Annotated in this window: 108 protein-coding genes and 1 tRNA gene (1 of these 109 only partly in view); 73 read left to right on the top strand and 36 right to left on the bottom strand. The window is 41.4% G+C overall.

Annotation, left to right across the window (positions count from 1 at the left end; translation table 11 throughout):
• From nuoL to LEP1GSC192_RS05290, 5 genes are all read left to right on the top strand, one after another.
• Nucleotides 1-554, top strand: the end of a protein-coding gene (gene nuoL, locus LEP1GSC192_RS05310) for an NADH-quinone oxidoreductase subunit L (RefSeq protein WP_020768829.1). It extends 1,378 nt beyond the left edge of the window; 554 of the gene's 1,932 nt are visible here — the last part of the coding sequence; its start codon lies off the left edge, out of view; the stop codon is at nt 552-554.
• Nucleotides 555-2,204 carry a NuoM family protein gene (locus tag LEP1GSC192_RS05305; RefSeq protein WP_020768982.1) on the top strand — a complete coding sequence of 550 codons (1,650 nt, stop codon included), beginning with the start codon at nt 555-557 and terminating at the stop codon, nt 2,202-2,204. It begins immediately after the preceding gene.
• The gene (locus tag LEP1GSC192_RS05300; protein WP_020768866.1) at nt 2,201-3,679 is read left to right on the top strand and encodes an NADH-quinone oxidoreductase subunit N; all 1,479 of its coding nucleotides are present in this window, start codon (nt 2,201-2,203) and stop codon (nt 3,677-3,679) included. The genes LEP1GSC192_RS05305 and LEP1GSC192_RS05300 overlap by 4 nt, the downstream gene beginning before the upstream one ends.
• A gap of 1 nt (nt 3,680) precedes the next feature.
• Complete coding sequence (locus LEP1GSC192_RS05295) at nt 3,681-4,193, top strand: SseB family protein (RefSeq protein ID WP_020768797.1); 513 nt, start codon at nt 3,681-3,683, stop codon at nt 4,191-4,193.
• A 90-nt stretch (nt 4,194-4,283) separates the two neighbouring features.
• Nucleotides 4,284-4,835: a hypothetical protein gene (locus LEP1GSC192_RS05290; RefSeq protein WP_232420966.1), complete on the top strand. Its 552-nt coding sequence runs from the start codon at nt 4,284-4,286 to the stop codon at nt 4,833-4,835.
• Here LEP1GSC192_RS05290 and LEP1GSC192_RS05285 read toward each other — a convergent pair.
• Complete coding sequence (locus LEP1GSC192_RS05285; RefSeq protein WP_020768846.1) at nt 4,825-5,253, bottom strand: MAPEG family protein; 429 nt, start codon at nt 5,251-5,253, stop codon at nt 4,825-4,827. The genes LEP1GSC192_RS05290 and LEP1GSC192_RS05285 overlap by 11 nt on opposite strands.
• 169 nt (nt 5,254-5,422) lie before the next feature.
• Here LEP1GSC192_RS05285 and LEP1GSC192_RS05280 point away from each other — a divergent pair, with 169 nt between their 5' ends.
• The gene (locus tag LEP1GSC192_RS05280) at nt 5,423-9,262 is read left to right on the top strand and encodes a PAS domain S-box protein (RefSeq protein ID WP_020768891.1); all 3,840 of its coding nucleotides are present in this window, start codon (nt 5,423-5,425) and stop codon (nt 9,260-9,262) included.
• Nucleotides 9,263-9,279: 17 nt separating this feature from the next.
• On the opposite strand, the gene LEP1GSC192_RS05275 is transcribed toward LEP1GSC192_RS05280, so the two are convergent.
• Genes LEP1GSC192_RS05275 through thiL form a run of 3 tightly spaced genes read right to left on the bottom strand, consistent with a single transcriptional unit; the run spans nt 9,280 to nt 12,749 of the window.
• A complete protein-coding gene (locus LEP1GSC192_RS05275; RefSeq protein ID WP_036089160.1) occupies nt 9,280-10,443 on the bottom strand; it encodes a DUF418 domain-containing protein in 1,164 nt (387 codons plus the stop codon).
• An 8-nt stretch (nt 10,444-10,451) separates the two neighbouring features.
• Nucleotides 10,452-11,780, bottom strand: coding sequence for an MFS transporter (locus tag LEP1GSC192_RS05270; protein WP_020768961.1), 1,329 nt, complete (start codon nt 11,778-11,780; stop codon nt 10,452-10,454).
• 48 nt (nt 11,781-11,828) lie between these two features.
• Nucleotides 11,829-12,749 (bottom strand): thiamine-phosphate kinase, encoded by a 921-nt coding sequence (gene thiL, locus LEP1GSC192_RS05265; protein WP_020768889.1) that lies wholly within the window; start codon nt 12,747-12,749, stop codon nt 11,829-11,831.
• A 58-nt stretch (nt 12,750-12,807) separates the two neighbouring features.
• Here thiL and LEP1GSC192_RS05260 point away from each other — a divergent pair, with 58 nt between their 5' ends.
• Nucleotides 12,808-13,452 (top strand): YceI family protein, encoded by a 645-nt coding sequence (locus LEP1GSC192_RS05260; protein ID WP_020768769.1) that lies wholly within the window; start codon nt 12,808-12,810, stop codon nt 13,450-13,452.
• 68 nt (nt 13,453-13,520) lie between these two features.
• Here LEP1GSC192_RS05260 and LEP1GSC192_RS05255 read toward each other — a convergent pair whose 3' ends face one another.
• The 4 genes from LEP1GSC192_RS05255 to LEP1GSC192_RS05240 all read right to left on the bottom strand — a co-directional run bounded on the left by LEP1GSC192_RS05255 (nt 13,521) and on the right by LEP1GSC192_RS05240 (nt 16,388).
• Nucleotides 13,521-14,075 carry a hypothetical protein gene (locus LEP1GSC192_RS05255; protein WP_232420965.1) on the bottom strand — a complete coding sequence of 185 codons (555 nt, stop codon included), beginning with the start codon at nt 14,073-14,075 and terminating at the stop codon, nt 13,521-13,523.
• A gap of 205 nt (nt 14,076-14,280) precedes the next feature.
• Entirely contained in the window at nt 14,281-14,916 is a 636-nt protein-coding gene (locus LEP1GSC192_RS05250) for a hypothetical protein (protein ID WP_020768783.1), read from the bottom strand.
• A 54-nt stretch (nt 14,917-14,970) separates the two neighbouring features.
• Nucleotides 14,971-15,546, bottom strand: coding sequence for a hypothetical protein (locus tag LEP1GSC192_RS05245; protein WP_157186891.1), 576 nt, complete (start codon nt 15,544-15,546; stop codon nt 14,971-14,973).
• Nucleotides 15,547-15,707: 161 nt separating this feature from the next.
• Nucleotides 15,708-16,388 carry a hypothetical protein gene (locus tag LEP1GSC192_RS05240; protein WP_020768799.1) on the bottom strand — a complete coding sequence of 227 codons (681 nt, stop codon included), beginning with the start codon at nt 16,386-16,388 and terminating at the stop codon, nt 15,708-15,710.
• Between the two features lie 90 nt (nt 16,389-16,478).
• Between LEP1GSC192_RS05240 and LEP1GSC192_RS05235 the strand changes: the two genes are divergently transcribed.
• From LEP1GSC192_RS05235 to LEP1GSC192_RS05210, 6 genes are all read left to right on the top strand, one after another.
• Nucleotides 16,479-17,297 carry an LA_0442/LA_0875 N-terminal domain-containing protein gene (locus tag LEP1GSC192_RS05235; RefSeq protein ID WP_020768764.1) on the top strand — a complete coding sequence of 273 codons (819 nt, stop codon included), beginning with the start codon at nt 16,479-16,481 and terminating at the stop codon, nt 17,295-17,297.
• Nucleotides 17,298-17,364: 67 nt separating this feature from the next.
• Nucleotides 17,365-17,814, top strand: coding sequence for a 50S ribosomal protein L13 (rplM, locus tag LEP1GSC192_RS05230; protein WP_008594822.1), 450 nt, complete (start codon nt 17,365-17,367; stop codon nt 17,812-17,814).
• 13 nt (nt 17,815-17,827) lie between these two features.
• A complete protein-coding gene (rpsI, locus tag LEP1GSC192_RS05225) occupies nt 17,828-18,226 on the top strand; it encodes a 30S ribosomal protein S9 (RefSeq protein WP_020768787.1) in 399 nt (132 codons plus the stop codon).
• 83 nt (nt 18,227-18,309) lie between these two features.
• Nucleotides 18,310-21,069: an alanine--tRNA ligase gene (gene alaS, locus LEP1GSC192_RS05220; RefSeq protein ID WP_020768892.1), complete on the top strand. Its 2,760-nt coding sequence runs from the start codon at nt 18,310-18,312 to the stop codon at nt 21,067-21,069.
• 1 nt (nt 21,070) lies between these two features.
• The gene (locus tag LEP1GSC192_RS05215; protein WP_020768817.1) at nt 21,071-21,565 is read left to right on the top strand and encodes a YajQ family cyclic di-GMP-binding protein; all 495 of its coding nucleotides are present in this window, start codon (nt 21,071-21,073) and stop codon (nt 21,563-21,565) included.
• Between the two features lie 39 nt (nt 21,566-21,604).
• The gene (locus tag LEP1GSC192_RS05210) at nt 21,605-22,000 is read left to right on the top strand and encodes a hypothetical protein (RefSeq protein ID WP_020768981.1); all 396 of its coding nucleotides are present in this window, start codon (nt 21,605-21,607) and stop codon (nt 21,998-22,000) included.
• Between the two features lie 212 nt (nt 22,001-22,212).
• Here the strand turns inward: LEP1GSC192_RS05210 and LEP1GSC192_RS05205 are convergent, their stop codons facing one another.
• Nucleotides 22,213-22,632, bottom strand: a complete 420-nt coding sequence (locus tag LEP1GSC192_RS05205; RefSeq protein WP_020768825.1) for a lipoprotein — start codon at nt 22,630-22,632, stop codon at nt 22,213-22,215.
• 17 nt (nt 22,633-22,649) lie between these two features.
• The gene (locus tag LEP1GSC192_RS05200) at nt 22,650-23,270 is read right to left on the bottom strand and encodes a hypothetical protein (RefSeq protein ID WP_198289296.1); all 621 of its coding nucleotides are present in this window, start codon (nt 23,268-23,270) and stop codon (nt 22,650-22,652) included.
• Nucleotides 23,271-23,365: 95 nt separating this feature from the next.
• Between LEP1GSC192_RS05200 and LEP1GSC192_RS05195 the strand changes: the two genes are divergently transcribed.
• The 6 genes from LEP1GSC192_RS05195 to LEP1GSC192_RS05170 all read left to right on the top strand — a co-directional run bounded on the left by LEP1GSC192_RS05195 (nt 23,366) and on the right by LEP1GSC192_RS05170 (nt 30,152).
• Entirely contained in the window at nt 23,366-24,943 is a 1,578-nt protein-coding gene (locus tag LEP1GSC192_RS05195; protein ID WP_020768978.1) for a pitrilysin family protein, read from the top strand.
• Entirely contained in the window at nt 24,940-26,373 is a 1,434-nt protein-coding gene (locus tag LEP1GSC192_RS05190) for a pitrilysin family protein (protein ID WP_020768765.1), read from the top strand. Before LEP1GSC192_RS05195 ends, LEP1GSC192_RS05190 begins: the two co-directional genes overlap by 4 nt.
• Nucleotides 26,373-27,203 carry an MBL fold metallo-hydrolase gene (locus LEP1GSC192_RS05185; RefSeq protein ID WP_020768803.1) on the top strand — a complete coding sequence of 277 codons (831 nt, stop codon included), beginning with the start codon at nt 26,373-26,375 and terminating at the stop codon, nt 27,201-27,203. Before LEP1GSC192_RS05190 ends, LEP1GSC192_RS05185 begins: the two co-directional genes overlap by 1 nt.
• Before the next feature lie 4 nt (nt 27,204-27,207).
• Nucleotides 27,208-27,894, top strand: coding sequence for an O-methyltransferase (locus LEP1GSC192_RS05180; RefSeq protein ID WP_020768872.1), 687 nt, complete (start codon nt 27,208-27,210; stop codon nt 27,892-27,894).
• A 54-nt stretch (nt 27,895-27,948) separates the two neighbouring features.
• The gene (locus LEP1GSC192_RS05175) at nt 27,949-28,704 is read left to right on the top strand and encodes a hypothetical protein (protein WP_020768800.1); all 756 of its coding nucleotides are present in this window, start codon (nt 27,949-27,951) and stop codon (nt 28,702-28,704) included.
• Nucleotides 28,705-28,832: 128 nt separating this feature from the next.
• Nucleotides 28,833-30,152, top strand: coding sequence for an N-acetylmuramoyl-L-alanine amidase (locus LEP1GSC192_RS05170; RefSeq protein ID WP_369750024.1), 1,320 nt, complete (start codon nt 28,833-28,835; stop codon nt 30,150-30,152).
• 170 nt (nt 30,153-30,322) lie between these two features.
• On the opposite strand, the gene LEP1GSC192_RS05165 is transcribed toward LEP1GSC192_RS05170, so the two are convergent.
• Genes LEP1GSC192_RS05165 through LEP1GSC192_RS05155 form a run of 3 tightly spaced genes read right to left on the bottom strand, consistent with a single transcriptional unit; the run spans nt 30,323 to nt 33,050 of the window.
• Nucleotides 30,323-31,753 carry an outer membrane protein transport protein gene (locus tag LEP1GSC192_RS05165; RefSeq protein ID WP_081603572.1) on the bottom strand — a complete coding sequence of 477 codons (1,431 nt, stop codon included), beginning with the start codon at nt 31,751-31,753 and terminating at the stop codon, nt 30,323-30,325.
• Nucleotides 31,754-31,803: 50 nt separating this feature from the next.
• A complete protein-coding gene (locus tag LEP1GSC192_RS05160; RefSeq protein WP_020768749.1) occupies nt 31,804-32,163 on the bottom strand; it encodes a hypothetical protein in 360 nt (119 codons plus the stop codon).
• Nucleotides 32,160-33,050 carry a patatin-like phospholipase family protein gene (locus LEP1GSC192_RS05155; RefSeq protein ID WP_020768869.1) on the bottom strand — a complete coding sequence of 297 codons (891 nt, stop codon included), beginning with the start codon at nt 33,048-33,050 and terminating at the stop codon, nt 32,160-32,162. The genes LEP1GSC192_RS05160 and LEP1GSC192_RS05155 overlap by 4 nt, the downstream gene beginning before the upstream one ends.
• Nucleotides 33,051-33,259: 209 nt before the next feature.
• On the opposite strand from LEP1GSC192_RS05155, the gene LEP1GSC192_RS05150 reads away from it, so the two are divergent.
• From LEP1GSC192_RS05150 to LEP1GSC192_RS05140, 3 genes are read left to right on the top strand one after another with little or no spacing between them, the layout of a single operon-like run.
• Nucleotides 33,260-34,888: an FAD-binding dehydrogenase gene (locus LEP1GSC192_RS05150; protein WP_036089149.1), complete on the top strand. Its 1,629-nt coding sequence runs from the start codon at nt 33,260-33,262 to the stop codon at nt 34,886-34,888.
• Between the two features lie 16 nt (nt 34,889-34,904).
• On the top strand, nt 34,905-36,638 hold the full coding sequence (locus LEP1GSC192_RS05145) for a thiamine pyrophosphate-binding protein (protein WP_020768914.1): 1,734 nt from the start codon (nt 34,905-34,907) through the stop codon (nt 36,636-36,638).
• Between the two features lie 12 nt (nt 36,639-36,650).
• On the top strand, nt 36,651-37,142 hold the full coding sequence (locus LEP1GSC192_RS05140) for a copper resistance protein D (RefSeq protein ID WP_020768826.1): 492 nt from the start codon (nt 36,651-36,653) through the stop codon (nt 37,140-37,142).
• A gap of 23 nt (nt 37,143-37,165) precedes the next feature.
• On the opposite strand, the gene LEP1GSC192_RS05135 is transcribed toward LEP1GSC192_RS05140, so the two are convergent.
• Nucleotides 37,166-37,789, bottom strand: coding sequence for a Crp/Fnr family transcriptional regulator (locus LEP1GSC192_RS05135; protein ID WP_020768923.1), 624 nt, complete (start codon nt 37,787-37,789; stop codon nt 37,166-37,168).
• A gap of 214 nt (nt 37,790-38,003) precedes the next feature.
• Between LEP1GSC192_RS05135 and LEP1GSC192_RS05130 the strand changes: the two genes are divergently transcribed.
• Genes LEP1GSC192_RS05130 through LEP1GSC192_RS05100 form a run of 7 tightly spaced genes read left to right on the top strand, consistent with a single transcriptional unit; the run spans nt 38,004 to nt 44,201 of the window.
• Complete coding sequence (locus LEP1GSC192_RS05130; RefSeq protein WP_020768828.1) at nt 38,004-38,450, top strand: cytochrome c family protein; 447 nt, start codon at nt 38,004-38,006, stop codon at nt 38,448-38,450.
• Between the two features lie 54 nt (nt 38,451-38,504).
• On the top strand, nt 38,505-40,385 hold the full coding sequence (nosZ, locus tag LEP1GSC192_RS05125; protein ID WP_085988908.1) for a Sec-dependent nitrous-oxide reductase: 1,881 nt from the start codon (nt 38,505-38,507) through the stop codon (nt 40,383-40,385).
• A gap of 12 nt (nt 40,386-40,397) precedes the next feature.
• Nucleotides 40,398-41,006 (top strand): hypothetical protein, encoded by a 609-nt coding sequence (locus tag LEP1GSC192_RS05120; RefSeq protein ID WP_020768757.1) that lies wholly within the window; start codon nt 40,398-40,400, stop codon nt 41,004-41,006.
• Nucleotides 40,993-41,433, top strand: a complete 441-nt coding sequence (locus LEP1GSC192_RS05115; RefSeq protein ID WP_020768915.1) for a nitrous oxide reductase accessory protein NosL — start codon at nt 40,993-40,995, stop codon at nt 41,431-41,433. Before LEP1GSC192_RS05120 ends, LEP1GSC192_RS05115 begins: the two co-directional genes overlap by 14 nt.
• Nucleotides 41,417-42,712, top strand: coding sequence for a nitrous oxide reductase family maturation protein NosD (locus tag LEP1GSC192_RS05110; protein WP_020768913.1), 1,296 nt, complete (start codon nt 41,417-41,419; stop codon nt 42,710-42,712). The genes LEP1GSC192_RS05115 and LEP1GSC192_RS05110 overlap by 17 nt, the downstream gene beginning before the upstream one ends.
• Entirely contained in the window at nt 42,709-43,419 is a 711-nt protein-coding gene (locus tag LEP1GSC192_RS05105) for an ABC transporter ATP-binding protein (protein WP_036089108.1), read from the top strand. Before LEP1GSC192_RS05110 ends, LEP1GSC192_RS05105 begins: the two co-directional genes overlap by 4 nt.
• Nucleotides 43,416-44,201: an ABC transporter permease gene (locus LEP1GSC192_RS05100; RefSeq protein WP_020768848.1), complete on the top strand. Its 786-nt coding sequence runs from the start codon at nt 43,416-43,418 to the stop codon at nt 44,199-44,201. Before LEP1GSC192_RS05105 ends, LEP1GSC192_RS05100 begins: the two co-directional genes overlap by 4 nt.
• A gap of 55 nt (nt 44,202-44,256) precedes the next feature.
• On the opposite strand, the gene LEP1GSC192_RS05095 is transcribed toward LEP1GSC192_RS05100, so the two are convergent.
• From LEP1GSC192_RS05095 to LEP1GSC192_RS05070, 6 genes are all read right to left on the bottom strand, one after another.
• Entirely contained in the window at nt 44,257-45,414 is a 1,158-nt protein-coding gene (locus LEP1GSC192_RS05095) for a transporter (RefSeq protein ID WP_020768768.1), read from the bottom strand.
• A 61-nt stretch (nt 45,415-45,475) separates the two neighbouring features.
• Nucleotides 45,476-46,258 carry a hypothetical protein gene (locus LEP1GSC192_RS05090; RefSeq protein ID WP_020768966.1) on the bottom strand — a complete coding sequence of 261 codons (783 nt, stop codon included), beginning with the start codon at nt 46,256-46,258 and terminating at the stop codon, nt 45,476-45,478.
• Nucleotides 46,259-46,336: 78 nt separating this feature from the next.
• A complete protein-coding gene (locus LEP1GSC192_RS05085; protein ID WP_020768862.1) occupies nt 46,337-46,789 on the bottom strand; it encodes a hypothetical protein in 453 nt (150 codons plus the stop codon).
• A gap of 105 nt (nt 46,790-46,894) precedes the next feature.
• On the bottom strand, nt 46,895-47,863 hold the full coding sequence (locus tag LEP1GSC192_RS05080; protein WP_020768879.1) for a sterol desaturase family protein: 969 nt from the start codon (nt 47,861-47,863) through the stop codon (nt 46,895-46,897).
• 5 nt (nt 47,864-47,868) lie between these two features.
• Nucleotides 47,869-49,056, bottom strand: coding sequence for an NnrS family protein (locus LEP1GSC192_RS05075; protein WP_020768774.1), 1,188 nt, complete (start codon nt 49,054-49,056; stop codon nt 47,869-47,871).
• A gap of 68 nt (nt 49,057-49,124) precedes the next feature.
• Nucleotides 49,125-50,225, bottom strand: a complete 1,101-nt coding sequence (locus LEP1GSC192_RS05070; protein WP_020768884.1) for a hypothetical protein — start codon at nt 50,223-50,225, stop codon at nt 49,125-49,127.
• Nucleotides 50,226-50,396: 171 nt separating this feature from the next.
• Between LEP1GSC192_RS05070 and LEP1GSC192_RS05065 the strand changes: the two genes are divergently transcribed.
• From LEP1GSC192_RS05065 to LEP1GSC192_RS05055, 3 genes are all read left to right on the top strand, one after another.
• Complete coding sequence (locus LEP1GSC192_RS05065; protein ID WP_020768844.1) at nt 50,397-51,143, top strand: helix-turn-helix transcriptional regulator; 747 nt, start codon at nt 50,397-50,399, stop codon at nt 51,141-51,143.
• Nucleotides 51,144-51,229: 86 nt separating this feature from the next.
• Nucleotides 51,230-52,117 carry a M24 family metallopeptidase gene (locus LEP1GSC192_RS05060; protein WP_020768903.1) on the top strand — a complete coding sequence of 296 codons (888 nt, stop codon included), beginning with the start codon at nt 51,230-51,232 and terminating at the stop codon, nt 52,115-52,117.
• Nucleotides 52,114-53,352 (top strand): SMP-30/gluconolactonase/LRE family protein, encoded by a 1,239-nt coding sequence (locus tag LEP1GSC192_RS05055; protein WP_020768751.1) that lies wholly within the window; start codon nt 52,114-52,116, stop codon nt 53,350-53,352. The genes LEP1GSC192_RS05060 and LEP1GSC192_RS05055 overlap by 4 nt, the downstream gene beginning before the upstream one ends.
• Nucleotides 53,353-53,497: 145 nt before the next feature.
• On the opposite strand, the gene LEP1GSC192_RS05050 is transcribed toward LEP1GSC192_RS05055, so the two are convergent.
• Nucleotides 53,498-54,031: a hypothetical protein gene (locus LEP1GSC192_RS05050; protein ID WP_020768984.1), complete on the bottom strand. Its 534-nt coding sequence runs from the start codon at nt 54,029-54,031 to the stop codon at nt 53,498-53,500.
• Nucleotides 54,032-54,112: 81 nt separating this feature from the next.
• The gene (locus tag LEP1GSC192_RS05045; RefSeq protein ID WP_036089145.1) at nt 54,113-56,170 is read right to left on the bottom strand and encodes a SpoIIE family protein phosphatase; all 2,058 of its coding nucleotides are present in this window, start codon (nt 56,168-56,170) and stop codon (nt 54,113-54,115) included.
• Between the two features lie 137 nt (nt 56,171-56,307).
• Here LEP1GSC192_RS05045 and LEP1GSC192_RS05040 point away from each other — a divergent pair, with 137 nt between their 5' ends.
• The 3 genes from LEP1GSC192_RS05040 to LEP1GSC192_RS05030 are packed head-to-tail and all read left to right on the top strand — an operon-like array spanning nt 56,308 to nt 61,689.
• Complete coding sequence (locus tag LEP1GSC192_RS05040) at nt 56,308-58,167, top strand: PAS domain S-box protein (protein WP_020768975.1); 1,860 nt, start codon at nt 56,308-56,310, stop codon at nt 58,165-58,167.
• A complete protein-coding gene (locus LEP1GSC192_RS05035; protein WP_020768809.1) occupies nt 58,164-59,369 on the top strand; it encodes an EAL domain-containing response regulator in 1,206 nt (401 codons plus the stop codon). Before LEP1GSC192_RS05040 ends, LEP1GSC192_RS05035 begins: the two co-directional genes overlap by 4 nt.
• Nucleotides 59,370-59,388: 19 nt before the next feature.
• Nucleotides 59,389-61,689, top strand: coding sequence for a PAS domain S-box protein (locus tag LEP1GSC192_RS05030; RefSeq protein WP_020768917.1), 2,301 nt, complete (start codon nt 59,389-59,391; stop codon nt 61,687-61,689).
• Here LEP1GSC192_RS05030 and LEP1GSC192_RS05025 read toward each other — a convergent pair.
• From LEP1GSC192_RS05025 to LEP1GSC192_RS05015, 3 genes are read right to left on the bottom strand one after another with little or no spacing between them, the layout of a single operon-like run.
• Nucleotides 61,664-62,386: a glycosyltransferase family 2 protein gene (locus tag LEP1GSC192_RS05025; RefSeq protein WP_020768802.1), complete on the bottom strand. Its 723-nt coding sequence runs from the start codon at nt 62,384-62,386 to the stop codon at nt 61,664-61,666. The genes LEP1GSC192_RS05030 and LEP1GSC192_RS05025 overlap by 26 nt on opposite strands.
• 5 nt (nt 62,387-62,391) lie before the next feature.
• Nucleotides 62,392-63,756, bottom strand: a complete 1,365-nt coding sequence (locus LEP1GSC192_RS05020; RefSeq protein WP_020768784.1) for a multiheme c-type cytochrome — start codon at nt 63,754-63,756, stop codon at nt 62,392-62,394.
• Nucleotides 63,757-63,766: 10 nt separating this feature from the next.
• Nucleotides 63,767-64,648 (bottom strand): sulfurtransferase, encoded by an 882-nt coding sequence (locus LEP1GSC192_RS05015; RefSeq protein WP_020768912.1) that lies wholly within the window; start codon nt 64,646-64,648, stop codon nt 63,767-63,769.
• A gap of 134 nt (nt 64,649-64,782) precedes the next feature.
• On the opposite strand from LEP1GSC192_RS05015, the gene LEP1GSC192_RS05010 reads away from it, so the two are divergent.
• The 9 genes from LEP1GSC192_RS05010 to LEP1GSC192_RS04970 all read left to right on the top strand — a co-directional run bounded on the left by LEP1GSC192_RS05010 (nt 64,783) and on the right by LEP1GSC192_RS04970 (nt 75,070).
• Nucleotides 64,783-66,144 carry a hypothetical protein gene (locus LEP1GSC192_RS05010; RefSeq protein WP_020768813.1) on the top strand — a complete coding sequence of 454 codons (1,362 nt, stop codon included), beginning with the start codon at nt 64,783-64,785 and terminating at the stop codon, nt 66,142-66,144.
• Nucleotides 66,145-66,293: 149 nt separating this feature from the next.
• Nucleotides 66,294-66,878 (top strand): helix-turn-helix domain-containing protein, encoded by a 585-nt coding sequence (locus tag LEP1GSC192_RS05005; protein WP_020768830.1) that lies wholly within the window; start codon nt 66,294-66,296, stop codon nt 66,876-66,878.
• Nucleotides 66,879-66,971: 93 nt separating this feature from the next.
• Nucleotides 66,972-68,066, top strand: a complete 1,095-nt coding sequence (locus LEP1GSC192_RS20030; protein ID WP_232420963.1) for a hypothetical protein — start codon at nt 66,972-66,974, stop codon at nt 68,064-68,066.
• Between the two features lie 305 nt (nt 68,067-68,371).
• On the top strand, nt 68,372-69,919 hold the full coding sequence (locus LEP1GSC192_RS04995; protein WP_020768777.1) for a hypothetical protein: 1,548 nt from the start codon (nt 68,372-68,374) through the stop codon (nt 69,917-69,919).
• A gap of 161 nt (nt 69,920-70,080) precedes the next feature.
• Nucleotides 70,081-70,449, top strand: coding sequence for a hypothetical protein (locus LEP1GSC192_RS04990; RefSeq protein ID WP_020768958.1), 369 nt, complete (start codon nt 70,081-70,083; stop codon nt 70,447-70,449).
• Nucleotides 70,450-70,467: 18 nt separating this feature from the next.
• Nucleotides 70,468-71,439: a hypothetical protein gene (locus tag LEP1GSC192_RS04985; protein WP_020768781.1), complete on the top strand. Its 972-nt coding sequence runs from the start codon at nt 70,468-70,470 to the stop codon at nt 71,437-71,439.
• Between the two features lie 11 nt (nt 71,440-71,450).
• Nucleotides 71,451-72,881: a sulfurtransferase gene (locus tag LEP1GSC192_RS04980; protein ID WP_020768931.1), complete on the top strand. Its 1,431-nt coding sequence runs from the start codon at nt 71,451-71,453 to the stop codon at nt 72,879-72,881.
• Nucleotides 72,869-74,053: a multiheme c-type cytochrome gene (locus LEP1GSC192_RS04975; protein WP_020768823.1), complete on the top strand. Its 1,185-nt coding sequence runs from the start codon at nt 72,869-72,871 to the stop codon at nt 74,051-74,053. Before LEP1GSC192_RS04980 ends, LEP1GSC192_RS04975 begins: the two co-directional genes overlap by 13 nt.
• A 258-nt stretch (nt 74,054-74,311) precedes the next feature.
• Complete coding sequence (locus LEP1GSC192_RS04970) at nt 74,312-75,070, top strand: hypothetical protein (RefSeq protein WP_036089102.1); 759 nt, start codon at nt 74,312-74,314, stop codon at nt 75,068-75,070.
• 4 nt (nt 75,071-75,074) lie between these two features.
• Here LEP1GSC192_RS04970 and LEP1GSC192_RS04965 read toward each other — a convergent pair.
• Nucleotides 75,075-75,158: transfer RNA gene (locus LEP1GSC192_RS04965), tRNA-Leu, on the bottom strand.
• A gap of 23 nt (nt 75,159-75,181) precedes the next feature.
• Nucleotides 75,182-75,586: a PaaI family thioesterase gene (locus tag LEP1GSC192_RS04960; protein WP_008595600.1), complete on the bottom strand. Its 405-nt coding sequence runs from the start codon at nt 75,584-75,586 to the stop codon at nt 75,182-75,184.
• Nucleotides 75,587-75,697: 111 nt separating this feature from the next.
• On the opposite strand from LEP1GSC192_RS04960, the gene LEP1GSC192_RS04955 reads away from it, so the two are divergent.
• The 15 genes from LEP1GSC192_RS04955 (at nt 75,698) to LEP1GSC192_RS04885 (ending at nt 90,974) form a co-directional block, all read left to right on the top strand.
• Nucleotides 75,698-77,704, top strand: a complete 2,007-nt coding sequence (locus LEP1GSC192_RS04955; protein WP_020768843.1) for a hypothetical protein — start codon at nt 75,698-75,700, stop codon at nt 77,702-77,704.
• A gap of 232 nt (nt 77,705-77,936) precedes the next feature.
• A complete protein-coding gene (locus tag LEP1GSC192_RS04950; RefSeq protein ID WP_020768941.1) occupies nt 77,937-78,518 on the top strand; it encodes a peroxiredoxin in 582 nt (193 codons plus the stop codon).
• 186 nt (nt 78,519-78,704) lie between these two features.
• Entirely contained in the window at nt 78,705-80,117 is a 1,413-nt protein-coding gene (gene sufB, locus LEP1GSC192_RS04945; RefSeq protein ID WP_020768788.1) for a Fe-S cluster assembly protein SufB, read from the top strand.
• Nucleotides 80,118-80,164: 47 nt separating this feature from the next.
• A complete protein-coding gene (locus LEP1GSC192_RS04940) occupies nt 80,165-81,052 on the top strand; it encodes a tetratricopeptide repeat protein (protein WP_020768957.1) in 888 nt (295 codons plus the stop codon).
• A complete protein-coding gene (rlmN, locus tag LEP1GSC192_RS04935; RefSeq protein WP_020768900.1) occupies nt 81,049-82,122 on the top strand; it encodes a 23S rRNA (adenine(2503)-C(2))-methyltransferase RlmN in 1,074 nt (357 codons plus the stop codon). The genes LEP1GSC192_RS04940 and rlmN overlap by 4 nt, the downstream gene beginning before the upstream one ends.
• A 31-nt stretch (nt 82,123-82,153) precedes the next feature.
• Complete coding sequence (locus LEP1GSC192_RS04930) at nt 82,154-82,450, top strand: Cys-rich protein (protein ID WP_020768752.1); 297 nt, start codon at nt 82,154-82,156, stop codon at nt 82,448-82,450.
• 40 nt (nt 82,451-82,490) lie between these two features.
• Nucleotides 82,491-84,224 (top strand): glycosyltransferase family 39 protein, encoded by a 1,734-nt coding sequence (locus LEP1GSC192_RS04925; protein WP_020768878.1) that lies wholly within the window; start codon nt 82,491-82,493, stop codon nt 84,222-84,224.
• Between the two features lie 175 nt (nt 84,225-84,399).
• Entirely contained in the window at nt 84,400-85,833 is a 1,434-nt protein-coding gene (locus LEP1GSC192_RS04920) for a M20/M25/M40 family metallo-hydrolase (protein WP_020768861.1), read from the top strand.
• A 102-nt stretch (nt 85,834-85,935) separates the two neighbouring features.
• Nucleotides 85,936-86,838: a lysophospholipid acyltransferase family protein gene (locus tag LEP1GSC192_RS04915; RefSeq protein ID WP_036089141.1), complete on the top strand. Its 903-nt coding sequence runs from the start codon at nt 85,936-85,938 to the stop codon at nt 86,836-86,838.
• Complete coding sequence (locus LEP1GSC192_RS04910; protein WP_232420962.1) at nt 86,799-88,010, top strand: AraC family transcriptional regulator; 1,212 nt, start codon at nt 86,799-86,801, stop codon at nt 88,008-88,010. Before LEP1GSC192_RS04915 ends, LEP1GSC192_RS04910 begins: the two co-directional genes overlap by 40 nt.
• Before the next feature lie 91 nt (nt 88,011-88,101).
• Entirely contained in the window at nt 88,102-88,980 is an 879-nt protein-coding gene (locus LEP1GSC192_RS04905) for a YHYH protein (protein WP_020768921.1), read from the top strand.
• Between the two features lie 12 nt (nt 88,981-88,992).
• Entirely contained in the window at nt 88,993-89,544 is a 552-nt protein-coding gene (locus LEP1GSC192_RS04900; RefSeq protein ID WP_020768758.1) for a toxin-antitoxin system YwqK family antitoxin, read from the top strand.
• On the top strand, nt 89,522-90,229 hold the full coding sequence (locus tag LEP1GSC192_RS04895) for an SCO family protein (RefSeq protein WP_020768907.1): 708 nt from the start codon (nt 89,522-89,524) through the stop codon (nt 90,227-90,229). Before LEP1GSC192_RS04900 ends, LEP1GSC192_RS04895 begins: the two co-directional genes overlap by 23 nt.
• 95 nt (nt 90,230-90,324) lie before the next feature.
• Nucleotides 90,325-90,579: a hypothetical protein gene (locus LEP1GSC192_RS04890; RefSeq protein ID WP_020768970.1), complete on the top strand. Its 255-nt coding sequence runs from the start codon at nt 90,325-90,327 to the stop codon at nt 90,577-90,579.
• Nucleotides 90,576-90,974 (top strand): type II toxin-antitoxin system VapC family toxin, encoded by a 399-nt coding sequence (locus LEP1GSC192_RS04885; RefSeq protein WP_020768849.1) that lies wholly within the window; start codon nt 90,576-90,578, stop codon nt 90,972-90,974. The genes LEP1GSC192_RS04890 and LEP1GSC192_RS04885 overlap by 4 nt, the downstream gene beginning before the upstream one ends.
• Nucleotides 90,975-91,083: 109 nt before the next feature.
• Here LEP1GSC192_RS04885 and LEP1GSC192_RS04880 read toward each other — a convergent pair whose 3' ends face one another.
• The gene (locus LEP1GSC192_RS04880) at nt 91,084-91,929 is read right to left on the bottom strand and encodes an endonuclease/exonuclease/phosphatase family protein (RefSeq protein ID WP_020768952.1); all 846 of its coding nucleotides are present in this window, start codon (nt 91,927-91,929) and stop codon (nt 91,084-91,086) included.
• 317 nt (nt 91,930-92,246) lie between these two features.
• Here LEP1GSC192_RS04880 and LEP1GSC192_RS04875 point away from each other — a divergent pair, with 317 nt between their 5' ends.
• From LEP1GSC192_RS04875 to LEP1GSC192_RS04835, 9 genes are all read left to right on the top strand, one after another.
• Nucleotides 92,247-92,753, top strand: coding sequence for a cytochrome c3 family protein (locus LEP1GSC192_RS04875; RefSeq protein ID WP_008594443.1), 507 nt, complete (start codon nt 92,247-92,249; stop codon nt 92,751-92,753).
• 19 nt (nt 92,754-92,772) lie between these two features.
• The gene (locus tag LEP1GSC192_RS04870) at nt 92,773-95,835 is read left to right on the top strand and encodes a TAT-variant-translocated molybdopterin oxidoreductase (RefSeq protein WP_020768940.1); all 3,063 of its coding nucleotides are present in this window, start codon (nt 92,773-92,775) and stop codon (nt 95,833-95,835) included.
• A 26-nt stretch (nt 95,836-95,861) separates the two neighbouring features.
• The gene (gene nrfD, locus LEP1GSC192_RS04865) at nt 95,862-97,229 is read left to right on the top strand and encodes an NrfD/PsrC family molybdoenzyme membrane anchor subunit (RefSeq protein WP_085988907.1); all 1,368 of its coding nucleotides are present in this window, start codon (nt 95,862-95,864) and stop codon (nt 97,227-97,229) included.
• The gene (locus LEP1GSC192_RS04860) at nt 97,229-97,780 is read left to right on the top strand and encodes a DUF3341 domain-containing protein (RefSeq protein WP_020768865.1); all 552 of its coding nucleotides are present in this window, start codon (nt 97,229-97,231) and stop codon (nt 97,778-97,780) included. Before nrfD ends, LEP1GSC192_RS04860 begins: the two co-directional genes overlap by 1 nt.
• 10 nt (nt 97,781-97,790) lie before the next feature.
• The gene (locus tag LEP1GSC192_RS04855; protein WP_020768776.1) at nt 97,791-98,387 is read left to right on the top strand and encodes a cytochrome c; all 597 of its coding nucleotides are present in this window, start codon (nt 97,791-97,793) and stop codon (nt 98,385-98,387) included.
• Nucleotides 98,387-99,610, top strand: coding sequence for a membrane protein (locus LEP1GSC192_RS04850; RefSeq protein WP_020768946.1), 1,224 nt, complete (start codon nt 98,387-98,389; stop codon nt 99,608-99,610). Before LEP1GSC192_RS04855 ends, LEP1GSC192_RS04850 begins: the two co-directional genes overlap by 1 nt.
• 8 nt (nt 99,611-99,618) lie before the next feature.
• The gene (locus tag LEP1GSC192_RS04845; RefSeq protein WP_369750021.1) at nt 99,619-100,146 is read left to right on the top strand and encodes a hypothetical protein; all 528 of its coding nucleotides are present in this window, start codon (nt 99,619-99,621) and stop codon (nt 100,144-100,146) included.
• A gap of 95 nt (nt 100,147-100,241) precedes the next feature.
• Nucleotides 100,242-100,655: a hypothetical protein gene (locus LEP1GSC192_RS04840; protein ID WP_036089099.1), complete on the top strand. Its 414-nt coding sequence runs from the start codon at nt 100,242-100,244 to the stop codon at nt 100,653-100,655.
• A 68-nt stretch (nt 100,656-100,723) separates the two neighbouring features.
• Entirely contained in the window at nt 100,724-101,536 is an 813-nt protein-coding gene (locus tag LEP1GSC192_RS04835; protein WP_020768875.1) for a hypothetical protein, read from the top strand.
• A gap of 36 nt (nt 101,537-101,572) precedes the next feature.
• Here LEP1GSC192_RS04835 and LEP1GSC192_RS04830 read toward each other — a convergent pair whose 3' ends face one another.
• Nucleotides 101,573-101,872 carry a hypothetical protein gene (locus LEP1GSC192_RS04830; RefSeq protein ID WP_020768860.1) on the bottom strand — a complete coding sequence of 100 codons (300 nt, stop codon included), beginning with the start codon at nt 101,870-101,872 and terminating at the stop codon, nt 101,573-101,575.
• Between the two features lie 365 nt (nt 101,873-102,237).
• Here LEP1GSC192_RS04830 and LEP1GSC192_RS04825 point away from each other — a divergent pair, with 365 nt between their 5' ends.
• On the top strand, nt 102,238-103,383 hold the full coding sequence (locus LEP1GSC192_RS04825; RefSeq protein ID WP_020768971.1) for a DUF1577 domain-containing protein: 1,146 nt from the start codon (nt 102,238-102,240) through the stop codon (nt 103,381-103,383).
• A 1-nt stretch (nt 103,384) separates the two neighbouring features.
• Here LEP1GSC192_RS04825 and LEP1GSC192_RS04820 read toward each other — a convergent pair whose 3' ends face one another.
• Genes LEP1GSC192_RS04820 through LEP1GSC192_RS04810 form a run of 3 tightly spaced genes read right to left on the bottom strand, consistent with a single transcriptional unit; the run spans nt 103,385 to nt 106,579 of the window.
• Complete coding sequence (locus LEP1GSC192_RS04820; protein ID WP_020768841.1) at nt 103,385-105,682, bottom strand: DNA polymerase domain-containing protein; 2,298 nt, start codon at nt 105,680-105,682, stop codon at nt 103,385-103,387.
• On the bottom strand, nt 105,679-105,939 hold the full coding sequence (locus LEP1GSC192_RS04815; RefSeq protein ID WP_020768937.1) for a hypothetical protein: 261 nt from the start codon (nt 105,937-105,939) through the stop codon (nt 105,679-105,681). The genes LEP1GSC192_RS04820 and LEP1GSC192_RS04815 overlap by 4 nt, the downstream gene beginning before the upstream one ends.
• The gene (locus tag LEP1GSC192_RS04810; protein ID WP_020768812.1) at nt 105,932-106,579 is read right to left on the bottom strand and encodes a hypothetical protein; all 648 of its coding nucleotides are present in this window, start codon (nt 106,577-106,579) and stop codon (nt 105,932-105,934) included. Before LEP1GSC192_RS04810 ends, LEP1GSC192_RS04815 begins: the two co-directional genes overlap by 8 nt.
• 133 nt (nt 106,580-106,712) lie before the next feature.
• Here LEP1GSC192_RS04810 and LEP1GSC192_RS04805 point away from each other — a divergent pair, with 133 nt between their 5' ends.
• Nucleotides 106,713-107,234 carry a Pycsar system effector family protein gene (locus tag LEP1GSC192_RS04805; protein WP_232420960.1) on the top strand — a complete coding sequence of 174 codons (522 nt, stop codon included), beginning with the start codon at nt 106,713-106,715 and terminating at the stop codon, nt 107,232-107,234.
• Nucleotides 107,235-107,331: 97 nt separating this feature from the next.
• Nucleotides 107,332-107,847 carry a GNAT family N-acetyltransferase gene (locus tag LEP1GSC192_RS04800; protein WP_020768847.1) on the top strand — a complete coding sequence of 172 codons (516 nt, stop codon included), beginning with the start codon at nt 107,332-107,334 and terminating at the stop codon, nt 107,845-107,847.
• A gap of 4 nt (nt 107,848-107,851) precedes the next feature.
• On the opposite strand, the gene LEP1GSC192_RS04795 is transcribed toward LEP1GSC192_RS04800, so the two are convergent.
• The 4 genes from LEP1GSC192_RS04795 to LEP1GSC192_RS04780 all read right to left on the bottom strand — a co-directional run bounded on the left by LEP1GSC192_RS04795 (nt 107,852) and on the right by LEP1GSC192_RS04780 (nt 113,393).
• Nucleotides 107,852-109,036, bottom strand: coding sequence for an acyltransferase (locus tag LEP1GSC192_RS04795; protein ID WP_020768834.1), 1,185 nt, complete (start codon nt 109,034-109,036; stop codon nt 107,852-107,854).
• 146 nt (nt 109,037-109,182) lie between these two features.
• On the bottom strand, nt 109,183-111,156 hold the full coding sequence (locus LEP1GSC192_RS04790) for a hypothetical protein (protein ID WP_020768974.1): 1,974 nt from the start codon (nt 111,154-111,156) through the stop codon (nt 109,183-109,185).
• A 127-nt stretch (nt 111,157-111,283) separates the two neighbouring features.
• A complete protein-coding gene (gene glyA, locus LEP1GSC192_RS04785) occupies nt 111,284-112,531 on the bottom strand; it encodes a serine hydroxymethyltransferase (RefSeq protein ID WP_020768801.1) in 1,248 nt (415 codons plus the stop codon).
• A gap of 28 nt (nt 112,532-112,559) precedes the next feature.
• Nucleotides 112,560-113,393 carry a biotin/lipoate A/B protein ligase gene (locus LEP1GSC192_RS04780; RefSeq protein WP_020768930.1) on the bottom strand — a complete coding sequence of 278 codons (834 nt, stop codon included), beginning with the start codon at nt 113,391-113,393 and terminating at the stop codon, nt 112,560-112,562.
• Nucleotides 113,394-113,688: 295 nt separating this feature from the next.
• On the opposite strand from LEP1GSC192_RS04780, the gene LEP1GSC192_RS04775 reads away from it, so the two are divergent.
• Both LEP1GSC192_RS04775 and LEP1GSC192_RS04770 read left to right on the top strand, forming a co-directional pair.
• Nucleotides 113,689-114,375, top strand: coding sequence for an SGNH/GDSL hydrolase family protein (locus LEP1GSC192_RS04775; protein ID WP_020768838.1), 687 nt, complete (start codon nt 113,689-113,691; stop codon nt 114,373-114,375).
• Nucleotides 114,372-115,181: a hypothetical protein gene (locus tag LEP1GSC192_RS04770; RefSeq protein ID WP_020768983.1), complete on the top strand. Its 810-nt coding sequence runs from the start codon at nt 114,372-114,374 to the stop codon at nt 115,179-115,181. Before LEP1GSC192_RS04775 ends, LEP1GSC192_RS04770 begins: the two co-directional genes overlap by 4 nt.
• The last annotated feature ends 162 nt before the right edge of the window (nt 115,182-115,343 follow it).

Genomic DNA, 115,343 nt, shown 5'->3' with positions numbered 1-115,343 from the left:
TGGTGATCTTAGCATTGGGCGCCGCATTTTCCGGATATTTATTGGTTCCGGAATCCTTAGGAGGGGGGATCGATTTCTTGGAGAAATATTTCTCACCTATTTTTGCAAAAGGATTATTGTATTCCTCTCAGCAAAGGGGACCTGCAGAAGTACATCATTTAAGTCATGAGTTGGAACTCCTACTGGCCGGATTTTCTTTAGGAGCGATCTTTCTTGGAGTCGGGATCTATTGGTTCTTTTTCGGCAAAAAGGAGAAGTTGCCCTTGGATGAATCCTCTTATACAGGTTGGAGAATTCTTCCAGCAAACAAGTACTTCATAGATGAAATTTTCAAAAACGTTTTGATCGGACCGATCTCAGCCTTATCCGAATTTTTATCGGAAGTGATAGAGAAACGTTTGATCGATCGGGTTTTGACCGGAACGGGAAAAATTTCCGGGGGTATATCCGCATTACTACGCAGGCTCCAAACCGGGACCGTCGTAGATTACGCTTTTCTAATCGTCTTAGGGACCGTCTTGATCTTGTCCGTTTTCTTATGGAGGGGAATCTAAGTGCCCCAGTACTATTTAAGCATTCTATTATTTTTGCCCGTTTTAGGGATCCCTTTCTTATTCTTTTTTAAAAGCGAAAAATGGATCCGACTTTGGTCTTCGATTATAACTCTTGGAGTTTTTGCGATGACCGTCCCTCTTTTTTTGGAATTCTTGAAAGGAGATAGCGGCTTTCAATTTACTCATCGTATTTGGAACTTCCTGGAATTACAGTCGGGAGGGTTGGACTACCATATAGCGATCGACGGATTCTCCTTATTATTGGTTACGATGTCCGCGTTTCTATTCTTCCTTTCCGCTTTATCCGCTTTTTCTAATGTAAAACATAGGATCAGGGAATTTTTTATACTTCTTCTTTTGGTCGAAACAGGAGTGATTGGAGTTTTTCTTTCGGTCAACCTGATCCAATTCTACGTTTTTTGGGAATGGATGGTTTTGCCTTTTACCTTGATGGTGGGGATCTGGGGAGAGAAAGGGCGAATTAAGGCTGCTATGAAATATCTGGTATTCTCGTTTACCGGATCAGTGTTCATGTTAGCGAGTATTCTGGTCTTATATCATTATACCCACACATTCGATCTGGAAGAATTGGCTGTGGTTTCCCTGAATTCTATTCCTGCGAATATTAAGTTTTGGTTATTTATCGGTTTTAGTTTCGCATTTGCGATCAAAGTTCCTTTATTCCCTTTTCATACTTGGATGCCTGATGTTCATGAAGAAGCTCCTACCGTAGGTTGTGTGGATTTGGCCGGGATCCTTTTAAAGATAGGATTGTTCGCGTATATTCGGGTGGCCATTCCGCTTTTCCCTCAGGTATTTTTAGAATATCGTAATTTACTTACCGCTCTTGCGGTTGCCGGGATCGTTTATGGGGCCCTGGTTGCTTTAACCCAAAAAAATAGCAAACGGTTAGTTGCATTCTCTTCCCTTTCTCATATGGGGTTCTGTATTTTAGGCGTTTTGACGCTTACGGAAGAAGGTGTGGCCGGCGGAATGCTTCAAATGGTGAATCATGGATTCACTTCTGGGCTTTTGTTCTTTATATTAGGGTTTTTGCATGAAAGAACGGGAAGTAACGAACTAAAGGACTATTCAGGGCTTGCTAAATCAGCCCCGTTCTTGGCCGTCGCGATCGGTCTTGCTGCATTCGCTAGCGCAGGATTACCCGGAACGAACGGATTTGTCGGTGAGTTTTTAGTCTTAATCGGCACTTTCAAATACAGTCTTATCTACGGATTTCTGGCCGGATCTGCAGTGATCTTTTCCGCCGGGTATATGTTATACTTTGCAAGGAACTTGTTATTCGGTGAGCCGAATTCGTTATCTTCCGGTTTGGCTCCTTTAAACGGACGGGAGAAGTTTATAGTTTCTATAGTTGCAGGAATTATAATATTCACTGGGATTTTTCCGAACATTCTACTCGATTATCTGAAACCTAGTGCAAGAGTGGTCTTGAACCTAACGTCTAAACAAGCTCTACAAGAAAGAGCCTTTTTGGAACAAGAAGGCACTTTGAAAAACACCAAGAAGAAATTTATAAATTATAGGACCTTGGGCACAGAACCTCCTAGTTACGAGGATAGGATCACATCCGGAAGGGGAACAGGGATCCCGGGTAAAAAGACAGTGTCCCAAGAGGCGGAAGAATGAATTTAATTCCAAATTCCAACGATCTAATTTCTATACTTCCCATCCTGGTGCTTTCCGGAGGAGGGATCCTATTACTTGGATTACAGTTCTTTTTTCAAGGATTTGAATTTAGGATCGTAAGATTTACTTCCGGTCTAATTTTGATTGCTGCATTCTTTTCCTTGTTTGTTTCTCAATCAAATCCGGGGATCGGGTCCTATTTTTCGGGGCATTATGAAATTTCCACCTTAGGATTCTGGTTCGGTGCTTTATATTTGATAGCTGCATTCTGCACCGTCCTTGCTTCTCCAAGAGTATTAGAACAACATAATATGGAATTTCCTGAGTTCTATCCTCTTCTTCTTTTTTCAGTCGTGGGGATGTTCTTAATGACTTCCGGAACGGACACCGTTACCATCTTCGTCGGATTGGAATTGATGTCCGTATGTTTGTATGTTCTGGTAGGAATGGCGAGAAGCGACGTTTACTCTTTAGAAGCTAGTTTGAAATATTTTCTTTTAGGAAGTTTTTCCACGGGATTTTTCCTTTTCGGAATGGCATTCTTGTTCGGAGGATCTGGCACTACTCATTTACAAGATTCCTTGAAACCGCTGGTGAGTTCCGGATTTGATTCTAATTTTACGAAAATCGGATTATTACTCCTATTAACCGGGATCTCATTTAAGATCGCTTTATTTCCTTATCATTCTTGGACCCCGGATGCTTATGAAGGCGCTTTAACGCCGGTCACAGGGTTTATGGCTACGGCATCCAAGTCCGCTTCCATGGGATTATTATTAGTCGTATTTTCAAAATTTCCAATTTCCGTTTCGGGAGGAGGATGGATCTGGGTGATGGGGATTTTAGCCCTGATGTCAATGACGTACGGAAATTTCGTGGCTTTAAAACAAACTAGTTTAAAAAGAGTTTTGGCATATTCTTCGATCGCTCACGCAGGTTATGTGGTCGCTGGGATCACTTTAGGCGTAAAAGAAGAAGCCTTGTTCTATTTGATCGTATATTCTTTTATGAGCCTTGGAGCATTTTCTATTCTTTCTTTCCTGGAAGAAGGAAATCGCCACGTAACGTATGAATCCATTGCTGGGCTTGCAAAGTCCAGACCTTGGACGAGTTTTGCATTTTTCATTTTCTTCTTATCGTTGGCAGGGATTCCTCCTTTGGGCGGATTTTGGGCGAAGTTTTTCTTATTCCAAAAAATTGCGGAAGGAACGGGTCAGATCTCTAAGTGGTTGCTAATCGGAGGGATTGCGAACTCCGCATTGGCATTATATTATTATGTAAAAGTGGGAATATTGGCTTACATGAGTTCCGAAGAAGGAGAAATTTCTAAATTAGAAGCTCCTAAAGCGAGTTATGGAGTTTTATTCGTTTCCGTAATTTCTTTGGCTGCAGTACTAGTGGGCTGGTATTTTATCCAGCCCAAGGATTTGAATAACTTAAAGTTCGCAAACAAATCCGCAGAATTACAAAAATAAGATGTATAACTTCAAAAGAGTCCTCTCTTCCATTAGAGAATACTTCGAGCCTATTCCCAAATTTGACGGAGAAAATGCAAGGTTCAGAGAGGCGATTTATCTTTATTCAAAAAATCGTTCCGAGAAAAACTTAGAAAAACTGTCCGCAGAACTTACCAAAGCTTACTTTTTGATCCCTCATGCGGGTGAGGAAGCCGTCCCGAAAAAGACAAAACCTAAAAAGAAAGTTGCAGCCAAAAAAAAGAAGAAAGTTTCCCCTAATAAAGGAGCGAAACCTATCGTATTATTATACGTAAGCAATGAAAGAGGTAGAGTGTTCTTACCTGCATTCTCCCATCCTTCGGAGTCATTTCGTTATTTTAAAAAAGAAACCCCGCTTGTTCCTATCACTGCGAAAGAATTATGGGTCTTAGGTCTACAGAACAAAGGAGTTTCCGGGGTCGCCATAGATCCAGGTTCTACGTTATGGTTGCTTTCCAGGGAACATTTGGAATTGTTGCAAAAGGAAAAATAATCTTTCTTTGAACGACGTTCTATGTATTCCACTTTCCGAATATATATTTTTCATCTTATTCTTTTATCCGCTTTATTTACGAATTGTATCTTGGTCTCGAGATCCGAACTTTCTCTTCCTTCGAGCTTAAACGAGGGAAAAGTATTAAAACATTATAAAAAAGTTTCTCTTAAAGTGATCTATATTCCTGAAAAGGATGATCACGCTTATAATCTGGAAGAAGAAGAGCAGAAAAGCAGGGAGGAAATCTGGACAAACCTGCTGGTTTCCGCTTATGAGGATTCGGGATTATTTAGAGAGGTCGTAACTTCTTCCGGAGGCGACTTGAAAGTCCAAATTAAGATCGTAGAATCCCAGGCTGAAGATAGGGGGATGGATTACACATTTTCCAAAGGTTGGGGGTTTCGCCCGTATCGGGAAGAGGGCTCCTTTTCCATGAGTACGGACTTTTATAATTCAAAGGGTGAACTTTTAGGTTCGGTAGATCTAACAGAAAAATATGACTACTATTATCAGATTTTTTTTATATTCCTAATGCCTTTCTATTCTCAAGACGGAGAATACGAAAAATTGGGACGTTTTATGGGATTAAAAACTTTGGATCGGGCTTTATTTAAGGAAATTTTCATCCCTAAAAAATAACGCCTAGGAATTTCCAAAAATAGTTCGCCCAAATCCCGAATAAAACGAAATTACTCGCTGCAAAGATTGTCAATCTATGAATAACGTTGTTATAGGTGAGATGGATCAAGCTATGCAAAAATCTAAACCCCACATAGATCCAAGCCAATTGAAAATTTAAAGGATCGATTGCCTCCGTCAAATATTGTATCAGGCAGATCAGATAAAATAATAGGGGCATTTCCAATAAGTTCATGTAGTTCCGGTTCGCGATCGATACCCATTGAGGGACATTTGTGGATTCTCCGAACTTAAAATCATCCGGGCTCACTTTTCCGATAAATCCTGCATAAAAACGACGGATAGGGATTTGTAAAAGAACGAAAAAAGTCAATAGAGCTAACGCTCCGACTGGAAGAAGCCATAATTCTTTTTGCATTTTCGGACCCTTTGAATCTAAAAGAATTTTATATAAAATCGTTTCTCATTTAATCTGCAAGCAAAAGTCATAGAATTTCAAAATCTTCCATTTCGATTTTCGTTGACTCCTGAAACTTTTTAACTAATCTAAAGGCCCTTTAATTACGTCCTATATCCATATATTCAATATGCAAGATTCCTTAGAAAAGTTAGTCTATCACTGGATTCAGAAAGATTGGGGAGTTTTCCAATTTATTCAATCGGAGGGATTGGATGGAATATGGATCTTAGATCTATCGAACGAAGATCGATATTGGATCAATCCTAAGTTCAGATCCGTTTTGGGATTTTCGGGATCGGATCAGGAACTTTGTTCTATTCGATGGAAGGATCTTTTTTCTATAAAAGATCATGAGTTACTCCATTCTCAGATAAAGAAGTTAGAAAATACAAAAACTTTTCGCGTACGTTACAAAACATTCTCAGGTACCGAGCTAGAGACGGATACTAAACTTAAATTTTTACAAGATCCGTCCGGTGAACTTTTTTGTATCGGAGGGGTCAACATCCTAAAAGAGTCTGAGCTCCATACGATGAAGAGGGAATTGGACTTTCTTTCCTTGATCAACGCTTTACCGGATATGATCGGCTATTGGGATTCCAATCTGATTAACCGATTGGCGAACGATGCGTATCAAAACTGGTTCGGTATCGAGGCTAAAAAGATTGTCGGTCAACATATGAAGACCCTTCTTGGTAACGAATTATTTGAATTAAATTATCCTTATGTACAAAAAGTTCTAAAAGGGGAAGGCCAATTATTTGAAAGAAAGATCCCATCTCCCGATGGGAAAAGTTTTAGATATTCTCTGGCAAAATATATTCCCGATTTTAGGGAAGGCAAAGTGATCGGCTTCTCCGTCATTGTTAGCGATATTTCAAAGATAAAGAATGCGGAAGCTGAGAATTTAAAGTTAGCGAGAATAGTCGAGTCTTCAGATGATGCGATTATCGGAAAGGACCTGGAGGGTACTATCAATTCTTGGAATCGAGGTGCTGAAAAAATATTCGGTTATAGTCCGATTGATATTTTAGGATCTAATTTTGATATTCTGGTTTCGAAGGAATCCAAGGAATTGGAAGCCAAAATCAATCAAAAGATGATCTCACAAAAAGAGACAGCAAGTTTTGAATCCGTTCGTAAAGCAAAGGACGGGCATTCGATAGAAATGTCTATCACTCTTTCTCCTGTGTTCGATTCATCCGGAAAGATGATAGGCTCCGCAGAGATAGCAAGAGATATAGGCGAAAGAAAAAGAATGGAGAGTTCTTTTAGGAGCGCTTTCGAATATTCCGCGATCGGGATGGCAATTCTAGATCCGAAAGGAAGATGGATCCAAGTTAACGGAAATCTGATCAAACTACTCGGATATGATTGGGAAGAATTATCCAAACTGACTTTCAGGGATATTACGTATCATGAGGACTTAGGAAAGGATCTGCAGTTATTGGCGGAAACTTTGGAGGGTAAAAGGTCCGGATATCATTTAGAAAAACGTTATATTAAAAAAGATGGAGGGATCGTTTGGATACTTCTCTCCGTTGCTTTGGTTAGAGACGCGGACGGAAAGCCTAATCATTTTATAGCCCAGATCATGGATATAGACGAGATCAAAAAGACGGAAGAACAATTGCGTCATGCTAAGGAGCTTTTGGAACAAACCAATAAGTTGGTTAGAATAGGGGCCTGGGACCTGGATCTGAAAAACAATACGGAAACTTGGTCGGGAGTCACAAAGGAAATGTTTGAAGTTCCGCATGATTTCGATCCAAATGTAAGAGGAGCATTAGAATTTGTTAAAGAAGGAAAGAATAAGGAAAAAATTTTAGAAGCGGTGGATAAACTTATTAAACAGGGAGAACCGTACGATCTTGAGATCAAATTGATCACTTACAATGGTAACGAACTTTGGGTTAGGACAGTGGGGAGTGCGGAATTTAAGAATGGAGAATGTTTAAGGATCTACGGCGCATTTTATAACATAGACAAAAGAAAAAAAGCGGAGTTAGAATTATTCCAAGAAAAGTCCAGATTGTCAGCATTCGTCGAACATGCCCCCGCCGCGGTTGCTATGTTTGATACCGAGATCAAATATATTGCTGTCAGCGAAAGGTGGTTAACTGAATACCATGTATCCGGCAAAAATATCATTGGACTTTCCCATTACGAAGTATTCGGGAATATTTCCCAGGAATGGAAGGATATTCATCAAAGATGTTTATCCGGTGAAGTCTTAAAAAACGACGAAGATGTTTGGAGACCGGAAGGTTGGGATCATGACCAATATCTTCGCTGGGAAGTGAGACCTTGGTATCAACTGGACGGGTCAGTAGGCGGGATCATGATGTTCACTCAGGATATCACTGAAAGTTGCCTCCAAAGAGAAGAATTAAAAAAAGCGAAACTGGTAGCGGAACAGGCGAATAAAGCCAAGTCGGATTTTTTAGCGAATATGAGCCACGAAATCAGGACTCCTTTGAACGGGATCATAGGATTTTCCGACCTTTTGTTGCGAACTTCCATGGATTCCATCCAGCACCAATACATGATGACAGTCTTCCAATCCGCCGAATCTTTATTGGATATTATTAACGATATATTAGATTTTTCTAAGATTGAAGCCGGAAAACTTGAATTATCTTATGAAAAAACAAACCTTTTGGAACTTTGCAGCCAGATCGTAAATACGATCAAGTTCCAAGCCCAAAAGAAAGGATTAGAAGTTATAGTGAATGTAGCCTGGGACGTACCCAGATTCGTAAAAGCCGATAGTGTAAGACTAAGACAGATCATAGTGAATTTATTCAGTAATTCCGTAAAATTTACGGAAGAAGGCGAAATAGAATTTAAGATAGAACTTCTTAAAAAAATATCCGAGACGGAAGGGGAGTTCAGATTCTCTGTGAGAGATACAGGGATCGGTATCGCACCGGAAGCGAAGGACAAAATATTCGAAGCATTCTCTCAAGGAGATGTTTCCACCACTCGTAGATTCGGAGGAACGGGTTTAGGTCTTGCGATATCCAATAAACTTCTTTCTATGATGGGAAGCAGTCTTCAGTTAAAAAGCGAATTAGGAAAAGGAAGTACGTTCTATTTCGATCTTAAACTTCATATTTCCGAAATTATCGGAGAAGATTGGATCAGACTTCGTTCGATCAAAAAGGTTTTGATCATAGATAAAGATCAAGAGAACATAAAGTTAGTCGGAGAAATGTTATCTTTGCAGAATATTCCCGCGGATTTCATGAGTAACGGGGATGAGATGATTCAGACTCTATCTAAAGGGAATAGATATGATATCATTCTAATGGATTCCGAAATGTCGGAAGGAAACGCCTTGGAATTGGTCCGAAAAATACGAGAGGATCTAAGGATCGGAAACGAGGATCAGCCGATCGTACTGATCGTAAATCCGGAAGACGGAGAATCTTTCGTTTCGGAATCTCGAAAACTGGGGGTGCAGGAAGTCGTCTCTAAACCGATCCATATGCAAAAATTATTCGATATCCTGGCAAGAAATCAGATCCTGAAGGAGCCTTTCGAGTTCCCGTTGATTACGAGGGACCAAGAGGGCGCAGCTACGATTCGTAAAACTGCAACCGTGCTGATTGCAGAAGATAATTCCGTTAATATGATGTTAGCAAAAAGTATCATCAAAAGAATTCTCCCTAAGGCAAAATGTATAGAAGCTCAAACCGGAAGGGAAGCTGTCGACAAGTATAGAGAGACAAATCCTGACCTAATCTTCATGGATATCCAAATGCCTGAGATGAACGGGTACGAGGCCACCAAAGCGATCCGTGTTCTGGAAAAAGACGGTATTCGGGTCCCGATTATCGCTGTGACTGCAGGGATCGTTTCCGGTGAAAGAGAAAGATGTTTGGAAGCGGGGATGGATGATTATATAAGTAAACCCGCAGTGAAAGCGGATTTTGCTCGGATCATCTTTCGATGGATGAGTTGACTATACTTTGAGTTTTATTAAAGTATTTTGATAGCCTTCCAATATGTCCAGGATCTCAGTATCCATTCCATAGGGCCTAACGAGAACATTCTTTTCCAGATAAAGGAAAATAATCCGAAGAATACCCAAATAGGAACAGTCAGAATTAGGACAATATAACTTCCAACCTGGTCGAAATATCCAAGCCCCCATCCACAAAAGATCCAGGAGCAAACCAAGGACTCTCCTAAATAACAGGTCAAAGAAAGTTTACCCATTACCTCGAACCAAATTCGATCGGCTAAACTTTTTTCAGAATGATAATAATTTCCGAGCAGATACACATAACTGAATGTGAGCGCAGGCGCGCTAAAAGTATCCGTTATCGCAAATAGGATTTTTAAAAAAACGTTTTGGTTTTCCGGAAGAATATGACGAGAATGTAATGTGTATATAAAATTTCCTAAAATCCCAAGGGTTAGCATCCAAGGAAAAAGTTTTTTAAATCCTGGCTTCGTATTTTCCCAATTCGAGAATACGGAATTTTTAGCCGCATAAAATCCCAAAGCAAACATGGAAAGAACCGAAGGCCATTGATATAAGACTAAAAAAGGAATGGAGAGGATGGTATCCTTTGTTCTTTGTATACTACTTTCCCAGAACCCTCCTAAATACGCTTTTCTGCTTTCATCCAATAGACGCGGAAGATCGGCTTCCAGTTGGGATTTAATTTCTCCCTCTGCCAAACTCATTCCTATCCTACAAAACGCGGCAAGTATTATACAAAAGAGGGAAAACTTTAATAACCAAGAAGAGTTTTTATTCCTCAGAAACCAGAGCACGGTTCCTAAAATTGCGTAAGAAAGAAGTATGTCCCCGATAAAAAGAAATATTCCATGCAGAATGCCTAATATTCCTAAACCGAATATCCTTCTGAAATATACGTTTCCTGAGCTTGTTTCCGGGCTGTTCTCCAGTTGTATAAAAAATCCGTAACCGAATAGAAAAGAGAATAATACGTAAAACTTGGACTCAAAGAGAAATGTTACGATCCAAGAACCTATGGAATCTAAAAGATTGGAGTTTTCCCCTAAGGAAGCAACCAGATACATAGGTTTGGAAAAGTACGGTAAGTTGACCGCAAGTATCCCGAATAACGCAAAGCCTCTCAAAAAGTCTATGAATCCTATTCTGTTGTTCATATTTTTTCTTAATGTTTGGGTTTCCAAGTCCATGTGAAAGCGAGAAGAATTATCGCTAAAATTGCGGAAAGGAATATTATAGATATAGAATGTTCCCAACGAAACCAGGAGAAAGAGCTCATCCATCCTAAAACCTTGGAAAGAGTTGTCCTTCCTAAATATCCGAACAAACCGATAAATCCGGCCGCAGTCCCTACCGCTTTTTTAGAAGTAAAGTCCAACCCGGCCACCCCTAATAGCATGACAGGCGGGTAGATAAAAAATCCGACCACTCCAAAAAGTGTGAGGTCCGCCCATAAATATCCCGGAGGAATAAGAGAAATGCCGAATAACGCGAATAATATAGGGACCATACAAACCAAGCTGACTAATCCTCTTTTTCCTCCCACCTTATCGGAATACCAACCGACGAGTAATGTGGATCCTATTCCGGCAAATTCATAGATGAGAGTGCTAATCCCTCCTTTTTCCAAACTTGCACCTTTAACGAATTTTAGATAAGAAGGTCCCCAATCTGTAAGACTATATCTGACTACGTACACGAAAAAATTCGCCAAAGCAAAGACCCAAACGTATTTATTTAAGAGAACCGAATCTATCAATATTTCTTTGAAACTCAATTCCCTCTCCAATTCGGAAACTTTTGAGGAGTCGATTTCCGTTCCGGTATATTCTTCAATGGAAGGAAGCCCGACAGACTGAGGAGTATCCAATAATCTGTAATATAAATAGATCGCGGTTAGGAACGAGATTGCAGCGGGGATATAAAATGCGTTCCTCCATCCGAACCAAGAAGCGCTATAAGCAGCGATCACTCCTACGAGTCCGCCGCCAACATTATGCGCTATATTCCAGATTGCGAATTTTTCTCCTCTTTCTTTAACGGAAAACCAATGGCCTAAGGACCTTCCGCAAGGCGGCCAGCCCATTCCCTGGAATAACCCATTTAGTCCCCATAAGATTAAATGTGTTTGGTAATCGGAAGAAGCACCGAAACATACATTACAAATTGCTGTTAGAATGAGACCTAACGGCATGAAAACCTGAGGATTACTTCTATCCGATAGCGCTCCCATCAGGAATTTTCCGATCCCGTAAGAGATCGAAGTGATTGCTATAATATTTCCGATTTGCTCCTGAGAGTAGGAAAGCGCTTCGCCGATTTCCTTGGAAACAACCGGAAAATTGTTCCGAACAGTGTAGAAGACTGAGTAACCTAAAAATGTAGCTTCTAATATTCTCCATCGGAATTTGGGATACAGGGAGCGGACTTCCGATTCGGGAAGTAACGGTTTAGGGGGCTTAGGTAAAATCCAGGATAATAGACCGATTCTCATCGATCGGGAAGAATGATGCCATCTATCCTAAGCACAAGTAGAATTTGATCAAAAATGTCTAAATCCGGATTCTTTAGGAAAATAAGTTTTTCCTTCGTAAGAATATGTAACCTGTGGGGATTCGCCTTCTTCGATACCTAAGACTGAGCCTATCTTTCGGATAGAGACCCCTTCCCAAGAAGAAGGTAATTCGTCCGGAGATAAGAATAGAAGTTCTAATTCTTCTCCTGAAGTCAGAACTCCTTCTATTCCGATTGCTTCTTTCACTCCGTTTTCGAATGGAAGTTTGTCCAGATCCAATTCGATCCTAACACCGGAAGATTTTGCCAATTTGAACACATCCTGTTTAAGCCCGTCGGTTAGGTCCATTCCGGCATGTATTCTATTTTTCGAATATAAAGAACGGCTTAAACTTAATCTGGACTTAGGTCTTAAATGTCTGTCTAGAGCGATCTTTTTTACTTCCGGAGAAAGTGAAATATATGCGCCTTCTAATATTTTATATCCTAAAAGAGAAGCGCCTATATGACCGCTTAAGTAAACACTATCTCCCGGTTTTCCTCCCTTTCTATCTACAGGAGAATCCGATTTTCCTAACAAAGTTAAAGTTAAGTTTAATTCTTGGGTCCGATAAGTGTCCCCGCCGCAAAGTTCTATTTTATAAGAAGTTAATGCCTTTTTAAATGAGTCGACAAATGGTTCTAAAAATTCTTTTCGATTGCAGGAAGGAGAAAGTCCGAAATTGAAAAATGCTTTTTGAGGAGTCCCGTTAGCCGCTGCTATATCCGACACGTTAACTTCCACCAACTTGTTTGCTATATCTTCGGGGCGACTCCAGTCCAATCGGAAATGAGTTCCTTCGACTATCGTATCCGTCGTGATCAAGTTCCCTTCTTTGTCCGAATAACAGTCGTTTTCCTGTTCTTTGCCGGGGGGATATAAGGAGGAGATGAGTTCTTCTTCGTTCAATTGTTTTCCGATATCTAAAAATCTTGACTTTGTTTTATTGTAACCCTAGTATAAGGCTATGAAATCTCGTATAAATTCTTTTTATCTAATTGCACTGATTTTTTCAGTATTCTCTTTTGGGGGAAGTTGGCAATTCAATTCGTTATCAGCAGAGACTTCTTGTAAATATTCCATTAGCAGCGAAGCAACGGGTCTGGAGTGGAAAGCGTTTAAATTCACCGAAAAAACTGGAGTCGGCGGTAAGTTTACGAAATTGAATATTTCCGGAACTAAATCTGCGGCTACGGTTCCCGACACATTAAAAGGTTTAAAATTCTCAATCGATGCTTTGGATTTGGACAGCGGAAATCCGGAAAGAGATCCTAAGATCAAGGGAGCATTTTTCGGAAATCTGAAAAAGAACGGAAAAATAGAAGGTTCCGTCTCTTCCGTGAAATTAGAAACGGATGGAAAATCCGGAAGTGGTGTGGTAAAACTTTTATGGAATGGAGTCAGCAAGGAAGTTCCCTTACAATTTACTTTAACTGGAGAAGTTATAGAAGCAAAAGGCCTCTTGGACGTAAATCAGTGGAATGCAGGAAAGGCATTAACTGAATTGAACAAGGTATGCAACGATCTGCATAAGGGAAAGGACGGTAAATCGGTTCTTTGGCCGGATGTAGAAATTATTATAAAATCTACATTAAAGAAAGATTGTAAATAAGGTGGAAAAGTGGAGTAGGTTCCCCATCCGCTCCATTATGAATTCGAAATATTCTTAAAAAATTTACCTCAGCCGGAAGTAGGAACGTAACAAAGACAAAGGATTTTATGAGGTTGTGCGCAACTGCGTATATCGGTGGCGAACCAGCTACCTTGGGTGCTGACTTGAGTATTTCCTATTTGCCCTAAGGTTGATAAAGCGCCGTCGTCTTCTCCATTGTTACAATTGTCTGCAGCTGCATCACCGTTTCCATCTCCGAAACTCCAAAAGGTTTGATTTCCTAAACCGCCTGCTTCCAATGTCACATCGAGATTCACAGTAAAAAGGTTGGCAAAATCAAGGGAGATCTGTGTTCCAAACGGTCCGCGGATCGGAACTCCTGTGGTAGGAAGATCGGCATAAAGTGCATTTAAAGAAGAGGCTGATACGAGAGTCGTGGAGACCAATGGAGCATATTTAGAACATTTAGTGTCTATAATATTCGAAAAAATTCGCTCTTGCCCGCAAAGAAAATTCAAACTAGAATCGAGGGAACCAGGCCCTAATACTGTTAACTTTCCATTAAAGCTAGTATTACTAGCATACATATAAATTCCCTCGGGAGCCGAAAAAAGCAGATTCATTAAGGTCGCCTTAGGGCTACAGCTCCTATCCTGGTCCGAGCAGGTTTTATCGGAAAGGCATCCGCTTGCGAAGATATAAAAGAATATAACAAAAAGAATACGGACCGTCATCCAGCCAAAGATAAGTTATAGTTTGTAAGTAAGCAAGAAATTATAAATCAATTTTAAATCTTAAATCCGTTTTCTATTTCCGGCTTCTTACTGTTTAATTCCTATAACAAAGACAAATTATCGGATGAGATTCGCTACACGCCGGAGCGCCCGATAAAATCCAACTTGTAGTGATATCTGTCGCAGACCCGATTGCCCCTGCGGCTCCCATATTCGTCCCATCGATACAGTTATCGGCGGAATTATAAACTCCTCCCGAGTTGGAGAAAGTCCAAAAGTTTTGAGATATCACTCCTGCCTCTGCCAAGGTAATCTGTAGTCCTGGAAACATATTTGTCCAAGAATTTGCGATAATATCACCTCTCGGTCCTCTCACGGGATATTCAGTATTATCAGGCAGGCCGAAATCCGTCGGAAAATTAGAAAGGTAATGTGTAGAAGTGGAGACTACTGGAAGAATATTGGAACAAGTGAAATCCGTGATCGAAGAAAATAACTTATTACTAGTGCAGATATTATACAGGCTATCGTCTAAGCTGGATCCGAATTTTGCCAGATCTCCCTGGTAACTTTGGGTGGAATACAGATAGATCCCTTTCGGGGTGGAAAAAATAGAAAATAATAGTTCTTTAGTGTTACAGGCTTTATCCGTATCGGAGCAGACGTCGGAAGACATACAAGCGTTGGAAAATAGAAGTAAGAAACTAAAAAAGTAAAATGTTTTGCTCATATAAAAATTCCCGAAAGTAGACGAATCTCTAATCCTTTAGACGAAAAAAGATCTTTAATAACAGATACACAAAACTTTTCTATGCTGGTCGCAGGTATCGCTTGCAAAGGATGGCCAACTCAAACCGATATCATTCGGATCTCCCGTAATTCCAACATTTGCATTATCTGACAAGGTGCCGTTTACACAGGAGCTGGAAGCATATCCCCATCCGGTGGTCGCAAAAGTCCAAAATTTTTCGGTCGTTACTCCCGCTTCACTCATTGATAGTTTCGGATTAGAAGATAAAATTAAATTCCATTGGTCATAAATTAATTCTCCTCGAGCTCCTCTTATTGGTAAAGTCCCATCTAACGAAAAATCCGTAGTGTACGAACTAACGGAGCTCGTCGGGCTTGCAGTTAGAGGAAGAACGTTCCCGCAATTGGAAATGGTCTGAGCGAAAAGTCTCGCTTCGGCACAAATATTCATAAGGCTGATCTGGAGGTCCGGTCCATAGGCGGCTAAGTTTCCTTGAAAGGATTTTTGAGTAGAATAGAGATAGATCCCCGGAGGAGTAGAAATATGAGAATATAAAATTTCGTTAGCGCTGCAACTCTTATCCTCTGAGGAACAGGTTTTACCATTCATACATCCGTATGCGGAAAAAAATAAGAAGAAAAGTAATATCGCAAAAAATTTCACCGCACGATTAAAGACCGAACGGCCGTGTTTTGCAAGAAATAATTTACTGAATGATGTGCAGAATGTGGATCTTTTAAAAATGAATCTTTAGAGAGATCAAGAAAGTTTTATTGGGATTCGGAATTGATAACCGGTGTGAAACAAACACAAAGTACACGATAACGGGAATCACAACTGGAGAATGATTCTCCTCCAGGATTGATCCAATCATTGTTCTTCGTGGATGGCGAACCGACTGCTCCGAAAAATTCGGAGGTATTATCCGATCCGGCATTACAATTATCTCCCGCTAACCCTCCGCCTATAGTGGAAAAGGTCCAAAAATCCCCATCCCCTAAACCTGAACTGGAAAGAGACTGTTTCGGACTTATTTCACCGAGAACAAAATCTTCCCAGGTATCCGAGATCAATATACCCGTGGGGCCGTAGATCGGAAGATTGCTTGGAACGGAAAAGGCATTTGTAAATGTGAATAAAGGCACTGATTCGCTAGATATAAAAGCCCATACGTCGGGACAAAACTGATTCACAAGAGATGAAAATAATTTTTCTCCCTTACAAATATTTTGACCTCCTATTTCCGGTCCTGATCCGTATGCGGCAAGATTGCCTTGATAAGTGTTGATCGTGGAATAAATATAGATCCCGTTCGGAACAGAAAGGATGGAGGTAAGTAAGGCTTGAGAACTACAGCTTTTATCCTCGTCGGAGCAGGTCTTTTCGCTCAAACAATTGTAATATAGGGAAGAACAAAGGACTGTTATAAGGATGAAAGAGCGACTTCGCATAATACTATACTCACGGGATGGCTATACAAAGTTCAAGGAATTTCTCATTACACTTGACTAAAATGTCTAAAAGTTTTTCCTTCTGCCAAGATGCGTCCAAATTCTAAAGTCCGTTCTACAGTTTTTTTCCTATTGGCCTTGGTCCTAACCCCAAGTCTGCTATTCGCCGAACAAACCATTCTTCTCCGCAAGGGTGGCAAAGTGATCGGTAACGTAGTCGGCCAAAACGAGAAGACGATCACCGTTCAATCCGACACCGGCAAACAGACCATCAGTAAAAGAGATATATTAAAAATCATTTATAAAGATATCACTAGAGAAGAAGAGAATCGCATTCGTAAGGAAGAAGAGAAGAAAGTCCAGGAAAATCCCCAAATAGTAGAGGAACCGGTCCAGATCATTCCGCCTCCGGTTTCTAACGAACCTAACAGAAGTAGATGGAGCGCGGTTTGGCGTTCCGCACTTTTACCAGGCTGGGGACAATGGTATACCGACAATAAACTGGAAGCTAAGATTACCGGCGGCGCATTCCTTGCCAGCTTAGCATACGCCGGTTATTCCAGATCCGAAGCGGAATCCGCAAAAAGTAAATATGATGATGCCGTCTCCAAGAGTAGTACTACCGGTTCCTTTATCTACGGAGGCGGGATTGCAAATTTCTACCTTCTCACCATAGTCCCCAGCGCAAGAGCGGATTATGAAAGCTCCGTCCAGACCTATAATACTTCCGTATATTTGTTGGGTGGAGTGTATTTGGCTCAATTGGTCCGGACCTATTTTCTGGGAAAATCTTGGGAGGAGGGTGCAACAGCCAATCCAGTTGCTTGGACAGTCGTACCTAAACCGGATTGGTCTGCCTCGGGAAGAGTCGGTTGGGGCGCGGAAGCAAGTTTTAGCCTTGGTTTTTAGGAATTTTGTTCGTATTTCCTTGACCCCTTAGGCCGGTACGCGAAATTGGCCAATACAGGACATACCCATGCCAATCGTATCTAAACCGCATAGAACTCCTTCCTTAAAAAAGGAACAAGCTAATAAAGCTTGGTACGTAGTCGACGCAGAAGGCAAAACCTTAGGTCGTCTCGCTTCGGAGATCGCAACTAGACTCCGCGGTAAACATAAACCTACTTTTACTCCAAACGTTGATTGTGGAGATAATATTATCGTTATCAATGCTGCTAAGGTAGCTGTGACTGGAAATAAAGAGACTCAAAAAGAATATTTCCATCACTCTCGTTATCCGGGTGGTATGACAGCTACTACTCTCCAGAATATGAGAGTAAAACAACCTGAAAAAATCCTGTACGAAGCAGTAAAAGGTATGCTTCCTAAAAGCAAACTCGGTGCAGAAATGTTAACCCATTTCAGGATCTTCCCTGGAACCGAGCATAATCTCGGCGCTCAAAAGCCGATCAAACTGGAACTCTAGGAGATATTAGAATATGGCAACCGCCAAGGAAATCTGGGCAGTAGGACGTCGCAAAAACGCGATCGCCCGCGTAAAATTAAAAGAAGGTTCCGGAAAAATTGTAATCAACGATAAGGATTACAAAGATTATCTGCAAAATAGCCGTTCTAATATTAAAGAAGCTTTAACCGCTTTAACTCTGATGAACGTTTCTGAAAAGTTTGATCTTAAGGTAAACGTTTCCGGGGGAGGGATCATCGGGCAAGTGGGAGCGATCCGCCATGCACTTGCAAGAGTAATCTGCCGTTATAATCCCGAGTTCAGACCGACTGTTAAAAAAGAAGGCCTTCTGACTCGTGACCCACGTATGGTGGAGCGCAAGAAATACGGTCTACACAAAGCACGTAGAGGAACTCAGTTCTCTAAACGTTAATTTACGCTTTTTAGATCTTTTTTTGGGAATGCCTGAAGTTCTTGCCAACAAGACCTCGGGCATTTTCTGTTTTTAGGGGATACATGAATTTTAAAAAAGTTTCCGAAGTCCGCACAATTTTTTTGGATTATTTTAAGGAGAAGGGCCACACAATAGTGCCTTCTTCCTCTTTATTGCCTGCGGGAGATCCTACACTTCTATTCACGACTGCGGGAATGGTGCAGTTCAAACCTTTGTTCACAGGCGCTGTGGAACTTCCTTATACAAGAGCCGCCTCCGCTCAAAAATGTCTTCGAACCACGGATCTGGAGAATGTAGGTAAAACGGAAAGGCACTGTACATTCTTTGAGATGTTGGGAAACTTCAGCTTCGGAGATTATTTCAAGGAAGAAGCGATCGAATACGCACTGGATTGCTCGGTAAACTATCTTGGATTTCCTAAAGAGAAGATCTGGATCACTGTATTCGAAAATGATGATGAAGCAGAAAAAATTTGGATCTCCAAAGGTATTCCGAAGGAAAGGATCACTCGTTTAGGAAAAAAAGATAATTTCTGGGGACCTGCGGGCGATAGCGGCGCTTGCGGACCTTGTTCCGAATTATATTTGGATAGAGGGCCGGAAAAAGCGTTCCCGGATTGTGGTGTCAAATACGAGTGCAAGCCGGGTTGTGATTGTGATCGTTTTTTAGAATTTTGGAATATAGTATTCAACCAATTCAACCAAGATACGGAAGGAAATCTTCATCCGCTCAAACAAACAGGCATCGATACCGGTTCCGGATTGGAAAGAGTGGCTTTACTTCTGCAAGGCGTGGATTCCGTTTATGATACGGACGAGCTGAAAAAGATCATCCAAGAAGTGGAAAAGATCTCGGGAAAAACGTATAACGAATCCACTAAAGTTCCTTTTAGGGTGATCACGGACCATATTCGTTCCGTATTGTTTACCGTATCCGACGGGATCTATCCGGACAGAACCGGGCGAGGATACGTTATCCGTCGCCTGATCCGTAGAGCCGTATTATTCGCTAGAAAACTGGATCTAAAAGAACCTTTCCTATACAAACTGGCAAAATCGGTATGCGATATTTATAAAGAAAGATATCCTGAACTGGAAAAACATATTTCCTCCGTGGAAAGAACACTTCTCGCAGAAGAAGAGTTATTCCTCAAAACCTTAGAGATCGGTTTGGAAAAGATAGAAGTCCTCGTTTCCAAAACAAAATCGGAATGTTCCAATACTTTCTCCGGAAAAGACAGCTTTCTGTTATACGGAACGTACGGTTTCCCTGCGGAGATGACGGAAGAGATCGTAGCGGAACACGGACTCTCCTTCGATCGTAAAGGTTTCGAGGACGAATTGGAGAAGGACAGGCAATCTTCTCGCGAGACCTGGAAAGCAAACAAAGTCTCTTTATTCACCGGGATCAAAACGGATAAGACCCAATTTTTGGGTTACGACGTTTTAGAAGCCGAGTCCGATCTTAAATTTATATTCTCGGATAATAAACAAGCTACGGCGCTCAAAGAAGGGGAGTCAGGAGTATTCGTATTTTCTTCCAGTCCGTTCTATCCGGAGGGAGGAGGACAGGTGGGGGATATCGGATTCATCCGAAAGGACGGGTCCGTCTTTAAGGTTTTGGACACCCAGAAAGAGAATGATAACATTCTTCATATCGGAACCGTTCTCTCCGGAAGTTTTTCCGTTGGAGACAAGGCTAGGTTGGAAGTAGAGAAGGAAAGAAGAGAAAGACTCAAATTCCATCACTCCGGAACCCACTTATTAAACGGCGCACTTCGCACTTTACTGGGAAATCATGTGCTCCAAAAGGGATCCATCGTATCTCCAGAATATCTACGTTTCGACTTCTCTCATCCGAGCCCTTTGAGTCCAGAAGAAATTCGTAATATAGAATCCTGGGTGAACGAAAGTATCGTGCGTCATATCCCGGTCGATACAAAGGTCCTTCCGATCGAAGAAGCTAAAAAAACGGGAGCAGTCGCTGCCTTTGACGAAAAATACGGAGACAGTGTAAGAGTTCTTCAGATGGGCGATCGCTCCTTGGAATTCTGCGGGGGAACTCATGTGGGGAATACAGGGGATATCGGATACTTCTTCATTAAAAAAGAATCCAGCCCGGGTGCCGGGAATAGAAGGATAGAAGCAGTGGCAGGCCCGCTGGTTGTGGAAACCTTCCAAAACAGATTTGCAGAATTAACGGAAGCTGTCCAAAATCTAAATCTAAAGATCAAAGACGAGTTAGCCACAGACGGTGCCTCATTCTCTATCAAAACGATTATCCCAGGACCGGATGAGATTAGATCCTTATTCGAGACCAAGGGGGCGGATGCAGTCGTTTTTCTTAGAGATCTTTCCGAAAAACTCTCGCTCGAATTGGAAGAAACCCAATCCAAATTCTTAAAAGAGAAAAAAAATAGAGAATCCAGGGACTTCGAGAACAATCCGGAAGTGATCGCAAAAGTATTCGAAAATTCTAAAGTGATCGGTTCCGTTAAGATTGTTTCTGCGATATTTGAGTCCAAGGATGCGAAGGCATTAAAAGGACTTTCCGACAATATCAAGGTAAGAGAGAAGGAAATAGTAGCCATTCTTGCCAGCAAAAACACGGAAGACGCGAGTATCGTAATTACTTGTTCCTCTTCTTTGGTTGGAAAGATCCATTGCGGAGAACTTGTAAAAACCGCCTGTGAAATTTTAGGCGGAAAGGGCGGCGGAAAACCGGATATGGCACAAGGCGGAGGAAAAGAAGTTTCCAAAGTGGAAGAAGCAGTCCGATCCGCATTGGAAAAAGCAAGTTCCAGTTTGAACGGAGGAAAATAAGATGAGCGATCCATCATTTGATGTTGTTTCCGAGATAGATAGACCTGAATTACAAAATGCGGTTACCCAAGCGATCGCGGAGATCAAGAATAGATTCGACTTTAAAGGTTCCAAGTCGGAGATCAAATTGGAAGAGGAGAATCTGATCCTTATCTCGGACAATGAAGCAAAATTGGAAAGTGTGATCGATGTTTTGATCAACAAAATGGCAAAAAGAGGACTCGGTCTCAAGTCCTTCGATTTTAAATCCAAATTGGAACCTGCTACAGGTAATACCGTTCGGATGAAAGTGAAGATCCGCAACGGTCTTGAAAAAGAACAGACCAAAGAGATCACTAAGATCGTAAAAGATTCCAAATTGAAAGTGATCCCTACTATCATGGGGAATTGTGTTAGGATCCAAGGAAAGAAGAAGGATGATCTCCAAGAGATCATGAGACTTTTAAAATCTGCGAACCTTCCTTTCGATGTTCAATTCCAGAATTTTAAAGGATAAAACCGTAACATTCCGAAACGATAAGGGTCTAATCTAAGTATGAAACGTTTTCTATTTCCCGCAATTATTTCTATTCTTCTAATCTCAGGACTTTCTGCAGAAGAGGAAAATCCGATCAAGTTCAAAATAGAAAAATCTTCACCTTCCGTTTATCTTTTGAAAGTGGCTCATCCCGAAAATTTCGGGATCCAAAAAGAGGCTCCCCATCGTATTTTACTCAATCCTGGATTCGGATTAAAAGTGGTCTCTGCGGATCTAAAACTGAAAGGTAAAACTTCTCCCCGCAAAAAAGAATATTTCGAATCAGTGGAGCCAATGCAGATAAAATTGGAAGGAAAAGGAGAGCTGGAGATCCACGCAAAAATTTTCTACTGCGACTATAACAGGAATATCTGCATTCCTGGGAAGATATTACAAAAAGAAATTATACAATAATTGAATATCTACTCTTCCTCACAAATAAAGCGGCCGAGATGCCGCTTTTTTTGTGACTTATTTTAAGAAGCAGCCGACGTTGGAGTGCCAACAGTCAGGTTCTTCAAACATTATACAATTTAATCATGCCATGTAGGAGTTCTAAGGGGAAATCCGTTAAAAAGATCCTGTTAAATAATACGTTGTGCGAATTCCTACAAAGTAGTTCTTTATCACTTCTTAATTTCTATCTTTAGATCCGGTTGAGATACATGAAATAGATAATATGTCTTGCCGTTGATCGGTTTGGAAACTTTTACTATTTTTCCTTTGGAATCCACTAACTCTTTCAGGAATTTTCTGTCGGTAGGACGAAACGAGTCTCCCTTTTCCGCTATAAAAAGATTTAAGGCTCTTTTTTTCGCCAATTCCAATGCCTCACCCTCGTTCCCATCCAAGGAAGACACAACAACTTGATAGGTAGATGAGCTGATAAAACCTTCGGTCGCTTTTACGAATTGGTCGTCTTCTGTCGGAGCGGACTCTTCCACAACATTCTTCGGAGTTTCTTTTTTAGGTTCTTCCGTTTGAGGAGTTTTACATACGGAAATGAGAGAAACGACCAGTAACGCAAAAATCGTTTTTGTATGCATAGCGTTAGATTCCTTTGTTATTGAATAATTTTAGATTCTAAGGTTCGCTTGAGTAAATCCGCATCCACAACTCTAAAAACGAAAGTGCAGCTCTTAGGGTCGCTATAATCTTCTCTATATAAGAACAGTTTATCCAAAAGCCAAGCGAAAGAAGCTCGGTAAGTTAAATAATCCGCATTTACGATTTCCGTCTTCTTTTTTTCTTTTTTTTCTTCCGGAGAATCGTCTTCAACCTGGGCCTGTACGTTTTGGGTAGCGATAGAAGCGGCACCCATAGGAGAATTGGATTTGGTACGAACCGCTTGTGGAGGCCCAGGAAGCGGCTCATACTTGGGAACCGTAGAATTAACTCCGACACCGATCCAAGTTTTTCTTTCCTCTGAGATCTGTGCTAAAAGCAAATTAACCGATATCTCATCTCTTTTACGGAGCGCTCTTGACTTACAATCTTCTCTCAGTGTTAGAAGGGGTTTTTCTTGGTTCGGGACCGGAACTGTCACAACAACTTGGAAATAATCGTGAGAAATAAAACCTGAGTCATTTAAGTTATCCCAAATTTTTCTTCGGTATTCGGGATCTGCGGGCTCGCAATACCCGAAAAAAAATGTCAGGAATACGACCGACAATACCCTCAACATAGTTCCTAGTTTATTGTTCCCCTCTACAAAAACCAGCGGGATTTTTTCCCGGTAACTTCTGGACAACATAACTTTTAGGGGAAAACTTGTTGGTTATGTGGGAATATCTTTCCAAGTCCGTAATTTCTCGTTTCAGCTTTTCGTTTTTCATTCTTTGTCTTCTTATAAACTTCGAAACTTTCGCAAATGAAGACATCTTCTCCGAGATCCGAACCACTTTGGAGTCCAGAGTGAAGAAGGTTACTCTGAAAAATGGGATTCGGCTTCTTATGATGAAAAGGGCCGATTCTCCTACGGTCGCAGTTTATACCAAATTTTTGGTGGGGGCTGCGGACGAAACTCCTGAGATCGCGGGAACCGCTCACCTTCTGGAACATATGCTTTTTAAGGGTACGAAAAATATAGGAGTCACCGATTCTGAAAAAGAAAAAGTATATCTGGAACAGATCCGCGTTTGGGGAAAACGTTTAGATTCGTATCGTATGCAGGAAAGAGAACTGGCTGCAAAAGGGGAGCCTGTTCCGGAAAAGTTAATCAAAGATAAAAATATTTTAGAGATCAGATTTAAAAATCTGTTGGAGCTTCATCGTAAATTCGTGGTTTCTAACGAAGATTCTTATATTTACGAAAAGAACGGAGGCACAGGTTTTAACGCATATACGACGAATGATGTTACGAATTATCAGATTTTACTTCCCGCAAATAGATTGGAGATCTGGGCTAAACTGGAATCCGATAGATTAAAAGATCCTATATTAAGGGAATATTATACGGAAAGGGATGTGGTCCTGGAAGAGCGCAGGATGAGAGTGGAAAACCAGGGAATGGGGATCTTAAGAGAAAAATTTTTAGGCGCCGCTTTTCCGAAACATCCGTACGGAATGCCTGTGATCGGTTACGAATCCAATCTTCCTTTTTTGGACATAGATAAAACGGAAGAATTTTTCAAAAAGAATTACAGACCGCATAAAATGGCAATCGGGATCGTAGGAGATCTGGATTTCGATAAGACAGAAAGTTTAGTCCGAAAATATTTCGAAGATATTCCGGACGGACCTTCCCCTAAACTTTCTCATGAACAAGAAAGTTTTGATCATGAGACGAGGAGAGTGACCGTAAAACATTCTTCCGGTCCTATGAAAGTAATGGGTTGGCTGACTCCAGCTTCTCCTCATCCGGATAAACCTGTTTTAGAATTGATAGATGCGATCTTATCCCAGGGTGAAACCGGTAGATTGTATAAAAGACTGGTACTTCGAGATAAACTTGCCCAGAGAGTTGCCTGTTGGACTGGAGAACCGGGAGAAAGATACGCAAATCTATTCGCGATCTATGTGACAAATGTGAGAGGGGCCGACCCGGACAGGATAGAAACTTCTATCTTGGAAGAAATAGAAACTCTCAAAAAAGAAGCGGTTGCCGAAGTGGAACTGGCGAAGATCAAAAACCAGATCGTTGCCGATTATATCAGAGGTTTGAATAGTAATTCTAAACTAGCGGATGTTCTTACATACTACGAGCTAGTGGCGGGAGATTGGACGGAAATTTTTGACGATTACGCTCGATTGGATAGAGTCACTCCCGAAGATATCATGAGAGTGGCCCAAAAATATTTCACACATAGGAACCTTACCGTAGGCGATCTGATCAATTCCGACGGAGAGAAAAAATGAATATAATAAAAAGATTAACTATCTCTTCATTTGTGTTTTTATTCCCTTTTATCACTTCGGACGCGGCTCCGGGAGATTTTGTAAAAGACGTAAAGATCCCCGCCTTAGAATTCCATTTTCCTGAAATTCGGGAGATTGGTCAGGACCCGAACACTCGGATCTTATATTTGGAAAACCCCGAGTTCCCTATTAAAACCCTGGAGATCACATTTTACGCAGGACCTTCTTTTTACACAAAAACTCCTTTCGAACTAGTGGAAATTTTTCCGGAAGCTTGGAAGAGGGGAGGTACAATCTCCCATCCCGGAGAAAGTTTTGCGGAAGTCTGGGAATCCTTCGGTTCCAAACTGAGAGTGGATTCTGATCTGGACACCGTGACTTTAACATTCTCCTGGCTTTCCAGATATGATCAGGAATCCAAAGCTCTAATCTCTGAATTTCTAAAACAACCGATTTTCGGAAAAGAAGCTTTTGAAATCGCAAGATTACAATTAGGCGAACAGATCAAAAGGAGAAACGATAATATCGTAGGGTTAGCTTTTAGAAAAGCAAACGAACTCGTATACCAAGGAAAAGTAAAAGGTAAGTCTCTTTTGTTATCCGCACTTGAACAATTAAAAGAAGAAGATCTAGGGGAATATTATAAGAATCAATTATTGAGTTCTAGACGTTCTATTCTAGTTAGCGGTAAATGGAACCAAGAAGAGATCCCTCAGTTTTTAGGAGATATTCTGCCTGCATTCTCCGGAACTCCTGTGATGGAGTCTGAAAGTTCCATACCTGACGAGTTGAATAAAAAACTAAAAAGTAAAGAGATCAAAAACCTGATCGTGGACAAAGCGAATACTCAGAATGTTGTCCTGTTTCTGGGAGTAGGGCCTGCGCATAACGATCAGGATTTTTATGCGGTGCAAGTTTTGAATTATCTGGTTGGAGGCGGGGGATTTACGTCCTACTTTATGAGTAAGATCCGCTCGGATAAGGGACTGGCTTATTCTTCTTCCAGTCATCCTGTATTTGAAAAAGATCACTCGGTGATCTACTTTTTTACTCAAACGAAATCCCAAAGCACCATGGAAGTGTATAATCTCATGGGAGAAATTTTGGGAGATTCTACATTCTCTAATATAAGCGAAGAGGAATTGAAGAACGCGAAAGAAGCCATCCTAAACAAGTTTATCTTCCTGTTTACCGATTCGGTCGAAATTCTCCGCAATGAGGTCCGTTTCAGAGAGCATAAAATGCCTAAGAATTATCTGAAGAATTATAGAGACAAAATCCAGGAAGTTACTCTTGCAGATTTGAGAAGAGTAGGTAAGATCTATTTTAGAAGAGATAAACTTACCGCAGTGATCTCCGGCCCAAGATCTTCCGTCTCTTCCGACCTGCCTGGACAAAAAACGATCGGCCCGGAAGATCCGATTCCATAATGGATTGTACATTCGAACATAGAGGATATTTATTCGAAGGAATTTCGGAAGGAGGAATTCGCACTTCCGTAGTAATGCCTCGATTAGGGTTGATGTTCGATATTGGACACCAAAATCCCAACCGAATCAATATCGAAAGATTACTTTTGACCCATGCACATTTGGATCATTCTGCAGGGTTACCTTATTATATTTCCCAAAGATCCTTACGTAAATTAGGACCTCCTAAAATATATCTTCCTAAAACCTTAGAAGCGCCTATGAGAGAAATTTTGTCCCTCTATTCCAAGATAGAAGACTTCACTTACCATTACGAAATGAAAGGGTTAGAAGAAGGAGAAGAGGTTGAAATAGACGCATCCCATTTTTTTAAAGTATGGAAAACATTCCATAGAGTGGATTCCCAAGGGTATACGATTTATGAAAGAAAGAAAAAATTAAGAACCGAATTTATAGGTTTGGATAGGGACGAACTTTTAAAAAAGAAAAAAGAAGGGATCGATATCAACGAACTTAGTTCCAAACCTGTGGTTAGTTTTTCCGGCGATACTAAAATCGAATATGTGCTGACCCATAAAGATGTGGCTGAATCCGAGATCCTTTTTTTAGAATGCACCTATATAGATCACGAAAGGAATGTGGAAGATGCGAGAGAATGGGGACATATCCATCTGGATGAGATAATACATCATCTTTCCTCCTTTAAGAACGAAAAGATAGTTCTGATCCATTTTTCAAAACGATATCCTTCCGCATATATTCGAAAAGTATTCTCTAAAAGAATTCCCCTTTCCGAAAGGGATAGGATCCACCTTTTTCTTCCCGGATAATTTTATGGCTCCTCAAAATCCGAAACAGAAATACGGGTCTTCTATTTATAAAGACGGATTAGAGGATTGGATCCATTCTGAATTAATAAAGCGCCCTTATGACTGGCTGGAAGACCTTGAAAAAAAGGCCGCTCAAGACAAGTTCCCTGTTTTAACTCCTGCCTCGGGCGCAGTGCTTGCGTTTTTGGCTTCTTCTTGGGATCCGGATATTGTTTTGGAATTAGGGACCGGTTATGGGATCTCGTTGATCTGGCTTTTATCCGCAGTCCGCAAAAACGTAAAAGTCCGAACCGTAGATAGAGAAGCGGAGTTCATCCAAGTTGCGAAAGAATTTATTGCCAAGCTGGAGCCGAACTCACCCAGAGTGGAATTTACGAATGCGGACTGTTCCGAGATCGCAAAAGAATTTTTGGACACTTCTTCTTACGGAAAGAAAGAACTGATGTTTGTGGATTGTGACAAGGTCCGCTACCCTGAAATTTTAGAGATGATCCTGGAGAAGGGGAAGAGCAGAAATCTCAGAGTGATCTACGATAATGTTCTTTGGCATGGAAGGATCGCGGACCCGCAAAACCAAGCTCCTTCCGACCAAGCTGTGCGAAAATTATGGTCTCAAATCAAAAATTCCAAGATAGAATACACCATATTCCCTGTCGGCGACGGAATATTATGTTTCGATTTTAAGCAATAAAAAGCTTGTTTGCTTCTTAAGCGTTGTGTTATATTACCGCGAAGGGTCGATCACATGACAAAAATTTCTTTCCCTCGGATCGTCGCGGTTCTTGCGGCATTCTTCTTAATTACGTACGGCGTCACTGCACAAAATAAACCTACAAATAACGACGGTAAGGGTTCTGCCTTGGCTAACGCAGCCGAAGATCCTAAATACCAAGGGGATTATTTGGAGGAATTTCATTTTGCCAGGACCTTGGATTCCACTCAGAATAAGATCAAAGGTGATCTAGGCGCTCTGGAAGTGGTGGTAAAAAATTTCGGATCTCAGGTCCAGAATTCTCAACAGGACTTCGATACCATCTGGAAAAAATACAACGAAGCATATCGCTATTCTTTAATGCGCAAATATGTGGTCGCCGGCCGTAAGATGAAGGAAACGGAAGACGAGACAAACAAACTGTACGGAAAATTCTCCGATCTATATAACCAAAAAGTGGATCAACTCTTAGGAGAATGTGCGGATGCGATCGTTTCCATCGAACAAAAGTCCGGACCAGGGGCGGCTGCAAAAGGATATGCGGGACGAGAAGTCTCTCATAACCAGCACAAACTTCAGATCGCTTACTATCAATTCATCCAAGCGGAGAAGATGAGAAGGGACTCCAGATTTAAGGATAGCCTGATGCATCTTAGGATCGCGAAAGAATACGGAATTTCTATCCTCAGCAAATTGAAAACCGAAGAGGAGAGTAAAAATATCCGGGAGAAATACAAGGTGGATCTGAGCGACAACCGCAATATGGTGTACGCAGAGACCAAACTTTAAAAGATCTCCGGGTTAAACGCTCGGATTCCTTGACGTATCATGAGGGGATAACAGGCTATGCCTGAGATCCCCGGAGAAATAAATTTCCATACGTGATACGAAAAATTTTACTCACACTTTTCCTTCTAATATTCTCATTCTCCGTTTCTTCCCAAGAAACAACCCCGAAAAGAACCTATAATATAGTCATAGATCCGGGCCATGGAGGTTTGGATCTAAAACCTAAGGAAGAACACGGAGACAAGTACGATCCTATCTCGAATAAATATCTGGAACCTTATAAGGCGGGCGCCCAAACAAAATCCAGAAGAGAAAGTGAAGTAGTACTCGCTCTTGCAAAAGAAGTAAAAGAAATTTTGGATCTCACCAAAACTCAGGAAGGATTCGAAACATTCCGATCCTACGCTAAAAAATTCACAAACGATACACTTCCTTGGATCAGAATAGATTCGGATCTGACTAGAGAGGAAACTGCAAAAGAAGAAGGAGCCGATCTTTCTTCCGACCCAAATGCTTTTTACAGACTGTATGATTATCCGGATAAAAAAACAGGAAAGATCAAACCTGGAAGGATTTCCAGGATCAATGCGGCTCGACCTTATTTAGTTCTGTCTTTACATTTGAATCCAAGTTGGAAAGGGCATCCAGGCGGAATGGCTGCGGTTCTCTCTCCTTCTTATAGAACATTCTATAATTTACGAAAAATATCCGAAGGAAAATCTTCTAAGTCATTTGAAGAAGGACCTTGGAGCGAATGGATGCGTTTCAAAATGGAATGGTCCCGTTTAGAAAATGCAGTCGCAGATGCTTGGATCTATTTTAACGGATACTGGCCGAACAAATCCGGGAAAAAAACGGATCTTTCCAATTTCGAAGGATACCGCCAAAACATGGTAACCTGGAAATATGCAGATCCTCCGGGCTGGATCGACAAAGCGGTGTTAAACGGTCCAGGGCCTTATGCCAAAAAACATTCTGAATATTCCGCCAAAGGAAAATTTTGGGATAGAGAAAGAGCAGAACCCGAACTCTGGAGAAGAGAGGACGGCGCAGAAGGATTCGGCGGAGACAATCATTACGCCGCAGCGGAACTCATGAGATTTTTACAATACGGTCTTAGGACTTTGCCGACCCAAGACGAAGAATTATCCAATCCAGGTCCGATCAATAAACCGTATATCTCCACTTATAGTCTTCCTACTTTTATCAATGCGATCTCCGCTTATTTAGAGATCGGTTATATCGATAAGGAGAAGGACATGAAGATCCTGACCCAAAGAAAAAAGGACACTGCGATCAGTTTGGCAGTGGGGATCTATTCCTTATTTCACGGCATCAAAATTAAATCTGCAGATCTACCCTACGTTCCCAAAGGGAAGAAGATAGACTGGGCGCGTTATGAGAACTTGAAGGAAGGGAATTATTTTAGGGTGGTAAGTGACGAGTAATCTTGAGTCTTCTTTCCACAACGGGCAGAACTCAGAAACATTCGAAATCTCCTCCTTGCTTTTATAATTCCTGAGAAACAATTAGGCTCTGGTCGCTCGGATCAATTCTGCGATCAGCAGTTCGATCCATTGAAGAGTCTGATAGATCCCTATTTTTGATTCCTTCTCCCTTAAATATTTTTTTCGACGCCAAAGCTTACGCTCAGTACGGAAACAGACTTGCTAAATTGGAATTGGGTCAGTTGGATCTCCTTTGCGGAAAAGATAGAATGTGCCAAGGCCCAATCCGAAGACTCGCTACCTTTCATCGATTTTGGAAATGCGTATTCTATCGCCAAATGAAGCGCGTAACCGTTCGTAGTATAATATCCCAAACCTCCAGCCAGATGATGTTCATTTGTGGTTCCAAGCATCGGATTTAGACCTTGAGGGGTCATAGGAGTTCTAGCATAACTATATCCGGCTCTGAACCTAAATCCGTATTTCCATTCATATTCCGCACCCAAAGCAAAACAATATTGATCTCTCCATCTGAAATTCATCTGCATTACATTTGATCCCAGGCCGATTGGAGTAGTTACTAAAGGTTGTTCCAAGATAAAACGATTTGTGCTAAAACTTTGGGACCAAGGAATATATTTAATATCAAAATCGAAGATCCAAGAATTGTTCCTATAAGAGATCCCGAAAATATGTCGATCCGGCCAAACCATATATCTGGAAACTCTGGACTCATTTTTGATAATAGGATCTTCTCCTTCTATCTTCATTTGCCCGTCCATATGTAAAACGTTTCGAAGCGTATAAGAATAAGCGACCCTAATATTAGGGGAAAGTTCATAAGAAAATCCTAATTTTCCTCCGTAAGAGTAAGCGGGATCGCTATTATAAGCTAGGCTTCCCGGTAGTTCGACTGTGCGGCTTAGGTCTAAGTTTGTCTTCTTCATTTCCATGAATGCGTATGCAAGATCAAGGCCCACGCCGACCGATAGATTCCCGAATCTGTATCCGGCGCCTAGGGTCAACTTAGTAAGCATAAATTTGAATTTAAGATCTTCTTGTATTCTTCTTTCCGTTCCGAAGGGAGAGTCGGCGTCTAACGTATCATTTAAACTTTGTTTGCCTGGTGAGATCCGGTTTATATTCGAAAAAGAACCTCCTCCTCCGCCTTGCGTATACAACGCAAACCCGATACCGAGTCGATCCGTGACCGGAAGTATATAACCCATATACGGGAAAACAGCCCTTGGAGTTTCCACGATCTTGTTTTGGTAGGAAAGTTTGGGGTCCTGGTCTATAAAAGAATCTGAATATTCTATTCTTGCAAAATGAACGGAGGTCCCGAACTCCCATTTTGGGGCAGTGAGTCTCGCCAAGTGAGACGGATTGGATTCCAAGTCCATAACGGAACCACCGACTGCTTGGAATGCGCCTCCCATCCCGGTTTGCCTCGCGCCGAAAGCGGTGGGCATGATCCCCTGGAATCCATACACAGCAGAGTCGATTGATAAGAAAAGGAGAAGGATCGGTAAAAAGGGGACCGTGCCCCTTTTCGGTCGGGAGAGGATGTCTTTATATTTGATATTAATTCCGAGTTTCATTCTCAAATTATATAAAAGAACCCAGCAAATGCATTGATCCAAGTCAATTCTTAGAATCTGGTGAGGTAAACTGTAGGATCCGGATAGGCCGGATAACGGATGGAGAACCTGGATGCGGTTTCCATTTTCCTTCGATCTTCCGGAAAGCAGATGAATTCGATCCGAAAGTCTCGGATCTCCATTTCGGGAGGTTGGATCCCGTCGATAAATTCCATCCACTCCCAAGTTGGCACATTAATAAAAAGTAATCCTCCTTCCGGGAATTCGTAACGAGGCTCTTTTTTGTATTCTTGAGAATTCCATTCTAAATGGATATAGACTCTAGGATGATGTTCTTCGAAGTCCATTATCAATTCGTAATTGATCCGTTCGAGCGCGGGTTTGAGAGAAGGAAAGGAGATCGTTTTCATAGTTTTCGTTTTAAAAATTTTGCGGCTCTTCTTCCGATCTCTTTTCCTAGCTCCACTGTCGCTTCAAGCTTGGATTGTTTAGTGGTGATTAGACCTACCGGAAGTTTGGATTCGGGCGCGATCGTATAAATTCGGACTCCTTTGGGAGGATTGGAAGCGATCTCGCGAGCGTTATTATAATTCGTATGATGTGAAAATTTCATAATCTTAGACAATTTCCGATCTAAAGGAAAGGATAAAAATCTGCTAATGGATGTAAGCGGCGGAGAAGAATGTTGTACAGGTGAGTTTAATACCACCGTTATGTCCTTATAACCCGCTTGGATGAGATCTTGTAATGGCAGAGGATTTAAGATAGCTGCGTCGGATAAATATTCACCTTCTACCTTATATTTTCCTTTGGTTGCTATAGGAAGGGACGTAGCCGCCTTTAATAGATCGAAAAGATTTTCTTTGGTTGCCTTTCTGTATTCTACGGACCTGGAGCGGAGATTACTTACTGCGATCCTTAACTCGGGCAATCCTCGTTTTCCTAAATTTTCGGTCAAGATCCTATATTTTTTTCGGAATAGATAATCTATTAAATATTTCTGATCTAGAAAAGGTTTACCGAAAAGCGGATGGAATACGGAGATCAATTTTTTACCGGCAAGTTCGTATTTCCAGATAGAAAGAGTATGTTCTCCGGAAACAGGTTCAGGGTCGGGAGTGGTCGCATAATAAGCCGCACAGCAAGCCCCTGAAGAAACTGCAAGAACTAGATCGAAATTTTTAGCAGGCAGGATACAATTCAAAGAATGTAATACACCTCCCGCAAACGCTCCTTTCATTCCTCCTCCTTCTACCAATAACGCTCGCTTTCCTTTTTTTGCTTTAGGAAGTTCCATGATCTCTCCTTTATCGGGAACTTAGGATCTTATCCTTCTTTCCCGTTTATAGAAGATAAGAGTTCATCTCTTCCAAAAATGTTGCAAATTCAAGAAGACTCCAAGGTCCAGAAATCCATTACAACTCATTAAACATGATAAATGTTAATACGCACATTGATATCGATCAATTGCATCTGAAAGATTTTCAGTTAGGATTGATCCCGAAAATGGAAGAGAAGAAGAAGGAAAAAATATCCTTATCCACCGAAGTCTTGGTGATCGGAGGTGGTCTGGCCGGGATCGTTCTGGCCCTGGATCTACTTGATTCCGGAAAAAGAGTGATCTTGGTAGATCGTGATTCTGAGGATCGATTAGGAGGCCTTGCTAGACTTTCTTTCGGAGGTATCTTTATGGTGGATACTCCGATCCAAAGATGGAACGGGATAGAGGATAATAATTCTTTAGCCCTCTCAGATTGGTATTCTACGGCTGAATTTTCGGAAGAAGACAAACTCCCTAAACTCTGGGCGAAGGAATACGTTAACCGGTCTTTAGAGGATATATTCTATTATCTTAAAGGAAAATCCGTCGGCTTCTTCCCTGTCGTACATTGGGTAGAAAGAGGATTATTCAAACCTGGGAATAGCGTTCCTAGATTCCATATGGTTTGGGGAACCGGAGAGGGTTTGATCTCCGCATTAAAGAAAAACTTATATTCTCATAAAAATTTGAATCGGCTTCATTTTATATTTGGAACTCGAGCCAAGGAGCTGATCCGCTCCGGAAAAAGAATACAAGGCTGCATAGCAGAATCCGAAACGGATGGGATCAAATACGAGATCTTTGCGGAACATACGGTGCTTGCGAGCGGCGGGATCGCGGGAGACATGAAGAAGGTCCGAAAATATTGGCCTAGATCTCTTGGCAAACCGCCCGAGACAATTCTGAACGGTTCACATAAATATGCGATAGGAGATCTTCATACTGCTTCTGCAAAGATAGGAGCTAACCTGACCCATCTGGATAAGATGTGGAATTATGCCGCAGGAGTTCATCATCCTGATCCTAAATGGGAAGGAGAAGGACTCAGTCTTGTCCCTCCTAAGTCCGCTCTTTGGTTGAATTCAAGAGGAGAAAGGATTGGGCCCATCCCTTTAGTTACCGGTTTTGATACACGCTATCTTGTGGAAAGGATCTGTGCCCAAGAGGAAAAATTCTCTTGGCAGATCATGAATTGGAAGATCGCAGTTAAGGAACTTGCCGTTTCCGGTTCCGAATTCAACGAGTCGATCCGAAACAAGGATTTCTTCGGATTTTTGAAAACTTTATTTTTCGGGAACGAATCTTTCCTAAAAAAGATCAGTTCAGAATGCATCGATTTTGTAGTGGCGGATTCCATCTCCGAACTTGCGGAAGGAATGAACCAATTGAATGAAGATCGTTCCATCGATGGGGACAGATTAGAAAAAACTATATTAGAATACGATGAAATGATCGAAAGGGGAGAAGTATTCCATAACGACGATCAGCTCAGAAGGATCGTTCAACTTCGTAATTATCGTGGAGATCGGGCCCGAACCTGCAAGTTCCAGAAGATCTTGGATCGGAAAGCGAAACCTTTGATCGCTATACGCGAATTTATCCTGACTCGAAAATCCATGGGAGGCATCCAAACGGACCTAAGATCCAGGGTCTTGGATCCTAAAGGAAATCCGATAGAAGGTCTGTATGCGGTGGGAGAAGCAGCCGGTTTCGGCGGCGGCGGTATTCACGGGAAAGGCGCTCTAGAAGGGACTTTTTTAGGAAGTTGTATACTTACCTCCAGAATTGCCGCTCGTTCCATTATAAAAACTTAAATAAAAGAGAATTAATATGAAAAAAACCGGAGCAGAATTGATCGTATACGCCTTGGAACAGATCGGAGTGAAATTCACTTTCGGAATACCAGGAGTACATACTACGGAATTATACGACGAATTGAATCTATCCAGCACAATCACTCCGTTTTTGGTTACCCATGAATGTGGAGCGGCGTTTATGGCGGATGCAATCAGTAGGACTTCCGCGTCCTTAGGAACATTGGTGATCGTTCCCGCCGCGGGAGCAACTCACGCGTTAAGCGGAATAGGGGAAGCTTATTTGGATGGAATTCCGATGCTCGTCATTTCCGGTGGAGTGAGAACGGACACTGGAAAAAAATTCCAATTACATCAAATAGATCAGTCCGGGTTTTTGAAAGGGATCACTAAAAAATTCTTTAGAGTAGAAACTCATGAGGAGATCGTCCCCATTCTATTCGAAGCTTACGAAGTTGCAACGGAGGACGAAGCTGGACCCGTATTTGTGGAAATTCCTGTAAATATACAATTGTTTTCGGGAAAAGTTTCTTATATTCCCAAATTCATGCCGGAAAGGAACGTATGGAAGATCGACGAGGCAGCGTTTGAAAAAGCATGTGAACTTTTAAAGCGCTCTTCCCATCCGGGGATATTTGCAGGTTGGGGAGCAAGGAACGCGACAAAAGAATTGATCGAACTTGCCGAATTGATCGGTTCCCCTGTGGCAACTACCTTGCAAGGATTAAGCGTGTTTCCGGCAACTCATCCTCTTCATACCGGAATGGGATTCGGTGCGTACTCGGTTCCTGCGGGAGAAGCAGCTTTCGAGAATTGTGATTGTCTCTTGGCTGTCGGAACAAGATTTTCAGAGATCCCTACCGGTAGTTTTAGTATGAAGGTACCTGAAAATCTGATCCATATAGATGTGAATCCGGACGTGTTCTCCAAAAACTATCCTGCTAAATCGGAGTTAGAAGGAGACGCCAAACATATATTAGGCGCTATATTGGAAAAATTAAAGAAAGAAGGGGTCCAAGAAAGAAAATCCGCAAAAATAAAAGACCTGATCCTAAAGAAGAAAAAAGAATACGCAGAAGAATGGGAAAAACATTCCGTCGCAGATCGGATCAATCCTTCTATCTTCTTTCGAGAGTTGCGTAAACAAATGAAAGAAGAGGATATCCTGGTAGTGGACGATGGGAACCATACTTTTTTGGCTGCTGAATTATTTCCTGTGATACGTTCTAAAACATTTATTTCTCCTAGCGATTTTAATTCTATGGGTTATTGTGTGCCTGCTTCTATAGGAGCTAAGATCGCAAACCCGGATCGAAATGTTGTGGGGATCGTGGGTGACGGCGCATTTTTAATGACCGGATTAGAATTACTCACTGCGACTACAAACTCTGCGGGCGTAGTCATTTGTGTATTTTACGACGGGGAATTAAGCCAGATCTCCCAAGGGCAACAGATACCATATTCTCGTAAGACTTGTACAATTCTTGGTGAATTACAATTAGAAGGTATTGCAAAAGGCACCGGCGCCGCTTATCTTTCTCTTGAATCGAATGAAAACATCGAGTCGATCTTAAAGCAGGCATTTCGTATCTCGGAAGAAGGTAGGCCGGTCATTGTGGATATAAAGATAGATTATTCTAAAGCCACCAGATTTACAAAAGGAGTGGTCCAAGCCAATCTGGGAAGATTTCCTTTAGGAGAGAAATTCAGATTTATCGGCCGCGCTCTTTGGAGAAAAGTGACAGGCTAAAGCTTTCTTTCCATGTATTTTATAGCTTTATTATTCCACTTTTTTGCGGCTGCCTTTTGGGTGGGTGGAATGCTTTTTTTTGTGCTGATCTTCCGTCCTGTGTATAAGGATAAGGAGCTTTCGGATGTTAAAACCATTCTATTGCTCAAGATCGCGTTACAATTCAGAAAACTTTCTTATTATGTATTTATAATATTGATCGGATCGGGTATCAGTATCGCTTATTTGAAAGAGTATTTCGAGGCGTATTCCTTGATTTCTTACTGGATATCTCCTCATGGAAGGATCTTTCTTATAAAGATGATCTTGTTCCTTCTTCTACTTCTTAGTTCCGTTCTTCATGATTTTTTGATCGGTCCGACTGCATTTAAGGAAATGGAGAAGGGAGTAAGATCGGATAGTAGAAGCAGAAAGTTTGCATCCATATTCGGAAGGATCAATCTTTTGATCTCATTATTGATCGCTGTGTTGGGGCTTGCGTATTCGAGAGGTTTTACGTTTTAGCGGACCTTCTTCTTTAATACGTACTAAAAGAATTTTTTCAATTCTTCTTTGTTGATAACCTCTATCAATCCTCTTTCCGGATTTATGATCCCTTGGTCCTTGAGTTGTTTGAGCGCTCTTGAAAAGGTTTCCGGTCTTAGAGCGAGCATGGAAGCGATCTGGGAATGTGCAAGTGTTGCTTGGCTTTCCGGAAGATAATACAGGAAGTGAGCCACTCTCTGTAAAGAATCCATAGTCATTCCGCGATTGATGGAAAGATTTAACGCTTGGATCTTATTGAACAAGGATTGGATCAAAAGATGATTTAAAGAAATATCCGTTTTTATTTTTTCCCGCAGCTCTTTAAAGGGAAGGGATAGGACTGCTCCATCCGTTACAAATCTACCGGATGCAGGAAATGCGATCCCGTTGATGAGCGCAAGTTCTGCGATCATGGAAACAGGATTGAAAAAATTCAAAGTGATCTCGTTGGAGCTTGAATCGTATTTGAATATCTGCAGTTTACCTTCGATCAGAAGATGTAAACAATCCGTTTCGTCTCCTTGATGAAATAAGAATTCGTCTTTTTTAAGAGTCCGTTTCCTTCCGCCGGAAAAGATGGATAACATCTCATCCTTAGTTATTTCATCGAAGATCATTAATCCCATATCTTACTCATTCTCATTCGATCCTATTCTATAAGTTTTGACGACTTGAAAATCTACGAATCGATCTTAAGGCCGCATGACAATTATCATCCGTGGCTTTTCGGGCCGATTGACCCGGGTCAAGGAGCTTCTTTCCTGAACGTAGTTAGATGAGTGAAAGTCCGGCCGTTGGATCTCATCACTGAAACCTGAAGAGCCGGACGCTCGGGTGTTTATGAAGATAATTAAGAATATCATAAAATTCGGCAAGATCGCTCCGGTGCTGTTAGGTTTAATCGCTTTCTCTTATTGCGGGAAGGAAAAACCGGCGGAGACCGAGAGTTCTGTCGCTAGTAAAGGAGTCGGGCCAGTCTCTTCTGTTACGTTAGGCACGTTAAATGAAGGTATGGCTCAGAAGGGAAAGCTGAACTTCGAAACAAAATGTAGCGCTTGTCATAAATTCGAAGAGAAGGTCGTGGGGCCTGCGCTTAAGGGAGTAACCGAGAGAAGGACTCCGGAGTGGATCATGAATATGATCTTGAATCCTATCGAGATGACACAGAAGGATCCGATCGCTCAGGAACTTCTCGCAGAACATCTGACTCAGATGACGTTTCAAAACGTTCAAGAATCCGAGGCCAGAGAGATCCTGGAATATCTTAGAAAAATGGATAAGAAATAAAGGAGGAAGAAAATGAAAAAACACGAATTCAGGAATCTTGTACCTATCGGACTGATGATCCTCATCGGTTTAGGGTACGGATGTAAGAACGGGGCTGCAACCGCTGCGCTCGCTTCCGATGCGGCGAAACGTGTGTATGTGGCGCCGGGAGAAAAGGATGAAGTCTATGCTTTCCTTTCCGGAGGATTCAGCGGGCAAATGTCGGTCTACGGAATTCCTTCTACTCGTTTATTCAAGATCATTCCGGTGTTCTCTGTCTTTCCGGAGAACGGTTATGGATATGACGAAGAAACTAAGAACATGCTTAGGACCACTCATGGATATGTTCCTTGGGACGATAGCCACCATATAGAAGCTTCCATGACGGACGGAAAACAAGACGGTCGTTGGTTGTTCTTGAATGCGAATAACACGCCAAGACTTGCGCGTATCGATCTAAGATCTTTCGAAACAAAAGAGATCATCGAGATCCCGAATAGTGCGGGTAACCATGCTTCTCCTTTTGCTACCGAGAACACCGAGTATCTGATGGCGGCGACAAGGTTCTCCGTTCCGATCCCTCAGGCAAGTGTTCCTATAGAAAATTTTTCTAAAGGAGATTTTAAAGGAACGGTTTCTATGGTGAAGGTAGATCCTAAATCGGGAAGACTTTCTCTTGAACTGCAGATACTTGTTCCAGGTTTCGATTACGATCTATCCCACTGCGGAAAAGGAAAATCCCACGACTGGTGCTTCTTCACATCATACAACTCCGAACAGGCGTATAAGATGATAGAAGTGGGAGCATCTAAGAATGATAAGGATTATATCTTAGCGTTCAACTGGGTTCGTGCGAAACAATGTTTGGACCAAGGAAAGGCGTCTAACTTTGGTGGAGAATATTATAGGAATTATCTACCGGAGAACCAGCCTGCGATTTCCGAAAAGTTGAGCGGAGTGAAAATGCTCCAGCCTAAGGATTGCCCGGGAGTCATGTATTATATGCCTACTCCTAAGAGTCCTCACGGAACGGATGTGGATCCTACCGGAGAATATATCGTAGGCGGAGGAAAACTCGCGACAGTGATCCCGGTTCACTCCTTCTCTAAACTTATGGAAGTGAAGGACAAACCGGAACATAGATCCGGAACGATCATGGATATCCCAATATTAAAATACGAATCCACTCTTGCCGGTGAAGTAAAGAAGCCTTGTTTAGGTCCTTTACATACCGAGTTTGACGGAAAGGGATATGCTTACACTTCCTGTTTCGTAAGTTCGGAAGTCGTAAAATGGGAACTAGGCACCTGGGAAGTGGAACAACATCTTCCCGCTTACTATAGTGTGGGTCACCTTTCCATCGTAGGCGGAAGTTCTAAAGATCCGTATGGAAAATATCTGATCGCATTGAATAAGATCACTAAGGATAGATATCTTCCAGTCGGTATGGAGCTGCCTCAGAGCGCCCAGTTGTACGATATTTCCGGAGGCAAAGCGGAACTTCTTTCCGATTTTCCGACTGTGGGGGAACCTCACTATTCTCAGATGATACCTGCAAAACTTCTAATGGATAAGGCCGCAAAAATTTATCCATTAGAAGAAAATAAACATCCTTATGCGATCAAGAATGAGAAGGACGCGAGAGTTGTTCGTGAAGGAAACACTGTCAGAGTTTATATGACTCAGATACGTTCTCACTTTAAACCGGATACTATCGAAGTAAGAAGCGGTGACACTGTATTCTTCCATGTGACTAACTTGGAACAAGACTTCGATATTCCTCACGGTTTTGCGGTGGGTGGGGCGCCTGAAATGCCTAACCTTCTGATCATGCCGGGACAGACCAGGACTTTCAAATGGAAAGCGCCTAAGCCTGGGATCTATCCTTTCTATTGCACGGATTTCTGTTCGGCGCTTCACCAAGAAATGCAGCAGTACATAAGGGTGCTTCCTTAAACGAGGGATCTTATGCAGGAACTTCTATTAAAGAAGATCTCGAAAATGAACCGGCTCCTAATTTTAGGAGTCGGTCTTTTGCTTGTATCGGTTTATTTTTTGCCTATCTGGCATATCTCCTTGGATGCTCCTCAGTATCCGGAGGGTTTGGGAATGAGGATCTGGATCGATAAGATCACAGGATCTTCTCCCTACGATCTTCAGAATATCAATTTGTTAAACCATTATATAGGAATGCATGAGATCGTTTCGGAATCCGTTCCGGAATTATTGTTTATGCCCTATGTTTTAGGATTTTTGATCTTCGGCGCGTTCGTTACCTTTCTTCATCCTAAAGTGTATCTAGTTATTTTAGGAATTCTGAATATTATAATATTAGGAATCCTGGGAATGTACGATTTTTGGAGATGGGAGTATAATTACGGGCATAATCTGAATCCGGACGCTCCGATCGTGGTCCCTGGTATGGCTTACCAGCCTCCACTTTTGGGATGTAAGGAAATGTTGAATATCACCGCCTGTAGTTTTCCTTCTTGGGGAGGGATCATTCTATTTGTTTCGCTTGGTATCCTTGTTTTTGTGATATGGAGCGAGAAGAGGAGGATAGATGTTACTAAATAGATCCGGTTTTCCGGTTATTCTATTACTATCGGTAGTATCGGTTTCGGTTTTCTGTTCTAAAAGAGAACCGAAACTTCCCGAATTCGGAAGAGAACTTTGCGCTCATTGTTCTATGGCGATTGTGGATAAACGTTTCCATTCTCAGTTATTGACAGAAAAGGGAAGAAGATACTATTTCGATTCCATAGAATGTTCTCATTCTTTCGAGAAATCCGAAAGGTATTCTTCCGGATCAGTTTGGTTTGCGGACTATGAAAATCCGGATCGAATGTTATCTGAAAAAGCAGCTGTGCTCGTCCGTTCTTCAGAACTACGTTCTCCCATGGGAGAAGGTCTTGGGGCATTCTCCTCTATGGATCGAGCCAAAAATTTTCTGAATTCTCATAAGGGCTCTGTCTGGAGTCGTAACGATGAAAAAGATTATTGATTTGGATCGTATAAATTTTCGGATCAATCTCGGATTCTCGCGACTTATTGCGATGTTCGCCTTCTTCTTTTTATGTTTTGCTCCTTCTGATATTTTTTCCAAAGGACTAGAAGTATGTAAGGAGAAGTGTAACTTCACTTCTATACAGACTGCGATCGAGTCTGCAAATCCGGGAGATACGATCCGGATCGGAAAAGGGATCTATCGAGAGGGTATGATATCAATCTCAAAACCTTTAATTTTAGAAGGTTCTGCCGGCGCTGTTTTGGATGGACTGAAAGAAAAACATGTGCTTGATATTCGATCCAATAAGGTAGAGATCCGAGGATTGAGTATTATTGGGGGCGGAGTTTCCGATACCTCGGAATATGCGGGAATACATGCAGAAAAAGTAAAATACTGTGCGATCGAGAATAACGTCTTCGAAGATAACGCATACGCGATCTATTTGGCGGAAGTGGAGGATTGTAATATTCGAGGAAATACTTCTTCTGGAAATGCTGTAAATGAAGTTTCAGGCGGGAATGGGATCCATCTTTGGTCTTCTAAAGGAATACAGATCGAAAGGAACGAATTGAAAAAGCATAGGGACGGGATCTATCTGGAATTTTCGAGTAATCTCAAGATAGAGGAAAATTTTTCTCACGATAATATCCGTTACGGAATGCATTTTATGTTTTCTTCGGATAACGATTTTAGAGGGAATAGATTTGAGAGCAACTCCGCTGGGGTTGCCGTAATGTACAGTAAAAATATACTCATCGAAAATAATCGTTTTGAGAATAATTGGGGAGATAGTTCTTACGGACTTTTGTTAAAGGAAATCTCCGAGAGTATTCTTACAAAAAACTCATTCGTACATAATACTGTGGCGGTCTTCGCAGACGGATGCAATCGTAATTATTTTACCCATAATGATCTGAAAGATAACGGATGGGGAGTGAGAATATTAGGAAATAGTGAATCTAATCAATTTGTGAAAAATGAATTTAAAGAGAATGTATTCGATATCAGCACGAATACCAAACATAGTACGAATTCATTTAAAGAGAATTATTGGGATAGTTACGACGGTTATGATCTGGATCTCGATAAATTCGGGGACATTCCTCATAAGCCGGTCCACTTTTTCGGATACTGGGTGGTAGTTTATCCTTTTCTAATGGTTCTATACAATTCTCCGATTGTGAATTTTTTGCAGGCCATCGAAAAAGCGTTCCCGATCGTTACACCAATCGATCTGGAAGACCCAAAACCGATGATGAGAGGTCATGTATGATGCTGGTAAGGGACTTAACCGTTCAATACGGGAAATCGCTCGCCGTTAAAGGGATCTCCTTCGATGCAGAGAAAGGGAATATTCTATCTTTGATCGGTCCGAATGGGTCCGGAAAAAGTTCCGTACTCAAAAGTATCGTAGGTTTAGTGAAACCGAGCCGCGGAAAGATAGAATTTAAAACAAAAGAAGAAGGATACGGAATTTCCAAGATAGGATACATGCCCCAAGCTCCTTTATTTCCTAAAAATGTAAAGGTATCCGAGCTTGTGGACTTTCTGAAAAGACTGGAGCCTTCCGATCCGAAAGAATTCCGTGAATTATTCGATCTGCTTGGGCTAAAGGATTATGAAAACGTGAAGTTTGGTTCCTTGTCCGGAGGAACAAAACAAAAAGTGAATATTCTGCAATGTTTTTCGGCTCGAAAGCCTGTGTATATCGTAGATGAACCTACTGCGAGTTTAGATCCTTATATCTCGAATCTTTTAAAAGAAATATTACTTCGGAAAAAGAAAGAGGGAGCCTTACTCGTTTTTTCCACTCATATCCTGACCGAAGTAGAAGAGATCGCGGATCGTTTTTTACTTATGTCGGAAGGTTCTTTATTGATCGATGATTCTCCGGAAAATTTCGTAAAGAGTAAAGATCGAGGGAATCTTCAGAATACATTGATGGAATTTTGGAATACAGAGTACTTAGAAAGAAAATGAACGAACTGATCCTATTCGAATTAAGGGAAAATATCCGAAGCAAATGGATGTTTGTTTTTGCAGGCTTTCTTGCAGTTGCAGCAGGAGCGCTCAACTATTTCGGGGACGAAAGCGGGGGAAGACTTGTCGTAAGCCAAATGAATTTGGTCTTATTTATAGTTCCTTTATTTTCCATTACATTTGCTGGATTGACATTCAACGATTCACTTCCTTTTGCAGAAGTGCTTCTTTCCAAATCATTGACCAGATCCCGATACTTCTTTGGAAAATATTGCGGGGTCAGTTTATCTCTGTTTTTAAGTTTTCTGGTAGGACTCGGAATTCCAGGAGTTCCTCTTTTTTTCAGCGATCCAAAATTTGCGATCTTGTTCATGGAATTGATCCTATTCGGAAGTATATTGATCTTAGTTTTTGTTTCTTTAGGTTTTTTATTGGCTTCCTTTTTTAAAAAAGGAGAATTGATCGTTTCCGGAGCCTTACTCGTATGGCTCTATTTCTTTTTACTTTTTGATTCTTTCGTCTTTATGTTGAGTATTTACTTAGGAGATTATCCGGTAGAGATTCCTGCGTTACTCGTCATTTTGTTTAACCCGGTCGATCTGGTAAGGATCTTGATCATCCTTCAGACAAAGGCTTCCGTATTGCTTGGATTTTCCGGCGCGTTTCTTATTAGGAGTTTGGGTACTTCGCTCGTTATTGTTTTGTCTATTTTGTTTTTAGCCTTTTGGGTTGTGATGCCTCTCAGCATTTCTTATAAAAGGTTTTTAGTTCGGAATTTTTAGGAACAAGAAAGAAGGCCCTCAATCGGAATAGATCTGGGGCCTTCTACACTAAGTATTAATTTAGTTCATAACGAACAAATACGTTGAAGATGGTCTGCATAGCAAGTTGAGGCCCGTTCAGATGCTGGTGAAAGGGTTTTCCTGCTTCGAAACCGAATCGAATTCCTTCTTCCATAAGAAAATTCATACCGACTAACGCGTCTGTGCGATTTCCTCCTTGTCGATTAGGATCGTTTTGAGGATCCATCTTCGGATCTAATGAACCGTCTTGTCCTTTGATATTATCCCAATAAAGTGCTTGGACTCGAATAGAAACGCTTGCCCAAGAAAATAAGGAGTAAGCGATCCAAGAATTCAGTTCGTATATATTTCCAAAACGGTATTGGTTCTGATTTTTGGAACTACGCAAATTTGCATTTGCTCCTAATCCCCAAGAGAAACGATTCGATTTTCCCGAATATGCGATCCCAGGTAAATAATTGATCGTTCCAGTTCCGGGTTGCATATTATAAGGGACTTTTTGGTTTCCCATCATCGGCATCCAGTCCCGTTCATCGATCGAGCCTGTAGGAAGTGAGATCCCGAAATTCAGAAAAAATTCATGGTCATTCCGTTTTAGAAAACGATGAGCCGCAGATAAAGTAATGTCCCCAACTCCCCCGGACTTCATTGCGGAAGAATCGAAGTTACTAGTCTCCATCAGCATTTGGTTTTTTACGACAGGAACCATGAACATGATCATCGTGTCGTCCGAGATCCCATACATTGCGCTTGTCATATAAGATTCCATTAACATGGATTTGGGAACTGACATATATCTATATCCGTTCGCAGAAGTTTGGGGAATACTTGGACCTCCCGTTAGTAAACTTCCCGTCGGCATAGAAACGCTTGGATCAAATTGAGGGAACCAAAGGGTTTCATAAGTTCCCATGGACTTGTTTCCGTTTAAAAGGCCTGACATCTGCATTCCCATATAACGAAAATCTAAAACCCAGGAACCCTTTTTATGCACATGAGGGAACATTAGGCCTGCGGGGGAGACCTGATCCGCTCTAAATTCATGATGGTGACTTTGTTCTTTGGATTCTTTGCGATGCTGCGCGTGAGGATCTATTCCTTCTGCCGCTTTTTGCATATCGATCTCATCCGAAAGAATATTATGAAATGAAAATATAATTAGAAGAACTGTTATATAAACGCGATACTTCATGATTACCTCCGAGTATCCGGATAAAAAAAAGAGGGCCGCTTAGCGGCCCCAGTGGAAACGATCAATCGACTTGGGACAAAATCGAACCGATCGTAAAAGACGTTAGTTTTGCTCCATTCAGTATGAAGCCGATCCGATTTCCGGAATAGACAGGAATATCCATCATCTGCATGATAGGGAACATCATCATGGAGCTCCGTTCCGATTGGCTTACCTCTGAGCAGGCTTTAGGCCAGGCATTGATCCATTGTTCTGAACTCGCATATTGAAAATCGATACAATACACATAATTCGTATCTGGGGTCAAGGCAGAGGTTCCCTTGCTTACAGTTTCAAAGTTTCCGGACATATCCGAATAAAATTGTTCCTTACCTGAATCCGTTAGTCGAAATGCAGGGCCTGAAATCGGAGACCCGGAGCCGTATACATATGCAGTCAGACTTCCGCCGGATTCTAGTGAAAAGGAAATTTCTATATTTGTTCCACCATTTGAACTAGGAAGAACAACATTACCTGAACTGGAAAATACTGAATCGGAAGAATGACCGCTCAGTCCCTTCTCTAAGTGAGAAGTATTACCGGTAAAGCCAAGTCCTTCTAAATTGTTAGGAGTACAATTTTGGATCTCATATCTTGTGCGTGTGGGATGCACATAAGAGAGAGTATTCGAAATTGGAGTTAAATTTTGGATGGAGCAACCTTCCTTGGCAGCCACTCCTAAAACAAGAGTCTGCATCAATTGTTGCTCGGAAGAAGTTCCGTTCGATAAGGAACCCAACTGGGAACAGTCAAAACAGAAGAATGCGAGTAGGATCGCGGTTATAGAAATATAACGAGATAACATATTTACTTTCCTTTATATTAGAAATATATACTTAATATCCCCCTGAAACAGCCTGGGCGGTTTAGAGAGGCGAAGACGTCAAGCTATGGAAAGAAGTTTAGGCGGGCGTTTAATCTTTTGAGTATGAGCTTCGGATAATTCTCCGGAATATAGATCTTTTATTTTAAAAGTATTTCCGGGAGTAGGAACGATATAGATACGAGGGGTGATTACATAATAGGAAAAGATCCTGATTTGAGAGAAGATCCTATTGCCATTCTCCTTTTTGCATGCACATTCATGAACAACTGTTTCCGAACTCGAGTGACAATTAGGACGATCTTGTTTTTCAGAGCCGGAAGATTTAGCTAAGTCTGTCTTGGTTCGGAAAAAATCATCTTCCCTGTTTGGATGAGTTTCTTTGTTGGAATTATGATTACAGAGACAGATGGAATTTCCTAAGAATAATTTTTCAAATACGCTGCCTTCTGCAGGAACAAGCAGGCGCGGAAAAAAGATCAGAGTTAAAAACCAAGCAGTAATCGTTTTCATCTCGAAAGACTCTAACGAATTAAGTTTAGCCTCCGGTGATCGTACATTGCATTGATTACGATCAATCCGGATGACTGAAAACCCTTTTTATGGTTTTGATTTATCTCAAGATCTGGATTTGAGTTTGTCTAATATTTTCCCGAAAGGTAAAAAATAGATCTGAAACAAATTACGAAAGTTCGGATCTTCTTCCTCTAAACCGAAAACCGTACGTTCCGCTTCTCCTTCTTTTGGAATATAAAGGCTTCCGAAAAGAATATCCCAAAATGCGAAAGATACGCCTATGTTCTTATTCTGAAGATAAACGTTAGTGCTATGATGGATCTGATGTTGAGCGGGACTCAAAAGTATCCGACTCAACCATCCGGGAAATCTAAGACCTATATGAGAATGTCTTAAATTAGCGTATAGATTGAATACAAAAATCCCTAAGTTCACTCCTAAGAAGGACAACATATTGATCCCATTCGGAAAAAGAAATATGGCGATCCCGGTAACGATGCCGGAGCAAAGAGCGCCTAATGAGTTCACTAAGATCGCCTCCACAGGATGTACTCTATATACCGTAAGCGGATTTAATACTTTAGCGGAGTGATGTAATTTGTGGAATTCCCAAAGGAAGGTCTTGTGGAGCAGCCAATGAGCAAAAAATCTTCCGAAATCGTTCGCCAACCAAAATAAGATGGAATATAGAAAGATGAAGAAGGTTCCCGGAGAAAGTGGGTTTTTGATGTCTCCGAAAACCTTAGATAAAGCGCCGTTTACGAAAGCGGATACTGTTGCACCTGAGATAACGAAATAACTGAAGAGTAGCGCGAATAAGAAAGTATTTACGAAATAATATTTATAATCGACCAGAGCGGATTTATGTAACCAGATCTTTCCGGATAAATTTTCGCGTAGATATTCCTTGGGTCTAAATCCTTTTTCTTTCCATGCTCTCCAGACGATCAACAAAAATGTGATCAAGATCGAACTGAAAATATAGAACCAATATATTTTTACCGCAGGAAGAAATATGATCCGGATCGGACTCAGAAGTGAGCGGAAAATCTCAGTGAAATAGACCTGCATAGACCTTATTTTCTATTGCCGGCCATATCCGCCCTAGGGTCTATTAGAATTTTAGAATATTTCATGACAAAGATCAAGAATGCGGCGATCCATAATATTGCCGAAAACAGGTAGGCTTCTCTATACTTATTCATTAAAGGAAGAAATACCCTGGAGATCACCGCTAAATTGATCAATATATAACCTAAAACTATGGATTTCGAAGCTTTGATCGGTCTGCCGGTATGGCCTAGGGAAACTCTTGTGATCATACCGTATATGAAAACTCCTATTCCTCCTAAGGTGAAGATATGAAAGGCAGAAGAAGTGGGAAAAAATCCCAAATGTGAAAGTCCATAAGCTACAAATCCGGAGCATAACCAGAAATAACCGAAATGTAAGATCCAAAGGATAGGCACCTTTTTGGATTTCCAAGGTTTCCAGAAAAGCCAACGTGAATAATTCAACATTCCGAAAGCCAAACAAAATAATCCTGCAAATGGAACGATCTCTGAAATCCAATAAGCGGCAGTTTCTAACATTAAAAATAGAAATCCTCCGTATCTTATGAAACTTTCTAATTTTAGAAATCTTTTAGGATTCGCGCCCGGAATAGCGGCGGAGGAGAAAAAAGGCATGATCCTTCCTCCGATCAATATCACAAATTGAAGTATTACAAAAAGTGAAAGATGGATGAAATGCAAACTCCATTCTTCCGGTAAAATATTCAAAAATGAAAACGCTGTCAGTATATGAAGTAAGAAAAGAAGGAAGTAAGTGATCACAACTACACGATTATGTTCCTGCCCTTTGGCGAACAAAGGTGGAGTAAGATAAAAAAGGACCAGTAGGTCACAATAAAGATCAGCGGTAAGCGCAAGATAGGAAAGATACGGGCTGGATAAAAATCCGAATCTGCCTAAGAACCAAAGTCCGAATAAAAGAGCTAAGTAGCCTTCTTTAGCCAGGACTTTTTTGGTCCAATTCTGACCTGCTGTAAAAAGGAATCCTATAATTGCTCCTCTTCCAAAACCGAAAACCATCTCGTAAGAATGGATCTGAATTCCTCCCGTCAGAAATGGAGAAGGAAGGATAGAAAACAGGATCAAGATCCAGATCAGAACTGCAAATAATGCGTGAAAGGAACTCGCTAAAAAAAATGGGCGAAAGGCAATCGACCAAACTGCAGAACGAAAATCTATAAGAGATTTCATCCTTCTTATGATAAGAAAGGATCTTTCTTTTGTCTTTGATCTGGATCAAAGAGAGGAGATCAATTTATCTAAAAACCGTCGCTGCAATTGATGGTTGAATTAGAAGTGCTTGGATAATATGTTTGGGTCTCGAACTCATAGGTCGAAAAGGCGATTGAAGTAAATCTAGTACATTTTTTTAATACAGTAAGTGTAGGATTTCTTTGCGCACAAGTTTGCGTTGTACTCCAAACTCCATCGAAAACGCCACATTCGTCCGCATCCATAGTTGTGCCCGGGGCATAATCGAAACAACCCTTGCTTTCAAAAAAGGAACCTACATAATTGCAGCTTCCTCCTCCAGAAGCATGGGTATTTCTTGCTTGGATGGAAAAAGAAATTGGAAAAGAACCGGAAGTATCGGAAGCAAGAATTTCATAATTTCCAGTTGCTTGTGGATAATGTGCGGAACCCTTGGATTGAATATAGCTTCCTGAGCCTACACTGACATTTTTCATTAGATCTGACCCGTTAGTTCCCGGCGGATAAAGGGAAACTTTATCAAGAATAGTTCCGGTTGTAATAAGATTAATACCGATTACAAAATCCTTATACGTCGGTCCTACATTCAGTTTAAAAAGTTTTTCGTCCGTTCCGGAAGTAATCGTGACAACTACTGCAGAACCATTCATCGTCAATGTGGAAGCAGTCGCGTGAGTGATTACACTTTCCAAAGGTTCTGATTTAGCTACTATTTGGTTATTTACAAGAAGAGAGAAATTATAATTTCCGTAAGGCCAATTTGAAGAATTGAAGTAACTCGTAAAATTTCCTAGGTCTTGAGCGATCCACGGATTATTAAGTGTGTCTCTGGTGGATTGACAATATTCCATACAATTATTGGTATCCGTAAGATAGAAAGAAACAGGCCCTGTCCAATCCCCTGTTCCTACTTGAGTGATCTTGTAATCGATAGTAACCAAATCTCCCGGTTTATAATTTTCAGGACTAACGGAAAGAATAGTGATCTTAGGCGCTTCTTCCGGAATTTCAACTTGGCCGTCGGAAGAGGAGAATTCCGTTATTCCAGCAACGGCGGCGAGCTGTTCATATTGCGGATTGCCGGAAGATTGGAAACAGGATGTGAATATCACGAAAAAGAAAAGAATAGAGAGTAGAAGTTGATACATTATCCGAAATTCCGGCAAACTTGCTTTTTGCTAGTTAGGAATATAGAATTTTAGGGCCGTATCAAGGACAACAAAATTAAAATGGGCAGAAGGAGCCGAATAACCCAAATAGGTTAATCTTATATGGATTTTACAAACAGAGGAATTCTCTATTTATGGAATGGCCGAGTAATGTTTGCCACAAATTCCATGCAAACCGATTTCCATTCCCATTATGCGGCTACCTTGGCAATTTCCTTAAAAAATAATATTCATATAGAAACTGAAAAAGGAAAGGAAGAATATCGAGTCGCCTTAGTAGGGCCGAATACATATCATAAGACCGTTTCTCCCGGAGTAGAGATGATCGCATTACTCATCGATCCCGAAACTTACGAATATTCATCCATCTCGGAATTTGCAAAAGTAGGCGAAGTGAAAAAATTAGATATCTCCGACTTTCAACCACAGATGGAAAAACTCTGGGAATTATATTATGGAAAATTAAATGACTACGAAGCGTGGGAATTACATTTGGATCTTCTTCGTTCCGTTTATCCTTTCCGAAAAATGGAAAGGGTTCTGGATGAGAGGATCGTCCGGATCGCAAAGATGATCCGTAAGGAAATGCCTGATAGTATCCGGATGAAAGAAATCGGTAAAAATTTTTCAGTCTCGGAAGATAGGCTCATCCGGCTCTTTAAGGAAAATTTGGGTATCCCTATGCGCAGATATTTATTGTGGGTCCGGATCTTAGAGGCTGCGAAACTTTTGAAAGAAGGTAAGAGCCTGACAGATGCGGCACATTACGCAGGTTTTTCCGACTCTGCTCATTTTACTCGGACCTTCAAAGAAAATTTCGGATTTGTGCCTTCTCTATTTTTCGGACATCTAAAATCCATTGAAGTTCGATTTTGTGAATCAGGCGATCTGATCTAATTAAAATTAGATTTCATACCGGAATCATTCAAGCGGAATATACTGCTCTCTGTTACTCTTCTCTGATCCGAGATTAGGGGACCCTTATGCCGATAGAAAAACGAAGAGGATTATTATCCAAACTCTCCTCTAAAATTTCCAAATACAATTCCGGATCCGTCCATACTCCTACTCAAGAAGAGAAAACTGGATTTTTAAAAGCGCAAAGATTGGCTTACAGATGTGTGACCGAGATTGAAAAGGAAATGCAAGAAGGTTGGACGGAACTCCAAGCAACAAAACGAATGGAAACTTTCTTAAGAGATCACGGGGTTAAAATATTTTTGCATCGTCCTTTCGCTTGGTTTGGAGATCATGCAAGATTTGACGGATACAAAAGATTCACTCAATTTCATCCTAGCAAAAGAAAATTACAGGTGAACGAATCCTTTATCTTAGATGTGTCTCCTGTCGTGGACGGTTATATAGGGGACATTGGATATTCTTCTTCACTAAATAAAAATGCCGAGTTGGATCATGGAATGAAATACCTATTAAAACTCAGATCGGAACTTCCCAAATTATTTTCTTCTTCCATGAGTTCTTCGGAGATTTGGCATAAGGTAGATCAGGATTCCAAACAGAACGGTTTCGATAATGTGCACTCTTTGTATCCTTTTGCCGTTCTTGGACATAGGGTGTATAAAGTACATTTACCTAATATTTCCTTTCCATTATTACCGATCAGTTTTGCAAGTTGGTTCAGTTTACAGGGATCTTTCGAGTTCCTTAGCCATAAGGTTCTTCCCGAGCTTCTGACTCCGGATCATGAGGGGGAGAAGACCGGGCTTTGGGCGATAGAACCGCATTTAGGAAAAGGCAAAACCGGTTTTAAATTCGAAGAGATCTTAGTGGTGGAAAAAAATAAGGCGTATTGGTTGGACGATGAAGTCCCCCACGTACAAAAATACGGAAAATTATTGGAAGCTGTATGAAATTACATCACACAATTATAATACTTACGATCCTTTTCTCTTTAGGGAAATGTAACCCTTCCGGGATTAAGATAGGAGCCCCTTATAAATTGGGGGAAATACCTCCTTCCATTTTGGAAGTCCAAGACAAAGAAGACCTTTTTTTGAGCGGACTTAAGGTGGAGATGGAAGATCTACCCGGTCATGATGATCTCATTTTCGATCGCCCAAAAGGATTCGGATATGCTTCCGGAATGGATGGCTGGATTTGGAGACTGAATTTTAAAACCGGAAAGGCCGAACAGTGGGTGAAACCGCCTGTCAATCCTGCCGGTATACAATTTGGAGATCGGAACAAGGAAAAAATATTAGTTTGTGCCTCCAGGCTCGGAGGGGAAACCTACGAGGAAAAAAATAGAGTTGGGCTTTACGAAGTGGATATAGAAAGCAAAAAGATAGATCCTCTTATTTTAGACCTTCCTAAATTAGAAAAAGAAGAATTAGAAAGAGTGTATCCCTTTTCGGAAATGCTTACCTTCTCCCTTCGAGATCTGAATTTTTCCAATTCGAGACCGTTTTCCTTATGTAACGATCTGGCCGTATCCGAAGACGGAAATCGTATCTATATCACCGAACCTTTCGAAAGATCTGATGCAGCAATGGGAAGCGGTGCCGTTCCGGAAGCGATCGGACTTTATCCTCATGGAAAACTTTGGATGTTGGATAGAAAGAAAAATACGATCTCTCTTACGTTAAGCGGATTTACTTTCGTGGATGGGATACTGCTGGATATAAGTCCGAATGAAAAGGAACAATCGGTGATCTTTACGGAAACCACCAAGTTTCGGATCATCCGAGCTTTTCTGTCCGGAAACAAACAAGGAAGTTTCGAAATCTTATTCGAAAATCTTCCCGGTCTTGCGGATGGACTGGAACGAGATGAAAAAGGAAGGATCTGGACCGGGATCATTAAAAAAAGATCCGGGCTTATCAATTTTGTGCATAATAATCCATGGCTGAAAAGTGTTATCTTATCATTGCCTCAAAAAATCCTGCCGATCTCACATAATACCGGGATACTCGTGATCGATCAGAGCGGAAAAAGACCTCTTTATTATTCGATGCATGACGGGTCTAAAATTAAGGATATTTCAGTTTCCGTTCCTTTCGAAGACAGGGTCTATTTTCCTTCCTTCGACAAAACTTCCAAGGGGTTATATTCCTTGCCAATTTCTTCTTTGAAAATTAAGGAATAGGGTTCGGGCGATTCCTCGCAAAGCTCGGACCGGGCTACTTCGGCCTCGGGCATCGCCCTCGTCCCTTCGGGACTAAAGGCCTACGTATCCCTATCGCGGAATAATGTCGATAAATTCCAATACATTATGTTAACATAATGTATTTCTAGAACATAGGCGGGATGGTAACTAAGATATTTCCGATATTTGTCCCAGTTTGAATATCCGCTCCCGAGCTGAAAGTGACAGTATGGCTCAAAGAGCAGACTTGCGTAATTCCTCCATCTCCGAGTCCCACTAGGTCCATAGAAATAGAATACTGGTCTCCGGAAGTAAATGAAACGGTGGTAGGTAGGCCGGCCGAACCGTTGAGGGAACCGATATAACCGGAACAACCGCTTACCTCCAGATCGAATGTGAATTCTTCTTGGTACCATGAATTGGGAATATTGCGGGCCCTAGCTAAATAAGAACCTGAACTTGGATCGGATGAAGTCGGTGCAACAAGAGTTAAATTGTTTGGAAAAATCTCAATGTAAGGATTACCGAAATGATTTGTTATGCCTAAGAGGAGCAATATGGAACTAGTACCCTCTTTTTGGGAAGGATCCAAATCCTGTATGACCAAAAGAACGGATCCACAATCGAATTGTAATGTCATACAAAATAGTATTACGTAATAAAAAAAGGACCTCGACATATCGGATTTCTCCATCTAATCCGAATCATGCGGAATATAACGATGAAAAAACGGATTTGTTCGGGAGTATCCGTTAAAATTTTAATGAACCTCTACTGCGAGTAAAGTAACGTCGTCTTGAAAGCCTCTCGGCCCTACGAAGATCTGCAATTCAGAGATCAAATCTTCCGCCACTTCCTGGATCCCCGTGTTTCTGCTCAAAATGGACAATACCCGGTTTTCTCCGAATTCCTTTTTTTCCTGATCGAATTCCTCGAAAATACCGTCCGAAAAGAAAAAGATCCTGTTCCCGGAAAGAAGAGGAACGGTTAGATTTTTATATGTTGCTTCGTTTTTTAGGCCAATGATAGGTCCCCTGGAATATAGATAATCCGCTCCGTCTTGTTTTTGTTTTAAGACCTGAGGAGGATGTCCGGCGGAAGAATAATACAAAACGTTATTATTCAGATCTATATCCGCTAAAACTGCGGAGAATATGACGTTGAGACTTTTGTATTTCTGGCAACAGGCTGCGTTTAATAATTCTAATATACGGGAAGGTTGGTCTTTAATAAACTTTATACTTTCGAATTCCGCCTTAATCGTCATAGTAAGAAGTGCCGCCTGTACTCCATGGCCGGTGGCATCTACCAAGAATAAACGGAAATATCCCGGTTCAAGTTCGAAAATATCGTAGTAATCTCCTCCAATTTCCGACATCGGAAGGTAATATGGATGGATGGACACATTTTTACCATTTAAGTTGAGAGTCGGTAATGTTTTCTGTTGTAATTTTTTAGCAAGAGAAAGGTCCCCTTTTAAAAGTTTCAAAGATTCGTTTAAGTTTTCCGTTCTTTCGATTACGATCTGCTCCAGGTTTACATTCAGTTTTTTTAATTCTTCTCCCAGGTCTTCTGCGAGCACGAACCCTTTGGAAAATCTGGAGGCAAGCAGAACACATTGGGAAAGTACAAGAGCCAAAACACCGTATGGGACCAAATAAATTGAGTCTATAAACTTATTCAGGTACAGCACGTCATTTGCTACCGTGGTCAGGTTTATTACCAGACTGAAAAAGCAGATCCTCGCTCCATCTATTCCTTTGGCGGACATGTATGCCAATTTGAAGAATAAATAGCTCAAAATTCCCAACATCATTATTTCCAATGAATTAATGAAGAACGACATGGTATAAAATTTTGTCGGAAGAAATAATGCCGAAAATATAAGAGGAATACTTAAATAAAGTGTAATATTAAAAACTTTGTCCTTTTTGAATTGTTCTTTGAATACGGACTGAACATACAAAATTGTTCCGGGTAAAAGTAAAAATAAGAATAGGATCTCTCCTCTGACCGAGAACTCGTAGTTTCGGAAAATCGGGAATACGTTATAAAAGATCCTTTCCCCGTAAAAAGACACTCTAAATGCGATACACAAACAGAGCACGGCAAAGAACAATGCGGAAGCGTCCCTTCTTCTCATCAGATAAAACGTAAAATGATAGAGTGACATCACGAACAAGGTCCCGAACGTGATGGAGTCCAACATAGTAGCCTTTAAGGAAATCTGCTGAATATCGGAAGTATTCCCAAGCTGGATCGGATTCCAGATCCCGGAGCCGTTCGAATATTTATAATTCGAAACATGGATGAGGATCTCTATCTCCGGTTTGGCGGAAATAAAACTGAAAACTCCCGGTTTATAACCTGGGAAATATTCAGAGTCCTTTTTTCCAATATTCCCGCCTTTTGCTATCTCCTTACCGTTCACGAACAACGTATAAGAGGAACTGATAGAAGAGATCTTTAGACTGAGTTGGGTATTTGTCTCAGGTAATAATACTTTCGCTTTATAACTCGCGAAACCGTAACTTGGATACTTATTATCGACGTTACGTCCTTTATCCCATTTGGCTGGGACCTTTATGTAAGAAGGTGAGGATGTTTGCCCATTAGGATTGGAATCGGGAAGAAGCTTGTTCCAATAAAACTCCCAATCTCCATCCAAACTGATATTGCCGTCCGTTTGAAAATTCCATTGTTTTAGATCCAAGACCCCTTGTACGACTTTAGGGCTTTCCTTTCCTGGGCGGCAGCCTAAATAAAGGAAGAATAGTATAGATCCTAAGAGCCATAACGATATTCTATTTTTGCCCAAAATCCGGATCTTCCTGCCGATAAATTTCATTAGGCTTAGGCTCTATATGGATTTCTGATAGCTAAAAATATCAAGATCGGATTTTTTTTAGGAAGAGAAACGCGGGTTAAAACGCTTCGTTTTTCGTCGAATGCCTGATGAGATCCAGTATTTTAATCATAGAAGAAAAGGAAGAAGAATACAAATGGATCCGGACTCTATTGGGAGCTATCGAATCCTTTACTCCTAACTGTACACGAGTCTTGAGTTTTCAAGAAGCCTTGCATCGGGCGAAGACCGAATCTTTTGACGTTATACTATTCCAATACGATTCCCAAAAAAGTTTAGAAGATCTGGAGAAGTCTCAGATCCATATACCCTTGATAGTTATAGTAGGAGATCAGGGGTCTAAGGAAGTTCTTAAAAATTCTAAGATCAAATTTACCGATCTATTATTAAAGGAAAGTTTGAATACAGATCTTCTGGACCGTTCTTTGCGTCTAGTATTGCAGACAAGAACTACGGAAGAAAATCTAAATCTTCTTAAGATAGGAATTGAAAGGTCCAAAGATATTTTTCTGATCACGGAAGCTTCTCCTATAGATGAACCTGGACCCAGGATCGTATACGTAAACGGCGCTTTCGAAAGACTGACGGGTTATAAAAGAGAGGAAGTATTAGGAAAAACTCCTAGAATACTTCAAGGACCTAAAACAGATAGAAAAGTCCTCGATAGGATCAGAAAAGCGATTTCGGAAGCCAAACCTTGTTTCGAAGAGATCGTAAATTATGATAAGGATGGAAAAGAATATTGGATCGAGATGGATATCTTTCCCATCGTAAACGATCAAGGTATCGTCACTCACTTGATGGGAATAGAACGAGATATTACGGAAAGACGAAATACCGAGGAAAGAATCAGACATTCCCAAAAGATGGAAGCTGTTGGGCAACTTGCAGGGGGAATGGCGCACGACTTTAATAATTTATTAAACGTAATATTAGCAAATCTAGATCTTCTCGAAATGAAGTTGAAAGATTCCGAAGATCTTATGAAAAGGGTCAGGTCGGCGCAAGACGCAATACAAAGAGGCGTCGAGATCAACAAAAGGCTTCTTGCTTTTTCCAGAAAGCAGGCCTTAAATCCGGAATCATGCGACGTAAACCGGGTATTGAGGGACTTTGTCCCCATTTTGGATCGTATAAAGACCGAAAAAGTAGAAATAGAATATGAGATCGCCGACGAAAAAACGATTTGCGACATAGAAAAGACCGGCCTGGAGAATGCCTTACTCAATCTTGCGTTGAACGCGAGAGATGCCATGCCGGAAGGCGGTAAAATATTTATTTCTACCGGATTTGTCCGAAATGGAGACACAATAGGACCTAAAATTTCCGGTTTGGAAGCGAAGGATTACTTTTTGGTCTCTGTTACCGATACCGGGACAGGCATGGACGATCTTACGAAGGCTCGAATTTTTGATCCTTTTTTTTCGACCAAGGGAGGAGGAAAGGGAACGGGTTTGGGATTGACCATGGTTTACGGTTTTGTAAAACAATCGAACGGTTTTTTAAAAGTGATCACCGCACCGGAATTTGGTTCCAGTTTTCTAATATTTTTGCCGGTGCATAGGCAGGACGAAAGTCAAGATATTCCCGCGACCAAAAGGAAAACCTTGGTCATGGAAGAAAATCGAGAAACTGCCGAATTAGCCTGCGTGTATTTGAGAGAACTGGGTTATGAACCTCATATAAGTTCGGATATGAATCGATTGGCAAAATTTTTCTCCGGCGATCCTGAAATCTCCTTCGTGTTGTTGGATCTCCAACTTGCGGACTCTAAAGGGATCGATCTAAAAAAAGAACTGGAAAGATTCGGTTCGGGAAAACTAATCGCTACCTCTTCGAGCCGCGGAGATAATTCGGAACTCCCGAATTCAGTACCTCTGGTCCGAAAACCGTATACCAAAACCTCATTAAAAGAAGCGGTTCGCAATATCGGAGAAATTCTTCCATGACGGATTCAAGAAATTCTAAAAAACTTCTAATCCTGGATGATGAAGAAGAAATAGCAAAGATCCTAGGAGAGATCGCAGTAGATTGCGGCTTTTCCGTTTCTTTAACTCATACTGCACCCGACTTTTTAGATAAGTTGGATCCTAGTTTTGATTGTGTCATCTTGGATCTAATGATCCCTGGGATGGATGGAGTGGATGTGATCCGTTTTTTGTCGGAAAAAGATGTACATCCCGACGTGATCTTGATCTCAGGAGCTGATAGAAGAACTCTTCATAGCGCGGAAACTTTAGCCGGAGAATACGGATTACATATCGCGGCGGTCATGGAAAAACCGATCCGAGTTTCCGACATCAGAAATGTCTTGTCTGCGATTGCCGAAAAGGAATCCGATATTTCTTCCCGTACCAAAACGGGTGGAAAAGGAAAATCAGGCCCTACATTCGAGAAGGAAGAAATTTTAGAAGCCGTTCGTTCCGATCAATTCATATTATTTTATCAGCCTAAATTCGATCTAAAAACAGGCAGGGTGGAAGGTTTCGAGGCTCTGGTGAGATGGAACCATCCCAAATTAGGATTAGTGTTTCCTGATTCTTTTTTACCATTGATGGAAAAAGAGATCACAATCCTAAATCTAATGACCGAAAAAATCATAGATCTTGCATTGGATGAGAAAAGGATTTGGAATGCTAACGGAAGAAGGCTTCGCGTAGCGGTTAACGTATCTCCTGTAACATTGACCGAACTGGATTTTCCGGAAAGGATCCTTGCTAAAATAAAGAACCAGGGAATCCCCCAAAGCCAATTCCAGATGGAAATTACGGAAACGGGGTTTTTGGAGAACATTCGTTTTACTCAGGACATTTTAACCAGGCTTAGGATCCGCGGAATCGGGCTTTCGATCGACGATTTTGGCACGGGTTATTCTTCCCTGAAACAATTACATAGATTTCCTTTTACGGAATTGAAGATCGATAAATCGTTCGTTATGGATTCTCCCAGGGACAGGGAATCTTTGTTTATTTGTCAGGCTTCCATAGATTTAGGGCATAAATTAGGAATGAATGTCGTAGCAGAAGGCATCGAAACTGCCGAAGTGGAAAGATTGATGAAAGAAGCCGGTTGTGATGTGGGCCAGGGTTATTATTATTCCAGACCTGTCCATCCGGAAAAAATTCCGGAAATTCTTTCCAAATTCGGTTAACAATAGTACTCTTGGTAGAATGTCCTCGGGAAAAAGTAACAAATTATCGGAACAAACGATTCCGGACCAAAATCCCGAAATAAGTAAAGAAACAAAATCGGTATTGGATCATATACCCGACGCAGTCATATTAGCAGACCTAGAATGGAACGTAACGTATGTGAATGAAAAAGCGGAGGAAGTCCTTCGCAGATCAAAGGAAAGCCTGATCGGTAAAAATTTTCTTAGAGATTTTCCAAGGCTGATAGGGACGGATTTCGAGGCTCAATACAAAAAGGCAAAAGAAACCGGAAATTCTTGCACATTCGAAACATTCTTCGAGCCGTTCAACGTATGGATAGAGGTTAGGATCTCTCCGAGACCGGACGGATTTTTAGTATATTATCTGGATATTACCCAAAGGAAAAAGAAAGAGATCTCTTGGGCAATAGGAGAAAGTCTACTTTGGGATATATCCACTTCCGATACTTTGAGTTCAGCCTTCGAAAAAGTACTCAAGACCTTAATTAAAAATACTGCATGGACCTACGGGCAGATTTGGAGATCCAAAGATAAAACGGTTTATATAAACGAAGAAGATCCGTACGTTTACGGTTCCGACCTTCAACTTTTATTCAGAAAAGAATCCATAAACAAGTTTTTCAACATGGGAGAGGGAATACTTAAGAAGGTAAGTGAATCCGGCGAATTATACTTTATTCCGGATCTCGCAGCTGACACCGAATTAAAAAGAAAGGAAGTTGCATTAGCTGCAGGATTTCGTTCTTGGTTGGGAATTCCTATACTTTCTCACGGACGATTTTACGAAATAGAACTTCTTTCGGAAAAAGTTTTAAATCCCGAGGAAGCGTATTTGGATCTACTTGGCGTTGTTTCCAAAAGATTTGCTGAGATAGTGAGTAGAAGGGTTGCCGACGAGGAAAGAAAAGCATTGATAGAACTCTCTTCCGAGATTATCTTGAGTGTGGATTCCGATTGTGTAATCCTAAGAACCAATTCCGCTTTCCAAAGGATCTTAGGATATGAAATAAAACATGTCGTAAATAGAAGTTTGTCGGAATTCCTACATCCTGACGATATAGAATTCACCAAAGAGAAAATTTTCTCAGGTCCCAAGGAAGGATTCGAAAATCGTTATATAACTAAAGATGGAAAAGTATGTTCTCTACGCTGGAATACGATCCGTCTTCCGGACTCGGAAACGATATTTTGTATCGGAAGAGATATCACCGAAGAAAAAGAATGGAACGATTCACTACGACAGTTCCAAAAGCTGGAAGCAGCAGGGGAACTCGCAGGAGGAATGGCTCACGACTTTAATAATCTCCTAAATATTATTTTGGCAAATTTGGATCTTTTGGAGCTAAATCTTAGAGAGACACCTGAACTGTTAAAGCGAGTATTCTCCGCCCAAGATGCAGTTAGAAGGGGAGCCGATCTCAATAGAAGACTATTGGCATTTTCACGTAAACAAGCGTTAAATCCGGAACAGGCTGATGTAAATCATGTGATCGTGGATTTTGCTGATATACTTACTCGGATCCGAAACGATATAGTCAGTATAGAATTCTGCTTGGAAGAATTTCCTTTGATCTGCTCTTTCGAGAAAAATGGACTAGAAAACGCACTTCTAAATCTTTGTCTGAATTCAAGAGACGCAATGCCTCAGGGTGGAAGAATTTTAGTAAGCACAGGATTTTCTCCCGCGGGAAAAGAGCATAGATCCATGATTCCCGGATTCGTGGATATGGAAGACGCATGTGTTATTTCCGTTCGAGATGAAGGTTGCGGAATGGATGCGGCAGTGATAGAAAGACTATTCGAACCGTTCTTTACCACAAAAGAATCCGGAAAAGGGACCGGGCTTGGCATGCCGATGGTTTATGGATTTGTAAAACAATCCAAGGGAATGGTACATGTTCACAGCGAGGTCGACAAAGGGACCTGTATTGAGATTTTTCTTCCTTTGACTCGTAGTCCCGAGATCGTTGGTTTGGATCGAATTGGAAAAATTTTGGTTTTGGAAAAAAACTTAAAAGGCCAGGCCTATCTGATAGCTTTATTGGGAAGATTCGGACTCGATATAATTTCTGTTTACGATCTGCATGAAGCGAAAACCATTTTAGAAAATAATCCGGAAATGTTTACTATCCTCATAGAGGAAGAGATCCTGTCTGAAATTTCCGGCTGGAAAAATTTAAAGAGTAATGTTAGGATTATCGTAATTTCAGAATGGAATTCAAAAACGGAATTTGATCCTTCCGTAAAGGTTTTGAAAAGACCTTATACTTGGACTAAGCTGAAAAAAATGTTAACTTAATGAAAATGTAAAGTATTTTTACGCCCGCTTTTACGCTTCCGATCAAATTCCCGCTGATCTTAGATATTCCGCTTTTTCTTTTTCGGTAGTGGACCGGAACTTCTTGTATCTTGAATTTTTTTCGGATGGCTTTGATTTGCATTTCTAAGTTCCAACCCCAAGTAGGATCTTGGAGATCTAAAGCTAATAAGGATTTCCATCGTACGATACGAAACGGCCCCAGGTCGGTGAATTTTACTCCGTAAAAAGTCCGGATCAAAAAACAAGAAAACCGATTGCCGAACTTCTGCAAGAATGACAAGGAACCCGGTTCTGCATTTCCTAAGGTTCTGGAACCTATTACTAGATTTGTATCCGGATCTTGGGAAAATACGAAAAATAGATCCTTTAGGTCGCCAAGATCGTCCGATCCATCGGCATCCATAAACACGATAAATTCGGGAGAAATATTTTTCCTTTCAAGATAACGGATCCCGGCCAAACATGCGGAACCATAACCTCTTTTGGGTTCTTGGACTAAAATAACCCCTGCATCGATTGCAATCTGTGGAGTGGAATCTTTAGATCCGTTGTCTAATATCAGCACTTGTTCCGGCAAAATCCCCGATCCGAAAAGGGAATCCAAAACCTGAGGAAGAGATCCCTCTTCGTTCAGTGCAGGGATCAAAAATTTAGAATTTGCCCAAGGAGCTTGCAAAAGGTTTATTCCCCTCTTCTATTTTTAGAGATCCTGAAAACTTCTTCAGGCGAATAGATCCTACTTTTTCCCGAGTTTAGATCCACTGCTTCTTTGTGGACTAGGCTGGAAAAAGGGTAATGATTTTCTATTTCCGAGATCTTTTTGCGAAGTTGATAGGATTTAACTTTCTCGCTATTTTTTCTCATGTGTTCCGCATTGGATTCTTTTAGACGAATATGATAAATTTCGAATACGATCTTAGAATAACCTTTTTCGATCCCTGTGAATAGATCCTTCCAAACTTTGGTCTCTCCGGGAAGAATACGCGTATCTGCTACTAGTTTAGCCTTCGGATACCATTCCCATTCTTGTCCGAATTTGATCTCCTTGTCGGCGAGAGATCTACCTTCGGGATCCAATATTGAAATTTTCAGAAGTAAAAATCGTTCCGGATCTCCGGTCGGAATATTATGCGCGGCTTTTTCATTTTTCAGAGAAACTGAATATTCTAGATCGTTTCCTTTTTTCTTCCACAGGATCGGTTCTATCGTTAATCCGGACCGATATCCTCCGGGAATCTGTTTTTCATACAGTTCGAATTTTTTTGGAACACCTCCTCCAATAAAGGAATGTTTATGAGAAGTTCGGATCGGAGTGTTTAGTTCCGGTTTCACAAGTTTACGTTGTAATTCTCTCATATGGCAGGAGCCGCAGGCTAACTTTCCGTGGGAGTTTTCCTTTTGCTCCAACTCAATACCCGTATTGAAAGCGCATACCAATTGGTCGTCCAAAATGTAATTTGCGTTATGACAATCTAAACATCTATTCCTCAATTGATCCGGAACGATTTTTACAGGATGGGGAGGTTTGGTTTTGCCGTTAGCACCTAATATGTAAGAGTTCCCATTTTCATCCAAACGAACATGGCAGACTGCACAGGTTACCGCTTCCTCCTTCATCTTCGGGTCGAATTTAGGATTCGGTTCTTCTATTGGAGATCTATAATCTCCGTTATTCAAATAGTCGACTAGAGTTTCTCTCTGGTTCGCAACTGGAGTATGGCAATTCAAACAAAGCCAACGGGGAGAAGAAGGTTTGGAAAGTTCGGACTGGAATTGCAGATCGGAAAGAGCGTTTGCGTGAGTGGATGTTTTCCATTCCGCATAAATTTCTACATGGCATTTTCCGCAATTTTCCGCTCGAACTTCCCCGACTCCGGCAAGAGGAGGAAGGTAGGGTAAAGGTTTAGACCATGGAGCCTGCGAAAACACATCTTCCACAGGGATCGGTTTATCTTTCGGTTTGGTAAAAATACAATAGAATAAACCGGCAGCCAAAGATATCGATAAGATCGATAGGAATATACTTCTTCTTTTATAAGAGAACATTAGTAAAATTTTATCTAGTTACTAAAGGGTGGTTTTCATCCCCTTTAGAAGACCATTCCCACATGGAGCCTGCATAATTTTTTGCATTATAACCCAATGAGACCAGAACGGAAGTCATCCATCCGGATCTTACTCCTCCGGTACAATAAGAAATCACTGTCTTATCCTTAGAAATCCCTAATTCATATAATTTCGCGAGGATCTTGGATTCGCTTAATAAATATCCGTCTTTGTCCAAAAATTGTTTATAATAGATCCATTTTGCTCCGGGAAGATGTCCTCCTCTAGACTCTCCGTAGGGAGTTTGTCCTAAAAATTCTCTTTCTTCTCGGGTATCTATAAAAGCGAATTTTTTATCGGAAAGTTGGGATAGGACAAATTTGGAATCTGCTGACCAATTTTTATCATTCGAATCGGAAGAGTTTATTTTGGAAAGAAGTTCCGGACGGATCGGAACAGAGGAATTGGAAGCCTTTTTTAAAGAATTGATCCCTCCGTCCACTATAAAGGCTTTAGAAAAACCTAATGTGCGTAAAGACCAAACGATCCTTCCTTCTTCTCCCCATCCTCCAATAGGATCCCCGAACACCAATACTATCTTGTCCGGATACAAACTTTTCTTACGTAGTAGCTCCTTCGCTTCCGATGCCTCGATTAAATTTCCTTGGTGGGGAAATTCTTTCCGAGAGATCTCCTGCCACCCTAAGGGAATGGATTTAGGTATGCCAGAAAATTTGATCCCTTCTCTTGCATCCACGAACACTGCACCTTGGCCATGTAGATACAATGCTTCGGGTGCACTGATAAACCAGCCTTTAACCCCGGAAAGTTTTTCGGAGGCGAAAAGTGAGGAAGAAAAAAGAAAAACTAAAGCAAAGAAGATCCTGAGCATGTACGTTAATTTGGGATGGATCGATACGCGTGTCAATAAATAATACAAAAAATCTTATATAGCAGAATAATTTTAATATCACAGAAATGAGGCCATGATTTTAATGGGATTTCGCCTTAAATGGGGAATAGAACTTGGAATTTGAAAGGATTCAAGAAAGAGGAAACCGGATTCTAAATCGGACCTATCTGATCTGGATCTTGGCTGCGTTTGCGTATTTTAGCATTTTTCTCTTCTGGGAAAAGAAAAATTTAGGGAGAAGTTTAAATGGAAGTTTGTACATCTTTGGGTTTTGCGGAGTCTGCGCCGTTTACGGATTTTTATTTTTTTCTAAAACTTTCGAAACGTCAGATAGGTTCGGTTTTGTTTTAGGAGTTCTTCTTCGAGGAGTTTTGATCTTATCCACTCCGATCTTCGAAGATGATTGGGCTCGTTATCTTTGGGATGGTTGGATTAGTTCCGAAAAAGGAAGCCCGTATGGGATCAAACCGGAATCATTCTTTGGAGAAATAGATCCGATCAGAACGGAAATACTTTCTAGGATCAATCATCCGGACTGGCCTACCATTTACGGTCCTCTACTCGAGATCTATTTTTATTTAATCCACCTTTTATTTCCTTGGAAGCTCTGGGCGCTGAAACTTTTTCTTTTGGTTCCCGATATTCTTTTATTTTTTTTGATCCGAACGAAATACGGGACTCGATCTTCCGCAATATACTTTTGGAATCCGGTCCTCATAAAAGAGGTCTTTCTGAATGCACATCCGGATATTATAGGGATCTTTTTTTTGTTCTTTTCATTTTATTTAATGGAGAAGTATAAGTTTCGTCTAAGCTTCTTTGTTTGGGGACTTAGCCTGGCAGTAAAAGGATTCGGAATTTTACTTTTTCCTTTTTTATTAAAATGGCATTGGGAAAAAAATCATAACTGGAAAAAAACGGTAATTGATCCGAGTTTAGCGGTTTTAGGAATAGTATTAGCATATTCACCTTTTCTATTCTTTTCCAAGGAGACTGATTTTACGTCTCTGCGCAGCTTTATAGGAAGTTTTACATTCTTTCCTCTGGGTTATAATATCCTTCATGCTACATTCGGAGAATTATCTAGGGCGATTTGGGTGCTTCCTTCCATTTTAAGTACATTGATCTTTTTGAATAAACGATATACTTCCGATTTGGAGAAGGAAGAGAAGATCGGGATCACATTCTTCTTGTTCTTTTACTTCTGTCCTGTGGTCAATGCCTGGTATTTACTTTGGATGTTCCCGTTTTTACTCAGGTTCCCGAGGAACTTTTGGCCTTCTTGGATGTTTTTGTTTTTAGGACAGTTTTCTTATTTGAATTTCGCAAACCTAGGAGATTGGAGATCCGTAGTAGAAAAAGGTTTTTATGTACATCCTGATCTGCTTTTGCTCTCTGTTAGTTTTATCTTCTTGCCCATTCTTCTAATCTGGATTCGAGTTCGCTTTTCTTCTAAAATTGCCAATTCTCTTTAAAAAACATCTTATTTCAGTTAAATTATAATTTTATTCGTTTTTATAGAATTTTGATTGTTATTTTAAACTATATTTCTAATAAGTTGGAATCATTCTTATTATAACTGCTCGGGATAAACAAAATTCCGTTTCAGTGGGGAGAACCGAGTATGCCGACGATCGATCCGATGGAAAGAGGCCTGATCCAATCCATTGGGACCTTGGTTCGGAAGAGAAGACAAGAGTTAGGTCTTTCACTAGGAAAGCTTGCAGAATTATCTCAAGTGAGCCGAGGAATGTTAAGCTTGGTCGAATCCGGAAAAGCCGCACCTTCCATCGCTTTATTATGGAAAATTTCCAAGGCGATCCGTTTACCTTTGTCCAGTCTTATGGAATTTTCTAAGGAAGAATTTCCTAAAATTTACAGGAAAGAAGACTCCACCGGAAGTTCAGTGGAGGAGAATCAGTACGTGATCCGTCCTCTTCTTCATGAAGAAACTAGATTTCAAACTAGACTATTTGAGATTAGGCTTCTGCCTGGAGTCGCTAAAACGTTTATTACAAAAGTGCAATCCAAACAAAGACAGAATTTATTCCTACAGTCAGGCGCGCTACGTTTGAAAGTGGGAGGTAAATGGTTCGACTTGCAAGAAGGTGACAGCATGACCTTTTTGGGAAAAGATCTGCAAGAGCTTGCAAATTTAGGGGAGAAGGACTCTTATCTGATCTGGTCCTCTTCTCTTTCCGACGACTGAAATAGATTCCTGTTCGCGTTTGTTAATTGCAATTCTTCAGGGGGCTTTGAGTATAATCCGGACGTTTCACTCTAGGAAAAGTTTGTCGGTTAGATGAAGATCCTTAATAACATCCTAGAAAGTTTCTCCAAGCGAAAAAGGCTGATTTTGTCCTTACTGATCGGACTTGTTTCTATTTTTTTCTTAAAGGAAGCCTCATACCTTTTATACAAGACGTCTTCCCAATCTCAGGTGATCAATTCCGGATTTTATTATCTTTCTAAATCCGATCTTTCTACGGAATACGATTCGGATTCCTTTTTATTTCCGTATCATCTCAAAATTTTCGGGATAGATCTTTCTCCGGAAGAGTTCAAAAGATATTGTAAGTTTCTATTATATATTACTTCCGCAATCCTGATTTCCTACGCTTATTATTTTAGAGGAAGTTTTACCGGGGTCTTTTTGGGTTTTTTCTTACTTCTTTCTCCCGTTTATCTTATCCAAAATAATTGGATCGGTTTTGCGGATCATCTTACGTTCTTCTGGTCGGTATTGCTAATTATATTTTTGGATCAGAGAGATCAGTATCCAGGGAAGAAGATCCACTCTTACGTTTTATTTTTCCTTTTTGTGCTGGGATCTTGGACCCATTTTTATCAATTCGTCCCGATTTCTCTTTTCGTTCTATTTTTGTATTTTTGGGAGAAAAAAGAGATAGATCGAGATATATTAAAGGTCTTCTTTTTGGGGATATTCGCTGGAAGAATTTCTTCTTTTCTGATCTTCTATCTCAATGGAATAGAATGGAATGAAAGAAGGTTAGATACGGCGCAGTCCTTGGGTTTTGCGCGTTGGTATTCTATGCACATGAAACATCTTATTCTTACCTTAGTTTCTTTTTGGAACGGTTTGTTATTTTTGTTTTTAGAGAATCTGGCACGTAAAAAGGTATCGATCCTCTTGGTGTGCTTCGGGGCCTTTGTCATTACATTTTTCACTGCAGATAGTACGAGAGTGTTTTCTCATTTATTCTATCCGGCGTGGATCGCTCTTTGGTTGATCCGCTTTCGAAGTGGATTTTCCAAGCGGGATAAATGGATCTTGTGCTTCGGATTGGTTCTTGCATTTGCCTATCTTTTGGTTTTTGATCCTTTCTATAAATGGGGCGGGGACCTGATCTATTTAGGACCTCGTATCTCCTTTTAAAGTGAAATTACATTATAAAAAAATAATTTGTAATTCCTGAATATTCTGCTTAGCGGAAAATAACGCAGCCTAAATTCACAAAAACATTTTTACCTTCCATTTTGTTTCCGATTTTTTAGAGTTTAGTCTGTTTTGTTTAAAAAATTGGTTCTTTGCTATAATATATTATCTAATTTATTGGAAATTATATTCGTTATAATGAAATAATCTTGGCAATAGCGAAACTCTGTATCGATTTTGTTCTTAGAGTCCGCAGTGGAATAAACATGAGGGAACCCCGAACCGGACCAGCAACGGAGAACAAAATGAAAAATATGCTCATTTATTCGAGCCTCCTGGCAATTGCGCTGGGATTATTCGGGAATTGTGGGGAGGGAACTTCCGATAGTTCCGCACTAGCGCTAGCGGCAATCAGCGGGGGAACTTCAAGTGTAAAAGTTGCCAGCGCTTCCGATCTAGCGATCGAATCTGCGGACGATTATAACGAGAATCGATTCGGTCTAATCACGGCATCTACACTTAGAACTTGGGTAAACGACTGGGCAAACAATAAGCCAGCAGGAATTACCGGAAATTTGGTGATCTTTCAAGCAAACAAAGTGGGAGCGGATTCGAATAAAAGTTTAATCCTTCCTACAACCGGAGTGAAAGTTTTTATCTCCGTTGATGGAAACAACTCAGCGCTTTATTCTTGGAAAACTTTTAGAGAAACCAGATACAACGGTTTGATCTCTATTCCTGGCGGAACTGCAACAACTGGAGGATTCGGAATTATCGGCGGCGCGAGCATCGACGAATGGTTCCAAACTTACGGGGTAGATCCTACTAAGGATCTGATCGTTTTTGCAAGCGGTAACGGAGATAACTACGGATCCATCGGTCACCAACATTATTCGTTAAGATATTGGGGTGTGGCGCACGAACATCTTGCTATCTTGAACGGAACTATTAAAGGTCAATTCCCTGAAGCGGAATTAGGCAATGATACCGACGAGTCTGTTCCTCCTTTGAACGGAACATTCTCGGTGAAACAACTGAAGAATGTGGATAACAGAATCTTAACATTGAGCATCGAAGATACTATCGAGGTAGTGAAGAACAACGGAAACCATAGTGTAAAGGGACTTTCTTCCAGCGTTTTGATCTCCGATAACAGAACTAAAAATAATACCAACACTATTGGCGCGTATACTTCGACTGCTGGATGGCAAGAATACGATGGTGGAGAGAACACAACTGTAACCACTAAAACTTCAGGTGGAGCAGTCGCTTTCGAAGGTCACTTAAAAGGAGCAGTATTCGTTCCTCACTTTAACTTAATTGATCGGGCGTCTTTGGACAACACTTACGCTTATACTACTTCAGCAGCAGGGACTTTTAATACCCTCAAGTTCAAATCCAAAGCGGATGTTAAGGATATTTGGGATACTTACGGAACCACCGGCGGACCTAATGCAGGTGCGCCTGCATATGAAGAAGGCCAAACTATTCTTCAATACTGTAGGACAAATACCAGAACTCAGACGAGCGGTATTTCCACTCTTCTAATCTTGGGACGTCCAACCGTATTCTTGGAAGATGGGTGGAGTATCTTCGGGTTCTTATCAGGAAACTTCCCGGCTGCGAATTTCAACGACGATGTGACTGCTGGGGCTTCTTCTTATCCTTCCGTTCCGGTTAAATTTGCTGCGGACGTTCAAGGTGTGATCGAGTCCGGCGCCAGGGGATCCGGATTAGGCCCGCACTATAACTCCGGTGTAAAAAAATCCACTGTGGATTATTTCCAAATCAACTCTTCGGCTACTACTACCAAAGCGGCCTTTGTGGAAGACTGGAATTACAAAAATCAATAGTCGCGACTTAGATAAAGAGGGTGGGTGAATCTCGCCCTCTTCGATTCCGTAACATAAGAACCGGTCCCAATGGTCCAGGTTTTTTAAACCCGTGATTAAACGCTTATCGATAACCTAAGTTTTTAAGGCGGATTATAAAAAAAAGAGGGAGTTACTGTTTTATGAAAATCTTATATATATATGCGCTCATAGGCGTATTATTTTTCTCTTCTTTGGAAACACTTTTCGCTTCCGGGGGATTCGGAGGAGGTGGAGTGGCCGGTCAGGCGCTTCGCGGAAAGGAAAGAGAGAAGTTCAATCTCGGCAAAGCAATCTATAACGGAGAAGTCGCCTTAGACCCTAAAAAAGAAGATCTCGCAAAATCGCAGAAAAACCGGTTGGAATATCTGCAAGGTTCCTTGCCCAACTCGGAAAAAGGAAGGGTAAACCTGGAGGATTTGGCGGGCAAATTGTCGGAAGAACAGATTTCCGCTTTGGAATTTTTCGTAAGTATCCGCTTCAACCTGAAGTTGGAGGAGAAAAGGGATTAAGCAGGGAATCTTTATATAATGAAATATTTAATTAAGAAGGGAGTTCTCCTTCCCCTTCTATTTTTGGCCCAACCTTTTTTTATTGGGGAATTATTCTCTCAGACGGTTTGGGCTCCTTACCAAAGACAACTATGGGTCCGGACTACCGCGGTGAATTCGGTCTATGATTCCGCATACGTGGGTAAATACCATACCACTTACGACGACGATGTCCGTATCAATGTGGGCGCTCTTGCGTTCGAGTATGGGATCACTGACAGACTGACTATGGATTTGCAGACAGGTTTCGGTAAATTGGGAAGAACCCAATTAATAGACCGTTATTTCGGGACCTTAACTTCACCTGAACAACCGGACAAATACGGGATCATTGATTCGAGAGCGGGTTTACGCTACAAGATTTTGGATGAATATGATTTCGATTCTATCTGGATCCCGACAATAAGCGTAAGGGTTGGTGGGATTAAAAAGGGAGATTATGATAGAAATCCTCAGGCTTTAGGAGATGGATCGAACGGTGCAGAGGTAAATATCTATCTGGGAAAAGACTTCAACATTTGGGGACTCGGCGCTTTGGGTGAATGGAGTTATCGGAAAAGGGAAAAACCGGTACCGGATGATATTCTTTATTTCGGAGCGCTGTACAAACGTTTTTTCGATTCTTTTATCTTCATTGTTGGAAGCAGAGGACAGATCGGACAAGGAGGATATGCTTTCGCCGATCCAAGAGGAACTCCTCCTTTAAACTTGATCCAGTTGGATCCGCCTTCTATTGCTCCTTTCGGGCAGGATTGGTACAATTATTACCTAGAGCACGAAAGGCCTGCTTGGGGAAGAAAGGAAGTATATCATAACGTGGAAGTAAGTTTGGGGTATACGGATAAGTACGGGAATTATTATAACTTCTTCTATTCTTATACATATTCCGGATACAACACCGCAATCTTAAAGACCTTCGGGTTCTTGATCAATTTTCCGTTTAACTTGTGATCGGAGGGAATATGTTCGATTTTAATATTAGAAAATTAGGAATTCGTGTTTTACTAATCCCTTTTCTTGGATACTGCAGTGCGCCGGAGTATATCACTCCATATCAGAAACTTGCTTTGGTGCAACCAGTGCAGGTTTTCGGGACTTCTCAACTTTTGTCGGTATCCGACGACGATTATAATAATAATTCGTACGGACTCATCACTGCGTCCACTTTGGAATTTTGGCGATCGAATTGGGCTGCGAATCATCCTTCTGTGATCAGCGGAAGGCTCATCATCTTTCAGATCAGCAGCGGATCTCTTTCCGGTTCTTATATAAGACCCGAGGCTGGTGTCAGAGTGTATGGGATCAGTTCAAGTTCTACGGATTATACTTTTTTCGGACAGACCAGATTTAACGGTCTGATGGATACGGAGACAATCGTTCCGGAGGGAAAGAATATCGACGCATTCTTAAAACGTTTCGGGGTCAATCCGGCAACGGATCTGATCGTCCTTGCACAAGATGTTCCGAGTGACGGAAATCTGATGCTGACCCTTCGATCTTGGTATACAATGTATTATTGGGGAGTGGAAAAAAATCATCTTGCCGTTTTGAACGGAGCGATTTCCGCAAAGATCGCAGCTTCCGAGCTTACCGGCGGGTCTTCCTACACTGTTCCTACAACTAGCGGGGCGGGTAATCTAGGAGGTTTGTATCGGGATCACACGATCTTGCAGGCTACATTAGCGGATGTTTTTAATGCGGTCCAAGGGTTTACAAATCCGACTTTCGAAAGTTCCACACCTGCGCCCGAAGGAGGAAGTTTTATTTTAGATGCAAGGACTGCCGCGGAATACGATGGTTCCGGAACAACAATTGGAGCTTCTACTTATACTTGCGCGGATACCCCTAGTTGTTATACACCTTTCGAAGGCCATATTAAGGGAGCAAAGAACATTCCTTTCGCGAACTTTATCAATGCGAACAAGGAGTTCCTACCGAAATCGGATCTTCAAAACCTTCTCTCTACGAATGGATATACGAACGGACAGACGATAATTGCGTATTGCAGAACGAACATACGATCTTCCATCACCGGATTTGCCACGCTTGCGATCCTTGGATATCCGACCAGATTTTATGACGGCTCTTGGGTAGAATGGGGATCACTTGCTTACGATCCCAGCGCTGCTTGGTCCAATCTAAGCGCGGTATCTCCTTGGAGAACGGACAGATCCGCTGTTACTGAATCGATTACGTATAACGTAGGAAAATCGGGAATAGACACATCCAATATTTCTAATTTAGGTAATTATTTCACTCCGGACCGAAATTTTGCGAAAGGTACGAACGATATCATAGACCAGGATAAAAAATATCTTTCAGGTTCTGCTTCCTCCGGCGGCGGAGGAGGTGGTTCAGGAGGCGGTGGTGGGGGAAATCCTTGCGGAGGATAACCTCTTTATTCTTCCTGGCTGCATTTATTGCGGCGGCCTTCTTCTTTTTGTATTGTAAAGAAGAAGGGTTTCACCAAAGGCATTGGGCATTCCCCCTCGAATCCCAAGGCTCGCTTTCAGTAGATCCGAACCCGGCCTCTTGCGGGAGTTGCCATTTACAACAGTTCGGTTCATGGAAGTCGGCACTTCACTCCCGGGCCGTTGGCCCGGGCTTTCTTTGGCAATTACCTCGGATCGGAAAACACGGATCCGAAAATTGTTTGAATTGCCATAGCCCAAATCCGGAAACCAAAAACATCTTACTTTCTCGTTTAGGTTGGGGAGAAGTATCCGATCCAGCTTGGAAACCGGGAAGTGAAGAAAACGGAGTCCAATGCGTAAGTTGCCATCTCCGAAAAGGAAAAATATACGGACCGTTTCCCAAAGACTGGGCTAAGGATAGAATATTCCAAAATTCGAATATTCCTCACCAAGGTTTTATTCCCCAAAAGGAATTCGAAGAATCCGAATTCTGCAAGAACTGCCATCAATCTCCCGATACCGCAAAACAGGTAAACGGAAAGTTTCTGATGGATACCTACGGTCAATGGAGAAGGTCCGGATTTGCAGATTCTAACGTGCAATGCCAGAACTGCCATATGCCGGACAGAAAGCACGAATGGAAAGGTATCTCCGACGCTGAAATGGTAAAACGTGGGGTCCAAACTTCTTTACAAGTACTCCCAAAAGAAGAAGGAGCCGAAATTATTTCCGAACTCAAAAACTCCGGTGTAGGGCATTCATTTCCCAGTTATTCGGTCCCAAAAGTATATTTAGAAGTTTGGACAGAATCCCTCACTGGAAAAAGAAAAAAGATCTCCGAGAAAACATTAGGCTGGATGTTGGATTTAGAATTGCAGAAAGAAATTTTCGATACAAGACTTTCTCCGGGAGAATCCGCTCTTCTTCGTGTCCAAATATCAAAAGAAGAATTTTCCAAAATCAAACGGGTCGAATTCATCGTTACAGTAGATCCGAAAGAATATTATAAAAGAATGTTTCAGGATAATTGGAACTACAGAGATACATTTCCAGAAGATACAATACCTTGGGTTTTGCCGAATTTAAAAAAGTCATTAGAAGAAGCAAACGCTGCAAAATACGAATTGGCTCGTCTCGAATGGAAAAAATAAACGCAGGGATATTCGCACGCAGAGACGCAAAGACCGCTAAGGATTTTTTTCGCACGGAGATCACAGAGGGGTGGTGAGGAGTGTAGGAGTTCCAACACGCGATAGTTAAGTTGGATGTTGGAATTCCTACATTGCGTATCTTCTTTTCTTTGCGGCTTTGCGTGAAAAATAAACACTCCGTGCTCTCTGTGTTCTCTGTGCGAAACAGCAAAAAACTAGTTTCCGAATCTACCGCAGATCCCCAAAATCATCCCGAGTATGGCATCTATATTAGAAGAACCGGAATTCCCAAAATTAATAAGTGCATATAGAGAAGCCTTAAAACGGAGATATTCCAAGACCAATTTATCTAAGTATCCAAAGTTCTCTTCTATCCCGGAGGAGAAAGTGGATCTTTTAGTACGCTACTTTCTGGAACTGCTATACCCGGAACACGCGGGTAGGAAGAAATTGGACGGTGCGTTCGAATCCTTGGCGGGATTTGTACATTCTCCGCCAAAAGTATTCGGGCTTTTAGGCTCTTTGAGTATAGCCGTATTCAAACTGGGCCGCCATTTAAAGTCAGCATTCCAAGCCGGATTTGCAGCATTACATTCTTATGTAACCGCTCACAGATTCGAAGAGATCATGTTTTCGAAAGCAAAAGAATTATTAAAAGAAGGGAAGGATCTCACGAATAAATCAGTCTTTGATCAGGTTCTTGCTTCGGTTTCTAAAAAAGACGCGGACCAATTTCGGGAAGATATCTTAAGATTATTCGCCACACTTTCGGATAAGGAACTTCTTTCTAAGATCAAACAACTCATGGATGCAGTCGTTAATACGATGAAGTCCAAAACGAAAACATATACGCAGCAAGAAGTAGAAGGTATTATGCTCGGAGCAGGTATCCTCACAAAGGGAGAAGAACTATTTTCCGGGATGACTCGAGAGGAAATGGATTTAATCTTAGAAGCGATCGACCAAGTGGAGAAGGATGCCTTTGAGGAAGCAATCGCTACTGTAAGCGGTACATAACCCGTGCCGACGGTCGGAGTCGAACCGACACGGGGTTGCCCCCGCTGGATTTTGAATCCAGTGCGTCTACCAATTCCACCACATCGGCGGGTTTTATAATTCCTTATTGGATCAGGAATCGAGTTCGATGTATTTGCCCTTACCGCGGGCAACAATCTTACCGATCTCGTTCTCGATTTCGGCTCTGTTTTCGATCACTTTTTTGTTCTTTTTAACAAACCAGCCACGTAAATGCAGAGGTTGATTTACTTGGGCAGGTTGCAAGAAGCGGATCGTCAACTCGCCGGTTGTTGTTTTAAAATTCATCGCCTCATTGATTTTGGCCATGATTTCGTCCAAAATAGTGGCGATGATTCCGGGATGGATCACGTCCGGAGACCCTTGGAACTTTTCAGGAACCGTGTAGTCGCCGTAAGCGGTTTTTGTGTCCTCATCAAAGGTGATCTTTAATTGAAGACCGTCCGGATTATCAGGACTAGACCCGAAGCTCAGGTTTTCCCGAACCGTTGATTTCATATATGTCAAGTTATTACTTAACATTCATGGTGTCAATCGGAAAAAAGCTATTGGGTCCCGTTTAAGAACGACGTAATGTTCTGTCGAAAATACTAGGTAAGATTTTTTCTAATGACGGCCCTTCTTTTATTACTAGGACTTCTTTCTGCGGGAGCAGGAGCATACACTTTATTCAGAGATCCGAATAGATCTTCCGGAAGTCCTACGCCTTCTCCTGGAGGCGGGGCTGCGAGTGGAGGAGGTGGTCCCGGCTCTGGCTCCTCCGGTGGGGGAAGTCCCACTCCAGCTGATCGCGGTAAACTAGTCAATGTAGGAGACCAAGATTCTTCCTCTTCTCCGACTTCCTCATCACCACAAAGAGGTGGCGGTCGGGAAGAAGCGGAAAAACCTAAGGACGAATGGAGTCCTCCTTCCGGAAGCGGCGAAAAACCGAACTATCCAGGATTAAAGAAGAAGGAAAAATTACAACTTCCTCATGCAACCGACGATATCATTCGGAATAATTCTCGTTATGCTCATCATCGAAGACCTTTGCTTCATTCGGAAGCATTGGTGGATAAGGAGAACTTTTTAGGCGCATTAGAAATATTAAAAAGAACTAATGCTCGAATTCCTGATGCGGATATTAACGAGAAAATAGACAATAATATCCAAGCGATCGAAGATCATCTAAGTTCTCCTCCGGAAGAAGAGATGTACACTCCGGATGATCCGAATTATACCGGACCACCGATTCCCATGGGGGATCTGGTCAAAGCGATCAAGGATATCAGCCAAGCATTAGGAAATAATCTTTCCCAGGGATTTGCTAATCCGATCCAGATCCAAGCTCCTCCCGGAATGGAGGTCCCGAAACTTTCTGCGGAATTACCGCCGGGGCCGGTATCTTATCAAATTATTTCTTATGCCCCTTCTTCCGGGCCGATGCCTCCGCCTCCACCCGGAGCGCCTATTTCTTATAGTGCGGGAGTTCCTTCCCCTCCAGGAGGATTTCCTCCTGGGCCTGGCGGTCCTCCTCCAAGCGGTGGTCCGGGTCCTGTAGGCCCGGAAGATTTTGCTCCTTCCGAACCTTCTCCGAAACCGAAAGACCAAGAACACCTAAATCCGAATGAGATGGATCTTCCGGAAGATACGTTCTTTACGGATGAATGGGATAAGTTTAAAGACCTTCCTCTTGTGGATAGAAGGACGGGAGAAGACCGTCGCTCCCAAGCAGATAGAAGAGGTGGAGAAGGTTCTCGTAAGGATAGAAGAGGGGAACAAGATAGAAGGAAAGAAGATCTTTTCCAAGAGAGAGATGATTATCTCAAGAAGAAGGCGGAGGAAAAACGCCAAGAAAGAGAAGAGCAAGCATTTGAAGAACCTTTACCTCAGGATTGGCCAAGACCTGAATATCCTCTTTCCGATCAGATCCCAGGTTATGCAGCACCTGTACTTCCTCAGATCGATCTTGTTCCGATCCGTTTACCCGATCCGGAAGATAAAGTCTTACGAGGGGAGCCTGAAGGAACTCCTCAAGCTGCACCAGCACCGGCTCCCAGTGGAGAAGCTGCTTCTGCGCCAGGTCCAGTAGAATTACCGAAAATAGATCTTCCCGATCCTGTGGATGAAACGAAACGGGAAGAATATACACCTGAAATTCCTCCACTCGCGGGACCAGGGGCTCCGAGTTCCGCACCGGCTCCTTCTCCTAGCGCGGAAGAAGCTCCGGAAATTGAAGTACTGGATGGGGGCCTGGAACCTTTAGACCAAGATCGTCCGGAAGGCCCAGGCGGAGGACAGGACGACGAGCCTAAGATGATCCACGGTATTCTGGAGTTAAAACCTCCGGAAGTGGACGATGCTCCGTTCTTGACCTTGACCTATGATTTCGGGAAGATACCTCATTCATTTAAACTTTCTAAGAATTACAGTATTATGGAATACTCATATTATAAGTATAAACCTATGCTGATCAAGGCCCAGGAATTCGCCCGCCGCAAAATGTTGAAAAATGCTCTGAACTATTATCGTGTGATCAAATCCCAGAACATCCCTCCCGAACTTAGAAAGATGATCAATCGCAACATCAAGGACATCACAGAGTTCATGGAAAAATATCTAATGGCCAAGGGGTAAGGTTCACACAGAGACCACGGAGCACACGGAGCTAAGAACAGAATACGGGAATCGCTTTCATTTAAAGCCCCTTAGTGTTCTCTGTGATCTCCGTGCGAAAAAACTTATTAAACCTGAAATTCTGTCTGAAAACTGCGATTGGTTGAAATATTTCGTTTTTCAGAAAAAAAGAAAAACTGCTTTCCTTCCTGGCTGTCTAAATTTAGAATGATTCTAAATAGGAGAGAGCAAAATGCCTCAAGTTACTTCACTCGCACCGGACTTTAAAGCAGAAGCCGTTATCGGTCAGCAAATCAAGGAAATCAAACTTTCCGACTATAAAGGAAAGTGGGTTGTTCTATTCTTCTGGCCCCTCGACTTCACTTTCGTTTGCCCAACTGAGATCATCGAGTACGATGCAAAATTGGACGAATTCAAAAAAATCGGAGCGGAAGTTCTAGGAGTTTCCGTGGACAGCGCTTTTACTCACCTTGCATGGAAAAACACACCTCGTAAACAAGGCGGATTGGGAGATATCAAGTATCCTCTAATTGCTGACATAACGAAGTCAATCGCAAGAGATTACGGAGTTCTTACCGAAGGCGGAGTCGCGCTTCGAGGTACCTTTGTGATCGATCCTGCCGGAGTGATCCGTCAGTCTACTATCAACGACCTTCCTGTAGGAAGAAACATTGATGAAGCGATCCGTTTGGTGAAAGCTTTCCAATACGTGGAAAAACACGGCGAAGTTTGCCCTGCAAACTGGGACGAAGGCAAAAAAACCATGAAAGCGGATCCGGAAAAGTCCAAAGAATACTTCTCCGCGGTAAACTAATCCAATATTTACGGAAAATCCGGTCGTATCGGCCGGATTCTCCTTTCTTAGAATTTCTCCTGGTCCAAGCGACCATATCCTTAAAATCTGGTTATAATAGCTCGCAGCGGGCAAAACTCGCCTTTTAGACTTTCGGAAAGGGTTGCATCTTTCTTTTTAAAGTCTAAGATATGGGAGAACAATATTATGGCACAAGCACTTGAGATCATATCCGACGAAGACAGATATTATCGTGCGGATAATTTTCCCAAAGGACTTACACGCAAAGTGGTGGAGTCCATCTCCCATATCAAAAATGAGCCTGCGTGGTTGACCGAGTTCCGTCTAGAGGCATTTAAAGTTTTTGAAAGTAAACCTATGCCTAGTTGGGGATTTTTTCCTAACTTCAAAGTGGATATAGACGAGTATGTGCATTATATAGGCGCAAATCATAAAAAGAAAAAATCCTGGGACGAAGTGGATCCGGAAGTATTAAAAAGTTTTGAAAGACTTGGGATCCCCGAACACGAAAGAAAATACCTGGCAGGGATCGAGGCCATGGAAGATTCCGAGACTGTTTACGCTAACGTCAAAAAGGAACTTACCGATCTAGGAATTATTTTCTGCGATATTGATACTGCGATCCGCGAATATCCTGAGATCGTTCGAAAATATATCGGGACTGTAGTCTCTATCGGAGATAATAAATTCTCCGCATTGAACTCGGCTGTCTTTTCGGGAGGATCTTTCGCATACGTTCCAAAAGGCGTGAAAACTCCTATGCCTTTGCAGGCTTATTTCAAAGTGACTGCAGCTTCTTCGGGACAATATGAAAGAACTCTTTTGATCGCAGAAGACGGAGCGGAGTTGGAATATTCGGAAGGATGTTCTTCCGTCCAAGATAAAGGCACAAATTTCCATACCGCAGTGGTGGAATTGATCGCTCATAAGAATTCCAAAATATTCTACACTACTATCCAGAACTGGAAAAAAAATATGTATAACTGGACCGTGAAACGTGGTCTTTGTCATGAGGCGGCTCATATCACCTGGACGGATGTGAATATTGGAGCAAATACGATCAAGTATCCTGGTATCGTATTACAAGGGGATAATTCTACGGGAGATATTCTCTCCTTGGCTTTTGCAGGTTCCGGTCAGATCCAAGATACCGGTGCAAGGATCATTCACGTTGGTAAAAACACTCGCAGTAATATTCTGGCAAAAGGTGTTTCCTTGGATGGTGGGATCAACTCTTATAGAGGTCTTGTAAAATTCACAACAGGCTCTTCTAACGCATATAGCCATGTGAAATGTGACGGCCTAATGATGGACGATCGTTCGCAATCCCATGCCTATCCTTATAATGATGTGAGCGGGCAGAACGGTACTTTGAACTATGAGGCGACCGTTTCTCGTATCGACGAGGACCAACTTTTCTATCTTCAATCCAGAGGACTTTCGGAAGACGACGCAAAACTGCTTATCATCAACGGTTTTTGTGAGGGTGTAACCAAACACTTAAACGTGGAATATTCCGTGGAGATGACTCGGCTGATCAGAATGATCCTGGAAGACGGGAAAGTTATTTCCGAACATTCGGATTCTGCCGTTTCCTGACCGGAAAAAAGCTGGTATTCCTTCTAAAATCCGGTCATACAAATCGTATGCAGAGAATATTAGGTTTTTTCCTGGTGGTGGGTTTGATTTTGGCGGGGTTTCAGATCTTTTCTCCGGAGACTGTTTCTTCTAACGAACCTGAAAAAGCGGACACTCAAAAAGAAGAAGCAAAATCGGAGACTTCTTTTCAATTCTCTTCTATTGTTTCCGGGATCACCGATTTTATAGACCAGTTAGAAAAAGAATCGGCAAGCCGTAATAACACTCCTGAAGTCCTTTCGGACCAGGAATTGCAGGAACTTTTCCAACAAGGTTTAGATTCTTATAATGCAGCCGAATATGAGAATTCTATTTCCCAATACGATCGTTATATTGCCGTTAACCCTGAAAATACTTCCGCATTCTATAATCGTGGCTTAAGTAAATATTATCTGAATCGGTACGCCGAGTCCGAAACCGATTTCGATTCCGCGTATTCTTTAGACCGCGAGAATCTGGATGCATTATATTACAGAGGATTAAGTCGTTTAAGTTTGGAAAGAAAAGAAGAAGGTTTGGAAGATATGAACCTCGCCATAGATTCCGGTCTAAATAAGTCTTATGCTTTTGCAGAAAGAGCGATCCAGTTGAGTATATTAGGAAAAACGAAAGAAGGTTTGGCGGATGCTAAAAAATCCGTACAATTATCGCCTAAATACACGAGAGCCGTTTTTGCTTTAGGTTTTGCGTCTTACGCTTCCGGAAAATACAAGGAGAGTGTTTCTGCTTATTCCAAGGTTCTAGAAGATTTGCCGGACGATTCCATTTCTTACTTTAATCGCGGTTTAGGTTATGCGGCCTTAAAAAGAAAGGTTGAGTCCTGCAAAGATTTTAAAAAATCCTGGGACCTGGGATATGTCGATGCAGAAAAACAATATAAGGAATCTTGTGAGTGAACGACACTCTTCTAAATTCTGAACCCCGAGAAAATGAGACCGGAAAAATCCCGGTCAAGGGCCAAACTTTAGACGAGCTCACCCGGATCATCTCGGATTTGGGGGAAAAACCTTTTAGAGCGAAACAAATCTATAACGGATTGTACGCCAATCGTTACGAATCTTGGGATGAATTTTCCACAATAGGAAAGGAACTTAAGGAAAAATTAAAAGAGAAGTTTAGCTTCTCCACCATCAGCGTTGCGAAACATTTAAAATCGGTGGACGGGACCCAAAAGTTTACGTTCGAATCCATTCCCGGCAGCGGAAAAGAATTCGAATCCGTTTGGATCCCTTCCGGAGACGGCGGAAGAAAAACGATCTGTATTTCTTCCCAAGTAGGTTGCACTCTAAATTGTAAATTCTGTGCCACTGCCAAATTGCCTTACCAAGGAAATCTAAAAGCGGGTGAGATCATCGACCAGATCCTCCAGGTGGAAAAGATTGTTGGTGATCGTGCCACAAACATAGTGTTCATGGGAATGGGTGAACCAATGCATAATTACTTTAATGTAATGCGTGCAGCGGAACTTCTTCATGATCAAGAAGCTTTGGGAATGGGTGCAAAAAGAATTACGATCTCCACTTCTGGAGTCGTAAACGGCATTCGTAGATTTATAGAAAATAAAGAGCCTTATAATCTTGCGATATCGCTCAATCATCCCGATCCGAACGGAAGAAAAGAGATCATGGATATAGAGGAGAAGTTTGCACTTCCGGAACTTTTAGACGCCGCCTTAGAATATACCAAAGTCCTAAAGCGTAGGATCACATTCGAATACGTGATGATCCCTGGCGTGAATATGAGCGCGGAAGACGCTAAAAAATTAGTGAAGATCGCAAGAAGATTGGATTGTAAAATAAACGTGATCCCTCTGAACACGGAGTTCTTCGGTTGGAGAAGACCCACCGACCAGGAAATAGACGAGTTTTTGCGGCATCTGGAACCTGCTGGAGTTCCTATTTTGAACAGAAGATCCCCGGGAAAAGACATCAACGGGGCCTGTGGAATGCTCGCCGCAAAAAGTTGACCTTAGATCCATATCCAATAACCTAGCTGGAATGAGGCTGTCTCTTTTTTCGACCTTATTCTTATTTTCTTTTATTCTGATCGGCATCACTGATTGTAAGGATCCTTACCAGCAAAAATGCCAAGAGATCTGCGGGTTTTTCACCTCTTGTGTGGAGAAACAATTCGGATCCAAAGGGCCCATGGATGCCTCCCAAAAAAGTTTCATGCAGATCGAATGTGAATCCGGATGTTTGAGAGAACAAGGATACGCGATGCCTTGTTACGAGTCCGAAAAAACATGTACCGGATTTACACGTTGCCTCATGGAATCCGGGCTCATGGATTGATGGTATCGTTTTTCTATTAAGTTTGGAGTATTATAAAAATATGAATTTCGTTCAGGATGGGAAAAACGTTCCGATTGTGAAATATTCAGTGTGGTTTCTTTTGGCAGTGGCTGTTCTGCCCTTATTTTTGACATTTCCTTTGGATGTGATCGATATCGATTCCTCCCAATATGCGGAGATCGCTAGGGAAATGACAGATAGCGGAAATTGGTTTTTTATCCGCGACAATGGTAGAAGGTATTTGGATAAGCCGATCCTGACTTTCTGGAAGATCAGCGCTTCTTTCACTCTTTTTGATCAGAATAATTACGCTTTTCGTTTGCCTGCAATCCTTATGACCCTAATCTCCCTTTGGGGAGTTTTTACGATCACCAAACTATATTCAGGAAATATAAAACGTGCCTGGATCTCCGTATTTTTATACGCATTGTCTCCGGGATTGTATGCAATGGTGGTGGATCCTAAGATAGACGTGTATGTGACTCCATATATCATCTTAGTATTCGCATTTTATTATTTAGGAACGAAAAAGAATCCGGCTTACTATTATGCAATGTATCTCGCTATGGGACTCGGCTTTATCACAAAGGGGCCGATCGCAGTCGTGATCCCAGGGATCGGGATCGGCGGGGATATCCTTTTTAGAAGAGACTGGAAAAGACTTCTCGGAATGAAAATTTTCCCGGGAGGTTTTTTGGCCTTACTTCCCCCGTTCCTTTGGTCGATTCCTTTATATTTGGAATTTAATACCTACGGACCGTATTTCTTTCTTTGGGTGCAATCTTTCGGACGTTTTTATGTGAAGATGTACGATCAAAAATTCAATCCTCTATTCTTCTATTCCAATTTCTCTTGGGCGTTCGGAATATTCATATTGCCGTTTATAGCTTGGATCGGTTCGAATTTGGTCGGATTCATAAAGGAGAAGGGCAAAAATGTATTTTCGAATATTCGAAAAAATGAATGGAAGGAAAAGGATTTTGTTCCCGCCTTCTGGCTCTTCCTATTTTTATTTTTGATCAGTTTTTCCAAATACCAACTCCCTCAATATATTTATTGGTGTCTTCCTGCGGGAGCGGTTGTAGGTTCCGGATTTTTACTTAAGCTGATCGAAAGCCCGGAAGGATCTCTTTCCCTTGTAGGGAAAATTTTAGTGTATCTGACTAGTTTAGGATTCGTATTTGCCGGAGTTTTATTTCCGATCTTGGTTTTAGATGTTCCGATCTCCTATTATGTTTGGGTGGCTGTTTATCTGGGAATTGCGGCGATCGTTCTGCTGTATTTTAAAACGGAAGCGGCGCTTGGGACTTTGGTGGTATCCGTCTCCTTCTTCTTTACTTTGGTAAGTTTGTATGCGTATCCTTTGCTTGTTTCTTACCAACCTTCCAAAGAAGTGGGAGAGATTATCCAAGAGGCGGAGCCTGGAAAAGAAAAGTTTTTGATGTTCGGCGTTCCCGCCTCCAAGAGATCTTATGCATTCTATGCAAAACGTCTGACCAGGACCTTATTCGATCCGGAAGTTCTTTTCGAAGCTCTGCAAAAGGACGGGGAAAGAATGATACTCATCTCCGAAAAGTATCTACCTCATTTTGACGAATTCACTTCGAACAGAGTGGATTTGGATATTTTTGCGGAATATGAGAGTTATAAAGTGGCCACTCCAGAGTTCGGTTTTTTCTTAAAATCGAAACGAGATTCTCTGACTACCAAGGTATACTTAGGAAAGGTCCGATTTAAGTCCGGAAAAGAGACCCCGACTACGAATTCGAAATAATTCTTTTTTTCTAATTTTTGGAAAAAAGTATAAGGGAAATTTTACGAACTCACCGAATTCTTAAGTAGGCTTTGTTATGAGCCTGGTTTGGTTTTGGTCCCAGGGTCCTCCTGGGGCTACTTTTCCCCCATAAGTAATTCTCGACTTTTGATCATTCTTCTTTTAGAAATGATAAATGGATTTTTCCCGTTCCTTGTTCCTCTGCGCGTTCTTCCTTCTATTTCAATGTGTAACTTCTCCCATTAAAAACACTCCCCTTAAGGAAGAAAATCATATCCTGTCCTGGGATAAGAGAGAAGCAGAAGCTGTTAAGATCTTGACCGACCTGATCCGGATCAAATCGGTTCGAGGGAACGAAAAACAAGTTGCAGAATATATAAGATCCATTTTCGAAAAAGAAGGCATCAAGACCAAGTTTATCTCCGAGCCTGGATTTCCGGATAGAGTGAATCTGATCGCTGAGCTAGAACCAAACATTCCCAGTTCCGAAAAAGGTTTAATTTTAGGAAATCATTTGGATGTGGTAGAAGCGGATCCGAAAGAATGGACAGAAGATCCTTTTGCAGGCGCAATCAAAGAAGGTCGGATCCATGGACGAGGGGCCTTAGATTGTAAGGGTCTCATCGCAATGCAGATCGTTTCCTTTTTGGAACTCAAAAGATCCGCTGTTCCACTTAAAAGAAAAATAATGTTCTTAAGTATGGCGGACGAAGAATCCGGAAGCGAAAGAGGTGCCAGATTTTTATTAAAATCTCATCCTGAATTATTCAAAGATTACGGATATATGTTGAACGAAGGAAGTTTCGGCACCAAGGATGTGGCTATCCCTGGAAGTACTATCTTCAATATCCAATATGCGGAAAAAGGAAATCTTTGGTTGAACGTTAGAGCAAAAGGGGAGCAAGGACATGGTAGCACTCCCAGCCAAAATTATTCTAATCTAAGGCTTCTGAAATTTTTAACGGAAGTTTTGGAATATGATACGGAGATCCGTATCTCTAAGGAAACCCAAGGATTTTTTTATCAACTAGGAACGATCAGCTCTTTTCCTAAATCGTTTATCTTAAAAAATTCAAATATTCCAGTCTTGAGAGGATTATTATACGGACCGATCCGTGCAAGTAAACAACTGAGTGCGATCACTCGAAATACTAAAGCTGTTTCCGGTCTACGGACGGAAGAAGGTAAAGGCCATAATGTTCTTTCTTCCTTGGCGGAAGCGAAATTAGATGTGAGACTTCTTCCCGGATTTGATCCTTTGGAATATTTGAAAGAGATCCGAAAGATAGCTGCAAAATACGAAGTGGAAGTGGAGCCTGCAGCCACTGTATCTTCTGATATATCCACACTAGATTCGATCTTATTCCAGAGACTTGCTTCCGTTGCGACTCGTAAAATTCCGGGAAGTGTGGCGACTCCGTTTATTTCTCCAGGTAAAACGGACAATGCGTACTTTCGCCAGATAGGTATGGAATGTTATGGATTGATCCCGGTCCTTCTAAACGAAAAGGAACTCAGTATGCTTCATGGTAAGAATGAAAGTATCAGTTTGGAAAATCTGAAATTGGGAACACAGATCCTCTTCGAGATATTGTATCAAATGAACTAAAACGATTTTTCTCTGCGCTCTCAGAGCCTCTGCGTGACCAAAGTGCTTGTCAAAGAAGCTGGACCGAATCCTTATGTTCGAAAAGCGAGAATTGGATCCACATTGGTTCGTTATATTATTCCCTATATCTTTTTATATTTATTTTACCTTCCGTTCAGAATTCTACCTTATAGAACCTGCTTACTTTACGGAAGATTTTTGGTATGTCTACTTTATCCCCTCGCTAAAAAACATCGTAAGATCGCTTACGAAAATATTTCGTATGCTTTCCCGGAATATTCGGAAGAAAAGAAGAAGGAATTGGTATGGAAAAGTTTTCTTCATATAGGGGACCTTCTTGCAGGTACTTTATTCGCTCCTCGTTTAAACCGCAAATGGATGGATAAGTATCTTGTTTATGACGAAGAATCTTTGGTTATAGAGCAGAAAACGATCCAAGAAGGAGTGGGAGTCGTTCTGATCTCAGGACATTTCGGGACCTGGGAAATCCTTGTGCAGTTCATGGGGATCCGAATGAAAGGAGGCGGGATCTATAAAAAAGTCCGTAACCCTTATGTGGATCGACTCATTCATAAATTAAGAACTAAGAATGGGATCAAATTAGTTTCCACGGAAGAATCCAGCCAAGTAACTAAAATGTTAAAACAAGGTTACTGGGTGGGATTCGGTTCCGACCAGAACGCAGGTAAGGTCGGGATCTTTGTGGACTTCTTCAATCGTAAAGCATCCACGTATCAAGGTCCGGCTTTGATGGCTTATTTGACCGGCGCAAAAATGTTACTCTATTCGGTTTTATGCGGAGAAAAAGGAAAAGTGATGGTGCGAGTGAAAGATCTTGGCTTTGTAGATAAGTCCGCATTCTCCGATCGAGAAGCAGCGATCCGTCATTACACCGAAGTTTGGACAAAAGCATTGGAGGAAGAAGTGAAGCTGTATCCTGAACAATATTTTTGGGTACACAGAAGATGGAGAACGAAACCGGGAGATTTTCCGGGTCAAACGTAAGTATGGTCCCTGCGATACCGATCATTTCTTTTACGATCTGCGTTTTTTCCGCATTTCTGATCTTTACCAAACGCCCAAGGTATCCTTTCGATTCAATTTATTCCGTATTCACGATCTTTCTTGCGGCACCTCATTTAGGACATTTGTTTGTCCATCGATTCGAATGGGGGCCTGAGTTTTTAGATTTTGCGATCTTATTTCCTTATACTTATGGTCCATTATTATTGCTTTATATACGAAATCTAACGACGGGAAATGAAAGTTTTAAAAGAACGGACCTTCTTCATTTTGTTCCTTTTGTGATTTTACAAAGTGTACTTTTGGTAAGATTGTTTTTCTTTCAACCTCCGGAAGAAGGATTTTATCCTCATGAATGGCACAGACCGAGCAAGGGATTTCATCCGAGCGGAGGATTATTGGTCACTTCTATGCTGGTATATTCGGTCTGGACATTCCTACTTTTGAACAGACATAGGAAGAATATAGTAAATCATTTTTCCAATATAGATAGCATTAAGGATTTACGATGGATGTATTGGAGTCTGGTACTATTCGTAATTTCCACAGTCGTCCATATTTTGTTAGAAGGTCTGCTGTTCACGGATCTTCCTCCTGAAAACTACGAACCTAGGTTGATCCGAGGAGTGGCCGTTTTGGCGTTTTCCGTATTTTTTTGTTGGTTCGGGGTTCGACAAACTGTGGTTTATACTCATAGGGAGTTGCACACGTTTCGGGAAAAAATTTCAAAGGAAGAAGAGGTTGTAAGCGTAGAGGAAGAACGCAAAAAATACGAAAAATCGGGCTTAAGAGAAGATAAGATCCCGGAGTATCTTTCTAGGATCCGTAATTATATGGAGTCCGAAAAACCGTATAAAGATTCGGAATTTTCCATAGATCTACTATCCGAAAACGCAGAAGTTCCCAGATTTTATATCACTCAGATCTTAAACGAAAGATTGGAAACAAATTTCTACAATTTTGTTAATGAATATAGGATCAAAGATATCATCTCTGCTTTGGAAAATATTTCAGAAGAACGTCCTAATTTTTTGAGATTAGCCCTTGAGTATGGATTCAATTCCAAGTCCACGTTTAATACCTCCTTTAAAAAGGTCACTGGAAAGACCCCAACCCAGTATCTGGAAGAAATTTCCAAAGCAGCCCATGCCTAAATCCTAAAAATATGGTTCGAGCCGATTGGCACGGTCGAATTCCTCCGAAAGATTTCGTAGATTATACCTATCTAATTAGTTTGGAGTAGTTATGCTTCGTTTACGATCTATTCTATTGATTGCTGTTGCGGTCTTTATGTGGAATTGCGATAGCTCTGGGGGAAGCGACCTTTCTTCCGCTGCGGTTTTATTGGCCGCTTCTCAATGTACACCTACAACCACCACTACAATGCCTACAACTTTGACGGACAATTCTTCCTGTCCAGCGGCAGTGAACAATGCAACGGATGATCTGGGTTTCGGGGGGCCTACCTGTGTGACTAGTATCGCTGCAGAGGCTCCTTGTTGGATGAAAACCAATTTTCATTGTGTGACTGTGACGGTAGAAGGTTCCAACTATGTGATCACTACTACTGATAGGCCTCCTCACAAAAGCGCATATTATAGTGTTGCCTCCGGTTATAATGAGTCTATGGATTCCGGATTCACTACTAATCCGAATACTATTCTCACCCAGAACATTACTATGACGATTCCGACAACTCCTACAGTAACCGATTGTTCTCAGTCCAATGCCGGATCGGATTCGGTCGGAATTTCAACATTGGGAATCGTGATCTTTAATAATCAAGCGGCACCCGGAGATTCTTTTGCCACGGAATATTACACGATGGACCAGTCTCAAGGACATCCTCAGAATACCGGGAAATACCATTATCATACGGAACCGTATAAGATTACGACTGATGATGATAATATGGTAGGGCTTATGTTGGACGGATTTCCGATCTATGGAAAGAGGAACCAGTCGGGAACTTATCCAACATTGGATTCAACAACTCATACAACTTCCTGCACACCTACGGAATTTCCGGACGGGACTTACTGCTACCATGTAGAGAACCAAACAGGTTATAACGGATATATTATAGGAAGTTACTTCAAGGGAACTCCGGGCTCCGTAGACTAAGTTGAGGTCAGATTGAATTTCTATATATTTGCGATCTGTTTTCTTCTAGTTGCTTGCGATCCGGTCCGGGTTGCAAGCACGGATCCTTCTATCACTCGAAATGGAAGATATGTTTCCTTTAGGGGTGATAAATTCACCGGACTCTTAGAATCCAAATTGGATGAACTGGAAGTTGTCCGTGTGACCTCTTACAAAAACGGTTTGCCTGACAGGAACGAAAAGGATGTACACTTCAACGGTCAAATTTTGGCGGAAAGAGAGTTTTCCGAAGGAAAGAAGGTAGGAACTCATCTAGGTTGGTTTCCCGACGGTAAAAAACGTTTTCAGAATGAATACCTAGAAGGGCAGTTCCACGGTTCCCAATGGGAATGGAGAAACTCAGGATCGTTGTATTCTTATGCAAAATTCGATCATGGAAAGGTGATCGGGAAGAAGATGTGGAGAGAGAACGGACAGATCTATATGAATTTTGTGATCTACCAAGGACGCGCGTATGGAATGACGGGCGGAAAATTATGCAGCCAGATCCGAGGAGATGAAGATGGGAATACGATCCTATTCTAAAATTTTATTCTGCAGTTTGGTTTTGTTCTCTCTTTTTGCAGGTTGTGCAAAAGATCCGAAAGAAGAATATTCCGAAGAGATCACTGACTTCTCTTTACCACAAAAGGACAAACTTCCTTTGTATTATGGAAAGGATTTGCAGCCTGTTTGGGAAAACAAAGGTACCAATAAGCCTAGAGAAATTTCCAAATTTATAATGAAAGACCAGGAGAATCAAAATGTATCAGAAGGCTCCTGTAAGGGAAAAATTACCGTTGTCTCCTTCTTTTTTACGAAATGTGCAGGGATCTGTCCAACGATCACAAACAATTTGAGTTTGGTGCAGAAGGAATTCGAAACAGATCCTAATATCCAAATATTGTCCTTCTCCGCTACTCCTGCTTTGGATTCTCCTCAGGTTTTAAAAGAATACGGATCCAAACGAAAGATCCGATATGAAAAATGGAAACTCCTGACAGGGAACCAAAAGGAAATTTATGCATTAGCGAGAGATTCCTTCAATGCGGATACAGCGATCCCAAAAGAGGACGCTAAAAAGAAACTCACGGAAAGGGATTTTCTACACTCGGACCATGTATATCTTTTAGATACTCAGCTTAGATTACGCGGGATCTATAATGGTAAAATGAGATCTTCTATCCAGGAGTTGAATTCGGACATAGAAGTTTTGAAACGAGAACTTTGATCCCGCTTTAAACATAAGATATTCTCCTGAGTTCATGTTAGCTCCCAAAATTGGAAGTAACATGAACTTGGAACCAATATTCCGCGAGATTGGGATTGGATTGGGACAAACTGGTTGACGCATTAAAAAAATGTAAACATCCTTGGGTCATGAAAAAGACAGCAACAGGACACAAATATCGATTCCCATTAGTAGGATTAGAACAAGAAGAACCTACTGTTAAAAGCCGAATTCCGTCTAACAAAGTCGGAGAACCTAAAAAAAGAATACTCGGGATCTTAAAAGGAAAAGCCTCCTTTAAGATCTCCGATGATTTCAAAATGACAGAGGAGGAATTTCTGAATCTGTGAACTATCTATTAGATACGCATGCGATCTTATGGGTTTTGTTTCAGCCGGAGAATCTATCCTATAAAGTAGAATCGGAAATTCTAAACCAAAGAAATCGGATCTTCATTAGTAGTATTTCTTTGTGGGAAATTTCTCTGAAATTTTCTCTGAAAAAATTAGAGTTGCAGGGAATAACTCCTGAACAATTGCCTAAAAAGATTCGAGAAGTTGGATTTGAGTTTATAGGAGATTCTCCGGAGATATTTGCGAATTATTTTAAATTGCCGACTGGGAAACATACGGATCCATTCGATCGTTTTCTAATCTGGCAGGCAGTAAGTTTTGATTTTGTGTTCATTACGAAAGATAGGTATTTAAAGGAATATAACCCTCTGGGTCTAAGATTGTTTTGGTAAAAGTAAAGGTGACGTCATACGCAACTCCGATCTGACATCCTGTATTTCTCTTTAGTATAGGATGTTGGATATCTTTTTAATTTCCGGCCTCACTGTTTGTTAGTCTAACTCATCTCTCCAGCAACAGATCCGCACTTACCGGACAATGATCCGAAAGGCCTTTTTCTGCGCTTGGATTTCCGTCAAAATTTCCATCGTCGGATTCAAACTTTGTTTGAACAAAACTTCCTGGCTGCCAGTCCATATTCGTGATCAGGTAATCGATAAAGCCGTCTTGATGTTGCCAACAATCCGATTTTTGTTTATAGTTCGCGGATTTTATTTTCAAGTTCCCTCGTAGAATTTTCCAAAGATCCGCTTTTTTTTCCAGAACCTCATTAAAATCCCCTAATAGAACGAATTTGCCGAGAGACGGAAGGATTTCCTTTAGTGCAAGTATCTGTTCCTTTCTTTCCTTTTTATCTTTGGCAGAACGACCTGCTTTTAAATGGACCACCAAGAAAAAAACCTTTTTGCCATCGATATTAAACTCCGCAAGAAGTCCCTTTCTGAGTCCCGGGCGAAAAGAAAGTTGTTCCAATTCTTTGATGACCGGTTTGCCTAATTCCTTCTTCCAACAAAGTCCCAACTCTTGGGAATAACCAGGGGTCACCGTGGCCCTGCATTCATATTCATTTATTATAATATGATGAAGCGCTGTTTCGTTTTCTATTTCTTGGAATCCGATTATATCCGGACGGTTTGAAAGTAATATCTTTTTGATCTTAGCAAAATCCTCTTCCGTTCTATGTTTTCTATCTTTTGGGAATTGATGAAAATCTCCCACCTCATCATATAAAAAATACGAATTAAAGGTAGTTACTTTGAGTTTTTTTATGGGACCTTTCGCGATAATGGAAATTGTTATTAGGAAAGCGAAGGGAATTCCCAGAAATCGTATCAGTGGGCAGTGCATCATACTTTCCAAATTTGATTTTTGAATTCGTATTTTAGCGAAGTATAAAAGGTAAATCCAGGAATTTTCGGAATGTAAAGAACGATCGTTCTGATCATATCTATCATAAACTTAGGTTTTGTATCCGAGATCTTTTAACTTCTAAAAAAAGACCATATTAAGTACAAATTGTATCCATTTAATTGATACTAAGTCTCAAAGAAAAATGCAAGAAATCGCCAAACCAATCGTGTTTTTAGGCGTTTACTTGCAATTTTAACCGAAGCCAAAATCCTTGTTCCCAAACCTTATTTTGGAACCCACGGGACTTCTCACGAATGAATAAGAAAGCTTTGAAACTTTCGGTTCCGCTTATTGCTATTGCAGCAGTGGCTTACCTGATTTTTTCTCCCTCCAAATATGTAGGCTACTCTCCGGATCAGCCTATACCTTTTAACCACAAGATTCACGCAGGTGATAATAAGATAGACTGTCGTTATTGTCACACTGGTGTAGAAACAAGCGCTCACGCAACGGTTCCGAATACTTCAACTTGTATGAACTGTCACTCGCTTGTTGCAAAGAACAGCCCAGATATTAAATTTTTGAGCGAAAGTTACTCGAACAAGAAACCGATCGAGTGGGTGAAAATCCATGACCTTCCGGATCATGTTCAGTTCAATCACTCTCGCCATATCTCAAGAGGCGTGGATTGTTCTCAATGCCACGGCAATGTAGCTGAAATGGTCAAGGTCAAGCAGGTAGCATCCCTGAATATGGGATACTGTATCAACTGCCACCGGGAGAACAACGCTCCCACCGACTGTTCCACCTGTCACAGATAATCAGGAGATAGCATAACAGATGGATAAAAAGAATTTCCAGAAAGAAAAGAAAGCTCACTGGCTCTCCCTCGAACTGAAAGATAACGAAAAAGAAACGAAGGACCTAGCGCGCTCTGAATTTTTCACTTCTCCGGATCCAGTCATCGCAAGGATTAAATCCGGGGAGTTCGATCGTAAGACCTTCCTCAAATTGATGGGTGCGGGAGTCGCAATGACTTCCTTAAATTGTGTACGCAAGCCTGTCGAAAAAATCGTTCCTTATGTGGATCTAAAAACCGACGAAGGTACTTTCGATTTCGTAAAACACGGACAAGCGTATTACTACGCTACCGTATTCAACGGAACCGGTTACCTGGTAAGATCTAAAGACGGACGTCCTCTAAAATTAGAAGGGAACGAAGATCACCCTGTTTCTCAAGGTGCTCTTGGCGCTTCCGGCCAAGCTGCTATCTTCGATCTTTATGATCCGGATAGAGCGCAAGGTCCTGCGGCAATTTCCGGCGGAAAAGTGGAGAATATCCAATGGAGCTCTTTGGATTCCAAAGTCCAGGAAGCTCTTTCTAAGAATAAAGGGAATACCGTAATCGTAACCAGACCTCTTGATTCTCCTTCTACCAAAGCGATCATCGCCGACTTCTTAAAAGCGGTAGGCGGAGGACAACATTTAGAGATCTCTATCACTTCTCCAGAAGATGCAATCTCCAAGGCGCAAGCGGCTTCCTATGGAAAAGCTCTTGTTCCTAACTATAACTTCGAATTGGCAAACACGATCCTGTCCATCGATTGCGATTTTATGGGTGGATGGTTGTCTCCGGAAGAACACCAAAAAGATTTTGCAAAACGCAGAAACTTAAGAGATGGAGCCAAAGACGTTAACTACTTCATCGCTGCCGAATCGATTCCTACGATGTCCGGATCCAACGCGGATCTAAGACTTCCAATCCGCCCTGGTGACCAGACGAAACTGGCTCTTGCCATCGCTGCCGGGCTCGGAGAATTAGGAGCAAACACTAAGGATGTTACCGGAACTTCTACTGTAGAAAGTCTCGCAGGAGAACTCGGAGTTACTGCAGAGGGAATACGTAAAACCGCAAAAGCACTTTGGACGAATAAAGGCAAGTCTCTCGTAGTTGCGGGTGGTCTTTCTGCTTCTACCAAAGAAGCTGTGGATCTTCAGATCCTTGTGAACTTCTTAAACTCTACTTTAGACAACGACGGTAAGACTGTTGATTACGCTTCTCCTAAAAAAGAAGGTTTGGCGGATTATTCCGGTAACCTAAACAAACTTACGGAAGCATTAAAACAAACAAAAGTAGGAGTTTTATTCCTCTACGATACCAACTTGGTTTACCAAGCGGGAGATTCTTGGAAGGACCTTCTTCACAGAGCGGCTTTGACCGTAAGTCTTGCCGACAGAGCGGATGAGACAGCACTTGCCTCCAACTATCTGGCTTCTACGACTCATTTCTTAGAGTCTTGGGGAGATTCGGAAGGAACTAAGGGAATTTTCTCCATCCAACAACCTGCGATCCGTCCTTTATTCAACACTCGTTCTTTCGAGGACAGTTTGATCGCTTTCGCAGGCGGATCTCTCGGTGGAGAAAAATCATTTTACGAATACGTAAAGAACTCTTGGACTAAAAAACTCGGCTCCAAACTAAAATGGGAAGATCTACTTAGAGTTGGAACTACAGTAAGAGCTAAGGACCGCAGAAAAACAGCAAGTGCTACTCGTGGCTTCAATAAAGGCGCTCTGAAAAAGCCTGCTTCTTATCCTGCCGGAATCCGTCTGGCTCTTTACGAGACAAGCTCCATAGGAGACGGTAGAGCGGCTAATAACTCTTTACTACAAGAGCTTCCTGATCCTGTTACTAAGGTTACTTGGGACAACTACGTAGTGATTTCTCCTTCATTGGCGAAAGAGAAAGGGATCCAATCCAACGATGTGATTTCCGTTAAAACTGCGAAGGGTTCTATCGAACTTCCTGCTCAGGTTCAACCTGGAATGCATAAGGACTCGATCGGGATCGCGGTCGGTTACGGTAGAACTGCAGCCGGTAAAGTAGGAAACGAAGTAGGTAAGAACGCATACGTTCTGGCAGAAGACGGAGTGTTCTCCGGAATTTCCGTAACTTCTCTCGAGAAGACTGGTAAAACCTATAAGCTTGCTTGCACCCAACACCACCACGTATTATCTCCAGGTTTCGGATACGAGGATCGTCCTTTAGTCCAATCTACTTCTTTGGAAGAATGGAAGAAAAATCCAGCTTCCGGAGTGAAAGAATCCGAAATTCCTAAAATCAAAAAAGACGGTAAGATGGTCTACGCAACCGGAGCAAACCCGGTTCATGAATACCCTGGTTATAAATGGGGTATGGCAATCGACCTGACTGCTTGCACCGGTTGCGGCTCTTGCGTCATCGCGTGCCAAGTAGAGAACAATATTCCGGTAGTAGGAAGAGACGAAGTTAGAGTGGGTCGCGAGATGCATTGGCTTCGTATCGACCGTTACTATATCGGTGATCCTGAAAAACCGGAAGATCTACAGATTGCTCACCAGCCTATGATGTGCCAACAGTGCGATAACGCTCCTTGTGAGACTGTTTGTCCTGTTGCGGCTACCGTTCATAGTTCGGAAGGGATCAACGATATGGTTTATAACCGTTGCGTTGGAACTCGTTACTGCTCTAACAACTGTCCTTACAAAGTTCGTCGTTATAACTGGGCTCAACACTGGTATAACGAAACCGGAGCCGAAAAAGGATCCAGAACTCCGAGATATCTCGGACTCAATCCTGAAGTTACGGTTCGTGGTAGAGGGGTTATGGAAAAATGTAACTTCTGCGCTCATAAGATCGCAGAGGCGAAAATCCAAGCCAAGAACGAAGGAAGAACTCTTAAAGACGGAGAAGTTCGTTGTGCATGCGAACAAAGCTGTGCTGCGGATGCGATCAGCTTTGGTAATACCAACGATAAAACTTCTAAGGTTTCCAAACTTAGTGCGGATCCTAGATCTTTCCGAGTTCTTGAGTATTTAAATGTCGGTCCCCAGGTCGCTTATCTGACCAGGGTAAGAGCTTAATCCGGAGTAATTAAAGCGCTATGTCTATACCTAACGCAATCAAAGAAGCCCTGGATATCCAACCTTTAGTCACCGGCGGGAAATCCGTCCGTGATGTCACAGAGGATATCCTCAAGCCGGTAGAAGCTTTCCCCACTTCCTTGTGGTGGAAGGCTTTCATTCTGGCTCTTACCATTACCGTAATCGATTTAGGTATCATCGGATACTTGGTATACGAAGGTCTTTATATCCTAGGGATTAACAATCCTGTGGGTTGGGGATTTTTTATCGTTAACTTCGTATTCTGGATCGGTATCGGTCACGCAGGAACTCTGATCTCTGCGGTTCTTTATCTGTTCCGCCAAGAGTGGAGAACCGGTATTAACCGTGCAGCAGAAGCGATGACCATCTTTGCGGTATTAACTGCTGCATCCACTTTGATCATCCACATCGGACGTCCTTGGATGGGATTCTGGTTATTCCCTTATCCGAATGAAAGAGGACCTCTTTGGGTGAACTTCAGATCTCCGCTGATCTGGGATACTTTTGCAGTTTCCACTTATTTGAGTATCTCTCTTGTTTTCTGGTATATCGGTTTGATCCCGGATATCGCTGCTGTAAGAGATAGAGCGACAACTCCTATTCGCAGAAAAGTATATGATATTCTTTCCTTCGGATGGGTCGGGTCCAACAAAGCATGGTCTCACTTAGAGACTGTTGCGATGATCCTCGCCGCTTTGTCCACACCTCTGGTTCTTTCGGTGCACACGATCGTATCCTTCGACTTCGCGGTTTCCATCGTTCCGGGATGGCACACTACAATCTTCCCTCCTTACTTCGTTGCCGGTGCGATTTTCTCCGGATTCGCGATGGTGGTTACCCTGATGGTAATCGCAAGGGAAGTCTTCCAGCTGAAAGATTATATCACCATGAAACACTTGGAAAACATGAACAAAGTGATTATGGTTACCGGTTTGATCGTAGGTCTTGCTTATTCCACCGAGTTCTTCATGGCTTGGTATTCCGGAAACGAATACGAAGGATTTACCTTTGTTAACAGGGCATTCGGACCTTACGGATGGGCATACTTCATCATGTTTAGCTGTAACGTATTTGCTCCTCAGGTGTTCTGGTCTAAAAAACTTAGAAACAGTATCCCTGTGATGTTCATCGTTTCTATCATCGTAAACATCGGTATGTGGTTCGAACGTTTCGTGATCGTAATGACATTACACGCGGACTTCTTACCTTCCAGCTGGGATAAATACATTCCGACGGTTTACGATTTTATGATGTTGCTCGGAACCTTCGGTATCTTCTTCACTATGTTCCTTCTCTTCTGTAGATTACTTCCTGTGATCGCGATCGCAGAGGTGAAAACTGTAATGCCTCATAAAGATGGAGGTCATCATTAATGTATACTCCTAAGAAAGAACAATTCCATACTTTCGAAGAAACAGAACATGGAGTTTTCGGATTATTCGATACTCCCGCTCAGATCCTAGACGCGGCTCAAAAAACAAAGGAGAAGGGTTACACCAACTTCGATTGTTTTACTCCGTATCCTGTGCATGGACTGGATGACGCAATGGGTCTTCCTCGTTCCGGACTTCCTTGGGTGACCTTCTTCATGGGACTTTTTGGATGTATCACCGGTTTCTCCATGCAGTATTTAACTCATAAATACGATTGGCCGATCAATATTTCCGGAAAAAGTTTCAACGCTTGGTTTGCGTATATTCCGATCACATTCGAGTTTACAGTGTTCATGGCTGGAATTTCCACAGCTGCAGCTTTGTTCTTCCTGGCTAAACTTCCAAAAACCGGTCGTAAGGTTTTACATCCGGACATCACTACCGACAAATTTGCACTTTGGATCCCATCCAACTCAGCGAATTATTCAGAAGGTTCAGTGACCGACTTTATCAAAGGCCTCGGCTCTAAACATGTCGAGACGGTGAAATAGGAGAATTTTGATGATTTCACTGCAAAGAATTTTTGCTCTTTCTCTCGCAGGTTTGATCCTATGGAACTGCGAGTCTAAGACTCCTCCTATGGAGTATATGCCGGACATGGCCGATTCTCCAGCAAGAGAGGCTCAGGAAGCGGATTCTAATTTTCCGAACAATACTTCCTTACGTTTGCCTCCTGTAGGAGCAGTTCCACAGGGATATTACCCTTATGAGTATGCGGGTTGGACACAATCTCTGGATGCTCTTCCTAATAAAGGACTTGCGAATCCTATCAAGGGAGATCTGGCTACTCTTCAAAAAGGGGAGATCAAATACCAAACGTATTGTAGCCCTTGTCACGGTGTTAGAGGACAAGGAAACGGAACCGTTGTAGGTCCTGCTCCACGTTTGAATATGGCTCAGGCCGACGGAAGCCCTATGGCAGCGCTGACATCTGCAAGTGCTAAGGCCTATTCCGACGGACAGATCTACCATATCATCACCGAAGGAAAAGGAGCTATGAAAAGTTACGCTTCTCAAGTTCTTCCCGAGGATCGTTGGAAAATCATATTATATGTTCGTAAATTACAAGAATACGACAATAGAACGGCTGGCAAATAATGGAAGTTAAAGTAGAACAAAACTTAATCAACTTTAAGTTGGATTCCAAAACCAGAAACGCTCTGGTCGGAATGATCTTAGTAGGTTTGGCAAGTATAGGTGTTGCGGCCTTCGGTCTTGGACATCCGGAACTTCGTCATGAAGGTGGACATTCCAATCCTGCTTGGTCCGCGTATCTGGTCGGTGTATTCTTCATTTTGGGAATTACTCTTGCAGGGATCTTCTTTACCTCATTGGCACATATCACTGGGGCTCATTGGCCGGTAACTCTGCGTAGAATTTCCGAAACCTATGGACTATTTGTTCCTGTTGCAGCGGTCCTTCTTCTCGTCCTGATCTTTGGAGCTCATGATCTTTATGAGTGGACTCACGCAGAAGCTGTAGAAGCTGATAAACTTCTAAAACATAAAAAACCGCTCTTAAACATCGGATTTTTCTCCGTGATGATCGTAGTTTTAGGGGTAGCTTGGTCCGGGTTTGGATACTTATTCTATAAGAAATCCGTAGCTCAGGACGGCGACAAAGACGTAGCACATACGCAGTTCAATGCAAAGTTAGCCGGAGGATATATCATATTCTTCGCTCTTTCTTTCTCTTTAGTTTCCATCATGTTGGTAATGTCTCTTACTCCACACTGGTTCTCCACCATGTTCGGAGTTTACTGCTTTGCAGGAGCTTATCAGGCAGGACTTTCTTCTTTCATAATCATGGCGTATTATTTGAAGAAGAAGGGATTTTTAGGAAACCTGGTGAACGAAAACCATATCCACGACTTAGGAAAATTCCTTCTCGGTTTCACCGTATTCTGGGCTTACGTCGGTTTCTCTCAGTTCATGTTAATCTGGTATGCTTCCATTCCGGAAGAAACTTTCTTCTATGAGCAAAGACTGACGGGCGGATGGGAATATCTGACTCTGGCATTGCCTGCTATCAAGTTTGCGGTTCCTTTCTTACTTCTGTTAAACCGTCCGAACAAAAGAGATATCGACTTTTTAGTGAAAGTCGCTCTTTGGGTGGTTTTCACTCAAGCTACAGAAATTTTCTGGTTGGTTTATCCTGCTAATTTTGTGGATTTCTCCTTCGGAGGATATCTGGTATCTTTAGGAGCAGTGGTTGGGACGATCGGATTATTCGGTCTGGTAGTTTTGAAAAGATTGGAAAAAGCTCCTTTGATCCCGGTGGGAGATCCGAGATTGGAAGACGCCTTACACCATCACCAATAAGGAAAAGGATCATGAAAAAATTAGCATTAAATATTACGATCCTCGGAATTGCAGCTCTCTTTTTGGGAGCTTGCTCCAACACCGCTCAAATCGTAGGGAATATCAATTGTCCTACATTAGAAAAAGATAAATTAGATCCGAAAGTCGGAATTCTTTCCGACGAGCAACCTGGTTCCGTTCAAATAGAACTCCTCCCAGTCGGAACAGTAGTAAAGGTTTACGATTATAGGAACCATTATTATATCGCAAAAAAATTGGTCCGAATCAAGACCGAAAAAAACGAGGGTTGGGTCGATCCGGTTTGTCTGGTAGTCTCTCAGAATCCGGAAGATTCCGTTTTCACATGGGGATATCGTTCCGATTATAAACCTTTCTTGGACAGAGAGGACAGAGATAGATATAATTATAAAAACGATCCAAATGCAGGCCCTGATGCAAAAGGAAAATCTGCAGACGGATTCGAATATGATATCTACAGAAACCTTCCGAAAGATAAGGTTCCTCTGGCAGATCTGGCGCCTGAGCTGAAAAAGTAAAAGAAGAACGTTCTTTTATCCGTTTCAAAATTCACAAAACCCCCTCCGGATTCGATTCGTTGGGGGATTTTTTTTGTAAAACGAGAAGGTGGAGTATGAATAAAAAGATACTGATCAGAAAATCCGCGGCAGGTTTACTCCTTCTATTTTTTTCCTGTTCCATTATTTTTCATACGATCATCATTTCCGGCGTGGTCCCTTTTTCCATAGTATGGGGAGGGAGATTGGAAACATGGGAACAGATGGTCGTTTTTGAATCGATTTCCATTCTTCTAAATTTTATCTTTTTAGCAGTGATCGCACTCGATTCAGAATATATCAAACTGCCAGTTCCTAAATCGATTGTTCGGATATTACTTTGGATCATGATCGCGATCTTTTCTTTAAATACCCTGGGAAATATTTTTTCTTTGAACGCGACAGAAACTATCGTATTCACTCCGGTAACTTTAGTGACCGCTTTATGCGGCCTTGTTTTGGTCTTTCTCCCTTCGAAAGAAGAAGTTTGAGATTTGAATTCCTAAACGAAGTAAATTTTTTACTGGAATCTTCCCGGAAATTCGTTTAGGGTTTCCAAATGCGTTTACTGGTTTTCTCTATCTTCATTCTAATTTTATCCAACGCCTGCGCTTCTAGATATTCGCTTACCCAAACCAGCGAAGTAGGAACTCCAACAAAACAACCTACTAAAAAATTCAGGATCGCTTACTTAGGTTTTAATACGTTCAAATCGACTAAGTTAAAAAATCCGGATGGGACAGTGGACTTTGAAGCCCTTTCCGATCCGTATTCCCGCACGATCAAAGAACCTATTGGAGGAAGTTTTCCAATCCCTGGCGAAAATAAACCGAACGGAATCAGAAAGGATCTCTCTTCGGAGAGGATTTCGAAATTCGTAAAAGCATTTTTAGAAGTAACCGGACCTACCGGGATCAAGGAGCTGGAAAAGTTTTTGGAGATCTCAAAAACAGGGGAAAATTACACTTACTCCTTCAAAAATCTCCCCTACGATTACTATATTATGGGACTGCACTATCCAGTTTTTGAAAAGTCTAGGAACATAGGTTTAAACTTTGTAACAATCTTTTCTAGTCTCTTCAGTGTGGCAACGTTAGGAATTCTCCCTTCCTACGAAGCGTATGCAGCGAATACAAAAGTCCTTGTATATGATAAAAACTTAAATCTTATAAAAGAACTGGAATATGATAATAATTACTCAGTATGGAGGGCATTATGGATCTCTCCTAATCCAAAGGAATGTGGAATAGGAAGTTTGGAATGTCTTGGAATGTTTAGCCCGACACTCGGTACGAATCCGCCTATGGTATTCGAGGCGAGTGCTCCAAAAATCAGTGCCGATCTAATCGATTTTATAAACACTCTGAAATAAGAAAAGACACCCGGGGGGACACCCCGGGATTCGAAGCTATTTAGCGAGAAGGGATGCTAGGTAACTTTTCTTATCGATAGGAGGATCGAAAATGGAAGCAGAACAGACTTTATAATTTACGGCGGTAGGACAGCTTGCCGTTCCCCCGATCTTACATCCCGATTTCTCGCATTTTTTGCGGTTTTCGGAAGTATCCGAGCCGGAATAACTGCAATAATCCCTACAATTGGAGCTCGAACCGGAGCTACAGATATAACATCCATCCGCGTAGAGACCAAGTTTAGAATGAGCGGAGAAGGCCAAGATAAGAAGCTGGACAATGATCAGTTTTTTCATAGATTCCCCAAATCCGAAATTGGATTAATAATTTATTTCCATAATTTAAACTAGTCAACCGATTAATTAGGAAAAATTTTTTCGTAAGATGGAATTAGTTTTGTATCCGATATAATCTACCGATTTACAGAAACATAAATAAAACTTACATTTTCGTGGGTTTTGCCCGGGTTTCAGACCCCCCGTTATAGGGATACGATAGTCCTCCAGTGTCCCCTAACGGATAATATTTAGTAAAAAATTTTTTCCCAGGAAAGCGATTTTTCTTTAAAAAAAAGGAATCGAAAGACATTCAAAGAATAAATTTTGAGTCGGTTAATTCGAAAAGAATCAATTCGCTTATTAAAATAAGTAATATTTATATTATGCAATATTATGAAAGGAATTCTAGAACTTTGGACTATATCGTTTCCAAGGAGCAGAAAAAGCATGTTATTCTGAAATATCTATTAGATCAGGAACTTTCTCTTAAGATCTATCCTTTTGATAGAAAGGCGGTTATCAAAAAGTATCTGGAAGAGGACGAAAAGATCCTAATCCGTATGCCGGAAGATTGGGAAGAAACGGGAGAGAAGAAGATCTCCTTATTCAAGATCCTCGCCAAGTATATAGAAATAGAATGTCAGTTCCTTCAAAAAGCGGAGAAGGACCTGTACCTCTTAAAGGTGGAGAGACTGGCCATTGCAAAATCGAATCGGGAAAGTCCTCGAGTTCCGGTTTTGAACGGTAAGGTAGTCGTTACCAATCTAATTACACCTAAAACGGTGATCGAAGCGAATATGTTCAATATTCCCACTTTAATAAAAGTGAATTTAGAAGATTATAAGAACCGTCTGAAAAAGAATAACACTGATAATATAGTAATTGAAGCATTCAAACCCGGTTTGGATAGGAAGTTCGAGATCGTTAAACGTTCTCGCAAATCGTTATTGTTAGAGGATACCCAAAACGTTAAGTCTTATTCGGAATCCGGGCCGGATCGTTTGGATTATTCCAAAGAGGTGGACGAAGATGTCGGTACAATGATCCGAAAATTTAAGGACCAGAAAATCGTTTCGGAACTCATCCGCCCTATCATTTACAAAAATCATTCGGATCAGCCTATCCCTATAGGTTATATATGGATACAAAGTAAGGATAAAAATTTCAGTTCGGATTATTTATCGGAGCTGGGGAAACTTTCCGACGAGGTTGTGAGCCGGATCAAAGAATCGAATACTATCAAAACTACTGAAAAGTTTAAAGTTTTGGATGCTTCTCTCAAAGGGCTTAAGGTAAAGATCCACGATCCGGATCTGATCGATACTCTAACTAAGCAGGAAGACTTTATCCTGGATGTTCTCTTTAAGATGCAAGCTCCATTGACCGTGTCCGCCGCCATTCGTTGGTGGGGAAAGGATGAGGACAAAAATTTGATGATAGGTTTGGAGTTTAAGGGGAAATCGGATCATCCTGGAGAGAGGAACAGGTATATTAAGAATCTGGAATTGATGCAAAAGGGCGCTCTTTAATTCAAAAATCGAATCTTCCTTGGGGATCTATTAAGGAATCAAAATCCTTGAAGGAGGCAAATTCCGCCCAAACTTCCCTAAAAACACCGACTAACATTTTTCTATAATATTCTTTATCGAAGCCCGTAATTTTTATCCTATTCGGATAAAGTTGTAATTCTTCTTCCGGCATGTATCTTTTGTCCTTTGTTTTCGATCTTCGGTTCAATACTAAGTATTTTATCTTTTCCCCTGCCTGCACTTCTATTCCAAAATCCTTAAGTTTCATCATGGAAAGTGCAGTGGCTCCCATTACTTCGTATTCTTCCAATTCCCTGGAACTGGATTTGCGAAGTAGAAGATTTTCCGGAGGAATTCGATCCTGACGGATCATAGAATCGTATTTATAATAGATGGATAAAATTTCAGATTCGGACTTTTTTAGATCTTGGATCGTAACCTTGGTCTTCATCCATTCCAACATTTCAGTTTGGGCGTTTGTGATAAAATAAGGCAGGTCCTTTCTTCTGGCTCCTATTCCTCTACATTTCAACTTTCCGGATTGGAATCTTCCCATATATCTATTTGCCACAGGCATTTCGGAATCCTGACTGGAAGGGGGAAAAAGTAACCAAGTATAGACCCCATCCACCTCCATTCTGATCCCGGTCCTTTTTTGTATTTCTAAACACAAGGAATCCAGTTCGGTTGCGCTCAGCGGAGAAGAATTTTGATTTTTGATAAATATACTGTCGGTGATCGCATGAACGAACTCATAGCCGAATTCTTCAGCGGTTTCTTTTGCGAGAAGAAGTTTTTCTCTTCCGAATGCGTTCACGGTTTCGTGGCTTTCTAATCTTCCGAATTTTGCGTTTCTATAACCTAAGTATCCGAATGAAGTGACTAACATCCATTTTAAACTGGCTTGTTTTGCTTCATAGTCCTCCAATTGTTTTCCGGAAGTGATCTTGGACTGTTTTTTGTAATAGGCTCTTCTTTCCAATACATGTTCGAGAGCTTCGGAAACAACTCCTTTACGTTTATTGCATATACGATATCCAATATCCGGAGCTTTTGGGACTGTTTTGTCATCGGCACAACATAGGCAATTCACACATTCCGGAGAAATATTATGCATCGCCATGATACTCGGATACATCTGAGCGAAATCCAATTGTGCTACATTTTCCGCCGTTTTTCCATGACTTACATCCGGTTGGAAGACCAATCCACCTTTGTCTGCTTCTAACAATTGGAGAGCTGTCTTAGGAGCCTCTACCGCACTTTTTTGCCAAGGAACTAAATATCCTCTCCTTAAGGCCACATCGGTCTCTATATAAGTGAGCGCCTTTCCTGTGGATGCTCTTGCCATTTTTTGTATAGGAAGTCGGGAGAGTCTCGCAAGTTCCACGACTCCCATTAGATCCGCTTCCTTGTATACAAAACTATTTTTGGAATCTATATGCCATCTTCCGAATAAAGGATAAGAAGGAGCCCTAAACACTATATTCCCATACGTAAAATAACTGGTTCCTTTGGTACTTATATTTCTTCGGATGGGAGTGCTCCTATCTCTGTCTAATGCAGGCAGAAATCCGTGTTTTTGGGATTGGTAGAACAAATAAGGTAGGATGACTTGATCTCCATACCGGGTCAGAAGAATGTCCGGATCTTCTTCCCTTAATAGTATATCCAGTTTTTCTAATAGTTTTTCGGGATCCGTTCCGGAAAACTCATGGTAATCCGTGTCTGTCCTTACGATCAAAGAATTTTTTTCTATACTGATCCTGTGACTTTTTTTGAGTTCCAAATGTATTATTTTGAACTTAGGGACTTCATAGTCCATTTCCGATGGAGAATCCCCGGTTCTAATTTTTACGACCCGTTTTGCTCCCGGATCTTCGGTGTAATCTATTTCCATTTTACATAAAGGAAATAGACCTTTTTGGAACATGTAGCTTGTAGGAAGATCCAGATCAGAATGATAGATCTCGAATTTTCCGTAAAGAGCATATAATTTCCGACTGATCTTAGGTAAGACAGAAGGTTTGCTAATCACAATTTTTAAGACAGGAACGGTCTTATTTTCATAGAATAGATTTCTATTTTCATATACGGGAATACCTAAGATAGCATCCAGCTCGAAAAGACGTTTTACTAATTTTTTAAGTAGATCGGCTTCTCCTCTTGCATATATGATCGGATTAAATTTATCTAAAAAGAGTTGGGATCCACCTTCTTCGTTTTTTAGCCAAAGATATACCACGTCCTCCGCATGATAAACGTCGAACAGATATCCTCTGGCGGTTTGGAGATTCATTCTTGTTTCCTGATAGCTTCCGATTCTTTTTTTAATCTAAGTATTTCTTTCTTAAGATCGATCATCATCGTAAGAAGCATAATATCGATCGGATAAGGAGAAGAAGCCATCACTCCTGCCTGCACCTGGAGTTTTGCAGTTCGGATCAATTCGTCGAAAATTTCCTGGTCCGGTTTGCGAAGTCCTCTTCTGTATTGTCCAAGACTGGATTCGATATACTGCATTTGTCTGGAATATGGAATAACCGTCCTACCCATAAATAAACTCCTGTTTGGAACTTTGATCCGTTCCGATCTCGTATATAGATTTCGCTTTTCTGATCTTAAGATAAGAGTGACCTTCCACCATATTCAATTCCCAAAGATCGTCAGAGAGTGCCACTAACTTGGGGAAAATTTTTTGAAAGTTCGGGTGAGTGTATTTTGTAGATTCCACAAGGACAATCGGGATCCGTTTGGAACGCATACGTTCCAATAATAATACCAACTTTTCCAAAAGGAAGAGACCTTCGTCGTCCTGAACATCTCCATCAAAGAATTGTTTGCAGGGAGCCAAAAGGAAATAGATCGTATTTTCTTTTGTCGAAGTATAGATCTCCCGTAAGGAATCCAAGATCTGATAGGGAGTAAATGCTCTCTGGACCAAAATCTTTTCCAGAAGGGCCTCTGGAGATACTCTCCTTTTTCTAGTCTCTTCTGTGATTGTGAATACGTCGAAACGAATGGCACAGTCCAAATTAAAGACCTGGAATCCGGAAACGGCAAATGCGTATTCCCAACGAAGCGCCAATTTATAGATCCCCTGTCTTCCCGTTAAAAGCCCTACATTATCCCTGCTCCAGCCTAGGACCGGGCGAAACAACTGGTCTTGGAAACCTTCCAGGGGACCTAAATACATATATACTATATAAATGATATGTTGAAATATGTAAAGTGATTTGAGGTGTAGGAATTCCAAAAAGAGGACTTTTGGGCTTTGGGCTACTTCAATTATGTCTTGTCTAAAATTATTTTACCAAATCCTTGGAGCTATGGAATCAGATCATTTCAAAACGGTCCGTGCTCGTTCTGCTGTAGATTATCTTTTTAGGACCGTTCACCAGCATCATTCTCAGCTCAGCCAGATGGCGGACCAAAAAGCGAATATTCTGATCGCGGCATCATTCGTAATCCTTTCACTATCCTTAGGATATGTCCAAAGGCCGGTCTATAGAACAGGATTACTGACCTTGATGGTATTTATCGTAATCGCAGCAAGTTTGGCTATACTCGCGGTGATGCCTACGTTCAAACAGAAAAAGAACGGTAAATCGAATCCTTTGTTTTTCGGGCATTTTGCTCCGTTGAGTGAAAAAGAATTTATGATTAAGATGGAAGAGATCGCTTCGGAAGATTCTACTTTGTATGAAGCCTTAACAAGAGATCTGTATCAGTTGGGAAAATCTCTCTACTTTACAAAATATAGATATTTGAGATGGAGTTATCGTTGTCTTTTAGTAGGAGTCACTTCATCCATGATTTTAATATTTTTGGAAATTAAAGGAATTATATAGAACTAGCTGAAAAATACTTTAAAAAGCCTACAGCGAAAAGTTTAATCCAAGGAATTGTTTGTAAAGGGTTTTGAGAAAGGTTCTATATAAAATATACATGAAAGAACAGAAAATTTCCCTCCGAACCGCAAATTACGAAGATTTGAGAACTCTCGAAGAATGGGATGAAAAGGAACATGTGATCGAGTCCGATCCGAATGATGATTGGGGTTGGGAAATCGAACTCAAACGATTCCCGGATTGGAGAGAACAATTGATTGCGGAGAAGGAAGGGATCCCGATCGGTTTCGTGCAGATCATTGACCCGCAAAGAGAAGAATCCCATTATTGGGGAGAGATCGGATCCGGTTATATGGCAATCGATATATGGCTGGGCGATGTAGAGAATTTAGGAAAAGGTTACGGAACCCAAATTATGAGGCAGGTTTTGGAAAAATGTTTTTCCAAAACTTCAGTTCATTCTGTTCTCGTGGATCCTCTTGCTAAAAATTCCAGAGCACATACGTTTTACGAAAAATTCGGATTTAAATTTCTGGAGAACCGAAGGTTCGGATCGGATGACTGTAAAGTTTATCTTTTGACCAGAGAAAATTGGGAAGGATATAAAAAATAAACTTTCAGCTCGGGACGACTGTTTCGCTTTTCTTGTTCTTCAGTCTTTTGACTAGATGATCTCTCAGCGCTAAGAAAGGTCTTTCGGTTATATAGAAGATCGGGATGCAGACTAGAAAGACAAATAGAGTAGTCAGTAATCCTACTAACAAAAAGGTTCCAAAATTCGTTAGTTCCACATTACTATTTCCGTATAATAAGAACAATGCTATTCCTGATAGACCTGCATGCCATAAATACATCGTGTAACTCACGCGAGCAATGGGCCTAAAAAAGGAAAAACTGAAAATTTTGTTCCAAAAACTACCTTTGATTAAAGCAACTATAAACAATAATCCATATCCGAACTGAAATAGGGTAAATATAAAAATGGAATTCACTTTCACCCTTGTCTGCTGAAACGAAAATAGCAAAGTGACGATTATACAAACACTGAATAAAAGATCTATTTTGATATTCCTTTGTTTAAAAAAAAGCGGTTTCCAGCGTAAGAGTTCCGCAATCAACATTCCTAAAATCAAAAAGTCAAAACGGGTTTCCGTATGGACCTCGACTAAACGTCTGTCAATTCCCCAAAAAAAATAGACGATTCTGAAAATTAACGGTAAAAAGAATAAAACTATTAATATATTTCGTCTCAAGTTTTCTGTAACTCTGAAGAGTAGAAACATACATAACGGCGGAACGACCAGATAGAACTGTTCCTCGACAGAAAGGGACCATCCATATTCAAACAATCTTTCTCTAAAATAATTTGATAGGTATAAGAAATCCCCCCATGAATTAGATAGCATGTTTTCTAATTTTTGATGGTTGAAAATGTCTGCTGTATTTGGGTTTGGTATCTTATCAAAAAGTTTATAGGTTTTTTGAGTATAAAAATAATTGATCAAAATACAAAAATAATACGCAGGCATGATCCTTAACGTTCTTTTTACATAAAAAATTTTCAGATCTAGTTTGGAGGTTTTTTCGTATTCCGCTAAAAGTCCCCCATAAATTAAAAACCCACTTAGGATAAAGAATAAATCCACGCCTGTCCGAAAATTTTGAAGAACGTGTATGAGGGTCAGTTCTTCCGTTTTAAATATTGGTCCTAGGTGAAATATAATGACTAAAAAAATGGATAGCGCCCTTAATCCGTTTAATGCGGGCAATTCGGATTCATTTTTAGAGAATAGATATTTCAATTCGAATCTCTTCCGTTTTTACTTCTGACGCCGAATAACTAGGTCGGCATTAAAATATGGAAATAAAATGATCCGATATTGAAAACATATTTTTGCATTTTACATTGAACTTTCCGTTCGATTTAAATGGCATGCGTGAGAAGAGATCACAACTTAATTTGGATCGGAATAAAACGATTTAGGATTTCTCGAACGACCCGATTGAGTCTCGGTTTACCTTCGGCCTCTAGAAGTATCCAATAAGCATAGTCTATGCTAAACATATCTTTGATGTTCTTTCCGACCTTGATCCATTGTTGTTCTATTCTCTTTTTCGCTTCTACGGTTAGGTTCGGATTTTTTTGGAAATTTTCCAAATAGGAATAATATTCCGAGGTGAGGGAAGCAGGTACGGGATCCGTCCACTTTCTTCCTCTTATGGTTCTTTCCGTTTCCCAGCGGAATTCGCCAAGGGTTTTGGTGACTACTAATGTAGCATTTTCCGTCATGATTATCGGAAATAACAGCCTACAGCAATCCTGGTTGCCAACACTTGTATCTTGCCAAAGGACTCCTCTGTTTCCGCTATAAGGAAGTAGGATACAATCCGCAGAAAATTCTTTTCTAAACGGATCGGTACGGCTTGGGTCCATATTGGAGATCGCGCTTACTTCTCTTTGGAAAAGGTTCGGATCTATCTGCTTAACTTTTTCTGCATTCGATAGGATTTTATCGCCGAAAGTCAGATTGGATTCTGTGGATCCGTAAAATTGATCTTCTGAAAGGATCGGGTAAGCGAAATTCGGATTTAAGGAAATACCCAACAGTCCCATATAAAGTATGTTTTCCAATTCCCAGTCCAGAATATGCAAAAGATATTCATTATTCATTATATTCTTTGCTTCCGCTTCCTGATTCCAGCGCAGGTTCGATTTTTGGATCTGATCGTAGGTCTGTCCCAGATGATTTTGGGATGGATTCTTTTTGCCTGCCAGTATCAAATTTAACCAATCAGGCAGGAGATGGACCGAGAGTTTTACTTCCCGGTATTGGTGATCGGTTGTGGGGGATTTTAGCGAGGTAATGGCTATTTCCAGATCCTCTATTCTTTTTGCGGATAGTAAACCTTCGTCCAAAAAGAAAAAATGAATAAATAGAAGTACCGGCTTAGGGACGTTGGACGTTTGAGAGCGGAATTTGATGAAGCATACATTGTACAGACGTATTAATATTTTATAATCTTCTTGTCTATGTTTTCTACGTATTAATCCCGGGTGTTCTTTATAAGCATTTACTAATCGAGATATCTCTTCGCAGGTGTTTGGATGCAGGCCTGAATATTCTAAAATTTGTGCCAGACTATTTAGGTATTCGTCCGGTATGGCGCCTGGTTGAGCGGGGCCGGCTGGACTTGTCTTTGGAGTTTCAAGCCATTCTTCGCTTTTCTTTTGGTCCAATTCCGGGATTGTTTTGATCTGCAGTGTAAGATTTGTACCTTCTTGTGAGATTAATATCGCTTCGGATTTGAGCCATCGTTTACTCTCATCCGGAACTATGATCTTCATTCTTTCGTATCTGGTGAGAGAGAATGTGGCCCCTACTTTTTTAGTATAGATCCTTGCTCTTATCGCTCTGTTTAAGGAATTCTCATCCAGCTCTTGGATCCCTAATAAGGCTGGAAATCTTTCCTCTGAATCGGTTTCTAAAATTGCGCTAATGAAGTTTTTAGCTATGGCCTTATGATCTTCAATCAAATGATCCAAAGTATGTACGATCAATATGTCTTTCCATGCGGGAAGATTACTTTGTTCTGCAAGAAATTGTAAAAACTCGGGGAGAAAATATTTTCGATACCAGGAAGGGTCTTCCGCCAATCGTTTTAGATCGGAGTTATCAACCTGGTCCAAAAATGTGTGAAAAAGATTCGTGTCCTTGGAATTGAAATGATGGAGACGTAGCTTGGAAACGATCTTCGCTCTGTATTCCAATGCGAGCCGATTTTGCCTGCGTAAATAACGTTGTAAGAGGAAGATTACGGAAAATAAGAGAACTAAAAAAATCGTTCCGCTGATAACTGGAGTCCAGGAGAACTCCGGCCAAATCAGGATAGGGTTGCCGGGATCCTGACCTAATATGAGCATGTAAAAATAATAAATGGAATTATAAAGTAGTCAAGATGTTTCCAGGGTTGGAAAAAGAGGAAGAGGGAAGAATTTTAGAAGGAGAGATAACTTCTCCGGAAATTTTGTCCCGGAGAAGTCGCAAATTTTAATCCAATCTGAAATCGGTCATCGGGAATTGTTGGGTGATCTCTTTTACACCAGCCTTAACTTTTTCCTTTGTCTTTTCGTCATCAGGGTTATCTAAGAAATCGCAGATCAGATTTCCAACTTTTTCGATATCGGAAGGTTTAAGCCCTCTGGTAGTAAGTGCAGGAGTTCCTAAACGAATTCCGGAAGCGACTGCCGGAGGATTTTTGTCGAATGGGATGGCGTTTTTATTCACGGTAACTCCCACCTCATCCAATCCGTCGGCCGCTTTTGCGCCGGTCAGTCCTTTAACGGACACATCCAAAAGGACTAGATGATTGTCAGTTCCGCCGCTCACAACCCTGAATCCTCTTTTTACGAATACTTCCGCCAAAACTTTTGCGTTTTCGAGTACTGTTTCGATATACTTTTTGTAATCGGGGGTTAACGCTTCTCCGAATGCCACCGCTTTTGCGGCGATCACATGCATTAGAGGTCCACCTTGGATCCCGGGGAACACTCTGGAATTTAATACTTTCTCATTTTCTAATTTAGAAAGAATTAATCCACCTCTTGGCCCCCTGAGGGTTTTGTGAGTGGTGGTGGTAACGTAATCAAAATTATCGATCGGAGAGGGGTGATAACCTGTCGCGACTAACCCTGAAATATGCGCGATATCCGCCATCAGTTTTGCACCTACGGATCTTGCGATTTCTGCGAACTTGTCAAAATCGATCGTTCTGGAATATGCGGAAGCGCCTGCAACAATCAATTTAGGCTTATGTTCTTTTGCAAGAGCCGCCAGAGCGTCATAATCGATCGTTTCCGTTTTAGGATCTACACCGTAAGGGATCGGTTTATAATATCTTCCGCTGATATTTACAGGAGAACCATGGGTTAAATGTCCGCCATGGGCCAGGTTCATTCCTAAAAAAGAATCTCCCGGTTCTAATGTTGCCAAGAAGACCGCCATATTTGCCTGAGCACCGGAATGGGGCTGAACGTTCGCATATTCTGCTTTGAAGATCTTTTTTGCCCTTTCGATCGCCAAGGACTCGACTATGTCTGCGTTTACACACCCGTTATAATATCTTTTTCCGGGATATCCTTCTGCGTATTTATTGGTGAGCGTAGAAGTATAGGCTTCTAAAACGGATCTGGATACGAAGTTTTCGGATGCGATCATTTCCAGATTTTGTTCCTGCCTCATGTCTTCCGCTTGTAAGGCTTTGAAAATTTCGGGGTCTTGTTGGGGAAGGTATTTCATTTTTTCCTCGGTTTGAGTTTTGAGAGAATCATTCTCCCAGAATATAGCCTAGATCTGAATATTTTTCCTGGAAAAGCCGATCTGCCGCTTTGCGAACGTTTCGAAAGAAGGAAGGATCCGTCTCGGTACCTAGAATTTCAACCCCCAGATAATCCGCAAATAAAAGGGAAAGGTCTTGTTTGAATTTTCCTGGCGAAAAAGAGGTCGGTAATGAGGTCACAAATTCCTCATGAGTTCTGCCCTTTCTGTATTCCGGTTCTTCCGGAGGATGGGGTAGGAGGTCCGACACCAAAGGAATAAGCCTTGGGTCCAGGATCAAGGTCCCATGCTGCACGATACAGTTCTTCTTCCTGAACTGGGCGTTACCCGAAATTTTTTTCCATACATCCGGAGAAAGTTCCAAGGCTAAGTCGGACTTGCCCTTACATTTTGTTTTGAGCCCTTGTCTATTCAATGCGGAAGATATCAAACCTAAGAATATATTATAAGAGTTGGCAACTGGATAGAGTTCAGGTTTTGCCTCTAATGAAACAAAAAGACTGAAGTTCAGATTCCATCCCGGCTCATGAACCACTGTTCCGCCACCGCTTGCTCTTCTGGCTAAATACACCGGATCTGTGGCAGAAGGTTTTTTTGGGATTCGTCTTTTTTGAAATTCGGTCAGAAAACTTTCTCGGTTCTCTTCTCCTGCGCTTAGTTCCGGCTTTTCGGAAAGACCCATTATAATGGACCTCGGTCCTTCCCAAAACCGAACCCCTCCGGAATATCCTCCGGATACTAGTTGGACTGCGAGAGCCTCTTCTAAAGCTAGATTATAATAAGGTGTCCGAATGGATTTTTGGTCTAGTATAAAAGTTCGCACTTCGAGACCAGAGTCTATCGACCTATGGTTTTCGTCCATGGGTTTTGTTATTGACTGTAGTTATCTTTTTATCTTTTGGAACGTTTCTCCGAATCCGACTTCTGTATTCTACTTAGGGAATAATTTCCTCGTTTAGAATCTACGAAAATGAACCACGTTCCATATATATTAAAAAAATATAATATTAAAGTGCACTTTAATATTTGTTGAACTTCGGTCTCCGTTGTTCTGTTTTTCGAAAAACGGGAACATTCTCCTTTCTTTTCTTGTCCTAATTAATAGAGCATTATGAAAAATGAATATAATTTATTTATTGGAGAAGTTGGGACTTCTCTCCTATTTTTTAGGAACTCAAAGAGTTTTTAATCGGTCCTGGATTTTTGTTTTGGCGATGTTTCTTTTGTTGGGAGCATGCGTTCAAGATAAGGATATCCGATCTAAAGAGTCCGGATTATACAAACCTAGCTTCGCTCTTTTTGGGGATAGTATCTCCGCCTTCTGGCCTATAGAAGAGCAGTTCCCTGAATTTGAGACTTATAAGAAGGCGTTTCCAGGTAGAAGGACTTACGAGATCCAAGAGGCCGCTAAAAACGAAACGGGAAGATATAGGTCCTGCATGTTGAACGGCGGTGTAAATGATTTCCTGAATAATTTCGAACCCACTTGGGAAGAAGTCGATGCCACTGTACAAAGACAGCTCGAGACTCTTGAGATATTGAACGAACATTGCGACTATATTATCGTTCTGAACGTATGGACAGTGCAACTTCCTTGGCCTGTAAAAGCCGCGTCCATGATCAATCTAGAAATGAAGAAGAAGGTAACCTTTTTGCCGAGGATCGATCCGGAAGATCTGATCCATACGGAAATGTTATTGGACGGAGGCCATCTTACCGACGAAGGATATGGTATTCTTTCCCAAAGAGTGAGAGAATACCTTAACGCTACTTTGCCGGAGTTCTGGTTGGAGTTCCTATTATGAAATATAGGTTATTCCTTCTTCTGGCATTCTTGAGCCCTCTTACGGAAATTTTTGCTTCGGATAAAACTTCGATCCCCTATCCGGTCTGGGGGCAATCTGTCGGAGTATATAATATTTTTGTAATTAGCGCGGATGCAAAAGAATACAGGAATTCTAAGGATTATGACAGGAATCGTAAGATTTCTTTGGATGGAGAATTGAAACTGGGGGATCATTTTTCAATTTCTGCTGGTTACGGATATGTGGACCAATATGCCACACAAGCAACTACTTGGAGCGGTTGGGACAGATGGAGAGCGGGTTTAAAAACGTTTTTCACTTTAGGAATATTTTCAATAGGAGGAGGTGTGAACGTTTACGGACCTTCTGCATCCGAACCCTGGATCGGAGAAAGAAATCCGGAGCTTCTTTTGGTCCGTCCTCATTTGGGATTTGTTTTAGATTTTGGTAAAACTAAGTTCCAGGCTTTCGGTTTATACGAAAGAGAGACCGATTCCAAATTCAGAGATCCGGTCCAAGACAAATATTATCGTTATATGGAAGCGGGTGCCACTCTTTCTTATGATACAAGTTCGAATTGGATCCTAGTTCTGGAAGCCACCTATCGTATGGCAGTCGAAAATACGATCCCCACTCCTCGTTCCGATTCATTTAATCTTCATCCGGGAGTCCAGTATAAGATAGGAGACGGCGGCGGGAGAGTTTTTTTTAGCGGATTATATGGAATGAGAAAGGATAATACCTACGATCAGGGTTTTAAACTGGGTTATCAGCAGATGTTTACTTTCGGGGAGACTCCGGAATAGACGCACAAGGTTTGAGAGTGAATATTATAACTGTACAGCCTTGCGATTCGACAATAATCCAAAAGGCTCCCTCATTACGCCGATTTATCAATATCGTTCTTTGAGTAGATCACATTCGTATTTTCTATAAATAATATGACTGCCCCTGTGGCTTTCATGAAT

This window comes from Leptospira sp. B5-022 (genome assembly GCF_000347035.1).
Lineage (GTDB): Bacteria > Spirochaetota > Leptospiria > Leptospirales > Leptospiraceae > Leptospira_B > Leptospira_B cinconiae.
The sequence above is the reverse complement of the archived record's forward strand: the minus strand, read 5'-3'. Positions and strand labels throughout refer to the sequence as shown.

Coding starts and splice junctions, on each gene's coding strand:
- LEP1GSC192_RS05180 (WP_020768872.1), top strand. CDS start 27,208: ATGGCTCCTCAAAATCCGAAACAGAAATACGGGTCTTCTATTTATAAA.
- LEP1GSC192_RS05135 (WP_020768923.1), bottom strand. CDS start 37,789: ATGGGATTAATGATCTTCGATGAAATAACTAAGGATGAGATGTTATCC.
- LEP1GSC192_RS05115 (WP_020768915.1), top strand. CDS start 40,993: ATGTTACTAAATAGATCCGGTTTTCCGGTTATTCTATTACTATCGGTA.
- nosZ (WP_085988908.1), top strand. CDS start 38,505: ATGATCCTCATCGGTTTAGGGTACGGATGTAAGAACGGGGCTGCAACC.
- LEP1GSC192_RS05245 (WP_157186891.1), bottom strand. CDS start 15,546: ATGAATGGTAAAACCTGTTCCTCAGAGGATAAGAGTTGCAGCGCTAAC.
- LEP1GSC192_RS05210 (WP_020768981.1), top strand. CDS start 21,605: ATGAAACGTTTTCTATTTCCCGCAATTATTTCTATTCTTCTAATCTCA.
- LEP1GSC192_RS05060 (WP_020768903.1), top strand. CDS start 51,230: ATGCCGATAGAAAAACGAAGAGGATTATTATCCAAACTCTCCTCTAAA.
- LEP1GSC192_RS05150 (WP_036089149.1), top strand. CDS start 33,260: ATGGAAGAGAAGAAGAAGGAAAAAATATCCTTATCCACCGAAGTCTTG.
- LEP1GSC192_RS04850 (WP_020768946.1), top strand. CDS start 98,387: ATGGAAGTTAAAGTAGAACAAAACTTAATCAACTTTAAGTTGGATTCC.
- LEP1GSC192_RS04980 (WP_020768931.1), top strand. CDS start 71,451: ATGTTCGATTTTAATATTAGAAAATTAGGAATTCGTGTTTTACTAATC.
- LEP1GSC192_RS05285 (WP_020768846.1), bottom strand. CDS start 5,253: ATGCAAAAAGAATTATGGCTTCTTCCAGTCGGAGCGTTAGCTCTATTG.
- LEP1GSC192_RS05050 (WP_020768984.1), bottom strand. CDS start 54,031: ATGTCGAGGTCCTTTTTTTATTACGTAATACTATTTTGTATGACATTA.
- LEP1GSC192_RS04920 (WP_020768861.1), top strand. CDS start 84,400: ATGGATTTTTCCCGTTCCTTGTTCCTCTGCGCGTTCTTCCTTCTATTT.
- alaS (WP_020768892.1), top strand. CDS start 18,310: ATGAATTTTAAAAAAGTTTCCGAAGTCCGCACAATTTTTTTGGATTAT.
- LEP1GSC192_RS04960 (WP_008595600.1), bottom strand. CDS start 75,586: ATGAAATCAACGGTTCGGGAAAACCTGAGCTTCGGGTCTAGTCCTGAT.
- LEP1GSC192_RS05080 (WP_020768879.1), bottom strand. CDS start 47,863: ATGCAGGTCTATTTCACTGAGATTTTCCGCTCACTTCTGAGTCCGATC.
- LEP1GSC192_RS05155 (WP_020768869.1), bottom strand. CDS start 33,050: ATGGAACTTCCTAAAGCAAAAAAAGGAAAGCGAGCGTTATTGGTAGAA.
- LEP1GSC192_RS05215 (WP_020768817.1), top strand. CDS start 21,071: ATGAGCGATCCATCATTTGATGTTGTTTCCGAGATAGATAGACCTGAA.
- LEP1GSC192_RS04955 (WP_020768843.1), top strand. CDS start 75,698: ATGACGGCCCTTCTTTTATTACTAGGACTTCTTTCTGCGGGAGCAGGA.
- LEP1GSC192_RS04905 (WP_020768921.1), top strand. CDS start 88,102: ATGCTTCGTTTACGATCTATTCTATTGATTGCTGTTGCGGTCTTTATG.
- LEP1GSC192_RS04970 (WP_036089102.1), top strand. CDS start 74,312: ATGGCATCTATATTAGAAGAACCGGAATTCCCAAAATTAATAAGTGCA.
- LEP1GSC192_RS05120 (WP_020768757.1), top strand. CDS start 40,398: ATGCAGGAACTTCTATTAAAGAAGATCTCGAAAATGAACCGGCTCCTA.
- LEP1GSC192_RS04895 (WP_020768907.1), top strand. CDS start 89,522: ATGGGAATACGATCCTATTCTAAAATTTTATTCTGCAGTTTGGTTTTG.
- LEP1GSC192_RS04940 (WP_020768957.1), top strand. CDS start 80,165: ATGCAGAGAATATTAGGTTTTTTCCTGGTGGTGGGTTTGATTTTGGCG.
- LEP1GSC192_RS05205 (WP_020768825.1), bottom strand. CDS start 22,632: ATGCATACAAAAACGATTTTTGCGTTACTGGTCGTTTCTCTCATTTCC.
- LEP1GSC192_RS05160 (WP_020768749.1), bottom strand. CDS start 32,163: ATGAAAACGATCTCCTTTCCTTCTCTCAAACCCGCGCTCGAACGGATC.
- rplM (WP_008594822.1), top strand. CDS start 17,365: ATGCCAATCGTATCTAAACCGCATAGAACTCCTTCCTTAAAAAAGGAA.
- LEP1GSC192_RS04810 (WP_020768812.1), bottom strand. CDS start 106,579: ATGTATTTAGGTCCCCTGGAAGGTTTCCAAGACCAGTTGTTTCGCCCG.
- LEP1GSC192_RS05055 (WP_020768751.1), top strand. CDS start 52,114: ATGAAATTACATCACACAATTATAATACTTACGATCCTTTTCTCTTTA.
- LEP1GSC192_RS04875 (WP_008594443.1), top strand. CDS start 92,247: ATGAATAAGAAAGCTTTGAAACTTTCGGTTCCGCTTATTGCTATTGCA.
- LEP1GSC192_RS04860 (WP_020768865.1), top strand. CDS start 97,229: ATGTATACTCCTAAGAAAGAACAATTCCATACTTTCGAAGAAACAGAA.
- LEP1GSC192_RS04830 (WP_020768860.1), bottom strand. CDS start 101,872: ATGAAAAAACTGATCATTGTCCAGCTTCTTATCTTGGCCTTCTCCGCT.
- LEP1GSC192_RS04995 (WP_020768777.1), top strand. CDS start 68,372: ATGAAAAATATGCTCATTTATTCGAGCCTCCTGGCAATTGCGCTGGGA.
- LEP1GSC192_RS05100 (WP_020768848.1), top strand. CDS start 43,416: ATGAACGAACTGATCCTATTCGAATTAAGGGAAAATATCCGAAGCAAA.
- LEP1GSC192_RS05110 (WP_020768913.1), top strand. CDS start 41,417: ATGAAAAAGATTATTGATTTGGATCGTATAAATTTTCGGATCAATCTC.
- LEP1GSC192_RS04855 (WP_020768776.1), top strand. CDS start 97,791: ATGATTTCACTGCAAAGAATTTTTGCTCTTTCTCTCGCAGGTTTGATC.
- LEP1GSC192_RS04880 (WP_020768952.1), bottom strand. CDS start 91,929: ATGCACTGCCCACTGATACGATTTCTGGGAATTCCCTTCGCTTTCCTA.
- LEP1GSC192_RS05195 (WP_020768978.1), top strand. CDS start 23,366: ATGTGGGAATATCTTTCCAAGTCCGTAATTTCTCGTTTCAGCTTTTCG.
- LEP1GSC192_RS04825 (WP_020768971.1), top strand. CDS start 102,238: ATGCAATATTATGAAAGGAATTCTAGAACTTTGGACTATATCGTTTCC.
- LEP1GSC192_RS05235 (WP_020768764.1), top strand. CDS start 16,479: ATGCGTCCAAATTCTAAAGTCCGTTCTACAGTTTTTTTCCTATTGGCC.
- LEP1GSC192_RS05015 (WP_020768912.1), bottom strand. CDS start 64,648: ATGCTCAGGATCTTCTTTGCTTTAGTTTTTCTTTTTTCTTCCTCACTT.
- LEP1GSC192_RS05035 (WP_020768809.1), top strand. CDS start 58,164: ATGACGGATTCAAGAAATTCTAAAAAACTTCTAATCCTGGATGATGAA.
- LEP1GSC192_RS05200 (WP_198289296.1), bottom strand. CDS start 23,270: ATGTTGAGGGTATTGTCGGTCGTATTCCTGACATTTTTTTTCGGGTAT.
- LEP1GSC192_RS05085 (WP_020768862.1), bottom strand. CDS start 46,789: ATGAAAACGATTACTGCTTGGTTTTTAACTCTGATCTTTTTTCCGCGC.
- LEP1GSC192_RS05300 (WP_020768866.1), top strand. CDS start 2,201: ATGAATTTAATTCCAAATTCCAACGATCTAATTTCTATACTTCCCATC.
- LEP1GSC192_RS04870 (WP_020768940.1), top strand. CDS start 92,773: ATGGATAAAAAGAATTTCCAGAAAGAAAAGAAAGCTCACTGGCTCTCC.
- LEP1GSC192_RS05240 (WP_020768799.1), bottom strand. CDS start 16,388: ATGCGAAGTCGCTCTTTCATCCTTATAACAGTCCTTTGTTCTTCCCTA.
- LEP1GSC192_RS05030 (WP_020768917.1), top strand. CDS start 59,389: ATGTCCTCGGGAAAAAGTAACAAATTATCGGAACAAACGATTCCGGAC.
- LEP1GSC192_RS04790 (WP_020768974.1), bottom strand. CDS start 111,156: ATGCTCATATTAGGTCAGGATCCCGGCAACCCTATCCTGATTTGGCCG.
- LEP1GSC192_RS04775 (WP_020768838.1), top strand. CDS start 113,689: ATGAATATAATTTATTTATTGGAGAAGTTGGGACTTCTCTCCTATTTT.
- LEP1GSC192_RS04925 (WP_020768878.1), top strand. CDS start 82,491: ATGAATTTCGTTCAGGATGGGAAAAACGTTCCGATTGTGAAATATTCA.
- LEP1GSC192_RS05140 (WP_020768826.1), top strand. CDS start 36,651: ATGTATTTTATAGCTTTATTATTCCACTTTTTTGCGGCTGCCTTTTGG.
- LEP1GSC192_RS05280 (WP_020768891.1), top strand. CDS start 5,423: ATGCAAGATTCCTTAGAAAAGTTAGTCTATCACTGGATTCAGAAAGAT.
- LEP1GSC192_RS04910 (WP_232420962.1), top strand. CDS start 86,799: ATGGAGAACGAAACCGGGAGATTTTCCGGGTCAAACGTAAGTATGGTC.
- LEP1GSC192_RS20030 (WP_232420963.1), top strand. CDS start 66,972: ATGAAGATCCTTAATAACATCCTAGAAAGTTTCTCCAAGCGAAAAAGG.
- LEP1GSC192_RS05185 (WP_020768803.1), top strand. CDS start 26,373: ATGGATTGTACATTCGAACATAGAGGATATTTATTCGAAGGAATTTCG.
- rpsI (WP_020768787.1), top strand. CDS start 17,828: ATGGCAACCGCCAAGGAAATCTGGGCAGTAGGACGTCGCAAAAACGCG.
- LEP1GSC192_RS04800 (WP_020768847.1), top strand. CDS start 107,332: ATGAAAGAACAGAAAATTTCCCTCCGAACCGCAAATTACGAAGATTTG.
- glyA (WP_020768801.1), bottom strand. CDS start 112,531: ATGAAATACCTTCCCCAACAAGACCCCGAAATTTTCAAAGCCTTACAA.
- sufB (WP_020768788.1), top strand. CDS start 78,705: ATGGCACAAGCACTTGAGATCATATCCGACGAAGACAGATATTATCGT.
- LEP1GSC192_RS05095 (WP_020768768.1), bottom strand. CDS start 45,414: ATGAAGTATCGCGTTTATATAACAGTTCTTCTAATTATATTTTCATTT.
- LEP1GSC192_RS05005 (WP_020768830.1), top strand. CDS start 66,294: ATGCCGACGATCGATCCGATGGAAAGAGGCCTGATCCAATCCATTGGG.
- LEP1GSC192_RS04990 (WP_020768958.1), top strand. CDS start 70,081: ATGAAAATCTTATATATATATGCGCTCATAGGCGTATTATTTTTCTCT.
- LEP1GSC192_RS05130 (WP_020768828.1), top strand. CDS start 38,004: ATGAAGATAATTAAGAATATCATAAAATTCGGCAAGATCGCTCCGGTG.
- LEP1GSC192_RS05020 (WP_020768784.1), bottom strand. CDS start 63,756: ATGTTCTCTTATAAAAGAAGAAGTATATTCCTATCGATCTTATCGATA.
- LEP1GSC192_RS04770 (WP_020768983.1), top strand. CDS start 114,372: ATGAAATATAGGTTATTCCTTCTTCTGGCATTCTTGAGCCCTCTTACG.
- LEP1GSC192_RS05275 (WP_036089160.1), bottom strand. CDS start 10,443: ATGAACAACAGAATAGGATTCATAGACTTTTTGAGAGGCTTTGCGTTA.
- LEP1GSC192_RS05165 (WP_081603572.1), bottom strand. CDS start 31,753: ATGAAACTCGGAATTAATATCAAATATAAAGACATCCTCTCCCGACCG.
- LEP1GSC192_RS04985 (WP_020768781.1), top strand. CDS start 70,468: ATGAAATATTTAATTAAGAAGGGAGTTCTCCTTCCCCTTCTATTTTTG.
- LEP1GSC192_RS05065 (WP_020768844.1), top strand. CDS start 50,397: ATGTTTGCCACAAATTCCATGCAAACCGATTTCCATTCCCATTATGCG.
- LEP1GSC192_RS05075 (WP_020768774.1), bottom strand. CDS start 49,056: ATGAAATCTCTTATAGATTTTCGTTCTGCAGTTTGGTCGATTGCCTTT.
- LEP1GSC192_RS05255 (WP_232420965.1), bottom strand. CDS start 14,075: ATGAATCTGCTTTTTTCGGCTCCCGAGGGAATTTATATGTATGCTAGT.
- LEP1GSC192_RS05270 (WP_020768961.1), bottom strand. CDS start 11,780: ATGAGAATCGGTCTATTATCCTGGATTTTACCTAAGCCCCCTAAACCG.
- LEP1GSC192_RS05260 (WP_020768769.1), top strand. CDS start 12,808: ATGAAATCTCGTATAAATTCTTTTTATCTAATTGCACTGATTTTTTCA.
- LEP1GSC192_RS04820 (WP_020768841.1), bottom strand. CDS start 105,682: ATGAATCTCCAAACCGCCAGAGGATATCTGTTCGACGTTTATCATGCG.
- LEP1GSC192_RS04815 (WP_020768937.1), bottom strand. CDS start 105,939: ATGGGTAGGACGGTTATTCCATATTCCAGACAAATGCAGTATATCGAA.
- LEP1GSC192_RS05145 (WP_020768914.1), top strand. CDS start 34,905: ATGAAAAAAACCGGAGCAGAATTGATCGTATACGCCTTGGAACAGATC.
- LEP1GSC192_RS05090 (WP_020768966.1), bottom strand. CDS start 46,258: ATGTTATCTCGTTATATTTCTATAACCGCGATCCTACTCGCATTCTTC.
- LEP1GSC192_RS05105 (WP_036089108.1), top strand. CDS start 42,709: ATGATGCTGGTAAGGGACTTAACCGTTCAATACGGGAAATCGCTCGCC.
- LEP1GSC192_RS05175 (WP_020768800.1), top strand. CDS start 27,949: ATGACAAAAATTTCTTTCCCTCGGATCGTCGCGGTTCTTGCGGCATTC.
- LEP1GSC192_RS04840 (WP_036089099.1), top strand. CDS start 100,242: ATGAATAAAAAGATACTGATCAGAAAATCCGCGGCAGGTTTACTCCTT.
- LEP1GSC192_RS05295 (WP_020768797.1), top strand. CDS start 3,681: ATGTATAACTTCAAAAGAGTCCTCTCTTCCATTAGAGAATACTTCGAG.
- LEP1GSC192_RS04805 (WP_232420960.1), top strand. CDS start 106,713: ATGGAATCAGATCATTTCAAAACGGTCCGTGCTCGTTCTGCTGTAGAT.
- LEP1GSC192_RS05250 (WP_020768783.1), bottom strand. CDS start 14,916: ATGAGCAAAACATTTTACTTTTTTAGTTTCTTACTTCTATTTTCCAAC.
- LEP1GSC192_RS04950 (WP_020768941.1), top strand. CDS start 77,937: ATGCCTCAAGTTACTTCACTCGCACCGGACTTTAAAGCAGAAGCCGTT.
- LEP1GSC192_RS05070 (WP_020768884.1), bottom strand. CDS start 50,225: ATGTATCAACTTCTACTCTCTATTCTTTTCTTTTTCGTGATATTCACA.
- LEP1GSC192_RS04930 (WP_020768752.1), top strand. CDS start 82,154: ATGAGGCTGTCTCTTTTTTCGACCTTATTCTTATTTTCTTTTATTCTG.
- LEP1GSC192_RS05040 (WP_020768975.1), top strand. CDS start 56,308: ATGAGATCCAGTATTTTAATCATAGAAGAAAAGGAAGAAGAATACAAA.
- LEP1GSC192_RS04835 (WP_020768875.1), top strand. CDS start 100,724: ATGCGTTTACTGGTTTTCTCTATCTTCATTCTAATTTTATCCAACGCC.
- LEP1GSC192_RS05190 (WP_020768765.1), top strand. CDS start 24,940: ATGAATATAATAAAAAGATTAACTATCTCTTCATTTGTGTTTTTATTC.